106 protein-coding genes, 1 tRNA gene and 1 other RNA gene (1 of these 108 cut by a window edge) are annotated in these 113734 nt (G+C 68.2%); 56 read left to right on the top strand and 52 right to left on the bottom strand.

Annotation, left to right across the window (positions count from 1 at the left end):
- From ASC67_RS00005 to ASC67_RS00115, 24 genes are all read left to right on the top strand, one after another.
- On the top strand, positions 1–1008 hold a 1008-nt coding region (locus ASC67_RS00005; protein WP_235566173.1), incomplete at its 5' end, for a YCF48-related protein.
- Positions 1005–3401, top strand: coding sequence for an RND family transporter (locus ASC67_RS00010; RefSeq protein WP_056314289.1), 2397 nt, complete (start codon positions 1005–1007; stop codon positions 3399–3401). The genes ASC67_RS00005 and ASC67_RS00010, both read left to right, overlap by 4 nt.
- Before the next feature lie 100 nt (positions 3402–3501).
- Complete coding sequence (locus ASC67_RS00015; protein WP_235566174.1) at positions 3502–5598, top strand: DUF1302 family protein; 2097 nt, start codon at positions 3502–3504, stop codon at positions 5596–5598.
- Positions 5599–5745: 147 nt separating this feature from the next.
- Positions 5746–6888 (top strand): DUF1329 domain-containing protein (locus ASC67_RS00020; RefSeq protein WP_255353650.1); only part of this gene is annotated, 1143 nt, incomplete at its 3' end.
- 40 nt (positions 6889–6928) lie between these two features.
- The gene (locus ASC67_RS20905; RefSeq protein WP_255353660.1) at positions 6929–7156 is read left to right on the top strand and encodes a DUF1329 domain-containing protein; all 228 of its coding nucleotides are present in this window, start codon (positions 6929–6931) and stop codon (positions 7154–7156) included.
- 63 nt (positions 7157–7219) lie between these two features.
- Positions 7220–8131, top strand: a complete 912-nt coding sequence (locus tag ASC67_RS00025; protein WP_056314290.1) for an acetaldehyde dehydrogenase (acetylating) — start codon at positions 7220–7222, stop codon at positions 8129–8131.
- Between the two features lie 23 nt (positions 8132–8154).
- On the top strand, positions 8155–9201 hold the full coding sequence (gene dmpG / locus ASC67_RS00030; protein WP_056315049.1) for a 4-hydroxy-2-oxovalerate aldolase: 1047 nt from the start codon (positions 8155–8157) through the stop codon (positions 9199–9201).
- A gap of 35 nt (positions 9202–9236) precedes the next feature.
- Positions 9237–9428: a 2-hydroxymuconate tautomerase gene (locus ASC67_RS00035; protein ID WP_011829858.1), complete on the top strand. Its 192-nt coding sequence runs from the start codon at positions 9237–9239 to the stop codon at positions 9426–9428.
- A gap of 90 nt (positions 9429–9518) precedes the next feature.
- Complete coding sequence (locus ASC67_RS00040; RefSeq protein WP_056315051.1) at positions 9519–9983, top strand: low molecular weight protein-tyrosine-phosphatase; 465 nt, start codon at positions 9519–9521, stop codon at positions 9981–9983.
- Between the two features lie 141 nt (positions 9984–10124).
- Positions 10125–10658, top strand: coding sequence for a Fe-S cluster assembly transcriptional regulator IscR (iscR, locus tag ASC67_RS00045; RefSeq protein ID WP_011829856.1), 534 nt, complete (start codon positions 10125–10127; stop codon positions 10656–10658).
- A 54-nt stretch (positions 10659–10712) separates the two neighbouring features.
- On the top strand, positions 10713–11933 hold the full coding sequence (locus tag ASC67_RS00050) for an IscS subfamily cysteine desulfurase (RefSeq protein WP_056314291.1): 1221 nt from the start codon (positions 10713–10715) through the stop codon (positions 11931–11933).
- Positions 11934–11977: 44 nt separating this feature from the next.
- Positions 11978–12388, top strand: a complete 411-nt coding sequence (gene iscU, locus ASC67_RS00055) for a Fe-S cluster assembly scaffold IscU (RefSeq protein WP_056314292.1) — start codon at positions 11978–11980, stop codon at positions 12386–12388.
- Positions 12389–12393: 5 nt separating this feature from the next.
- A complete protein-coding gene (gene iscA, locus ASC67_RS00060) occupies positions 12394–12717 on the top strand; it encodes an iron-sulfur cluster assembly protein IscA (protein ID WP_011829853.1) in 324 nt (107 codons plus the stop codon).
- A 61-nt stretch (positions 12718–12778) separates the two neighbouring features.
- Complete coding sequence (gene hscB, locus ASC67_RS00065) at positions 12779–13297, top strand: Fe-S protein assembly co-chaperone HscB (RefSeq protein ID WP_056315053.1); 519 nt, start codon at positions 12779–12781, stop codon at positions 13295–13297.
- A gap of 4 nt (positions 13298–13301) precedes the next feature.
- Positions 13302–15158 (top strand): Fe-S protein assembly chaperone HscA, encoded by a 1857-nt coding sequence (gene hscA / locus ASC67_RS00070; RefSeq protein WP_056314293.1) that lies wholly within the window; start codon positions 13302–13304, stop codon positions 15156–15158.
- Between the two features lie 17 nt (positions 15159–15175).
- Positions 15176–15514, top strand: coding sequence for an ISC system 2Fe-2S type ferredoxin (fdx, locus tag ASC67_RS00075; protein WP_056314294.1), 339 nt, complete (start codon positions 15176–15178; stop codon positions 15512–15514).
- A gap of 84 nt (positions 15515–15598) precedes the next feature.
- Positions 15599–16303: a DNA polymerase III subunit epsilon gene (gene dnaQ / locus ASC67_RS00080; protein ID WP_056314295.1), complete on the top strand. Its 705-nt coding sequence runs from the start codon at positions 15599–15601 to the stop codon at positions 16301–16303.
- 37 nt (positions 16304–16340) lie between these two features.
- Positions 16341–16415: transfer RNA gene (locus ASC67_RS00085), tRNA-Val, on the top strand.
- A gap of 93 nt (positions 16416–16508) precedes the next feature.
- Positions 16509–16862: a CidA/LrgA family protein gene (locus ASC67_RS00090; RefSeq protein WP_056314296.1), complete on the top strand. Its 354-nt coding sequence runs from the start codon at positions 16509–16511 to the stop codon at positions 16860–16862.
- On the top strand, positions 16859–17590 hold the full coding sequence (locus ASC67_RS00095) for an LrgB family protein (RefSeq protein WP_056314297.1): 732 nt from the start codon (positions 16859–16861) through the stop codon (positions 17588–17590). Before ASC67_RS00090 ends, ASC67_RS00095 begins: the two co-directional genes overlap by 4 nt.
- A gap of 91 nt (positions 17591–17681) precedes the next feature.
- Positions 17682–18164, top strand: coding sequence for a hypothetical protein (locus ASC67_RS00100; RefSeq protein WP_200946731.1), 483 nt, complete (start codon positions 17682–17684; stop codon positions 18162–18164).
- 235 nt (positions 18165–18399) lie between these two features.
- Entirely contained in the window at positions 18400–21924 is a 3525-nt protein-coding gene (dnaE, locus tag ASC67_RS00105) for a DNA polymerase III subunit alpha (protein WP_056314298.1), read from the top strand.
- A gap of 131 nt (positions 21925–22055) precedes the next feature.
- Positions 22056–22475 (top strand): hypothetical protein, encoded by a 420-nt coding sequence (locus ASC67_RS00110; protein ID WP_056314299.1) that lies wholly within the window; start codon positions 22056–22058, stop codon positions 22473–22475.
- A 103-nt stretch (positions 22476–22578) separates the two neighbouring features.
- Positions 22579–23763, top strand: a complete 1185-nt coding sequence (locus ASC67_RS00115; RefSeq protein WP_056314300.1) for a patatin-like phospholipase family protein — start codon at positions 22579–22581, stop codon at positions 23761–23763.
- 27 nt (positions 23764–23790) lie between these two features.
- On the opposite strand, the gene ASC67_RS00120 is transcribed toward ASC67_RS00115, so the two are convergent.
- From ASC67_RS00120 to gyrA, 12 genes are all read right to left on the bottom strand, one after another.
- The gene (locus ASC67_RS00120; RefSeq protein ID WP_056314301.1) at positions 23791–24126 is read right to left on the bottom strand and encodes a helix-hairpin-helix domain-containing protein; all 336 of its coding nucleotides are present in this window, start codon (positions 24124–24126) and stop codon (positions 23791–23793) included.
- Between the two features lie 164 nt (positions 24127–24290).
- Entirely contained in the window at positions 24291–25229 is a 939-nt protein-coding gene (rfaE1, locus tag ASC67_RS00125) for a D-glycero-beta-D-manno-heptose-7-phosphate kinase (RefSeq protein ID WP_056314302.1), read from the bottom strand.
- Positions 25226–26395 carry a lipopolysaccharide assembly protein LapB gene (gene lapB / locus ASC67_RS00130; protein WP_056314303.1) on the bottom strand — a complete coding sequence of 390 codons (1170 nt, stop codon included), beginning with the start codon at positions 26393–26395 and terminating at the stop codon, positions 25226–25228. The genes rfaE1 and lapB overlap by 4 nt, the downstream gene beginning before the upstream one ends.
- Positions 26385–26705 carry a lipopolysaccharide assembly protein LapA domain-containing protein gene (locus ASC67_RS00135; protein ID WP_056314304.1) on the bottom strand — a complete coding sequence of 107 codons (321 nt, stop codon included), beginning with the start codon at positions 26703–26705 and terminating at the stop codon, positions 26385–26387. Before ASC67_RS00135 ends, lapB begins: the two co-directional genes overlap by 11 nt.
- A gap of 52 nt (positions 26706–26757) precedes the next feature.
- The gene (locus tag ASC67_RS00140) at positions 26758–27093 is read right to left on the bottom strand and encodes an integration host factor subunit beta (RefSeq protein ID WP_056314305.1); all 336 of its coding nucleotides are present in this window, start codon (positions 27091–27093) and stop codon (positions 26758–26760) included.
- Between the two features lie 120 nt (positions 27094–27213).
- Positions 27214–28929 (bottom strand): 30S ribosomal protein S1, encoded by a 1716-nt coding sequence (gene rpsA, locus ASC67_RS00145; protein ID WP_056314306.1) that lies wholly within the window; start codon positions 28927–28929, stop codon positions 27214–27216.
- Between the two features lie 121 nt (positions 28930–29050).
- Entirely contained in the window at positions 29051–31075 is a 2025-nt protein-coding gene (locus ASC67_RS00150) for a bifunctional 3-phosphoshikimate 1-carboxyvinyltransferase/cytidylate kinase (protein WP_056314307.1), read from the bottom strand.
- A 2-nt stretch (positions 31076–31077) separates the two neighbouring features.
- Positions 31078–31962, bottom strand: a complete 885-nt coding sequence (locus ASC67_RS00155) for a prephenate dehydrogenase/arogenate dehydrogenase family protein (protein WP_056314308.1) — start codon at positions 31960–31962, stop codon at positions 31078–31080.
- 14 nt (positions 31963–31976) lie between these two features.
- Positions 31977–33089: a prephenate dehydratase gene (gene pheA / locus ASC67_RS00160; RefSeq protein ID WP_056314309.1), complete on the bottom strand. Its 1113-nt coding sequence runs from the start codon at positions 33087–33089 to the stop codon at positions 31977–31979.
- Entirely contained in the window at positions 33082–34182 is a 1101-nt protein-coding gene (gene serC / locus ASC67_RS00165; protein WP_056314310.1) for a 3-phosphoserine/phosphohydroxythreonine transaminase, read from the bottom strand. Before serC ends, pheA begins: the two co-directional genes overlap by 8 nt.
- A gap of 6 nt (positions 34183–34188) precedes the next feature.
- The gene (locus ASC67_RS00170) at positions 34189–34866 is read right to left on the bottom strand and encodes a DUF2059 domain-containing protein (RefSeq protein ID WP_056314311.1); all 678 of its coding nucleotides are present in this window, start codon (positions 34864–34866) and stop codon (positions 34189–34191) included.
- Positions 34866–37487 (bottom strand): DNA gyrase subunit A, encoded by a 2622-nt coding sequence (gene gyrA / locus ASC67_RS00175; protein WP_056314312.1) that lies wholly within the window; start codon positions 37485–37487, stop codon positions 34866–34868. Before gyrA ends, ASC67_RS00170 begins: the two co-directional genes overlap by 1 nt.
- 292 nt (positions 37488–37779) lie before the next feature.
- Between gyrA and ompA the strand changes: the two genes are divergently transcribed.
- The 5 genes from ompA (at position 37780) to ssrA (ending at position 44225) form a co-directional block, all read left to right on the top strand.
- Positions 37780–38433: an outer membrane protein OmpA gene (gene ompA / locus ASC67_RS00180; protein ID WP_056314313.1), complete on the top strand. Its 654-nt coding sequence runs from the start codon at positions 37780–37782 to the stop codon at positions 38431–38433.
- 81 nt (positions 38434–38514) lie between these two features.
- Entirely contained in the window at positions 38515–39237 is a 723-nt protein-coding gene (gene ubiG / locus ASC67_RS00185) for a bifunctional 2-polyprenyl-6-hydroxyphenol methylase/3-demethylubiquinol 3-O-methyltransferase UbiG (protein ID WP_056314314.1), read from the top strand.
- Complete coding sequence (gene gph / locus ASC67_RS00190) at positions 39234–39905, top strand: phosphoglycolate phosphatase (protein ID WP_056314315.1); 672 nt, start codon at positions 39234–39236, stop codon at positions 39903–39905. Before ubiG ends, gph begins: the two co-directional genes overlap by 4 nt.
- A gap of 87 nt (positions 39906–39992) precedes the next feature.
- A complete protein-coding gene (locus ASC67_RS00195; RefSeq protein ID WP_156466602.1) occupies positions 39993–43787 on the top strand; it encodes a DUF748 domain-containing protein in 3795 nt (1264 codons plus the stop codon).
- Between the two features lie 66 nt (positions 43788–43853).
- Positions 43854–44225: a transfer-messenger RNA gene (ssrA, locus tag ASC67_RS20080) on the top strand.
- Between the two features lie 124 nt (positions 44226–44349).
- Here the strand turns inward: ssrA and ASC67_RS00200 are convergent.
- The 5 genes from ASC67_RS00200 to ASC67_RS20410 all read right to left on the bottom strand — a co-directional run bounded on the left by ASC67_RS00200 (position 44350) and on the right by ASC67_RS20410 (position 47017).
- Complete coding sequence (locus ASC67_RS00200; protein WP_235566175.1) at positions 44350–45162, bottom strand: site-specific integrase; 813 nt, start codon at positions 45160–45162, stop codon at positions 44350–44352.
- A 54-nt stretch (positions 45163–45216) separates the two neighbouring features.
- Positions 45217–45555: an Arm DNA-binding domain-containing protein gene (locus ASC67_RS20910; protein ID WP_235566176.1), complete on the bottom strand. Its 339-nt coding sequence runs from the start codon at positions 45553–45555 to the stop codon at positions 45217–45219.
- The gene (locus ASC67_RS20085; protein WP_235566177.1) at positions 45504–45731 is read right to left on the bottom strand and encodes an excisionase; all 228 of its coding nucleotides are present in this window, start codon (positions 45729–45731) and stop codon (positions 45504–45506) included. Before ASC67_RS20085 ends, ASC67_RS20910 begins: the two co-directional genes overlap by 52 nt.
- A gap of 6 nt (positions 45732–45737) precedes the next feature.
- Complete coding sequence (locus ASC67_RS20405; protein WP_156466603.1) at positions 45738–46334, bottom strand: hypothetical protein; 597 nt, start codon at positions 46332–46334, stop codon at positions 45738–45740.
- A gap of 305 nt (positions 46335–46639) precedes the next feature.
- On the bottom strand, positions 46640–47017 hold the full coding sequence (locus ASC67_RS20410) for a hypothetical protein (RefSeq protein WP_156466604.1): 378 nt from the start codon (positions 47015–47017) through the stop codon (positions 46640–46642).
- A gap of 202 nt (positions 47018–47219) precedes the next feature.
- Here ASC67_RS20410 and drt5 point away from each other — a divergent pair, with 202 nt between their 5' ends.
- On the top strand, positions 47220–48701 hold the full coding sequence (drt5, locus tag ASC67_RS20415; RefSeq protein WP_156466605.1) for an antiviral reverse transcriptase Drt5: 1482 nt from the start codon (positions 47220–47222) through the stop codon (positions 48699–48701).
- A 523-nt stretch (positions 48702–49224) separates the two neighbouring features.
- Here the strand turns inward: drt5 and ASC67_RS20420 are convergent.
- The gene (locus ASC67_RS20420) at positions 49225–49407 is read right to left on the bottom strand and encodes a hypothetical protein (protein ID WP_156466606.1); all 183 of its coding nucleotides are present in this window, start codon (positions 49405–49407) and stop codon (positions 49225–49227) included.
- A gap of 174 nt (positions 49408–49581) precedes the next feature.
- Between ASC67_RS20420 and ASC67_RS00210 the strand changes: the two genes are divergently transcribed.
- Positions 49582–50121: a class I SAM-dependent methyltransferase gene (locus ASC67_RS00210; RefSeq protein ID WP_056314318.1), complete on the top strand. Its 540-nt coding sequence runs from the start codon at positions 49582–49584 to the stop codon at positions 50119–50121.
- Positions 50122–50139: 18 nt separating this feature from the next.
- Here ASC67_RS00210 and ASC67_RS00215 read toward each other — a convergent pair whose 3' ends face one another.
- The 3 genes from ASC67_RS00215 to ASC67_RS00225 form a co-directional block, all read right to left on the bottom strand.
- The gene (locus ASC67_RS00215) at positions 50140–50811 is read right to left on the bottom strand and encodes a transglutaminase-like cysteine peptidase (RefSeq protein WP_162245595.1); all 672 of its coding nucleotides are present in this window, start codon (positions 50809–50811) and stop codon (positions 50140–50142) included.
- Between the two features lie 138 nt (positions 50812–50949).
- Entirely contained in the window at positions 50950–51456 is a 507-nt protein-coding gene (locus ASC67_RS00220; RefSeq protein ID WP_056314320.1) for a hemerythrin domain-containing protein, read from the bottom strand.
- Between the two features lie 186 nt (positions 51457–51642).
- Positions 51643–54054 carry a catalase gene (locus ASC67_RS00225; RefSeq protein ID WP_056314321.1) on the bottom strand — a complete coding sequence of 804 codons (2412 nt, stop codon included), beginning with the start codon at positions 54052–54054 and terminating at the stop codon, positions 51643–51645.
- A 209-nt stretch (positions 54055–54263) separates the two neighbouring features.
- On the opposite strand from ASC67_RS00225, the gene ASC67_RS00230 reads away from it, so the two are divergent.
- The 3 genes from ASC67_RS00230 (at position 54264) to ASC67_RS00235 (ending at position 55112) form a co-directional block, all read left to right on the top strand.
- Positions 54264–54554: a hypothetical protein gene (locus tag ASC67_RS00230; RefSeq protein ID WP_056314322.1), complete on the top strand. Its 291-nt coding sequence runs from the start codon at positions 54264–54266 to the stop codon at positions 54552–54554.
- Positions 54555–54710: 156 nt separating this feature from the next.
- Positions 54711–54839, top strand: coding sequence for a hypothetical protein (locus tag ASC67_RS21095; protein WP_255353653.1), 129 nt, complete (start codon positions 54711–54713; stop codon positions 54837–54839).
- Positions 54840–54845: 6 nt separating this feature from the next.
- Positions 54846–55112 carry a DUF1488 family protein gene (locus ASC67_RS00235; RefSeq protein WP_056314323.1) on the top strand — a complete coding sequence of 89 codons (267 nt, stop codon included), beginning with the start codon at positions 54846–54848 and terminating at the stop codon, positions 55110–55112.
- On the opposite strand, the gene ASC67_RS00240 is transcribed toward ASC67_RS00235, so the two are convergent.
- From ASC67_RS00240 to ASC67_RS00250, 4 genes are all read right to left on the bottom strand, one after another.
- A complete protein-coding gene (locus tag ASC67_RS00240; protein WP_056314324.1) occupies positions 55100–63565 on the bottom strand; it encodes a GH36-type glycosyl hydrolase domain-containing protein in 8466 nt (2821 codons plus the stop codon). The genes ASC67_RS00235 and ASC67_RS00240 overlap by 13 nt on opposite strands.
- Before the next feature lie 4 nt (positions 63566–63569).
- Positions 63570–63812 carry a hypothetical protein gene (locus ASC67_RS20425; RefSeq protein WP_156466607.1) on the bottom strand — a complete coding sequence of 81 codons (243 nt, stop codon included), beginning with the start codon at positions 63810–63812 and terminating at the stop codon, positions 63570–63572.
- Positions 63813–64147: 335 nt separating this feature from the next.
- Positions 64148–64867, bottom strand: a complete 720-nt coding sequence (locus ASC67_RS00245; protein ID WP_056315055.1) for a Crp/Fnr family transcriptional regulator — start codon at positions 64865–64867, stop codon at positions 64148–64150.
- 127 nt (positions 64868–64994) lie between these two features.
- Positions 64995–65441, bottom strand: coding sequence for a DUF995 domain-containing protein (locus ASC67_RS00250; protein ID WP_056314325.1), 447 nt, complete (start codon positions 65439–65441; stop codon positions 64995–64997).
- 167 nt (positions 65442–65608) lie between these two features.
- Here ASC67_RS00250 and ASC67_RS20745 point away from each other — a divergent pair, with 167 nt between their 5' ends.
- From ASC67_RS20745 to ASC67_RS00285, 7 genes are all read left to right on the top strand, one after another.
- Positions 65609–65848 (top strand): hypothetical protein, encoded by a 240-nt coding sequence (locus ASC67_RS20745; protein ID WP_056314326.1) that lies wholly within the window; start codon positions 65609–65611, stop codon positions 65846–65848.
- Between the two features lie 164 nt (positions 65849–66012).
- On the top strand, positions 66013–67224 hold the full coding sequence (locus tag ASC67_RS00260) for an ABC transporter substrate-binding protein (RefSeq protein ID WP_162245596.1): 1212 nt from the start codon (positions 66013–66015) through the stop codon (positions 67222–67224).
- Between the two features lie 389 nt (positions 67225–67613).
- Entirely contained in the window at positions 67614–69137 is a 1524-nt protein-coding gene (locus ASC67_RS00265) for an acyl--CoA ligase (protein WP_056314328.1), read from the top strand.
- A 180-nt stretch (positions 69138–69317) separates the two neighbouring features.
- Positions 69318–70328, top strand: coding sequence for a tripartite tricarboxylate transporter substrate binding protein (locus ASC67_RS00270; protein ID WP_056315058.1), 1011 nt, complete (start codon positions 69318–69320; stop codon positions 70326–70328).
- Between the two features lie 136 nt (positions 70329–70464).
- On the top strand, positions 70465–70965 hold the full coding sequence (locus ASC67_RS00275) for a tripartite tricarboxylate transporter TctB family protein (RefSeq protein ID WP_056314329.1): 501 nt from the start codon (positions 70465–70467) through the stop codon (positions 70963–70965).
- Positions 70966–70995: 30 nt separating this feature from the next.
- Positions 70996–72510 (top strand): tripartite tricarboxylate transporter permease, encoded by a 1515-nt coding sequence (locus tag ASC67_RS00280; RefSeq protein WP_056314330.1) that lies wholly within the window; start codon positions 70996–70998, stop codon positions 72508–72510.
- Entirely contained in the window at positions 72507–73517 is a 1011-nt protein-coding gene (locus tag ASC67_RS00285; RefSeq protein WP_056314331.1) for a 2-dehydropantoate 2-reductase, read from the top strand. Before ASC67_RS00280 ends, ASC67_RS00285 begins: the two co-directional genes overlap by 4 nt.
- A 6-nt stretch (positions 73518–73523) precedes the next feature.
- On the opposite strand, the gene ASC67_RS00290 is transcribed toward ASC67_RS00285, so the two are convergent.
- Together ASC67_RS00290 and ASC67_RS00295 are read right to left on the bottom strand one after the other, a co-directional pair.
- Entirely contained in the window at positions 73524–74288 is a 765-nt protein-coding gene (locus tag ASC67_RS00290; RefSeq protein ID WP_056314332.1) for a fumarylacetoacetate hydrolase family protein, read from the bottom strand.
- Positions 74260–75438 carry a substrate-binding domain-containing protein gene (locus ASC67_RS00295; RefSeq protein ID WP_200946733.1) on the bottom strand — a complete coding sequence of 393 codons (1179 nt, stop codon included), beginning with the start codon at positions 75436–75438 and terminating at the stop codon, positions 74260–74262. Before ASC67_RS00295 ends, ASC67_RS00290 begins: the two co-directional genes overlap by 29 nt.
- A gap of 94 nt (positions 75439–75532) precedes the next feature.
- Here ASC67_RS00295 and ASC67_RS00300 point away from each other — a divergent pair, with 94 nt between their 5' ends.
- From ASC67_RS00300 to ASC67_RS00315, 4 genes are read left to right on the top strand one after another with little or no spacing between them, the layout of a single operon-like run.
- Positions 75533–76291: an ABC transporter permease gene (locus tag ASC67_RS00300; RefSeq protein WP_056314333.1), complete on the top strand. Its 759-nt coding sequence runs from the start codon at positions 75533–75535 to the stop codon at positions 76289–76291.
- Positions 76284–77000: a phosphate ABC transporter ATP-binding protein gene (locus ASC67_RS00305; protein ID WP_056314334.1), complete on the top strand. Its 717-nt coding sequence runs from the start codon at positions 76284–76286 to the stop codon at positions 76998–77000. The genes ASC67_RS00300 and ASC67_RS00305 overlap by 8 nt, the downstream gene beginning before the upstream one ends.
- A 38-nt stretch (positions 77001–77038) precedes the next feature.
- Positions 77039–77833, top strand: coding sequence for an extracellular solute-binding protein (locus ASC67_RS00310; protein ID WP_235566204.1), 795 nt, complete (start codon positions 77039–77041; stop codon positions 77831–77833).
- Positions 77830–78573: a molybdate ABC transporter substrate-binding protein gene (locus ASC67_RS00315; RefSeq protein WP_235566178.1), complete on the top strand. Its 744-nt coding sequence runs from the start codon at positions 77830–77832 to the stop codon at positions 78571–78573. The genes ASC67_RS00310 and ASC67_RS00315 overlap by 4 nt, the downstream gene beginning before the upstream one ends.
- Here the strand turns inward: ASC67_RS00315 and ASC67_RS00320 are convergent, their stop codons facing one another.
- The gene (locus tag ASC67_RS00320) at positions 78574–79800 is read right to left on the bottom strand and encodes a GGDEF domain-containing protein (protein WP_056314336.1); all 1227 of its coding nucleotides are present in this window, start codon (positions 79798–79800) and stop codon (positions 78574–78576) included. It lies immediately after the preceding gene.
- A gap of 196 nt (positions 79801–79996) precedes the next feature.
- Here ASC67_RS00320 and ASC67_RS00325 point away from each other — a divergent pair, with 196 nt between their 5' ends.
- Positions 79997–80809 carry a TIGR00266 family protein gene (locus ASC67_RS00325; protein ID WP_056314337.1) on the top strand — a complete coding sequence of 271 codons (813 nt, stop codon included), beginning with the start codon at positions 79997–79999 and terminating at the stop codon, positions 80807–80809.
- Between the two features lie 17 nt (positions 80810–80826).
- Here ASC67_RS00325 and ASC67_RS00330 read toward each other — a convergent pair whose 3' ends face one another.
- From ASC67_RS00330 to ASC67_RS00340, 3 genes are all read right to left on the bottom strand, one after another.
- On the bottom strand, positions 80827–82644 hold the full coding sequence (locus tag ASC67_RS00330) for an aminopeptidase P family protein (RefSeq protein ID WP_056314338.1): 1818 nt from the start codon (positions 82642–82644) through the stop codon (positions 80827–80829).
- 61 nt (positions 82645–82705) lie between these two features.
- Positions 82706–84067, bottom strand: a complete 1362-nt coding sequence (locus ASC67_RS00335) for an NAD(P)/FAD-dependent oxidoreductase (protein ID WP_056314339.1) — start codon at positions 84065–84067, stop codon at positions 82706–82708.
- 106 nt (positions 84068–84173) lie between these two features.
- A complete protein-coding gene (locus ASC67_RS00340; RefSeq protein WP_056314340.1) occupies positions 84174–85553 on the bottom strand; it encodes a TAXI family TRAP transporter solute-binding subunit in 1380 nt (459 codons plus the stop codon).
- 226 nt (positions 85554–85779) lie between these two features.
- On the opposite strand from ASC67_RS00340, the gene ASC67_RS00345 reads away from it, so the two are divergent.
- Complete coding sequence (locus tag ASC67_RS00345) at positions 85780–87066, top strand: EAL domain-containing protein (RefSeq protein WP_056314341.1); 1287 nt, start codon at positions 85780–85782, stop codon at positions 87064–87066.
- Between the two features lie 40 nt (positions 87067–87106).
- On the opposite strand, the gene ASC67_RS00350 is transcribed toward ASC67_RS00345, so the two are convergent.
- The 13 genes from ASC67_RS00350 to ASC67_RS00410 form a co-directional block, all read right to left on the bottom strand.
- Positions 87107–88969, bottom strand: a complete 1863-nt coding sequence (locus ASC67_RS00350) for a diguanylate cyclase domain-containing protein (protein ID WP_056314342.1) — start codon at positions 88967–88969, stop codon at positions 87107–87109.
- Positions 88970–89075: 106 nt separating this feature from the next.
- The gene (locus ASC67_RS00355) at positions 89076–89429 is read right to left on the bottom strand and encodes an FKBP-type peptidyl-prolyl cis-trans isomerase (protein ID WP_056314343.1); all 354 of its coding nucleotides are present in this window, start codon (positions 89427–89429) and stop codon (positions 89076–89078) included.
- 73 nt (positions 89430–89502) lie between these two features.
- Complete coding sequence (locus tag ASC67_RS00360) at positions 89503–90186, bottom strand: DUF1345 domain-containing protein (RefSeq protein WP_162245597.1); 684 nt, start codon at positions 90184–90186, stop codon at positions 89503–89505.
- Between the two features lie 68 nt (positions 90187–90254).
- On the bottom strand, positions 90255–90782 hold the full coding sequence (locus tag ASC67_RS00365; protein WP_056314345.1) for a hypothetical protein: 528 nt from the start codon (positions 90780–90782) through the stop codon (positions 90255–90257).
- 65 nt (positions 90783–90847) lie between these two features.
- Entirely contained in the window at positions 90848–92509 is a 1662-nt protein-coding gene (locus tag ASC67_RS00370; protein WP_056314346.1) for an L-lactate permease, read from the bottom strand.
- 152 nt (positions 92510–92661) lie between these two features.
- Positions 92662–93054 carry a PPC domain-containing DNA-binding protein gene (locus ASC67_RS00375; protein ID WP_056314347.1) on the bottom strand — a complete coding sequence of 131 codons (393 nt, stop codon included), beginning with the start codon at positions 93052–93054 and terminating at the stop codon, positions 92662–92664.
- A gap of 7 nt (positions 93055–93061) precedes the next feature.
- The gene (locus ASC67_RS00380) at positions 93062–93628 is read right to left on the bottom strand and encodes a hypothetical protein (RefSeq protein ID WP_056314348.1); all 567 of its coding nucleotides are present in this window, start codon (positions 93626–93628) and stop codon (positions 93062–93064) included.
- Between the two features lie 367 nt (positions 93629–93995).
- Complete coding sequence (locus ASC67_RS00385) at positions 93996–94268, bottom strand: GNAT family N-acetyltransferase (RefSeq protein ID WP_056314349.1); 273 nt, start codon at positions 94266–94268, stop codon at positions 93996–93998.
- A 67-nt stretch (positions 94269–94335) separates the two neighbouring features.
- Positions 94336–94869 (bottom strand): chromate transporter, encoded by a 534-nt coding sequence (locus ASC67_RS00390; RefSeq protein WP_056314350.1) that lies wholly within the window; start codon positions 94867–94869, stop codon positions 94336–94338.
- Complete coding sequence (locus ASC67_RS00395; protein ID WP_056314351.1) at positions 94866–95456, bottom strand: chromate transporter; 591 nt, start codon at positions 95454–95456, stop codon at positions 94866–94868. Before ASC67_RS00395 ends, ASC67_RS00390 begins: the two co-directional genes overlap by 4 nt.
- Positions 95457–95498: 42 nt before the next feature.
- Entirely contained in the window at positions 95499–96815 is a 1317-nt protein-coding gene (locus ASC67_RS00400) for an Hsp70 family protein (RefSeq protein WP_056314352.1), read from the bottom strand.
- 102 nt (positions 96816–96917) lie between these two features.
- Complete coding sequence (locus ASC67_RS00405) at positions 96918–97127, bottom strand: cold-shock protein (protein ID WP_011829795.1); 210 nt, start codon at positions 97125–97127, stop codon at positions 96918–96920.
- A 255-nt stretch (positions 97128–97382) separates the two neighbouring features.
- Positions 97383–98132 carry a Crp/Fnr family transcriptional regulator gene (locus tag ASC67_RS00410; protein WP_056314353.1) on the bottom strand — a complete coding sequence of 250 codons (750 nt, stop codon included), beginning with the start codon at positions 98130–98132 and terminating at the stop codon, positions 97383–97385.
- A 115-nt stretch (positions 98133–98247) separates the two neighbouring features.
- On the opposite strand from ASC67_RS00410, the gene ASC67_RS00415 reads away from it, so the two are divergent.
- Positions 98248–98646 carry a BLUF domain-containing protein gene (locus ASC67_RS00415; protein WP_056314354.1) on the top strand — a complete coding sequence of 133 codons (399 nt, stop codon included), beginning with the start codon at positions 98248–98250 and terminating at the stop codon, positions 98644–98646.
- Positions 98647–98671: 25 nt separating this feature from the next.
- Here ASC67_RS00415 and mnmH read toward each other — a convergent pair whose 3' ends face one another.
- Positions 98672–99715, bottom strand: coding sequence for a tRNA 2-selenouridine(34) synthase MnmH (mnmH, locus tag ASC67_RS00420; RefSeq protein WP_056314355.1), 1044 nt, complete (start codon positions 99713–99715; stop codon positions 98672–98674).
- A gap of 39 nt (positions 99716–99754) precedes the next feature.
- On the opposite strand from mnmH, the gene selD reads away from it, so the two are divergent.
- The 3 genes from selD to ASC67_RS00435 all read left to right on the top strand — a co-directional run bounded on the left by selD (position 99755) and on the right by ASC67_RS00435 (position 101519).
- Positions 99755–100795, top strand: coding sequence for a selenide, water dikinase SelD (gene selD / locus ASC67_RS00425; protein ID WP_056314356.1), 1041 nt, complete (start codon positions 99755–99757; stop codon positions 100793–100795).
- 11 nt (positions 100796–100806) lie between these two features.
- The gene (locus ASC67_RS00430) at positions 100807–101043 is read left to right on the top strand and encodes an RNA-binding S4 domain-containing protein (RefSeq protein WP_056314357.1); all 237 of its coding nucleotides are present in this window, start codon (positions 100807–100809) and stop codon (positions 101041–101043) included.
- A 170-nt stretch (positions 101044–101213) separates the two neighbouring features.
- Positions 101214–101519 (top strand): high-potential iron-sulfur protein, encoded by a 306-nt coding sequence (locus ASC67_RS00435; RefSeq protein ID WP_056314358.1) that lies wholly within the window; start codon positions 101214–101216, stop codon positions 101517–101519.
- Between the two features lie 28 nt (positions 101520–101547).
- On the opposite strand, the gene ASC67_RS00440 is transcribed toward ASC67_RS00435, so the two are convergent.
- The 6 genes from ASC67_RS00440 to ASC67_RS00465 form a co-directional block, all read right to left on the bottom strand.
- The gene (locus ASC67_RS00440) at positions 101548–102210 is read right to left on the bottom strand and encodes an RluA family pseudouridine synthase (RefSeq protein WP_056314359.1); all 663 of its coding nucleotides are present in this window, start codon (positions 102208–102210) and stop codon (positions 101548–101550) included.
- 14 nt (positions 102211–102224) lie between these two features.
- Positions 102225–103043, bottom strand: a complete 819-nt coding sequence (locus ASC67_RS00445; protein WP_056314360.1) for a phosphate/phosphite/phosphonate ABC transporter substrate-binding protein — start codon at positions 103041–103043, stop codon at positions 102225–102227.
- A gap of 213 nt (positions 103044–103256) precedes the next feature.
- Positions 103257–105263, bottom strand: coding sequence for a prolyl oligopeptidase family serine peptidase (locus tag ASC67_RS00450; RefSeq protein ID WP_056314361.1), 2007 nt, complete (start codon positions 105261–105263; stop codon positions 103257–103259).
- A gap of 97 nt (positions 105264–105360) precedes the next feature.
- Positions 105361–106296, bottom strand: a complete 936-nt coding sequence (locus ASC67_RS00455) for a Tim44 domain-containing protein (protein ID WP_056314362.1) — start codon at positions 106294–106296, stop codon at positions 105361–105363.
- Between the two features lie 108 nt (positions 106297–106404).
- The gene (locus ASC67_RS00460; protein WP_056314363.1) at positions 106405–106881 is read right to left on the bottom strand and encodes a tyrosine-protein phosphatase; all 477 of its coding nucleotides are present in this window, start codon (positions 106879–106881) and stop codon (positions 106405–106407) included.
- Complete coding sequence (locus ASC67_RS00465; protein ID WP_056314364.1) at positions 106878–107921, bottom strand: LLM class flavin-dependent oxidoreductase; 1044 nt, start codon at positions 107919–107921, stop codon at positions 106878–106880. The genes ASC67_RS00460 and ASC67_RS00465 overlap by 4 nt, the downstream gene beginning before the upstream one ends.
- Positions 107922–108184: 263 nt before the next feature.
- On the opposite strand from ASC67_RS00465, the gene ASC67_RS00470 reads away from it, so the two are divergent.
- The 4 genes from ASC67_RS00470 to ASC67_RS00485 all read left to right on the top strand — a co-directional run bounded on the left by ASC67_RS00470 (position 108185) and on the right by ASC67_RS00485 (position 111395).
- Positions 108185–108853, top strand: coding sequence for a methyltransferase (locus tag ASC67_RS00470; RefSeq protein ID WP_056314365.1), 669 nt, complete (start codon positions 108185–108187; stop codon positions 108851–108853).
- A gap of 132 nt (positions 108854–108985) precedes the next feature.
- Positions 108986–109954, top strand: coding sequence for an MBL fold metallo-hydrolase (locus tag ASC67_RS00475; RefSeq protein ID WP_056314366.1), 969 nt, complete (start codon positions 108986–108988; stop codon positions 109952–109954).
- Between the two features lie 24 nt (positions 109955–109978).
- Complete coding sequence (locus ASC67_RS00480) at positions 109979–110830, top strand: quinoprotein dehydrogenase-associated SoxYZ-like carrier (RefSeq protein WP_056314367.1); 852 nt, start codon at positions 109979–109981, stop codon at positions 110828–110830.
- 10 nt (positions 110831–110840) lie between these two features.
- Positions 110841–111395, top strand: a complete 555-nt coding sequence (locus ASC67_RS00485; RefSeq protein ID WP_056314368.1) for a hypothetical protein — start codon at positions 110841–110843, stop codon at positions 111393–111395.
- A gap of 11 nt (positions 111396–111406) precedes the next feature.
- Here the strand turns inward: ASC67_RS00485 and ASC67_RS00490 are convergent, their stop codons facing one another.
- Positions 111407–112414 carry a metal-dependent hydrolase gene (locus ASC67_RS00490; RefSeq protein WP_056314369.1) on the bottom strand — a complete coding sequence of 336 codons (1008 nt, stop codon included), beginning with the start codon at positions 112412–112414 and terminating at the stop codon, positions 111407–111409.
- 201 nt (positions 112415–112615) lie between these two features.
- On the opposite strand from ASC67_RS00490, the gene ASC67_RS00495 reads away from it, so the two are divergent.
- Positions 112616–113734, top strand: partial view of an ABC transporter ATP-binding protein gene (locus ASC67_RS00495; protein ID WP_056314370.1) — the 5' portion only. Its footprint extends 741 nt past the window's final position; 1119 of the gene's 1860 nt are visible here — the first part of the coding sequence; it begins with the start codon at positions 112616–112618; its stop codon lies off the right edge, out of view.

Below are 113734 nucleotides of genomic sequence, written 5' to 3' on the forward strand. Positions count from 1 at the left end.
CGAGGCCTGAGCACATTGCTGCTGCTCTATGGTCTGCAAGGTCTGAGCGGGTGCATGCAGGCGCCTGATTTCAGTGCGGTGAAGGCCGAGCGCCAGAAGCCGGTACTGAGGACCGACACCTTCCAGTCGGCGTCGAGCAACGGCMRGGTCCTGGTGGCGGGGACCGCGAGCGGCGCGCTGGTCAGCTCGGCCGAYGCGGGGCGCAGCTGGAGCCGCCAGCGCCTGGCCTCGCCGGCCTCCGTCATTGCCCTGACCGCCTGCGCCGACGGCAGCTTCATCGGCCTGGACTTCTACCGCAAGGTCTGGATCGGCGACGCCACCGGCCAGCAATGGAGCGCCCGACCCCTGCCCGGCAAGACCAACCCCATGGCCATCGCCTGCGCCCCCGACGGGCGCCTGTGGGTCGCCGGCAGCCACACCACGCTCCTCTCCAGCGCCGACCGCGGCCAGACCTGGAGCGCCACCGACTTCGACGAAGACGCGCTCCTCACCACCCTGCAGTTCATCGACGACCAGCACGCCATCGTCACCGGAGAATTCGGCACCGTCCTCACCAGCGCCGACGCCGGCAAGACCTGGGTCAGGCAAGCCCCCATCCCCGGCGACTTCTACCCCTACGCCACCGTCTTCACCGACCGTCTCAACGGCTGGTCCAGCGGCCTGGGCGGCGTCATCCAGCACACCGCCGACGGCGGCAAGACCTGGCGCGCCCAGGACAACCACGCCGCAGCCCCCATGTACACCCTGCTGCGCCAGGGCGACGAGCTCTACGGCCTGGGCGGCGGCGGCCTCATGGTCGTCAAGCGAGGCGACACCTGGGAACGCTTCGACCACGGCCTCGTCCCGCCCGCCTACCTCGCCGCCGGCGCCGTGCTCGACGCCCGCTCCATGCTCGTGGCCGGCTCCGCCGGTGCCCTGCACGTCGTCACCGCGCCCGGCCAGATCGCGCTCGCCGCCCACGACCCCCAGGCCCTCGCCCAGTCCCATCCCCAAGGAGCCGCCCGATGAACGGCCTGCGCCAACGCATCGTCACCGTCCTGCAGCGCGGCGAAGAGTGGCTCTTCGCCAACCCCAAGTACGTGCTCGGCATCATCCTGGCGGTCACCCTGGGCTTCGCCACCCAGCTGCCCGCGCTCAAGATCTACACCGACTTCAGCGACCTGCTCCCGCAGAAGCACGCCTACATCCAGACCTACAACCGCATCAAGGAGAACTTCGGCGGCGCCAACATGATCGTCATGGCCATCGAAGTCGAGCAGGGCACCATCTTCAACGACCGCACCCTCGCGCTCATCGACCAGGCCACCCAGGGCATCGACAACCTCCCCAGCGTCAACCACAACCTCGTCGCCAGCCTCACCCACCGCACCGCGCGCAAGGTCTACCTCACCGCCGACGGCAACTTCGCCTCCGAGTCCTACTACGACCCGGCCCAGCCCGCGCGCAGCGCCGAGCAGCTCGAGCAACTGCGCAAGGACGTCGTCGCCAACCCGCGCATCTACGGCCTGCTCGTCTCGCCCGACCTCAAGGCCGCGCTGGTCAAGGCCCAGCTCAACGAAGGCGACATCGACTACGCCAAGACCTTCGCGGCGCTGCAGGACGTGCGCCACAAGCTCGAGCAGCCCGGCCACAAGGTCTACGTCACCGGCAACCCGGTGCTCACCGGCTACGTCTACACCTACCTCGACCAGATCATCGCGATCATGTTCTCCACGCTGGCCCTGCTGGCGCTGCTGCTGATCGTCTACTTCCGCCGCTTCTACGGCGTCGCGCTGCCGCTGCTGGGCATCGCGCTGTCCTCGATCTGGGGCCTGGGCTTCATGGCACTGCTCGGCTACAACCTCGAGCCGCTGTCCATGCCCATCCCCTTCCTGATCGCCGCGCGCGCCACCTCGCACGGCGTGCAGCTCGTGGCGCGCTACTACGAAGAGCTCGCCGTCACCCACAGCGGCAAGCAGGCCGCGCGCAACGCCCTCGACGCGCTGTTCCGGCCCGGCTCGCTGGCCATCGTCGTCGACGCCCTCGGCCTGGCCGTGCTCGTGCTCGGCGCAGCCCCCTTCAACTGGAAGCTCGGCGTCTCCGCCGGCTTCTGGGGCCTGGCGGTCATCTTCACCGTCCACTTCATGGTCCCGCTCGCGCTCACCGTGCTGCCCCAGCCGAAGAAGACCGAGAACAAGAACCAGGGCATGCGCAGCTTCCTGGCCGCCGTCATGGCCCGCACCGGCGGCACCCGCGGCGGCGCCATCGCCATCCTCGTCGTCTCGGCCGTGCTGATGGCCGGCGGCAGCCTGTACGCCGCACGCGTGCAGATCGGCGAGTCCGAGCCCGGCTCGCCCATCCTCAAGCGCGACCACGACTTCAACCTCTCCACCAAGGCCATCAACGCCCGCTTCCCCGGCTCCGAGGAACTCCACATCGTCGCGCGCACCGCCGAGAAGGGCGGCATCAAGCGCCCCGAAGTCCTGCAGGCCATGGAGGACTTCCAGCAGCACATGCAGGCCGACCCCGCGCTCGGCGGCGTCAAGGCCATCCCGGCCATGGTGCGTGCCGTCAACCGCCTCACCCACAGCGACGACCCGCGCTGGATGCAGCTGCCCGACAACGCCGCCGAAGTCGGCGGCCTCATGTTCGCCTACATGGCCTCCAGCCCCATCCCCGGTGCGCTCAAGGAGTTCGTCAACGCCGACGAGAACGAAGCCAACATGGTCTTCTTCTACAAGGACCAGCGCGCCGAGACCATCAACCGCGCCGTCGAACTCGCCAAGGAAGGCGCCGCCGAGATCGAGCGGCGCGTGCCCGGCCTCACCATCGAACTCGGCGGCGGCCTGATCGGCGTCACCGCGGCGGCCAACGAAGCCCTGCACGCCGACCACATGCTCATCATCCCCCTGGTGATGGGCGTCGCCTTCCTGCTGGTGATGGTCTATTACCAGTCCTTCCACGCCGGCTGGCTGATGGTCCTGCCCATGCTGTTCTCCACCGTCATGACCTACGCCTACATGGGCATCCAGGGCATCGGCATCAGCGTCAACACCGTCCCCGTCATCGCCGTCGGCGTGGGCGTGGGCATCGACTACGCGGTGTACTTCATGGACCGCATCCGCGAAGAGTACGAAGCCACCCACGACATCCGCCAGGCCGCCGTCAACGCCTTCAGCACCACCGGCTACGCGGTCAGCTTCACCGCGCTCACCCTGATCGCCGGCGTCGTGATGTGGATCTTCCTGTCCGACCTGCGCTTCCAGTCCGACGCCGCGGTGCTGCTCTCCTTCATGCTCGTCGTCAACGCCGTCGCCGCCATGCTCATCGTGCCGGCCTGGTGCGTGGTCTTCAAGCCGCGCTTCGTGACCGCCGAGCCTGAGGACCGCGGCAACGCACCGGCGGCCCTGCAACCCGCCTGACCAGTCCAGGAGTGACGACCCGCGGGCAGGAGACGGCCCGCCCGACGAGAAGCTGTGCATTCGATTCCATCCAAGGAACCCACGGAGCGAGGAGACAACGATGAAGAACAGACAGAGCCACCCGCGCCCACAAGGCGCCCACCCCCGCCACGGCCACGGCCATCCGCCCCGCCAGCCTCACCACCGCCTCGCCCGCGCGGCGCTGGCCGGCGGCCTGGCGGTGTGCGGCCTGGCCCAGGCGCAGGACGCCGCCGCGCCGGTCGACCCCTGGAAGGTCGACATCTACTACGAGAACGACACCCGCTTCAGAGGCAAGGACGAGACCGGCGAGCGCGTCGGGCTCTCCAAGTTCCGCAACACCCTGCAGGTCGAGGCCGACAAGAAGCTCGAGGGCGGCTGGAAGTTCCGCAGCATCCTGCGCGGCAGCTTCGACGGCGTGTACCGCATGAACGACGACCAGTACGGCCGCAAGGCCGGTGGCGGCGTGCTGCTCGAGTCGCAGGGCGGACCGCCCCCGGTGCCGCACGGCAGCGGCATCATCAACAAGGCCGCCGTCGACGGCCTCGGGCTGGTCAACAACGTCTTCGGCTTCAACTCCACCAACCCCGGCGCGCCCAACTACAACCCCAACGAGGGCCTGCGCCTGCTGGGCGACCGCTGGCACGACGTGCCCAACGGCGGGGTGGAGTTCGCCACCCCGGTGCGCCCCTGCGACACCGACCGGCGCGGCTGCGCCGACTTCGGCGGCTACGGCGACAAGAAGCGCAGCGAGCTCGAGCTGCCCGAGTTCAACGAGCGCTGGGACGTCATCCGCGAGGCCTTCGTCACCAACACCGTCGGCCTGGCCGACGGCAAGCAGCTCTTCCTCAAGCTGGGCAAGCAGCAGGTGGTGTGGGGCCGCACCGACCTGTTCCGCGTGCTCGACGTGATCAACCCGGTCGACTACTCGCGCAACAACATCTACGACGAGCTGCAGGACATCCGCATCCCGATGTGGATCGCCCAGGCCGAGTACCGCATGGGCCCGAGCGAGACCATGCAGGACCGCAACCTGCAGGTGGTGTGGAACTTCGACAAGTTCCGCCCCAACAACCTCGGCCAGTGCGGCACCGCCAACGTCATCCTCGACGCCGGCTGCTTCTTCCGCGGCATGAAGAACCTGTGGGACAACGGCGGCACGGTGGCCAACTTCGCCAACGTCGGCCCCGGCGTGCTGCTGGCCACCGACTTCGGCCCCGGCCAGATCGGCCTGCGCGACGTGAAGCTGCCCAACTGGAGCCTGAAGAACACCCAGCTCGGRCTGAAGTACGAGGGCGTGAGCCAGGACGGCCTGTCGTTCTCGCTCAACGCGCTGACCTACCGCTCGCAGCTGCCCTCGCTGCACGGCGGCAAGGGCGCGACSAACKCCTTCACCGGCGAGACGCGCACCGATGCGCAGGGYGGCTGGCCCTACCTGATCGCCTTCGACATGCACTTCCCGCGCGTCAACCTGATCGGCGGCTCGATGGACTTCGAGTGGCAGGCGGCCAAGGCGGCGGTGCGGGTCGAGGCGGCCTTCACCAACGGCGAGGAGTTCGCCAACACCCTCAAGCCCCAGCTGTACTCGAAGAACAAGGTGTTCCGCTCGGTGGTCGGCTTCGACCGGCCCACCTTCGTGCCCTTCATCAAYCCCAACCGCACCACGCTGTTCTCCGCGCAGCTGTTCTACCAGCACATCTTCGACCACGAGTACGAGCGCGGCCAGTTCGGCCCGGTGGGCATGCCCGACTGGGAGAACAACGTGATCGCCACGCTGCTGATGAAGGCCTTCCTACCGGCCCACCTTCGTGCCCTTCATCAATCCCAACCGCACCACGCTGTTCTCCGCGCAGCTGTTCTACCAGCACATCTTCGACCACGAGTACGAGCGCGGCCAGTTCGGCCCGGTGGGCATGCCCGACTGGGAGAACAACGTGATCGCCACGCTGCTGATGAAGGCCTTCCTGGTCAACGACCGCGTCAGCCCGCAGCTGATCACGGCCTACGACGTGCAGGCGAGGGCGCTGGTCACGTCGCCGCAGATCGACTGGATCGTCACAGACAAGTTCAAGATCAGCTTCGGGGGCAACTTCAAGCTGCGCAACGGCGACGAGCGCTGGAAGTTCGACGACTGCCGCTCGTGCAACCCGTGGGCGCCGTTCACCGCGCCTTTCGGTGACGCCGACCCCACCACCGCCTACTCGCGCGGCCTCGGCGGCCTCGAGCCCCTCGGGCGCTTCCGCGCCGGCCCCATCGGCGCCGCATGGAAGGAGAACGAGATCTTCCTCACCGCGCGGTATCAGTTCTGAAGCAGGAGACAAGCATCATGACAACGAAGATTCAACAAATCGGGCTGGTCCTGTTCACGGCGGGCTTCGCCCTGACCGCCGGCGCCGCCACCGAGGCCGACGTGGAGGCCTCGTTCAACCCGTACAAGAGCGGCTTCCCGAGCGTTGCCGGCCTGACTCCCGGCACCGTGGTGAACAAGGCCAACGTCGAGCAGTTCAAGGACGCCCTGGACCCGGGCATCTACCAGATCGTCAAGAACGGCTGGGACGAGATCAAGGTCGGACCGACCACGCAGTTCGCGATGGACAAGTTCTACGTCGAGGCCACGAAGAAGAACCTGAACACCGCCAAGCTCGGCGCCCAGAACGGTGAGATCACCGGCTTCGTTGCCGGCCGGCCCTTCCCCGAGGAGCCCAAGGCCGACGACCCGCGTGCCGGCGAGAAGCTGGCGTGGAACTTCAAGTACGGCCTCAACTGGGGCGACAACGCCGCGATCTACCCGTTCTACTGGAAGTACCGCAACATGACGAGCGGCCAGGTCGAGCGGACCATCATGTTCAATTTCCACTTCCTGAACTTCAAGCACCGCGTGCAGCACGCGCCGGTGCCCGAAGTGACGCCGAACCCGTCGGAGCTGTTCCGCGGCATCTACGTGAAGGTGCTCGAGCCGCAGGACCTGAAGAACACGCAACTGCTGATCCAGCGCTACGAGGACGACCTGAAGTTCGACGACGCCTACCTCTACCTCGGCTTCCAGCGCCGCGTGCGCCGGCTCGCCACCGGGCAGACCACCGATGCCTTTCTCGGCGCCGACCTGATGATCGAGGACTTCGAGGGCTACAACGGCCGCGTCTCGGACATGAAGTGGACGTTCAAGGGCACGAAGAACATCCTGATGCCCTACTACAACCACAACGAGCTGCAGCTGACCGACGAGTTCAAGGATCCGAGCGGCTACAAGTTCGTGGACTTCGGCGGGCAGGGCGGCTGCTTCCCGAAGATCACCTGGCAGCTGCGCAAGGTCTACGTGCTGGAGGCGGTGCCGGTGAACCCGGCGCACCCGATCAGCAAGCGCGTCTTCCACATCGACGCGCAGGTCTACAACATCAACCGCACGCTGATCTACGACCGCAAGGGCGAGCTGTGGAAGACCTTCACGATCGGCAAGTCGCACCCCGATNCACATCGACGCGCAGGTCTACAACATCAACCGCACGCTGATCTACGACCGCAAGGGCGAGCTGTGGAAGACCTTCACGATCGGCAAGTCGCACCCCGATCACCACCTGCCGGTCAACAAGGGCACCGGCATCGCGATCGACGACTCGTTCTCGATGGTCGACGTGCAGGCCAAGCACTGCACCACCGGCCAGTTCAAGGGCCAGGTCGATCCCAAGCTCAACCCCCCAAGCCTGTTCCAGGTGCAGAACATGCGCGGTGGGGACTGACGAGCTCGCGGCCGGCGACGCGGGTCGCCGGCCCCTGAATCTGTTCACTCCCGGAGTTTTTCCATGAAGAAGATCAAGTGCGCCCTGATCGGGCCGGGCAACATCGGCACCGACCTGCTGGCCAAGCTCAAGCGCAGCGCGGTGCTCGAGCCGGTGTGGATGGTCGGCATCGATCCCGAGTCCGACGGCTTGAAGCGCGCACGCGAGATGGGCATCAAGACCACCGCCGAAGGCGTGGACGGACTGCTGCCGCACGTGAAGGCCGACGGCGTGCAGATCGCCTTCGACGCCACCAGCGCCTATGTGCATGCCGAGAACTCGCGCAAGCTCAATGCGCTGGGCGTGATGATGATCGACCTGACGCCGGCGGCGATCGGCCCGTTCTGCGTGCCGCCGGTGAACCTGAAGCAGCATCTGGGGCGGCGTGAGATGAACGTCAACATGGTCACCTGCGGCGGCCAGGCCACCATCCCGATGGTGGCGGCGGTGTCGCAGGTGCAGGCGGTGGCCTACGGCGAGATCGTCGCCACCGTCTCCAGCCGCTCGGTCGGCCCCGGCACGCGCAAGAACATCGACGAGTTCACCCGCACCACGGCCGGTGCGGTGGAGAAGGTGGGCGGCGCGAAGAAGGGCAAGGCCATCATCATCATCAACCCGGCCGAGCCGCCGTTGATCATGCGCGACACCGTGCACTGCCTGACGGTGGACGAACCCGACCGCGACAGGATCACCGCATCGATCCACCAGATGATCCGCGAGGTGCAGAAGTACGTGCCGGGCTACAAGCTGGTCAACGGGCCGGTGTTCGACGGCAAGCGCGTGTCGGTCTTCATGGAGGTCGAGGGCCTGGGCGACTACCTGCCCAAGTACGCCGGCAACCTCGACATCATGACCGCCGCCGCCGCACGCACCGCCGAGATGTTCGCCGAGGAACTGATCGCCGGCACGCTGAAGCTCGAAGCCGTGCCGGCCTGACCCGGACGAAGGAGAACGCCATGATGAACCTGCAAGGCAAGAAGATCACCGTCCACGACATGACGCTGCGCGACGGCATGCACCCCAAGCGCCACCTGATGACGCTGGATCAGATGAAGAGCATCGCCAGCGGCCTGGACGCCGCCGGTGTGCCGCTGATCGAGGTGACGCACGGCGACGGCCTGGGCGGCTCGTCGGTCAACTATGGTTTCCCGGCCCACAGCGACGAGGAATACCTCGGTGCGGTGATCCCGCTGATGAAGCAGGCCAAGGTGTCGGCGTTGCTGCTACCGGGCATCGGCACCGTCGACCACCTGCTGATGGCCAAGGACCTCGGCGTGCACACCGTGCGCGTGGCCACCCACTGCACCGAGGCCGACGTGTCCGAGCAGCACATCTCGAAGGCTCGCTCGCTCGAGATGGACACCGTGGGCTTCCTGATGATGGCCCACATGGCCAGCCCCGAGAAGCTGGTGAGCCAGGCGCTGCTGATGGAAGGCTATGGGGCCAACTGCATCTACGTCACCGACTCGGCCGGCTACATGCTGCCCGACGACGTGACGGTGCGGCTGCGCGCGGTGCGCGACGCCCTGAAGCCCGAGACCGAACTGGGTTTCCATGGTCATCACAACCTCGCGATGGGGGTGGCCAACTCGATCGCCGCGGTCGACGCCGGTGCGAACCGCATCGACGCGGCGGCCGCCGGACTGGGCGCGGGCGCGGGCAACACGCCGATGGAGGTGTTCATCGCCGTGTGCGACCGCATGGGCATCGCGACCGGCGTGGACGTGTTCAAGATCCAGGACGTGGCCGAGGACCTGGTGGTGCCGATCATGGACCACATCATCCGTGTCGACCGCGATTCGCTGACGCTGGGCTATGCCGGCGTGTACTCGTCCTTCCTGCTGTTCGCCAAGCGTGCCGAGAAGAAGTACGGCGTGCCGGCGCGTGAGATCCTGGTCGAACTGGGCCGCCGCGGCATGGTGGGCGGCCAGGAGGACATGATCGAGGACACCGCGATGACGCTGGCGCGCGAGCGCGCCTCCGCCACGCACAAGGCCGCCGCCTGAGCGCGACGGCCGCCCACAGAACACAGGAGAAGCTCATGCCGTTTGCACAGATCTACCTCATCGAAGGTCGCACCGAGGAGCAGAAGCGTGCCGTGATCGAGAAGGTCACCCAGGCCATGATGGAGGCCGTGGGGGCGCCGAAGGAGAACGTGCGCGTGTGGATCCACGACGTGCCCAAGGAGAACTGGGGCATCGGCGGCGTCTCCGCGAAGGCGCTCGGCCGCTGAGGACCCGTTGACGGGCGGGCGTTCGTCGAGAATCGCGGCTCTCGATGGAGATGTCCCGTGCCCGACGACCCGCAACCCATCCACGTCCTCATGGTCTGCATGGGGAACATCTGCCGCAGCCCGACCGCCGAAGGCGTACTTCGCGCCAGGCTGGCCGCGGCAGGCCTGGCCGACCGCGTGCGTGTCGACTCGGCCGGCACCCATGCCTATCACGTGGGCGAACCCCCCGACGAGCGCAGCCAGGCGCACGCCGCGCGGAGGGGCTATGACCTGTCCACGCAGCGGGCGCGTGCCGTTCAGGACGACGATTTCGACCGCTTCGACCTGCTGCTGGCGATGGACTGGGACAATCTGGCGCTGCTGCAGGAGCGCTGCCCGCCGGCCGCCCAGCGCAAGCTGAAGCGCCTGATGGAGTTCGGCCGCGGGGCAGGCAGTGAAGTTGTACCCGACCCTTATTACGGTGGGGCTGCCGGATTCGATCACGTGCTCGATCTGGTGGAGACCGCCTGCGACGGGCTGATCGAGCACCTCGCTCGAACTCCGGGACGCGAGTAGGGGAACTTACGGGGGCGTGTCCGACCAAATAAGTCGGCTTCACCTATAATTGAGCTAATCAGTCGGGATTAAGCCCGACGGCTCGCAGTGAAGCGATCCCGGACATCCGGTCCGCCAGCCACGCGCCTCAAGGAGTTCAGTATGCGTCTCACCACCAAAGGCCGTTTTGCCGTCACCGCCATGATCGATCTGGCCCTGCGCGAGCACAGCGGCCCGGTTGCGCTGGCCGCGATCAGCTCGCGCCAGCAGATCTCGCTGTCCTATCTGGAGCAGCTGTTCGGCAAGCTGCGTCGCCATGAACTGGTCGAGTCGACCCGCGGCCCGGGTGGCGGCTACTCGCTGGGCCGCAAGGCCGAGGAGATCACGGTCGCCGACATCATCGTCGCGGTCGACGAACCGATCGACGCCACCGGCTGCGGCGGCAAGGAAAACTGCATGGGCGAGGACTCGGGCCGCTGCATGACGCACGACCTGTGGGCCAGCCTGAACACCAAGATGATCGAGTTCCTGGATTCGATCTCGCTGCGCAAACTGGTCGACGACCAGCTGGCCAAGGGCGTGTCGATCGAGGAGGCGCCGGTCAAGCGGGCCATCTCGTCTCAGCCGGTGGTCAAGCCCATCAAGATCACCGCGCCGAACTCGGTGTTCGCGCTCGGTAGCTCGTTCAGCAAGTAATCAACAGCCATCTGCTCCCGCCAGCCAAGCCCTGACGTCAGGGAGCCGCCCGCCATGGACATGACCCCGCACTTCCCGATCTACATGGATTACGGCGCCACGACGCCGGTGGACCCGCGCGTCGTCGACGCGATGATTCCCTGGCTGCGTGAGCACTTCGGCAACCCGGCCTCGCGCAGCCACGCCTGGGGCTGGGAGGCCGAGGAGGCGGTCGAGAAGGCGCGTGGTGAAGTGGCCGCGCTGATCGGCGCGGACCCGCGCGAGATCGTCTGGACCTCCGGGGCGACCGAGTCGAACAACCTCGCGCTGAAGGGCGCCGCGCAGTTCTACAAGACGCGTGGCAAGCACCTGATCACGGTCAGGACCGAGCACAAGGCGGTTCTGGACACCATGCGCGAGCTCGAGCGCCAGGGCTTCGAGGTCAGCTACCTCGAGGTGCAGGAAGACGGGCTGATCGACCTCGACGTGCTCAAGGTCACCCTTCGGCCCGACACGATCCTCGTCTCGGTGATGTTCGTCAACAACGAGATCGGCGTCATCCAGGACATCCCGGCGATCGGCGCACTGTGTCGCGAGCGTGGCATCGTCTTTCACGTCGATGCGGCCCAGGCGACCGGCAAGGTCGCGATCGACCTGTCCACGCTGCCGGTCGACCTGATGAGTCTGGCCTCGCACAAGACCTACGGCCCCAAGGGGATCGGTGCTCTGTACGTGCGGCGCAAGCCGCGCGTGCGGCTGGAAGCGCAGATGCACGGTGGTGGCCACGAGCGCGGCATGCGCTCAGGCACGCTGCCCACGCACCAGATCGTCGGCATGGGCGAGGCCTTCCGCATCGCCCGCGAGGAAATGGGCACCGAGAGCGAGCGCATCCGCATGCTGCAGAAGCGCCTGATCGACGGCCTGGCCGACATCGAGCAGACCTTCCTGAATGGCCACGCCGAGCGTCGCGTGCCGCACAACGTCAACATGAGCTTCAACTTCGTCGAGGGCGAGTCGCTGATCATGGGCATCAAGGGCCTCGCGGTGTCGTCGGGCTCGGCCTGCACCTCGGCGAGCCTGGAGCCCAGCTACGTGCTGCGTGCGCTGGGCCGCAGCGACGAACTGGCGCACTCCAGCCTGCGCATGACCATCGGCCGGTTCACGACCGAGGAAGAGATCGACTACGCCATCAGCACCATCCGCCACAACGTCGCCAAGCTGCGTGAACTGTCGCCGCTGTGGGAGATGTTCCAGGACGGCGTCGACATCAGCACCATCCAGTGGGCGGCTCACTGAGCCCAACCTGGCACCCCGTTCGACCGAGTTACAGGAGCAGCACCATGGCCTACAGCGAAAAAGTCGTTGAGCATTACGAGAATCCCCGCAATGTCGGTTCCTTCGAGAAGGGCGACGACACGGTCGGCACCGGCATGGTCGGTGCACCGGCTTGCGGCGACGTGATGAAACTGCAGATCAAGGTCAATCCGCAGACCGGCCTGATCGAAGACGCCAAGTTCAAGACCTACGGCTGCGGTTCGGCGATCGCGTCGAGTTCGCTGGTCACCGAGTGGGTCAAGGGCAAGTCGCTCGACGAGGCGCTGACGATCAAGAACACCCACATCGCCGAAGAGCTGGCGCTGCCGCCCGTGAAGATCCATTGCTCCATCCTGGCCGAGGACGCGATCAAGGCTGCCGTGAGCGACTACAAGGCCAAGCACGGCAGCACGCAGACCGCAGCCGCAACTCACTGATCACGATGGCCGTCACTCTGACTCCTGCCGCGGCACGCCACGTGACGCGCTACCTGGGCAAGCGCGGCAAGGGCGTCGGTGTGCGTCTGGGCGTCAAGACCACCGGATGCTCCGGCCTGGCCTACAAGCTCGAGTACGCCGACGAAGCGGCACCCGAGGACGTGATCTTCGAGGACCAGGGCGTGAAGGTGCTGGTCGACCCGAAGAGCCTGCCGTACATCGAAGGCACGCAGCTCGACTTCGTGCGCGAAGGGCTGAACGAGGGCTTCAAGTTCAACAACCCGAACGAACGCGACCGCTGTGGTTGCGGTGAATCGTTCCGGATCTGAAGCCGACGATGCATGAAAGGGCGCGGCACGGCCGCGCCCTTTTTTTGATCCCACGACGATGATGAAGCTCGACAGCGACGACTTCGAACTCTTCGGCCTGCCGAGGCGCTGTGCGCAGGACCGCGCGCAGATCGATGCACGCTGGAAGGCCCTGCAGACCGAGGTGCACCCCGACCGCTTCGCTACCGAGGGCGCCGTGGCGCAACGCGTGGCGATGCAATGGGCCGTGCGCGTGAACGAGGCCTATGCGAGGCTGAAGGATCCGCTGAAGCGTGCGGCCTACCTGTGCGAGCTGCAGGGTGCCAAGGTCGAAGCCGAGAGCAACACGGCGATGCCGGCGAGCTTCCTGATGCACCAGATAGCCTGGCGCGAGGCGCTCGACGACGCGCGCGAAGGCGCGGCCGTGCAAGCACTCAACGAGGAGGTGCTGGCTTTTCGCCGCGAGGCCCTGGCCGAATTGGAGTCCACGCTCGACGAGCGCCGCGACTGGGCTGCCGCGGCGCAGCAGGTCAGAGCCCTCATGTTCGTCGAGCGCTTTGCGCACGACCTCGATCGGCGCCTCGAAGCGCTGGGACAATAAACGCATGGCTCTGCTGCAAATCTCCGAACCCGGCCAGTCGCCGGACCCGCACCAGCGGCGCATCGCGGTCGGCATCGACCTCGGCACCACGCATTCGCTGGTGGCCGCGGTGCGCTCCGGTGTCGCCGAATGCCTGCCCGACGGCGAAGGCCGCGTGATCCTGCCTTCGGCGGTGCGCTACCTCGAAGGTGCTCGCCGCGCGATCGGCTTCGACGCGCTGGCCGCGCAGGCCGAGGACCCCGAGAACACCATCGTTTCCGTCAAGCGCTTCATGGGCCGTGCGCTGGCCGACATCGATGGCCGCGAGAAGCTGCCGTACCGATTCGTCGATCAGCCGGGCATGGTGAGCGTGGCCACGCGCGACGGCGTGAAGACGCCGGTCGAGGTGTCGGCCGAGTTGCTGGCAACACTGCGCTTCCGCGCCGAGGACAGCTTCGACGACGAACTGTTCGGCGCGGTGATCACGGTGCCGGCCTATTTCGACGACGCGCAACGTCAGGCCACCAAGGACGCCGCGCAACTGGCCGGTCTGAACGTGCTGCGCCTGATCAACGAGCCCACCGCGGCGGCGATTGCCTACGGCCTGGAGAACGGCAGCGAGGGCCTGTACGCCGTCTACGACCTGGGCGGCGGCACCTTCGACATCTCGCTGCTGCGCCTGAGCGAAGGCGTGTTCGAGGTCGTCGCGACCGGTGGCGATTCGGCGCTGGGAGGTGATGACTACGACCATGCGCTGGCCGACTGGGCGCTGGCCGGCGCCGGGCTCGAGGCCGAGACGGCGCAGGACAAGCGGGCGGTGCTGGTTGCGGCGCGCGCCGTCAAGGAGGCCTTGTCGTCTGCGACCGAGGCGCGCATGCAGGTCGCGCTTCGTGCCGGCACGCTGGACGTCGCAGTCACGCGCGTGCAGTTCGAAGCGCTCACCAGGCCGCTGACCGACCGCACGCTGGCCGCGGTGCGCAAGGTGCTGCGCGACGCGAAGGTGGGCAAGGACGAGGTCAAGGGCGTCGTGCTGGTCGGCGGCTCGACCCGCATGCCGCAGATCCGCGAGGCCGTCACCTTCTACCTCGGCCGCTCGCCGCTGACCGACCTGAACCCCGACGAGGTGGTGGCGCTGGGGGCGGCGATTCAGGCGCATCAGCTGGCGGGCAATGCCTCGGGCAACGACCTGCTGCTGCTCGACGTGACGCCGCTGTCGCTGGGCCTGGAGACGATGGGCGGGCTGGTCGAGCGCATCATCCCGCGCAACAGCAGCATTCCCACGGCGCGGGCGCAGGACTTCACCACCTTCAAGGACGGCCAGACCGCGATGGCCATCCACGTTCTGCAGGGCGAGCGCGAACAGGTCGAGCACTGTCGCTCGCTCGCGCGCTTCGAGTTGCGAGGCATCCCGCCGATGGTGGCCGGCGCGGCGCGTATCCGCGTGAGCTTCCAGGTCGACGCCGACGGGCTGCTGAGCGTCACCGCGCGCGAGCAGACCTCCGGCGTCGAGGCGGCGGTGACGGTCAAGCCGAGCTACGGCCTGGCCGACGAGCAGATCGCCCGCATGCTGCAGGAGGGCTTCACCACCGCGGAGGGCGACATGCGCGATCGCGCGCTGCGCGAGGCCCGTGTCGAGACCGAGCGCATGGTGCTGGCCACCCGGGCCGCGATGGCGGCCGACGGTGATCTGCTCGCCGAGAGCGAGCGCGCCGGCATCGAGGCGCTGATGAAGGCGGCCGAACAGCAGGCGCAGGGCGATGACGCTGTAGCCATCGACGCGGCCGTCAAGGCGCTGGCCGACGGCACCGAGGCCTTCGCGGCCGAGCGCATGAACCGCGGCATCCGGCAGGCCCTGGCCGGTCGGCGCGTCGAAGAAGTCTGACCCCGTTCGAGATTGCCATGCCCACCATCAAGATCCTGCCGCACCCCGAATACTGTCCCCAGGGCGCGAGCATCGAGGCAGCACCCGGCACTTCGATCTGCGAGGCGCTGCTCGAGCACGACATCGAGGTCGAGCACGCCTGCGAGATGAGCTGCGCCTGCACCACCTGCCACGTCGTCGTCCGCGAGGGTTTTGCCTCGCTGAACGAGATGGACGAGAACGAGGAGGACCTGCTGGACCGTGCCTGGGGCCTGGAGCCGAATTCGCGCCTCAGTTGCCAGGCCATCCTGGCGCAGCAGGACCTGGTGGTGGAGATTCCGCGCTACTCGATCAACCACGCCAAGGAAAATCACTGACCGGCGGCGCGCCGGTCAGTGATTTCGGCGTAGGCTCATATCGCGCAGCGATGTGATGCCGAAGCCAGAATCACTGCACTCACCATGACTCGCCAGATCTTCCTCGACACCGAAACCACCGGCCTGAGTCCGGAGAACGGCGATCGCATCATCGAGATCGGTTGCGTGGAGATGCAGAGCCGCCGCCTGACCGGCAGCAACAAGCATTTCTACCTGAACCCGGAGCGACGCAATCACGAGGATGCCGTGAAGATCCACGGCCTGACCGACGAGTTCCTGGCGGACAAGCCCAAGTTCGCGGCCGTCGCCGACGAATTGATGGAGTACCTGGCGGGCGCCGAGATCATCATCCACAACGCGGCCTTCGACGTCGGCTTCCTCGACGCCGAACTGAAGCGCCTGGCGCGGCCCCGATTCGGCGAGCAGGTGGCGGGCGTGACCGACAGCCTCACGATGGCGCGCGAGATGTTCCCCGGCAAATCGAACTCGCTCGACGCGCTGTGCAAGCGCCTCGAGGTCGACAACGCCAGCCGCACCCTGCACGGCGCGTTGCTCGACGCGGGGCTGCTGGCCGAGGTCTACATCCGCATGACGCGGGGGCAGAACTCGCTGGTCATCGATGCCGGGGCCTCGTCGGGCGGCGCTGTCACCGTCGCGGACATCGACCTGCGTCAGTTCACGCTGCCTGTCATCGAGCCCAGCGACGACGAACGCCGGGCGCACGAGGCCGTGCTCGTGGAACTCGACAAGGTCTCCGGCGGCAAGACGCTGTGGCGCGCCATGGCATAATCCTGGCTTCTCGCGATCCCCGCGAGCCCGATTCATCGGGCGGTTAGCTCAGCGGTAGAGCACTGCCTTCACACGGCAGGGGTCGCAGGTTCGAACCCTGCACCGCCCACCAGACAGAAGCCCGCAAGCGGTCCCGCTCGCGGGCTTTTCTCTTGGCGCCGTGCCGGCCCCCTGTCGGCCACATTTGTCACCGGAGGATTGCCCGATGCTGCACGCGATCGCTGCCCTGTTCATCCTGCAACTGATCGGTGAGGTGCTGGTGCAATGGCTGGGCCTGCCGGTGCCGGGGCCGCTGGTCGGCATGCTGCTGCTGCTGGCGGGGCTGGTTGCCTGGGGCCGGGTGCCGGAGGCCTTGCGCGACACCACCAGCGGACTGCTGCAGCACCTGATGCTGCTGTTTATTCCCGCCGTCACCGGCGTGATGATGCATTTCGGCCGGGTCTCGCAGGAGTGGTTGCCGTTCCTCGCGGCGGGCGTCGGCGGCGCGGCGATCACGCTGGTCGTCACGGCCTTCACCTTGCGCTGGATGCTGCGCATCACGAAGTCGTCCGGGCGATGAAGCACAGCCTGTTCGAGGTGTGGGTCTTCCTGGCCAGTTCGCCGCTGCTGTGGTTGACGGTGACGCTGCTGGCCTACTTCGGCGCGACCTGGCTGTACCGGCGCTGCGGCGCCACGCCCTTCCTGATCCCGGTGATGACGGCGACCATCGTGATCATCGCGGTGCTGCTGGTCACCGACACGCCCTATCCGACCTACTTCGAAGGGGCGAAGTTCGTGCACTTCCTGATCGGCCCGGCGACGGTCGCGCTGGCCGTGCCGCTGTACAGCCAGTGGGAGCGCCTGAAGCGGATGTGGCTGCCGATCTCGGTGGCCCTGGTCGTTGGTTCGGTGACGGCCATCCTCTCGGGCATGGGCATCGCGTGGGCGCTCGGTGGCTCCCATGAGACGGTGCTGTCGCTGGCGCCGAGGTCGGCCACGATGCCGATCGCGATGGCGGTGGCCGAGCGCATCGGCGGCCTGCCGTCGCTTGCTGCGGTGGGGGTGGCGATCACCGGCGTGGGCGGCGCGATCGTCGCGCGCGGCTTGCTGAACCTGTCGCGCATCGACGACCCGGCGGTGCGCGGGTTCGCCGTCGGCATCACTGCGCACGCTGTCGGCACGGCGCGCGCCCTGCAGGTCAACGAGACCGCTGGAGCCTTCTCGGCTCTCGCGATGGGCCTCAATGGCATCGCGACGGCGATGCTGATGCCGCTGATCCTGAAGCTGCTGCAGTGGTTGCAGTCGTAGCAGCAAGCGGACAGACCGGGGCGGGAACGCTTTGCCGTGAAACGATGAACGGTATAAACTGAACATACTGTTTATCCCGTTAAGGAGTTCCATGGTCACGAAATCCAAGCCCGCGGTCGCTGCCAAGCGCAAGGCGGTCGTCGCGAAGCCAGTCCGGCCCGTACCGACGCCGAGCAAGCGCGCCAAGGTGGTTGCCGCCCCGATCCGCGTCGAAACGCCGAAGAAGCGCGAGAAGCTGGTCCGCGACGGCTTCACGATCCCCAAGGGCGAGTACGCTGCACTGGCCGATCTGAAGCAGCGCGCTGCGAAGCTGGGACAAGCCGCGAAGAAAAGCGAACTGCTGCGTGCCGGCATCAAGCTGCTGACCGAGCTGGCCGATACGCGTTTCGTCTCGGCGCTGCTGGCGGTACCGACCATCAAGACCGGGCGCCCGCGCGTGAGCGAGCCGCTCGCCGCCACCGCCGCTGCCGCGCCGAAGCCCGTGTCGAAGACGACGCCAAAGCCCGGACCGACCAAGAAGGTCGCGACGAGGAAGCCCGCGCCACGGAAAGTCGCAGCGCGGAAGAAGGCCTGAGCCTTCCCCCTAGGTGAGCTTGCCGACGACCTGCCCGATTCGAGGCAGTCGGCCGCGGGCGCGCAGCGGCGGGGCCTCGCGGCGGATGGGCGAGGCTTTTCCACAGGCTTGTGCACCGCTGCGGTGGACAACTCGCGACGACGCTGCGCTGACCGGTGGCGCCGCAATGGAATTCAGCGGGAGTCGGGCGGGTTCTGCGCGCCGATCCGGCGTGTGCCTTCCCTAGAATCCTTGCATGACCGCGCCCCCGAGTTTCGTCCACCTTCGCACCCATACCGAGTACTCCGTCGTCGACGGGATGCTGCGGGTGGACGACATGGTGGCCGCGGCGGCGGCCGATGTTCAGCCGGCCTTGGCGATCACCGATCTGTCGAACCTGTTCGGTGCGATCAAGTTCTACGGTGCGGCGCGCGGCAAGGGCGTGCAGCCGTTGATCGGCGCGGACGTGTGGCTGGAGCCGGAAGGCGACGAGAAGCAGCCCAGCCGGCTGTTACTGCTGGTGCAGGACCGCACCGGCTACCTGAACCTCTGCGAGCTGATCTCGCACGCCTGGACCGAGAACCTGCAGCGTCACCAGGCCTGCGTGGCTTGGCAGCAATTGGCGACGCATGGCGAGGGCCTGATCGCGTTGTCCGGCGCCGACCTGGGCGCCGTGGGGCTGGCGCTGCTGGCCGGGGATGCTGCGCGTGCCGAGACGCAGGCGCTGCGGTTGGCCTCGCTGTTCCCCGGGCGGTTCTATCTCGAACTGCAGCGCGCCGGGCAGCCCGGCAACGAGGCTCAGGTGCGGGCGGCGGTGCCGATGGCCGCGAAGTTGGGGCTGCCAGTGGTGGCGACGCATCCGGTGCAGTTCCTGACCACCGATGATTTCGAGGCCCATGAGGCCCGCGTCTGCATCGCCGAAGGCGAGACGCTGATCAATCCACGCCGCGTCAAGCGCTTCACGCGCGAGCAGCACTTCAAGACGGCCGCGCAGATGGCCGAGCTGTTCGCCGATATCCCGTCGGCACTCGCCAACACGCTGGCGATCGCGCGCCGTTGCCATCTGACGCTGACGCTCGGCAAACCGCAGTTGCCCGACTTCCCGACCCCGGTCGTCGACGGCCAGCGCATGGCACCGGACGACTACTTCCGCCACGCCTCGCACGCCGGGCTGAACGAGCGGCTCGTGCACCTCTACCCGAACGCCGATGAGCGTGAGCGTCAGCGCGCGCGCTACGTCGAGCGGCTGGACTTCGAGATCGAGACGATCCTGAAGATGGGCTTCCCGGGTTACTTCCTGATCGTGGCCGACTTCATCAACTGGGCCAAGAACAATGGCTGTCCGGTCGGGCCGGGGCGGGGCTCGGGCGCCGGCTCATTGGTGGCCTATGCGCTGAAGATCACCGACCTCGACCCGCTCGCCTACAACCTGCTGTTCGAGCGTTTCCTGAACCCGGACCGCGTGTCGATGCCCGACTTCGATATCGACTTCTGCCAGGGCAACCGAGATCGCGTGATCGACTACGTGAAGCAGAAGTACGGCCGGGACGCGGTGAGCCAGATCGCCACCTTCGGCACGATGGCCGCCAAGGCCGCGTTGCGCGACGTGGGTCGCGTGCTGGGCATGGGCTATGGCCATGTCGACAGCATCGCCAAGCTGGTGCCGGCGCCGCCTGGCAAGACGGTGACGCTGAAGCGCCCCGGCGACAAGCCCGACCCGGGCCTGATCTACGCGCGCAAGGAGGCGCCGGAGATCGAGCAGCGCGAGCAGAAGGAAGAGGAGGTTGCCGAATTGCTGGCACTGGCTGAACGTGTGGAAGGGACAGTGCGCAACATCGGCATGCATGCGGGCGGCGTGCTGATCGCTCCGGGCAAGATCACCGACTTCTGCCCGCTCTACCAGCAGCCCGGCAGCGACTCGGCGGTGAGCCAATACGACAAGGACGACGTCGAGGCGATCGGCCTGGTGAAGTTCGACTTCCTCGGCCTGGCCACGCTGACGATCCTGGAATTGGCGAAGGACTTCATCCGTGCGCGCCACGCCGATCGCGCGGACTTTGCCTTCGAGAACATCGCGCTCGACGACCGCAAGACCTACCAGCTGCTGAGCGAGGGCAAGACGGTCGCGGTGTTCCAGCTGGAAAGCCGCGGCATGCAGGGCATGCTGCGCGAGGCCCGCCCCAGCGTGTTCGAGGACATCATCGCGCTGGTGGCGCTTTATCGGCCAGGCCCGATGGACCTGATTCCGAGCTTCTGTGCGCGCAAGCACGGCAAGGAGGAGGTCGACTACCCTCATCCGCTGATGCGCGAGGTGCTCGAGGAGACCTACGGGATCATGGTCTACCAGGAGCAGGTGATGCAGGTCGCCCAGCGCCTGGGTGGCTACTCGCTCGGCGGCGCCGACCTGCTGCGCCGCGCGATGGGCAAGAAGAAGGCCGAGGAGATGGCCAAGCACCGGGTCATCTTCGCGGAAGGCGCGGCCAAGAACAGCATCGGCGCGGGTCTCGCGAACGAGATCTTCGACCTGATGGAGAAGTTCGCCGGCTACGGCTTCAACAAGTCGCACGCCGCGGCCTATGCGCTGCTGGCCTATCACACGGCCTGGGCCAAGGTGCACTTCCTGGCCGAGTTCACCGCGGCCAACATGAGCGTCGCGCTCGACGACACCGACAAGCTCAAGATCTTCCACGACGACGCGGTGGCGCTGGGCGTGGTGTTCGAGGCCCCCGACGTCAACGCCGGCGGCTACCGTTTCGAGCCGGTGGCGCCGCAAGGCAAGGAGCGCGGCCGCGTGCGCTATGGGCTCGGTGCCATCAAGGGCACGGGGCAGGGCGCGATCGAGGCGATCGTCGACGCGCGCCGCGAGGGCGGGCCCTATGAGAGCCTGTTCAATTTCGCTGCGCGGGTGGACCGCAGCCGCGTCAACAAGCGGGTGGTCGAGGCACTGATCAAGGGCGGCGCCTTCGATGCCCTCGAGGCCGACCGCGCGGTGCTGATGGCCAGCGTGCCGCTCGCCTTCGAGTACGCCGACACCCAGGCGGCGAACGCCGACCAGGGTGGGCTGTTCGACTTTGGCGACTCGCATGCCGCCTCGACCAACGAGCCCGATCTGGTGGCCACGGATCCCTGGAGCATCAAGGAGCGGCTGACGCAGGAGAAGGCGGCGCTGGGCTTCTACCTCTCGGGCCACCTGTTCGACGAATGCGAGACCGAGGTGCGGCAGTTCGCCCGGCGCCGCATCGCCGACCTGCTGGACAGCCGGGAGCCGCAGCTGCTGGCTGGCATCGTTACCGATCTGCGAGTCGTCAATGGTCAGCGTGGGCGGGTCGCGATCTTCAAGCTCGACGACAAGAGCGAGGCGATCGAGGCCGTGGCCAACGAGGACCTGCTCAACGCGCACCGCGAGCAACTGGTGGAAGACGAGTTCATCGTCGTGCAAGGCAAGGTGCAGCCCGACCGCTTCTCGGGGGGTGTGCGGCTCAACGTGCAGCAGGTGTGGGATCTGGCAGCGGCGCGCTGTCGCTTCGGCCGCTACCTGCGCGTAGCCGTGAACGGTGTCACGCCACCGATCGGTGAACTGCTGCGCGAGTTCCCGCCGCGCACGTTGCGCACCGACCAGGGTGATCTTGTCCAGGGGCTGCCGGTGCGCCTGGTGCTGCATCGCGAGGCGGTGCAGGGAGAGATCGACCTCGGCGACGAAGGCCGCTTCTTTCCGACTGACACGGCGCTGGCGCGCTGGAAGGCCAGCACCCACGGCCAGGCCACGGTGGTGTACGACTGACCGGTGCATTTTCTTACACGGCTGCAACACCGTGCCAACGCATCGGACTGTGCGCCGAAGCACACTGTGCCGTGTCAGCGGATCGCCTTGCGCGGCGTTGAACAGGTAGTCAACAACACGAGGATCGTTGGATGAAACGCATGCTTCTCGCCGCCGCTCTGGCGGTCACGGCCATGGCACCGGCGCTCGCAGCCGATGTCGGTGTCTCGGTCAGCATCGGCCAGCCGGGTTTCTACGGCCGCATCGACATCGGCAACTACCCTCAGCCGCAGGTGATCTATCCCCAACCGGTGATCATCGCGCCGGCACCCTATGCGGTGGTGCAGCGGCCGATCTACCTGCGCGTGCCGCCGGGCCACGCCAAGAACTGGGGCAAGCACTGCAGCCGCTACGCGGCCTGCGGTCAACCGGTCTACTTCGTGCAGGACGGCTGGTACCAGAACGTCTATGCGCCGCACTATCGCGAGGACCACCGCCACGACCGGCGCGACGACCGCGACGACGATCACCGTGGCAAGGGCCGTGGCCACGGCAAGCACGGGCGCGACTGAGGGGCAGGCGAAAACGGCCTACCGTCCAGGAACGTGATAACGGCAGTTTCTCGCCGTCAATTCCGCCCTTAGCGACCCTCCAGCCCGCGGCTATGCTCGCCGCGTGAGCAAGACCACAGGCTTGGTGCTGACCGGGGGTGGGGCGCGCGCCGCCTACCAGGTCGGAGTGCTGTCGGCGCTGAGCCGGCTGAGGCGCGAGGCCGGCGTGCGCGCTCACGACAATCCCTTTCCCGTCATCGCTGGCACTTCGGCCGGCGCAATCAACGCAGCGGCACTGGCCTGCGGGGCCGACGATTTCGACCGTGCCGTGCGGCTGCTGCTGCGGGTGTGGCGCAACTTCGAGGCCGGGCAGGTCTATCGGGCCGATGCCTTCGGCGTGATCCGTACCGGCGCACGCTGGCTCACCTTGTTCACCGCCGGCTGGGCACTGGCGCGCTGGCGTCGGGCACGGCCGCGTTCATTGCTGGACAACGAGCCGCTCGAAGAGCTGCTCGCCCAGTTGCTGCCCCTGGAACGGATACCGCAGCTGATCGAGGCCGGCCACCTGCGCGCCCTCGCGATCAGTGCGTCCAGCTACACCGCGGGCGACCACGTGACCTTCTACGACGCGCCTCAGGATCTGCCGGCCTGGACGCGCTCCCAGCGCGTGGCGGCGCGCGCGGCGCTGGGCGTCACGCACCTGATGGCGTCGTCGGCCATACCGTTCATCTTTCCGGCGGTCTCGCTGGACCGGCAGGGCCGCGCAGAGTACTTCGGGGACGGCTCGATGCGCCAGGCCGCGCCGATCTCGCCGGCGGTGCACCTCGGAGCCGAGCGCATTCTTGTCGTCGGGGCCGGCCGGCTGCACGAGCCGGTGGGCGAGCGTCCACCGGCCAATGGCTACCCGAGTCTTGCGCAGATCGCCGGCCATGCACTGTCGAACATCTTCCTCGACGCGCTGGCGGTCGACATCGAACGGCTGCAGCGCATCAACCACACGCTTTCGCTGCTGGGGCCCGAGGCCTTGGCGCAGACGCCGCTCAGGCCGATCGAACTGCTGGTCATCGCACCGAGCCAACGGCTCGACGACATCGCGGCCCGGCACCTGCACGCGCTGCCGACGCCGGTGCGCGCGATGTTGCGCGCCGTGGGCGTCAGCGACGTGGCGCCCGACAGCGCGCGGGGTGCGGCGCTGGCGAGCTATCTGCTGTTCGAGGCGCCCTATACGCGCGAGCTGATCGCGCTGGGCGAGGCCGACACGCTGGCACGCCGCGAGGACGTGCTGCGCTTCTTTGGCTGGGGCACGTGAGTTCGTGACTCGACGGCGCCCCCGGGCTCACTTGCCGGCGGCTGACGCCTTGGCGGCCGATGCTTTGGGAGCCACCACCTTGGCGGGCTTCGGTTCCGTGCTGTAGCTGGTGCCGTTGACCGTGAGCCCGGCTTCGGAGAAGCGCCGGGCATTGCCCTCACCGACGCCCTTGACGCGACCGATCAGGTCGTCCCAATCCTTGTACGCGCTCTTCTTGCGCTCGTCGAGGAGCCGTGTCGACAGGCCCGGGCCGATGCCCTTGACGCTCTCGAGCGCTGCCTGATCGGCCTTGTTGATATCGACCGCGGCGACGGCCGCCATGAACCAGAACGCGAGTAGCGCGCTCAGCATCTTCTTCAGCATGTTGACTCTCCTCCAGAGTGTGTTGGCGATGGCGAGCCTCGTTGGAGACCCGTCAGCCCACTCTAGAAGCCGGAGCGCGGTCTGCCATCCTTCCCAGGAGGGCGGCCGGAGGGGTGAAACGTTGCCGGGAACAAGCGACGGAGCGCCGTGAACGCTGGGCGCGTCTACTCGAACAGCTCCTCGTAGCTCACGCTCGCTGTGCCGAACTTGCCGACCACGATGCTGCCGGCCCGGTTGGCCAACGGCATCGCCTCGCGCGGACTCAGGCCGCAGGCAATCATCGTGGCCATCGTCGCGATCACGGTGTCGCCGGCACCCGTCACGTCGAACACTTCGCGGGCCTGCGCCGGCACGCTGGTGTCGCCCTGCGCGTCGAACAAGGTCATGCCTTCCTCGCTGCGGGTCAGCAGCAGGGCCTGCAGGCCGAGCTCGACGCGCAATGCCTGGGCGCGTTCGCGCAACTGCGTCTCGCTGCTCCAGGCGCCGACGACCTGCGCGAGCTCGGCGCGATTCGGCGTGATCACGCTGGCGCCCGCGTAGCGGTGATAGTCGCTGCCCTTGGGATCGACGAGCACCGGCTTGCCTGCGCGGCGTGCCAGTTCGATCATGCGCGGGATGTGTTCGAGTCCGCCCTTGCCGTAGTCGGAAAAAAGCACCGCGTCGTGCTGGTCGAGAGCGGCTTCGTAGTCGTTCAGCATCTCGGCCAGCACCTCGTGGTCGGGCTGGTTCTCGAAGTCGATGCGGATCAGTTGCTGCGAGCGGCCGATCACGCGCAGCTTGACGATGGTGTAGAGCTGCGGATCGCTGCCCAGCAGCGTGTCGATGCCGTCGCGCTCGAGCAGGCGCTGGAGTGTGCGCGCCGGCTCGTCGTCGCCGACCACGGTCAGCAAGGTCACCCGCGCGCCGAGGGACTTGACGTTGAGCGCCACGTTGGCCGCCCCGCCGAGGCGTTCCTCCTCGCGATTGACGCGCACCACCGGCACCGGCGCCTCCGGCGAAATCCGCTCGACGGCACCGAACCAATAGCGATCGAGCATCACGTCGCCCACCACCAGCACGCGGGCGCGCGCCAGCGCGGTCTTGCCGGGGGCGGGCTTCTTCACTGGTCCTCCAGCCGTGTCGGCGGATAGCTGTCCCAGCTGTGGCAGCCGGGGCACTGCCAGAAGTAATGCTGGGCCTCGAAGCCGCAGGCGGCGCAGCGGTAGCGCCGGATCGGTCGAGCCGCGGTGGCCGTGATCTGCTGCAACTGATCGGCATCGGCCGCCGTCGGTGCCAGGCCCTGCGCGTGTTGCTCTTTCAGCAGCGCCGACGCAGCCGACAGGGTCGGGTGAGCTTGCAGGTGCCGGCGCAATCGCTCGTGGCGCGCTGCCGGGTCGGATTCGAGCTGTTGCAGCGCCATCACGACGTCGAGGCTCGGGACGCGTGCGTAGACGGCTTCCAGTCTTTCGCGGGCATCGGTTTCATCGCCGCAGGCCAGCGCACTGGCCGCGTACTCGGAGGCGATCAGTGCAAAGGCGCCGGGTTGCGTGGCGAGCAGCTCGTCCCAGGCCGCGAGCGCTTCACGGTGCTGGCCGCTGCGCGCGTGGCGTTGCCCGGCGATGACCCGTGGCCGCGCTGCCTGCGGCGCTGCCTCGCGCGCCTTGCGCAGGGCTTCGTCGGCTTCATCGGGGCGGCGGCGTGCATCGGCTTCCAGCGCGATCTCGCAGCCGTAGTGCGCCATGCGGGTGGCGAAGGACCCGGCGCCCGCCGCCTCGAGCTTGCGAGCCGTCTCTATGGCGGCATGCCAGTCGCGCGAGCGCTCGTGCAGTGTCAGCAGTTCGAGGCGAGCATCGGTGGCGAAGGCCGTGCCCTCGAGCGAGCGGAAGGCCGCCTCGGCACGGTCGAACAGGCCGGCCTTCACATAGTCCTGAGCCAGGGCGTGCTGGGCGCGCTCGCGCTCGGTGGCCGGCAGATCACCGCGGCCGAGCAGATGCTGATGGACCCGCACCGCACGCTCGTATTCGCCTCGGCGGCGGAACAGGTTGCCGAGCGCGAAATGCAGGTCCGAGGTGCCCGGGTCGTGCTGCACCGCCTCGATGAAGGCATCGATCGCCTTGTCCTGCTGTTCGTTGAGCAGCAGGTTCAAGCCCTTGTAGTAGGCCTTCGGTGACTCCTGCTGCTCGCGCTTCCACTGACGGACGTCGAAGCGTGAGGCCAGCCAGCCGAGCGCGAAGGCCACCATCAGGCCGAGCAGGGCCAGTGGCAGCGTGGTCAGCGGGTCAAAGTCCATCGCGGGGAGGGTGCTCGGGGAAGGAGGGCTCGGTGCTGCGCACGGCGTCGGCATCGAGCATCGTCGTCGCAGTGTCAGTGCGCGGCAACTGCTGCTGGGCGACGCGGCGGTGCTTCCACCAACTGGGCAGCATCGCGAAGATGCCCAGCGCGCAGCCGAGGCCGAAGGCGCCGAGCACGATGAACATCATCGGCGCGCGCCATTCATGACCGAAGAACCACTTGAGAGCGGCGTCGTGCTGATTGTTCAGCGCGAACGCGAACAGCGCGAAGAAGATGGCGGCTCGCAGGAGCCAGATGAGAGCACGCATCGTCGACGATTCTAGCGACGGCAATGGCGCCGAAGCGGGCGCGTCGGCGGGCTCAGGTCGCCGGCTCGTCTCGTGCGGTCTGTTGTACCTCGGCCTCGAGCGCGGCCGTGCGCGCATCCACCGCTTCCCGCAGCGCCTTGCCGGGCTTGAAGTGCGGGACCAGCTTCTCCGGGATCACCACCTGCTCGCCCGACCGGGGATTGCGCCCCATGCGTGGCGGACGGCGGTTGATCGAGAAGCTGCCGAAACCGCGGATCTCGATGCGGTGACCGCGAGCGAGCGCATCGCTCATCGCGTCGAGGATGGTCTTGACCGCGAACTCGGTGTCGCGGTGGGTCAGCTGGCTGAAACGCTCACCCAGCAGGGCCACGAGATCGGAGCGGGTCATGGATGGGTAGGGCGTTCGTTGGCCTGGATCCGGGCACTGCGGCCTGCGCGCATGTCCTCGGTTGCAAGGGCATGCGCGCAGGCTGGAAACCCCGCGAGGGGTCTCCAGCCTCGGCGGGACTCAGGAGTTGTTCTGGTCCAGCTTGGCCTTCAGCAGGGCGCCAAGGCTCGTGGTGCCGGCGTTCTCGCGTTCGGACGTCTGGGCGAGGCGTTGCATGGCTTCCTGGTTGTCGACGTTGTCCTTGGCCTTGATCGACAACTGGATCGAGCGCGTCTTGCGGTCGACGTTGATGATCAAGGTGGTGACTTCGTCGCCTTCCTTCAGCACGTTGCGGGCGTCTTCCACGCGGTCGCGAGAGATCTCGCTGGCGCGCAGGTAGCCGGTCACGTCGTCGGTCAGCTGGATCTCGGCGCCGCGCGCGTCGACCGTCTTGACCTTGCCCGTCACCGTCGCGCCACGGTCGTTGAGCGTGGTGAAGGTGGCGAACGGATCACCGTCGAGCTGCTTGATGCCGAGCGAGATGCGCTCGCGCTCGACGTCGATCGCCAGCACGAGGGCCTCGACTTCCTGGCCCTTCTTGTAGTTGCGCACGGCAGCCTCGCCCGGCTCGTGCCAGGACAGGTCGGACAGGTGCACCAGGCCGTCGATGCCGGCGGCCAGGCCGACGAACACGCCGAAGTCGGTGATCGACTTGACCGGGCCCTTGAGCTTGTCGCCGCGCTTGTGGTTCTGCGCGAATTCGTCCCAGGGGTTGGCCTTGCACTGCTTCATGCCCAGGCTGATGCGGCGTTTGTCCTCGTCGATCTCGAGCACCATGACCTCGACCTCTTCGCCCAGCGTGACGAGCTTGGACGGGGCGATGTTCTTGTTGGTCCAGTCCATCTCCGAGACGTGGACCAGGCCTTCGATGCCCGGCTCGATCTCGACGAAGGCGCCGTAGTCGGCGATGTTGGTGATCTTGCCGAACAGGCGGGTGCCGGTCGGGTAGCGGCGCGAGACGCCGACCCACGGATCGTCGCCCATCTGCTTCAGGCCCAGCGAGACGCGGTTCTTCTCGGCGTCGAACTTCAGCACCTTGGCGGTCAGCTCCTGGCCGACCGTGACCACCTCGCTCGGGTGGCGCACGCGGCGCCAGGCCATGTCGGTGATGTGCAGCAGGCCGTCGATGCCGCCGAGGTCGACGAACGCACCGTATTCGGTGATGTTCTTGACCACGCCGTTGACGAAGGCGCCTTCGCGCAGCGTGCCGAGCAGCTTGGCGCGCTCTTCACCCATCGAGGCCTCGACCACGGCACGGCGCGACAACACGACGTTGTTGCGCTTGCGGTCGAGCTTGATGACCTTGAACTCCATGGTCTTGCCTTCGAACGGCGTCATGTCCTTGACCGGACGCGTATCGAGCAGGGAACCGGGGAGGAAGGCGCGAATGCCGTTGACCAGCACGGTCAGGCCGCCCTTGACCTTGCCGTTGACGGTGCCGGTCACGAAGTCGCCGGACTCGAGCGAGGTCTCGAGCGACATCCACGACGCGAGGCGCTTGGCCTTGTCGCGCGACAGGATGGTGTCGCCGTAGCCGTTCTCGATCGCGTCGATCGCGACGGAGACGAAGTCACCGACCTGGACTTCGAGTTCGCCCTGGTCGTTCTTGAATTCTTCGATCGCCACATAGGCTTCGCTCTTGAGGCCGGCATTGACGACCACGAAGCTGTGCTCGATGCGGACCACCTCGGCAGTGATCACCTCGCCGGCGCGCATGTCGGAGCGCTTCAGCGACTCCTCGAACAGGGCGGCGAACGATTCCATGCCTTGCGACGAGGCAGTTGCGGTTTGACTCATTGGGGGTTTCCTGAGGCCGGCGTTGCGGCGATTTGCCACTCGCGTGGCGGGTTAGGTTGAAAGAACCGCCGCTTCGGCGCACCTTGCAGTGCTGAGGGGAAGCCGCGGGCCTGAGTACCCGTCAATCCTCGTGCGTGGCGCGAGAACCGAAAGGCTGCACGGCGTCCCACCAATCCAGTACCTGATCCACCGAGGTTTCGACGGACAGGACCGAGTTGTCGAGCAACCGGGCATCCTGGGCCGGCTTCAAGGGCGCCACGCTGCGATGCTGGTCGCGAGCGTCACGTGCCTCCAAGTCGGCCCGAAGACTTTCGATATTAGCTGAAATTCCCTTTGAAATCAACTGCTTATGCCGCCGGCTCGCGCGCTGTTCGCTGTTGGCGGTGAGGAAGACCTTGAGCGCTGCGTCGGGGAAGATCACCGTGCCCATGTCGCGTCCGTCGGCTACCAGGCCGGGCAGTCGGCGGAAGGCGAGTTGCAGCTCGACCAGCGCCTGGCGCACGGCGGGCAGCGCGGCGATCTGCGAGGCCAGACTGCCGACCGCCTCGTGCCGGAGTTCGTCGCTGACATCCTCGCCGGCCAGCAGCGCCTGCTGGTTCTCGAAGCGCAGCGGCAGTGTGCGCGCGATCGCCGCGACGGCGGCCTCGTCGCTGGCCGGCACGCCCTGGCGCAGCGCGGCCAGCGCCGTGGCCCGGTAGAGGGCGCCTGAATCGAGGTGGTGGTAGCCCAGCCGCTCGGCGAGCGCGCTGCCGAGCGTGCCCTTGCCGGACGCGGTGGGGCCGTCGACGGTCAGCACCGGGACGCGGCCGATCCGCGCGCGGGTCACGCCGAACAAGGCGTCGAAATAGGCCGGGTAGGTCTTGTTGACGCAGCGCGGGTCCAGGATGCGCACCGGCACATCGCCCCCCGCCAGCGGGTTGAAGGCGGCGAGCGAGGCGCACATCGCCATGCGGTGGTCGTCGTAGGTGTGGATCGCCGCCGCCTGCCAGCGGGCGGGCGGCGTGACCTCGATGAAGTCGGCGCCTTCGAGCACCGTAGCTCCGAACTTGCGCAGTTCGATGGCCATCGCGGCGATGCGGTCGGTTTCCTTGACGCGCCAGCTCGCAATGTTGGTCAGCCGCGTGGTGCCGGTGGCGTACAGCGCCATCGCCGCCAGCGTCATCGCGGCGTCGGGGATGTGGTTGCAGTCGAGCGTGATCGCCGTCAGCGGCCACGCACCGCGGCGCACGACCAGCGCGTTCGCTTCCTCGGCGATGTCGGCGCCCATCGCCCGGGCGGCTTCGACAAAGCGGATGTCGCCCTGGATCGACGCCGAGCCGACCCCCTCGATGCGCAAGGGCCCGTCGGCGGCGGCGATGGCCCCGGCCGCGATGAAGTACGAGGCCGACGAGGCATCGCCTTCGACCGCGATCTCGCCGGGCGACACGTAGGCGCTGCCCTGCGGGATGACGAAGCGTTGCCAGCCTTCACGCTGCACCGTGATGCCGAAGCGCGCCAGCAGCGCCAGTGTGATCTCTATGTAGGGCTTGGAAATCAGTTCGCCGTCGACCTCGATCGTGATCGATTGCCGCGTGGCGACCAGCGGCAGCGCCATCAGCAGCGCGGTCAGGAACTGGCTGGAGACGTCGCCGCGCACGCGGATCGGCGCGTCCAGCGTCAGCGTGCCACTTTCCAGGCGCAGTGGCGGATAACCTTCATTGGCCAGGCAGGTGATCGTGCAGCCCAAAGGCCGCAGCGCATCGACCAGGTCGCCGATGGGCCGCTCGTGCATGCGCGGCACGCCGCTGAGCTCGAAGCGTCCTCCCTGATCGGCCGCCAGCAGCGCCAGCGCGGCGGCCAGCGGGCGCATCGCGGTGCCGGCATTGCCGAGAAACAGTCGGGCCTCGCGCACGGCCAGTCGCCCGCCGAGGCCGGTGACCGCGAGCGCGTCGCCGTCGGCCTCGATGCCGCAACCCAGCGTGCGCAGCGCGTCCAGCATCACGCCAGTGTCGTCGGAGTCGAGCAGGTCGAGCACCCGGGTGCGGCCAGCGCACAGCCCGGCCAGCAGCAGCACCCGGTTCGAGATGCTCTTGGAGCCGGGCAGCCGCACGGTGCCGCCCGCGGCCTGCAGCGGGGGGATGTCGAGGAAGGCCCGCGGGGTCGCCACGCTCAGCGGTTGCCGCCCGGCTTCGGGCTGCTCATCTGCCAGCCGGCGCGCATTTCCGAGGCGTTGCGGATCAGGTCTTCGAGCGCCTCGCTGTTGCCGAGCTTCATCACGTGCTCTAACGCGTCGAGCGTGTGGCGAAAGCGCTGCGACTGCTTCAGGATCTCCTCGCGGTTGCTCATCAGCACGTCGCGCCACATCACCGGGTCGCTGGCCGCGATGCGGGTGAAGTCGCGGAAGCCCGGCCCCGCCAGCGAGAGGAAGTCGCGCCCGGCCGGCTGCTTGGCGACCGACGCGAAGTAGGCGAAGGCCAGCAGGTGGGGCAGGTGGCTGACGGCCGCAAACGCGGCATCGTGGTTCTCCGGGCTCATCTTGAGCACCTGGCAGCCGATCGCGGCCCACACGTCGGTGGCCTTCTGCACCAGCACCGCGTCGGTCTGCGCCAGCGGCGTCAGGATCACCTGTCGGTTGGCGTAGAGGTAGGCGTCTGCGTTCTCGATGCCCGAGACTTCCTTGCCGGTGATCGGGTGGGCCGGCACGAAGCAGCCGACCTTGTCTTTCAGCACCCGTCGGGCGGCGTCGACCACGTCGCGCTTGGTGCTGCCCACGTCCATCAGCATCACGCCGGGCTCGACCAGGTGGCGGATGGCCTTCAGCGTGGCCTCCGTAGCGGCCACCGGCACGGCCAGCAGCACCAGATCGGAGCCTGACACGGCCAGCAGCGCCGATTCGGCCGCGGTGTCGATCACGCCGAGGCGCTTGGCCTTCTCTGTGGTCGACGGCGACTTGCTGTAGCCGACAACGCGTTTCACGAGACCTGCGCGCTTGAGCGCCAGCGCGAACGAGCCACCCATCAGGCCGCAACCGATCACGCCGAGTTGATTGAACATGGGGTCGGCCGGGATCAGTGGACGTCGAGCGGGTAGGTGCCCAACAGCTTGAAGAAGGAGCAGGCCGCACGCAGTTCGGCCAGGGCCGCGGCGACGGCCGGCTCGTCGGGGTGGCCCTGCAGGTCGATGTAGAAGTAGTACTCCCACTGATCGGCGCTGCGGGCAGGGCGCGACTCGAAGCGCGTCATCGACACGCCGTTCTGCTTCAGCGGCACCAGCATGTCGTGCACCGCGCCGGGCCGGTTGTTCACCGACACCACGAGGCTGGTGCAGTCGTGGCCGGAGGCCTTGGGCTGCGGATGCCGATCGGGGTGCGTGACGATCACGAAGCGGGTGCGGTTGTGCGGGTCGTCCTGGATGGCCGGCGCGACGACGTGCAGGCCGAACTCGCTGCCGGCGCGCTCACTCGCCACCGCAGCGAGGCTGGGGTCCAGCGACGCCAGCCGGGCGCCTTCGGCATTGCTGGCAACCGGACGGCGTTCGACGTCAGGCAGGTGGTAGCTGAGCCAGCCGTGGCATTGCGCCAGCGCCTGCGGATGGGCGCACACCGCCTGGATGCCGGCCAGCGAGTTGGCCTGGCGCAGCAGGTTGTGGCGCACGAACAGGCTGGTCTCGCCGATCAGGAACAGCGGTGTCGTCAGCAGCAGGTCCAGCGAGCGCGCCACCACGCCCTCGGTCGAGTTCTCGACCGGCACGACGCCGAAGTCTGCCGCGGCGGCGGTGGTGGTGCGGAACACCTCGTCGATGCTGGCGCAGGGCACGCGCACGATCGAGCTGCCGAAGTAGCCCAGCGCTGCGAGCTCACTGAATGTGCCGGCCGGGCCGAGGTAGGCTACGCGCGTCGGTGTCTCGAGGGCTCGGCAGGCCGACATGATCTCGCGCCAGATCGGCGCCACGCTTTCGCCCTGCAGGGGGCCGGGATTCGAGGCCTTCAGGCCGTCGATCACCTGGGCCTCGCGCTCCGGGCGGAAAACCACCGAGCCTTCGCGTTTCTTGATACCGCCCACTTCCTGCGCCAGCGCAGCGCGGCGGTTCAGCAGTGCCAGCAGTTCGCGATCGACGGCATCGATCTGCTGGCGCAAGCCGAGCAGCGCGGGGTCGAGGGGGGAGGCGGCGGAATCAGCCATGGCGTTGCGCAAATTCTCGCATGTAGGTCACCAGCGCCTGCACGCCCGCCAACGGCATGGCGTTGTAGATCGAGGCCCGCAGGCCGCCCACGCTCTTGTGCCCCTTGAGCTGCAGCAGGCGACGCTCTTCGGCACCCACCAGGAACGGGGCGTACAGCCGGTCGTCGGGGAGGAAGAAGGGAGCGTTCATGCGCGAGCGGGCCTCGCGGGCCACGCGGTTGGCATAGAAGCCGGAGCCGTCGATCGCGTCGTACAGCAGCGCCGCCTTCTCGATGTTGCGCTGCTCGATCGCCGCCACGCCGCCCTGGGCCGCCATCCACTCGAACACGAGGCCGGCGATGTAGATCGAATAGGTCGGCGGCGTGTTGTACATCGAGCCGTTGGCGGCGACGACGGCGTAGTCGAAGGCACTGGGACAGATGGGCAGCGCATGGCCGAGCAGGTCCTCGCGCACGAACACCAGCGTCAGCCCGGACGGGCCGATGTTCTTCTGTGCGCCGGCGTAGGCCAGTCCGACGCGCGACCATTCGATGGGTCGCGAGCCGATGTGCGAGGAGCAGTCCACCACCAGCGGCGCCTCGCAGCCGAGCGCACGCAGGTCCGGCAGTTCGTGCATCTCCACGCCGTTGATGGTCTCGTTGCTGCACACGTGCACGTAGCTCGCGTTCGCGCTGAGCCGCCAGGTCGCCGGGGCGGGCAGGGTGGTGTGGTTGGCGGCGCCGGCCGCCTCGTTGCTCGCGACGACGCGCGCCTCGCCATAGCGCAGCGCCTCCTGCCGGGTCTTGATCGACCACAGGCCGGTCACCACGTGGTCGGTCACGCCGCCGCGGGACAGGTTCATCGGCACGATCGCGTTCTCTGCGATCGCACCACCCTGCATGAACAGGATATTGAACTCGGCCGGGACCGCGAGCAGTTCCCGCAGGCGCAGTTCCGTGCGCGCGAAGATTTCGCCGAATTCACGTCCGCGATGGCTCATCTCCATGACGCCCATGCCGCTGCCACGCCAGTCGAGCATCTCAGTCGCCGCCTGGGCGAGCACCGGCTCCGGCAGCGTCGCCGGCCCGGCAGAGAAGTTGTAGGCGCGCGTCACGGCCGCTCAGGGCTTGTCGGTGGTCGGCGCGCCCAGCTTCTTCGGTGCGGAGGGCTTGAGGCCGGTGCCGGCCGGCGCGCTGGCGCTGCCACCCACCGGCGCGGGCGAGACCCCGAGGATCTTGGCCATCGTGGCCTGCAGCGCCTTGGCCTTGGTCTCGACGGTCGGCTGGACGCCGGCGAGCAGCTTCTGGCCGAGGGCCTGCTCGATGGGCGGCTGCGTCTGCTGCAGCTTCTTGAAGACCGGCGATTCGTAGAAGCCGACGACCTGGCGCAACTCGTCCTCGGTGTACTTCTCTTCCACTGCCGCCAGCATCTGGGTCTGGGCCAGTTCCTGGGCGCGCTTGCGCACGACCGGGGTCAGGTCGTCGGCGTACTTGCGCGCCTCGTCCTGCAGTTGCTTCGCCACGGCCTCGCGCTTGTCGGCCGGCACCTTGCTGCGCAGCACCGGATCGGCGGCTCCCAGCAACTGCCGCGCGGGCGCTTCGACGATGCTGCGCGCCGCGGCATCCAGCGAGCCCTGCTGCAGCGCCACCCAGCGCTTCGCGAGATCGCGTTTCGCCGCGCTGCTGACGGGCGCCGCGGAGGCCGCAGCGGCTGGCGCGGAAGCGCCCTGGGCCAGCGCGCCACCGGCGCAAAGCGAAAGCGACAGCGCGAGGGCCGTCGCCAGGGGAAGCAGTTTCATCATGAGGCCGGTGTCTCTTCGGTATCGGCGGCATCGCTGCCGGCATCGTTCTCGACGATGCGCTGCAGGCCACCGAGCTGCGAGCCGTCGTCGAGGGCGATCAGCGTCACGCCCTGGGTCGCGCGGCCGAGTTCGCGGATCTCGCTCACGCGGGTGCGGACCAGCACGCCGCGGTCGGTGATCAGCATGATCTCGTCCTCCGGCCGCACCAGCGTGGCGGCCACGACGCGGCCGTTGCGCTCGGTCTGCTGGATCGCGATCATGCCCTTGGTACCGCGGCCGTGGCGGGTGTACTCGGTGATCGAGGTGCGCTTGCCGTAGCCGTTCTCGGTGGCCGTGAGCACGCTCTGCGACTCGTCCTCGGCCACCAGCATCGCAATGACGTTCTGGCCCGGCTCGAGCGCCATGCCGCGCACGCCGCGCGCGTTGCGGCCCATCGGCCGCACGTCGTCCTCGTCGAAGCGGACGGCCTTGCCGCCATCGGAGAACAGCATCACGTCGTGCTTGCCGTCGGTCAGTGCCGCACCGATGAGGTGGTCGCCTTCATCCAGGTCGACGGCGATGATGCCGGCCTTGCGCGGGTTGCTGAACTCGTCGAGCGCGGTCTTCTTCACCGTGCCGAGCGCGGTGGACATGAAGATGTAGTGGTCGGACGGGAAGGTGCGGAACTCGCCGGTCAGCGGCAGCACCACCGTGATCTTCTCGTTGGGCTGCAGCGGGAACATGTTGACGATGGGCTTGCCGCGCGCCGCGCGCCCGCCCTGTGGCACTTCCCAGACCTTCAGCCAGTAGACGCGGCCCCGGTTGCTGAAGCACAGCATCCAGTCGTGCGTGTTGGCGATGAAGAGCTGCTCGATCCAGTCGTCTTCCTTGGTCTGCGTGGCCTGCTTGCCGCGCCCGCCGCGGCGCTGCGCGCGGTACTCGGTCAGCGGTTGGCTCTTCACGTAGCCGGTGTGGCTCAGCGTGACCACCATGTCGGTCGGCGTGATCAGGTCCTCGGTGCCGAGCTCCTGCACGTTGTGCTCGATCACGCTGCGGCGCGCGCCGAGCTTGGTCTGGCCGAACTCCTGCTTCACCGCCACCAGCTCCTCGCCGATGATGGTGGTCACGCGCTCCGGCTTGGAGAGGATGTCGAGCAGGTCGGCGATGTGCGCCATGACCTCCTTGTACTCGCCGATGATCTTGTCCTGCTCCAGGCCGGTCAGGCGCTGCAGGCGCATCTGCAGGATTTCCTGGGCCTGGTCGTCGGACAGCCGGTACAGCCCGTCGGTCTGCATGCCGTAGAGCGCCGGCAGCCCCTCTGGACGGAAGGCGTCGCGGCCGCCGGGGGTGTCGGCCGCGGCACGCACCAGCATCTCGCGCACCAGCGACGAATCCCAGCTCTTGTCCATCAGCCCCTGCTTGGCCAGCGGCGGCGTCGGCGAGTTCTTGATGATCTCGATGAACTCGTCGATGTTCGCCAGCGCCACCGCCAGGCCTTCGAGCACGTGGCCGCGTTCGCGTGCCTTGCGCAGCTCGAACACGGTGCGCCGCGTGACGACCTCGCGGCGGTGCTCGAGGAAGACCTCTACCAGATCCCGCAGGTTGCACAGCTTGGGCTGGCCGTCGATCAGCGCCACCATGTTGATGCCGAAGCTGTCCTGCAGCTGGGTCTGCTTGTACAGGTTGTTCAGCACCACCTCGGGCACTTCGCCGCGCTTCAACTCGATGACGACGCGCATGCCCGACTTGTCGGACTCGTCCTGGATGTGGCTGATGCCCTCCAGCTTCTTCTCGTGGACGAGTTCGGCCATGCGCTCGAGCAGCGTCTTCTTGTTCACCTGGTAGGGGATCTCGTCGACGATGATCGATTGGCGCGCCCCCTTGTCGATGTCCTCGAAGTGGCACTTCGCGCGCATCACCACCTTGCCGCGGCCGGTGCGATAGCCCTCGCGCACGCCACCCAGGCCGTAGATGATCCCGGCGGTGGGGAAGTCCGGCGCCGGGATGATCTCCATCAGCTCGTCGATCGAGGCCTCGGGGTTCTTCAGCAGGTGCAGGCAGGCGTCGACCACCTCGTTGAGGTTGTGCGGCGGGATGTTCGTCGCCATGCCCACAGCGATGCCGGCCGAGCCGTTGACCAGCAGGTTGGGCAACCGGGACGGCATCACCAGCGGTTCCTTCTCGGAACCGTCGTAGTTAGGACCGAAATCGACCGTGCCCTTGTCCAGGTCAGCCAGCATCTCGTGGGCGATCTTGGACAGGCGGATCTCGGTGTAGCGCATCGCCGCGGCGTTGTCGCCATCGACCGATCCGAAGTTTCCCTGGCCGTCGACCAGCATGTGGCGCAGCGAGAAGTCCTGCGCCATCCGCACGATGGTGTCGTAGACCGCAGTGTCGCCGTGCGGGTGGTACTTACCGATCACGTCGCCGACGATGCGGGCCGATTTCTTGTAGGGCCGGTTCCAGTCGTTGTTCAGCTCGTGCATCGCGAAGAGCACGCGCCGGTGCACCGGCTTCAGGCCGTCGCGGGCGTCCGGCAGGGCTCGACCGACGATCACGCTCATCGCATAGTCGAGGTAGGAGCGCCGCATCTCCTCTTCGAGGCTGATCGGCAGGGTTTCCTTGGCGAACTGGGTCATGCGTGATCGGGAGGTGGTCCGCGGTGAGGGGCCGCGGGGCTTGCATCAGGCACGGGGCCGGCTGCAAGGGGTAGCGGGAAGTCAGCGATTCTAGTTGCCGCTTGCTGTCGCAGCAGCGCAACAGCGGCCACGGGTGCGGCACCGGAGCTGGTCGAAACCTTGTCGCTGCAAAGCCATATGGCACAATGTTTTGTCGGTCCTAAAGTGCTCTTTTCATAGGGCGCTCGATAGTTTCGCTCGATATATCCGCATGGACGTCTGCCGTTTAACGGCCTACCGAGAGAGGAAAATCATGAATAAATTGAACAAGGTGGCAATGCTCTTCGCGACTGCCGCGATCGCCACCTCCGCTTCCACCGCGTTTGCCCAGACGGTCGACAACTGGAAGAACGTGGACGGGAATGTCTGGAAGAACGGCACCAACGAACTGTGCTGGCGCGACAATTTCTGGACCCCGGCCACCGCCGACGAGCGCTGCGATGGCGCGCCGCCGAAGGCCCCGCCGCCGGCGGCTCCCGTCGCCGCCCCGGTCGCTCCGCCGGCCCCGGCGCCCGCTCCGGCCGTCGTGCCGGTTCCGGTGCCCGTCAGCGAGAAGGTGACCTATGCCGCCGACGCGTTCTTCGACTTCGACAAGGCGACGCTGAAGCCCGAAGCCAAGAGCAAGCTCGACGACCTGGCCAGCAAGATCGCCGGCCTGAACCTGGAAGTCGTGATCGCCGTCGGCCACACCGACTCGGTCGGCGCTGACGCCTACAACCAGAAGCTGTCGCTGCGTCGTTCGGAAGCCGTCAAGGCCTATCTCGAGTCCAAGGGCATCGAGAAGAACCGCATCTACACCGAAGGCAAGGGCGAGAAGCAACCGGTGGCAGACAACAAGACCGCCGATGGCCGCGCGAAGAACCGTCGCACGGAAATCGAAGTGGTCGGTACTCGCGCCAAGCAGTAAGCTGGCCTGGCCCGCTTCGAAACCCCGCCTCGGCGGGGTTTTTTGTTTCTTCGCGCCATATCCAGCACCTACCATCCGCTCATGACGACGAACGATGCCCCGGCGATCAACGCCGACCCCCAGGAACTCGCGAAGTTCGGTGACCTGGCTCATCGCTGGTGGGATCCGGAGAGCGAGTTCCGGCCGCTGCACCAGATCAACCCGCTGCGGCTCGAGTGGCTCGCCAGGTTGGCCGGCGGCCTCAAGGGCAAGCGGGTGCTCGACGTCGGTTGCGGCGGCGGGATCCTCTCCGATGCGATGGCGCGCCAAGGCGCCGAGGTGCTGGGGATCGACCTGTCGAGCAAGGCGCTGAAGGTGGCGCAGTTGCACGCCCTGGAGGCGGCCACACCGTCGGTGCAGTACCGCGAGATCGCCGCCGAGGCGCTGGCTGCCGAGCAGCCGGGTCGGTATGACGTGGTCACCTGTATGGAGATGCTCGAGCACGTACCCGATCCGTCTTCGATCGTGCAGGCCTGTGCCGCACTGGTGCGGCCGGGGGGGCATGTGTTTTTCTCGACCTTGAACCGCAATCCCAAGGCCTTCCTGTTCGCGATCGTCGGCGCGGAATACCTGCTCAAGTTGCTGCCGCGCGGCACGCACGAGTACGCGCGTTTCATCCGCCCGAGCGAACTGGCGCGCTGGTGTCGCGAAGCCGATCTCGACGTGAGCGCCACCCGCGGCATGGAATACAACCCGCTCACGCGCCGCTATTGGCTGAGCGCGGATACCAGCGTGAACTATCTGTTCGGCTGCCGCAAAGCATGAGCGCGCGCTTTGGCGTGCGCGCCGTGCTGTTCGACCTGGACGGCACGCTGGCCGACACCGCACCCGATCTCGGCGGCGCCCTGAACCGCCTGCGCGAGCGGCGCGGACTGCCGGCGTTACCGATATCGCAACTGCGCCCGGTCGCTTCGGCCGGCGCACGCGGCATGCTGGGCGCCGGGCTCGGCATGGCGCCCGGCGACGACGACTACGAGTCGGCCCGCGTCGAGTTCCTGTCGGAGTACGAGGCCGCGCTCGACCGCGACACCCGGTTGTTCGACGGGGTGGCCGAGTGCCTGGCCGCGCTTGCGCAGCAGGGTCTGCGTTGGGGTGTCGTCACCAACAAGGCGACGCGCTTCACGGTGCCGGTGGTGGCAGGGCTGGGCCTCGATCGCTCGGCCGCCGTGGTGATCTCGGGCGACACCACTCCGCATGCCAAGCCGCATCCTGCACCGCTGCTCGAGGCCTGTGCCCGGCTCGGCATCGCGCCGCACGAGGCGGTGTACGTCGGCGATGACCTGCGCGACATGGAGGCGGCCCGCGCCGCCGGCATGCCCGCGATCGCCGCGGCGTACGGCTACCTCGGTGCAACGCCGGACCTCGAGGCCTGGCGCGCCGATGCCGTGATCGCGACGCCGCTCGACCTGCTGCCGCTGCTCGTGCCGATCTGAGTGAAAGCCCGGTGAAAGCTCGGCGTTGACCCGCGACGCCCCGCGCGAGCACACTGCCACGGGCCTTTCCGCCCCGTCCTGCCAGCGATGACCTCCAGCGCCCGATTGCCTTTCCTCCTGCGTTCGTGTCAACGCGGCGCCGCGCCGCGCGTCCTGCTGTGGACCGTGGGCGCCGTGGCGGCCCTGGCGCTTGTGTGGACGCTGCTGATCGGCTGGTGGTTGCCGGGCTTCCTGAAGCCGCGCATCGAGGCGGCGGGCAGCGAGGCGCTCGGTGCACCGTTGGTCCTCGACCGCATCGAACTGGCGCCGTGGCGGCTGGAAGCGGTGATCTCCAGCCTCAGGCTCGGGCCAGCCGAGGCGCCCTGGCTGCGCATCGCCGAGCTGAGGGCCGATCTGTCCATCGAGTCGCTGTGGCGGCTCGCGCCGGTGCTCGAGCGCGTGCTGGTGCGCGAGCCTCAGGTCGAGCTGGAGCGGTTGGCACCCGGGCGCTACAACATCACGCCGATGCTCGAGGCGCTGGCGAAACGACCGCCGTCGCCGCCCGACGCCAAGCCGGCGCGCTTCGCGCTGAACAATATCCGCCTCGAAGGCGGACGCATCCACATCGCCGACCGCGTGTCGCGCAGCGAGCACCACGTGGAAGGCCTGCAGATCGGCATCCCGTTCGTCTCGAACCTGCCGTCGCATGTGGAGATCCACGTCGAGCCGCTGCTCGACGCGCAGGTCAACGGCAGCCGCCTGCAGGTGCAGGGCAAGACTCAACCGTTCGCCGAGGGGCGGCGCTCGCACGTCGACGTGAGCTGGCGGCAGCTCGACGTGCCGCGCTGGGTCGAGGCGTTTGCGCCGCTGCTGCCGCAGGCACTGCCGATCGACGTCTCGCGCGGGCAGCTCGACCTGCAGCTCGCGATCGGCTTCGAGCAGCCGCCCGCGCCGGCGGCGCCGCTGCTGCGGATCGAAGGGGGCGCCACGCTGTCCCAGCTCCAGGCGCTCGTGCCGGCGCAGGGCGCGCGGGTCGCGGTGGAACGGCTCGCGGTCGAGGGGCTGGACCTGCGGCCGCTCGAACGCAAGGCCGTCGTCGGCTCGATCCGCCTTCAGGCGCCGCAGCTCGAGGTCGACCTGCCGCGCCTCATGGCCACGGCGCCGGCTCCCGCCGGCAAGGACCGACTGGTGTTGTCCGATGCCGCCCCGGCACGCGCCGCGTCGTCCGCCAGCGCAGCGGCGAGTGCCGCCTCGGCGCCCGCCGCGGCCGGCGATGCCGACGGTTGGCAATGGCGCGTGGACAAGCTCGAGCTGGCCGAAGGCCGCGTGCTGCTGACCGAACCGGCCTGGCCCCAGGGCCAGGCGTTGACTCCCATCACGCTGGCGGTCAGCGGGCTCGACGCCCGCGCCGATGCGCCGCCCGCCACGCTGGCCCTGTCGCTGGCCGACGCGCAGGGCGCCAAGATCCAGGTCGACGGCACACTGTCGGTTGCGACACGCAGCGCCCGGCTGAAGGCCGACGTGGCCGGTTTCAAGCCGACCGCGTGGCTCACGCCCTGGCAGGCCCTGCTTCCGGTGCGCGTGCTGGGGGCCGACGTGGCGCTGCAGGCGCAGGCCGAGGCCGACCCGGCGGGCTGGTCCGTCAGCGAGGGTGCCCTGCAGCTCACGGGACTGGACTTGCAGCCGGTCGGCGCCGTGGCGCCTCCGCCGCAAGTTGCGCGCAAGGCGGCCGGCAAACTTGCCAAGCCGGCCACTGCGACGGACCGGCTGCGCCTGTCGCGGCTCGACGTGAGCGGGCTGCAGGTCGGTGCGCGTGCCGCCGAGCCGATCGTGGCCCGCATCGCTGCCGTGAAGCTGGACGGTCTGGACCTCGAGGCGGCGCGCAACGAGCGGGGCGTGATCGGCTGGCAGCCACCACCTGCCGAGAAGGCGGTGCCGGCATCAACGGCCGCGGCGCCCGGGCCATCGGCCCCGCCGCCGCGCTGGCAGGTCAGCGAGCTGAGCTGCAGCAACTGCGCCGTGACCGTCAGCGACCGCAGCGTCAAGCCGGTCGCGGCCTTCGGCATCGCGCGCACCGATCTCAAGCTGCGCCAGCTCGACAGCGACCTGAGCAAGCCGCTGAGCTTCGAGCTGGCCACCGCCCTGCAGCACGGCGGCCGGCTGCGCGCCAGCGGTACCGCGCAGCCGCAGCCACTGTCGCTGCGCAGCAAGATCGACCTCGAATCGCTCGACCTGCGGGCGCTGCAGCCCTACGTCGAGGCGCGCTTGAACGTCTCCCTCGTGTCGGCCAAGGTGAGCGCGCGGGGTGACTTGCAGGTCGACGGCACGGCGCAGGAAGCCGTCTCGCTGGCGCGCTGGCGCGGACGGCTGGCGCTGAAGGAATTGCGTGTGCTCGACCAGATCAACCAGGCCGAGTTCGTGCGCTTCAAGGGGCTGCAACTCGATGGCGCCGATGTGGGGTGGCGGCCTGCCGCGGTCGAAGCCGATCTGGGCAGCGTCTCGCTCGACGACTTCTATGGCCGGGTGATCGTCAATGCCGACGGTCGCATCAACCTGTCCAGGATCGTCAAGCGCCCGGGCGATGCCGCGCCGCGCTCGCTGACCAGCGAGAACGGGGCCGACGCGGCATTGGCGCCTGCGACGCCCGAGCCGGCATCTTCCGCCACGGCTTCGGCCTCCGCGGCATCCGCACCTGCTGGCACCGCTGCGGCCCCAGCCGCGCCCCCGCCCCAAGTGCGCTGGCGCGAGATCCGTCTGGCCGGCGGTACCGTCGACTTCACCGACAACTTCATCCGCCCCAACTACTCGGCCAAGCTCACCGACATCGCGGGCGAGGTGTCGGCGCTGGCCTGGAACAACCCGCAGCCGGCCAGCGTGAAGATCTCCGGCAAGGTCGACGGCGCGGCGCCATTGGAGATCAGCGGCACCATGCACCCGCTGGGCCCGCGCCTGGCGACCGACATCACGGCCAGCGCGCGCGGCATCGACATCACCCGTCTCACGGCCTACTCCGGCCGCTACGCCGGCTATGGCATCGAGAAGGGCACCCTGTCGGTCAAGGTCCGCTACAAGATCGAGAACGGCAAGCTGGAGGCCGAGAACAATGTCTATCTCGACCAGCTCACCTTCGGCGACAAGATCGACAGCCCCGACGCGCTGAAACTGCCCGTGCTGCTGGCCGTGTCGCTGCTGAAGGACCGCAATGGCGTGATCGACATCGACCTGCCGATCAGCGGCAGCCTCGACGATCCGCAGTTCTCGGTCGGCCGCATCATCGTGCGTGTGATCGTCAACCTGATCACCAAGGCCATCACCGCGCCGTTCTCGCTGCTCGCCAGCGCTTTCGGTGGCGGCGGGCAGGAACTGGGTTTCGTGGAGTTCGCGCCCGGCTCCACCGAACTCAGTGACGCCAGCCGTCAGCGCCTGGACACGCTGGCCAAGGCACTGACCGACCGGCCCGCCCTCAAACTCGAGGCCACCGGCCGCGCCGACGCGGCCGTCGACGAGCCGGCGCTTCGTGTCCAGTACCTCGATAGCCTGGTGCGCGCCGCCAAGGCCCAGTCCACCGGCGAGCTGGCCGAGAGCGTGAAGATCGAGCCCGCCGAGCGAGCCCGTTGGCTCGAGGCTGCCTACAAGGCCGCCGACCTGAAGACCAAACCCCGCAACGTCATCGGCCTGGCCAAGAGCTTGCCGCCGGCCGAGATGGAGGCCCTGCTGCTGGCCAGCGCGCCGTCCGGCGAGCCGGCCCTGAAGACCCTGGCCGACCAGCGCGGCGACCGCGTCAAGGCCTACCTGACGGCGAAGGTGCCGCCGGAGCGAGTGCTGCTGACGGCATCCAAGCTGGGCGCGGAGGGGATCGACGACAAGGGGTCCACCACCCGCGTGGCCTTCGCCCTGAAATGACGCCGGCAGGGTCTGCACGATGCCCTTGAATCAGCTGGCGGACCCACCACCTACAATGCACACACAGGGGCCGACCTGGTTTCGACGTGGGTGCGGAATTGGAGTGGTGCATGCCGAGCATCAGTGAGCTCGTAAATCCAGCTGAAACAAACCAACTGCGAACGACGAACGTTTCGCCCTCGCCGCTTAAACACCGGTGAGCGTCTCAACGGCAGGCCGATGGGCCGGGCCCAAGCCGCAAGGTGGAAGGCTGAGACGTCATGCACATCGGCTGGTTGCTCGTCGGGTCACTCGGCGTTCAACGAGACTCAGTGACTGGCGTTGTCCGTAGCGTGCTTCTGCGCGACGGCAACGTGAGACCCAAATCAGACAGCTAAGCATGTAGATCTACCCGAGGATGGCTTGCGGACGGGGGTTCGATTCCCCCCGGCTCCACCAAATTGAACGGCCCGTGCCAGTGAAAGACCACTGGGACGGGCTTCTTCTTTTGGGCTCAAAACAGCCTTGATTGGCGTCCGATTCGCACGTGAGTCGCACGCAGATTCGCACGTGAGCCTGGCGCTCAGACCTGCCCTTCGATGGCGATTCGCAGCCTTGCGGCCTGTGGTCGCTGGTAGTCCTGGCTGATGAACTTGCCGTAGACCCTGAACACGAGCTGCACGTCCACGTGCCCGAGTTGCTGGGCGACGTACCAAGGGTTTGCGCCGGCCGTGAGGAGGGCGCTGGCGAAGGTGTGGCGCACTTGGTAGGGGTTGCGGTACCGGACGCCTGACCGTGTGCACAGCGGCTCCCAGAGGGTCTTGCGGATCTGGGCGTCGGTTTCCCATGCGGCGCTGGTGCGCGGGTTGTTCCAGACGTGCTCGCCGGCCAGGAAGGTGGCTGACTTCTGGGCGATCAGCGCGGCAATGGCTTCGTCGTTGAGTTCCACGTCCCGGATACCTGCGGCCGTCTTCGGGCCCTTCTCGGTCTTGGCGACCAGGTTGCGGTCGATCCGGGCTTTGCGGCCGACCCAATCTATCTTTGCCCACCGCAAGGCCATGAGTTCGCCAGGTCGAAGGCCAGTGTTGAACCAGAACTGCAGCATGGGCCGCTCGTCGGCGCGGGCGTGTTCCAACAAGGTCGCTCGTTCCTTGGAGGCGAAGGGGTCGACCTCGTAGTCGCTGGCCTTCGTGGTCTGGCGCAGCAGCTTGCCGAGCGCGATGCGGTCGAAGGGGTTGTAGTCGATCAGCTCGTCGTTCAGCGCGTCCTCGAAGACGCTGCGCAGCGGTGTGAGCAGGTTGCGGGCTCGCTTGGGTGTGACGCCCAGGGCGCTGATCCAGTCGCGGAGCTTGCTGGGTGTGACCTGGCCGAGCGGCAGCTCGTCCCAGAACTTCATGCGCTGGCTGTTGATGGCCTTGCGGTAGCCGTCGAGCGTGCTGGGGCTGAGCGCTCAGTTCGCATGCTGGCGCTCGTAGAGGTCGAGTTGCTTGTCGAGCAGGGTGCGCATGGCAACGCGCCGGCCGCCCTCGAGCTGCTTGGCCCGCTCGCTGTGCGGGAAGTAGTCTGGATAGTGAAACGTGCCCTCTGCGATCTTGCGAAGGATTTCGGCACGTAGACCGCCCGCGTAGTGCAGGGCGGTTTGAGTGATCGAACCAGGCGGCAGCAGCTCGCGGCACTCGGTGCGGCGGAAGCTGAACGCGATCTGGATGCGCTCTTCGGTCTTGAACTTTCTGATGCTTACGCCGCGCGGATAGACGAGCTCGCGCGCGGGTCTTGGCCTTCCACCCATTTGTTCACCTCTTCAAGGTTGACCCAGAGATTGCCGTCGGGGCCGAGTCGGCAATGCTGGCCGTCGGTCCACTGGCGCTTGCGGCGGCGTGCGTGTACGGCATCGGCCGTGTCGCCGCTCAGCTCACAGTACTTGGCGAGCCGGATCCAGTGCAGGGGGGAGAGGTAGGCGCTCATGGTTGTTCACACCGCGAATCCGCCGAGGAGGCTGTAGGGGCCTGCGATGTCCCGAAGTGCCTGTGGGTGTGTGAATAGCCGAGTTGCGATAACGCGGGCTCCAACGAGGGACACCCGCCAGGGCGACGGCACGCAAACCCCCGTTCCCCGTTCAACCAGGCCAACACCTTTGACACGCACAAAGCTACTTTCAACTCCGGCAAGAGACTTGAGCCATGTGGGCAGGTTGAACCAGCGTCGAATCGGCTTGGCAAAGTCGTCGTGTCCTCCAGAGCCGTGGAGTCTGCATCCCTTGGGAAGAGACGCCTGACCGTCGAACTTGCTGACGTACTTGCAGAGGTATCCGACGGCGTTGCGCGCCCACTCGATACGGGTGTGTCCATGCGGCCACCAACCTTGCTTGTCTGGTTTGGGAAGGGTGAGACCACGCGGCAGCCAGAGGAGCACGTGGTAGTGGAGGGCTCCGCGCCGTTGCAGCTCGGCCACCCACACGTAGCGCATGCGGTGGCCCTTGCGCTTCATCCATTGGCGGATGTGCTTGAGCAGGGCGGAGATATGGCCTGGCCGGAAACCGTCAACGTCCCGGTAGGTGAGGGTGAGCATCGCGGGCTTGAACTGCCGCGTGCCGAGGCCGAAAGCGAAGAGGCGGGCCGCTGTGGTGACTGAACGTCGAAGACGTTTCAGACGAGCCTGGACCTGATCGATCTCGACTGAGTCGTCGGGGTGCGGCGTGTCACTTGTTTTAAGAGTGACAAGCCCAGGGCCTGCGGCCCGATCCGCTGCGCCTGCCGGCGCAGCAGCCTCGTGCCGAGGCCCACGGCCGAAAACCGAAGATGAGAGGTGATTCATGTTCCCTCAATCGTAGAGGGAACATAATTATCCTGTCAAGGCACTTCAGGTGCCTCTATCTAGATCTGACGCTTGTCGAGCTCCAGCGGGGACTTCTCGTCACCGGAGACGAGCTTCCAGAAGTTCGAGACGGCCTTGATGATCTTGTAGGCGTTGGTGCGTTCAGCATCCGGGCCGAACTCATCGAAGACCTCGGAGAGCTTGATGCCGAGGATCTCTTCGTACTTGCGGATCGTCTTCTTGCTGTGTACCAGGTAGAGCACCTTCCAGCCGAGGTGATGGGCGAGCAAGTACATGCCAAGCGCCGACTCGACCTCATCAATCCCGTACTGACCGGACGGCAACGACCGCACAACGTTATCAATGAATGCATAGCGCTCGTGCGCTTGGGCGGGTGTGGCGAGCGGGGTCTTCCACGCTTTGTGCTTGGTGGCCATCCGGCGAGGATAGCAGGGGAGGGAATTTCATCAACCCTTCGACAACCGAGCGTGGGTTGCCCACCGCGTCGGTCGTGCGTTCGTCGCGAGCGACGCCCGTCCGACGCCGTGGACAACCCGCAAGCACTCCAGTAATCGACAGAGAAATACCATTACATTCGGAGCAACTGTTTTATTTGAGTCGCTTACGCGGGATCACAGCATGAGCACAGAAAAATTCTTCATTGGTGATTTTCCATCGACCCTTTACCCGCTTCAGACCAATTTATTGATGGTGTCAAAGCACGGCAAAGAAATTGCTGAATATATAAATAATAAAATTCTCTCGGATAAGCCTGAACATGCAGGGAATTGCTTTCTGCCGCAGCAGCGTGTATACGCGCCAAAGCCTCGAAATCATCTCCGCCGTACAGTTTGTTTGGATCCTATTGCGTCATATTTCTTGTACGACATAATATACAGAAATAGAGCATCTTTCAGAAAGCCTGTCAGTGATGCACGGAAGTGTTATGGGTATCGATTTGATGCAGGTGAGCCGATTCTTGTTCGGCATGCATATAAGGATTTTTGCGACGACATTGAATCCTACTATATGTTGTATGCGAATTCCCTAAAATTCGATATCGCCTCGTACTTTAATTCAATCTATCACCATGATCTCGTTAATTGGTTTGCGTCCCTTAAAAATTCCTCCTCCACAGATATTGTTAATTTTGGTCGGTTTTTTAGAGAGATTAATGCTGGAAGATCAATCGATTTTTTGCCGCACGGCATTTACCCGGCAAAGATGATCGGCAGTGAGTTTCTGAAGTTCATTGATCTTTCAAAGCAGATTAAATCTAGCCAAGTGTGTCGGTTCATGGATGATTTCTTTTTGTTTGATAATAACGAATCAATAATCCGAACTGATTTTCTTCGGATCCAAGAGCTTCTTGGGGCGAAGGGGCTCAATATAAATCCTAGCAAAACAGATGTTGGGGCTGGAAGTGCTGGGGTTAATGGCGAAATAACTGAAATTCAAGCTGAAATAATAGCTTTGATTGGAGGGGATGAAATTCCGGCCTTGCCTTCAACTGTTGATGTAGATAACGCGCAGAATGGTTTGGGTTTAAGCGATGATCAGGCGGATAAGTTGTTGACTTTGCTGACAAATGATAAGGCTGAGGAAGCGGACGTCGAGAGAATTTTGTCGCTTCTGAAGGATCATGCTGATTCAATAGTTGGAGTATTTGGTCAGCTTGTTAGTAAGTTTCCTGGTGTTGTGAAACATCTTAGTTGGTTCAGTGGCGCAATTAAAAATAAAGAGGATTTGTCCACTGAGGTGTACAAGCTTGCCTCTGGTGCTGCAAACTTAATTGAATATCAGATATTCTGGTTGGCTGTTATATGCGAGGATCATTTAAAGGGTACAAAAGACTATTCAAATGCGGTATTGGCATTGTATGGTCGATCGTGCGATTACCCGATAGCAAGGGCAAAGATTTTGGAAATGCCTGATCAATGGTACGGCTTGAAGGAAATAAGGGATGAGTATTTGAAAACGGGTGCGTCGCATTGGTTGTCGTGGGCATCTGCAATGGGTACTCGAACGCTAAAATTGGCTGAACGTAAATACGTCCTGGATTATTTTTCCAAAGGATCTCCAGTGAATCATTTGGTTGCTAGTTGCGTAACCTCGTTGTAATAGTGAAATTTGACTGCGGAATTGACAAGTCGCGTCCTTCGTGTACTTTTCTGTGGTCGTGCGTTCGCACGTCAGTCGCACGTGCTTGGCTCAGTACACATTGACACGAGAGCGATCGGGGGTTCGATTCCCCCGGCTCCACCAAATTGAACGGCCCGTGCCAGTGAAAGACCACTGGGACGGGCTTCTTCTTTTGGGCTCGAAACGGCCTTGATTGGCGTCGGTTTCCCATGCGAAGCCGGTGCGCGGGTCGTTCCAGGCGTGCTCGCCGGAAAGGAAGGTGGCTGACTTCCGGCCAAGCAGCGCGGCAAGGGCTTCGTCGTTGAGTTCGGCGCTTCGAGAAATCGAGGGCGCAGGCCTTTCGCCTAATCCAAGATCAAGTACACGCCCACCAGGGCCACTGCAACCGAGGCCACCAGGTCGATCATCTTGCGTCGGGCAGAACGATCGCCCGGGCCATGCACCGTATGAGGAGGCGCTGCACGACGGTCGGTGGCAGGAGCGCGACCCCGCGGCTCGGTTTTCATCGCATCTGCCTTGGCTGCAAACTCACGGCGGCGTGGCTGCGACAGACGATCGCACCGATCAACGCGACCACCGTCCCGATATCGTTTCCGGCGCCGTAGCGCCACAACACCCCCACGACGAAGAGAAGTGCTCCGTAGCGAGTCAGCATTCGTGGCGAGCCGGTCGGTTGATGCAGCATGCGGCGACTTTCAGGTGTTCTTCACCCGACAGTGCATCCAGAAAATTAGCGCTGCATTAAGGAGGTTCGGGTTCGTCGCCTTGCCGCGTCATCAGGTTCGAAATGCCATGGACGGCTCGTTTCCGATGCATCCAGATGGGAGGATCGAGATTGCCCTGAGGCCGGACCGATCCAATGCCGCGAAGAACCGAAGACTGCCTGACATGGGTGCAGCGGTACGTGTACGTTCAGCGCCGGGACCGCGTACTGGAGATCGGCTGCGGGCCAGGCAAGCTGGCTTCGATGATCATGCCCAGGCTCAGAGAAGGCTCGTACACCGGCATCGATCCCTCTGCCCAAGCCATAGCGGCCGCCGTTCGCAGCAACCAGGCAGACATCGCGACGGGACGTATGGTGTTTCATGCCGTCGACCTCGCGAACGCGCCGCTGGCGGCTGCCAGCTTCGACAAGGTCATTGCCGTGAACGTCGACCCGCTTTGGATGGGAGCGGGCCCCGAGTTGGGCATCGTTCGGTCCCTGATGGCCCCGGCGGCCGTGCTGTACTTGGTGTTCCAGCTTGCCCCAACGGATGATTCGGCCGGTCTCGTCTCGCGGCTGATGCCTCGCCTTCATGCGAATCGTTTGAGCATCAGCGCCATCTGCTCGCGGCAGACGGTGCCGACGCCAACGCTGTGCGTCGAGATACGCGGCGCGGACGATGAGGTGACGCTATGACGGCCCACGGGACCGGCGTCAATGCAACTGCTGCCTGGTGCGCGCCAGCGTCGTGCGCCACGGTCGGATCCCGCTCCGGCCTGGCGAGATCGGCGCCGCATCGACCCGCTGCCAGACGGCCGATTGGTCGAAGCTGAAGACCGGTTGGAGGTCATCGCGGCGTGACAGCGCCAAGAGCAGCGGGGTGATGCAGTCCATCACCAGCGGATCGACGAGCGGCCACCCGGCAAGCACCACGAGATGCGGCACCGTCGCCGCAAGGAGGTCCAGCCGACGTTGGCGCGCATACAGCAGCCGAACGCCATGCCTGGGGCTGCCGCTCGCCAGGAGCAGGAAGAACTTGGTGATCGCGAAGTCTTCGCAGTCACCCGTGCCGCGGGCCAGGGTTTCGCAGGGAGTCGACCACACGTCGGCGCCGGGCGCCGACTCCGGATCTGCCGCGTACTCGATCCGTTGATTGATCTCGACATTGACGAAGGCGATGCGCCGGTCGAAATCCAGCGCGTGTGCCGCAACCGCCAAGGCGTCGAATTCGTGCCTCGCCTGTCTCAAGTCGCCGTCCAGGGGCTGGGCGATGCTGTGGAAGGTGGATGCGCACAGACATGTTGCCGTGCAATGTCTGACGAACTCGCGCCGATCGCAGCGGCAGGCGCCGGGCTCGCCGGCAGACGGAACAAGCGAGGCATCCACGCGGCCCTCCCAGTCTCCGACGCGTCGAGTTCCGGGCGGGACCGCCAAGACGCGCGCATCGGGAGCCGCCAGTGTCTGCTTCTCGGATCGGCGCGTCTCCTGTCATACCTTGCTAGGTTCAAACCCGCACTCGCCGCCTCAGCTGGCGGCCATGAGATCGTCCTTGCGCTGCTGGAGCTGCGCGCCGATCTCCTTGATGTCGATGCGGCGTCGCGTCTTCGGGAACAGCTCCTTCTCTTCCTCCGTCGCATGGTGGTCGATGTACTCGCCCAGCACCTTCACCTTGGCGTCGAAGAGCTGGGCGTCGGCAGACATCGCCTCGATCTGCGCGATCAGCTCCTTGCAACTGGCGTGCTCGACCGCGGCTTCATCGATCAGATCCTCGTCGTCCAGAGCCTCGCGGGCGGCCGGGTAGAAGATCTCTTCCTCGATCTGCGCGTGAACGGTGAGCATCTGGCAGATCTTCGCCGCGAGCTGTTCGCGTTGCGTCGCGGGAGCGCTGGCCTTGGCCAGCTTGTCGTATTCCTTGAACAGTTTCTTCACTTCCTTGTGGTCTTCGGTGAGCAAGGCGATCGCGTCGGGCGCGGCGTCGGACTTGCGTGCGGCGCGAGTGGCCGTCGAAGTGTGGGTGCTGGCTGAAGTCATGCTGGCGTCCTTGGGTAGTGCACTGTCGTGCGTGGGGGGAGTGGGTGAGACTAGGCGCCACCGGGCTCATTGCAACCGCGCCCAGCGCGAACGCAAGCTCTTCCTACCGATCGACGAGTGGGCGTCCTACGCCCCGTTCCACATCGACGAGCCGACGCCGCGACAGACATGTCAAAAGACATGCATTCAGACGAGCGGCGGGTCGACTTCGCGCTCGAAGGCGCGGTGCGATGCCAGTGCCGCCATGAAGGCCTTGGCATCCACCGCAATGCCCGGGTCGTCGCTGCCGTCGGGCAGCGTGGCCGGTAGCTCGATGGCATCGGCCAGGGCGCTCGGGTCGCCCATCAGGAAGATGGGCTTGCAATGTCGGAACTGGTCCTTCAGGAAATCCTTCGCATGCCCCAGCGTCGCCAGAACGTCGTCGTGGCCCGGCACCACCACGGCATCCCAGAGCACCGACGGCGCGGTCTCGAAGCTCACTTCCACATCCACGCTCGAGCCGGATGCCCCCTCGATCCTGCCGAGCTTGGGTCCCACGTATCGCGGCAGGGCGCCGGCTGCAACGAGCTGCGCATGCAGATCGACCAGCGCCTGCAGGTCGACATCGGCAGCGACCAGCAAGGCCACGCGCCGGGTCTTGACGCCGGCCTCACCCGGTCGCGCAAACATCGAGAGCGCTTTCGACTGCGTCACCTCGGGCGCGGGCGGCTTGTCCAGCGCGCGTGGTTGGGCCGGCGGCACCGCGATGCCCAGCCCGTCGGCCACGCGCGCCGCCAGTTCGGCATCGACGTTCGCCAGCATGGAGATCACGCGTCGCCGAATGCCGTTGACGCGAACCTTCGTCAGCTCGAACCGGTAGGCGCCCACGATGTGATTCTTTTCCACCGCCGACTGGCTGTTCCAGAACAGCGTGGCCTGCGTGTAGTGGTCGGCAAATTTCTCCGGCTTGCCTCTCACCTTGTCCTCGAAGACCGGTGCCGGAAACGGCACGAAGCCACGGAGTCCTGCCTGGAAGGGGCAACCCCCCGCCAGCGAGTTGGGCTCGTAGGCCACCTTGCCGCGCGGAATCGCCTGGCGGTGCATGCCGTCGCGCTGGTTGTTGTGCACCTGGGCGAGCGAGGCGTTGATGGGCAACTCATGGAAGTTAGGCCCGCCGAGCCGGCTCAGTTGCGTGTCGAGGTAGGAGTGATGGCGGCCTTGCAGCAGCGGATCGTTGCTCGTGTCGATGCCCGGAATCATGTTGCCGGTGCCGAAGGCGACCTGCTCGGTTTCGGCGAAAAAGTTGTCCGGATTGCGGTTCAGCACCATGCGGCCGACGGGTCGCACCGGCACCAGCTCTTCCGGCACCAGCTTGGTCGCGTCGAGCACATCGAAGGAGAAGCGCTCGGCCTCTTCTTCGGTGAACACCTGCAGTCCGAGCTCCCATTCCGGATAGGCGCCCCCTTCGATGGCCTCCCACAGGTCTCGGCGGTGGAAGTCCGAGTCGGCGCCGTTGATCTTGACCGCCTCGTCCCACAGCACCGCGTGCGTTCCCGCGATCGGCGTCCAGTGGAACTTCACGAACCGCGACTCGCCTTTATCGTTGACGAGCCGGAAGGTGTGCACGCCGAAGCCTTGCATCATCCGATAGCTGCGAGGGATGGCGCGGTCCGACATCAGCCACATCAGCATGTGCGTCGACTCGGGCATCAGCGAGACGAAGTCCCAGAACGTGTCGTGCGCACTTGCCGCCTGGGGCATGGCGTTGTTCGGCTCCGGCTTCACGGCGTGGACCAGGTCGGGGAACTTCATCGCGTCCTGGATGAAGAACACCGGCATGTTGTTGCCCACGATGTCCCAGTTGCCGTCTTCGGTGTAGAACTTGACGGCGAATCCGCGGACATCGCGGGCGAGATCGCATGAGCCGCGCTCTCCGGCAACGGTCGAGAACCGCACGAACACCGGCGTGCGCTTGCTGGCTTGGGCAAAAGGCGCGGCGCGCGTGATGGCCTCGAGAGACTGATAGGACTCGAAGTAGCCATGCGCGCCCGATCCGCGGGCATGCACGATGCGCTCGGGAATCCGCTCGTGATCGAAATGGGTAAGCTTCTCGCGAAGGATGAAGTCCTCCAGCAGGACCGGCCCCCGCAACCCTGCCTTGAGCGAGTTCTGGTTGTCCGCGATGGGGATCCCCATGTTCGTGGTCAAGGTCTGGCCACCGGAGTCGACGCGTACGCGGTCCAGCGAATCGTTCGCGGGGTTGGTGCCGTGCAGCGGCGTGCCGTCGCCGACCTTGCCCGAGCTCTGCCCCTCGGTCACGGTGCTGGCCGTGTCGATAGGGTCGTGCGGCTCCTGCGTCGCACCGGTGGGGGGTTCCCGCCCCGCACGAAGGCCATGCTCTGCGGCCTTGTCGGCATTGAATGGGACGGCGCTCGTACCGAGCTCGGCGCCCACCGACTGCGTGGCCAGAAGCTGCGAACTCGCGTCGGGCATGGCGGCGGCGGCGGCCTGATCCGGCGCCATCGTGGACGGCCCGGAGAAGGTCGAGTGAATCGATCCCCAGTTGGATGGAGCCGACGGGCTCCGCGGACGTGCAGCTTTCGCCTTCTTTGTGGCCATGGTGGTTCCTGATGCAGAGTGGCGTGGGGGTTCCCGGAGGAACAATCACTATCGGTTTGGGTCGTGTGCAACGCACGGCATCAACCACGCGTCTGCGTGTAGGACAGCGGTCCGTGAGGCCCCGGTCCTCGCTCGGTGCCGGCCGAGGGTAATCACCCCTCGCATGCGCTAGGCCGGCCTCAGACTTCCCGATCGAGTCAGGAACCTGAATGCCGCTGCAGATCAGAGAGTTCACGGAACGCGCGTTGGAGAAGTTGCTCGACGCCATGGCCGCCGAAGGGCGCGAGCCCGATGGCTGGGAGGCGCAGTCGCTGCTGGCAGCGATCGGTGCGCTGGTCTGCGGCCGGTACGTTCTGGCGACCACCTTCATGGACCAGGTCGTCGGGGTCCGGGACCTCCGCGAAACGGGGTGGCCTCGGTTGGAGACGACCCCCTCGGTCTTGCATCTCCGTGGCGCGCTCGGCCATGTCCGGCTCGTGAAATTCTCAGACCAGAGCTAGCGAGCCCTGCGCGAGGGTGGCCTGCCGCACAGACTCGGCGTCGATGCGCCGACACAGTGCCGAGATGCGGGCCGTGCACTCGGTGCGTCGTTCGTCCCGGCCTTGTCGGATCGAACCCCGCCATATCGCCAACCATCCAGTGAGACAGGGCCGACCATGACCAAGAGCCGACACGGCAACAAGGAAGCGAAGAAGCCGAAGAAGGCGCAGGTGCCGGTCGATCCGACACAGCTGGATGTGTTGCCGCTGGCGGTGGCGCCGGCGGCGCGGCCGAAGAAGAAGTAGTCCGCCGTGCAGCCCGACCCGATCTTTCATGAGGCCTCCGGCGCGGTTCGCTTCTGGGTGCAGGCGGAAGACGGCCAGTTCGTCGGCGCCAGCATTGCCAAGGAGACGCTGCATTTCCGCTTTCGCGCCGATGTGAGCGGTGTCGATGCGCTGGCCACCTACGCTGCGCACCGCGACGAGATCGACGCCGCGGTCAGACGGCGGATTGCAGCGGGCTCGATCGAGCCGGTCATGCTGCGCGAGGCCGACGTGGCCGCGCGTCAGCTCTCCTGAAGCGGCACGACGAAGCAGGTGCTCGGCGCGAGATCGCGCCAGTCCAGCCGCTGGCCCGGGCGCAGCAGCTCGGCCTTCCCGGACACGCCGGCCGCGGCAGTGAGTTCGAGCACCGTGAGCGCCTGGGACCTGATCAGGATGAAGCGCATCGTGCGCCCCTCGCGACGCAGCGTCAGCTCCGCCTTCGCCCAGTCGGAAGGCAGGCAGGGCGCAAAGCTCAAGGTGTGTGCTTCCTGCTGCAGGCCGAACATCGACTCGATGGCGGCGCGGTGCATCCACGCTGCAGCCCCCGTGTACCAGCTCCAGCCCCCGCGTCCCACGTAGGGCGGCTGGCTGTAGACGTCGGCCGCCATCACATAGGGTTCGATGCCGTAGGCCGCGCCCCGCGTCGGGTGGATCGCGCGGTGTGCCGGACTGAGATATCGGAAGTAGCGGTAGGCGAGGTCGCCGCGCTCCGGGCCGAGCCGGGCCTGCGCCATCAACGCCCAGATGCCGGCGTGCGAGTACTGCCCGCCGTTCTCGCGCACTCCCGGCGGATAGGCCTGGATGTAGCCGGCACTCGGCCGCGACTGCGCCAGCGGCGGGTCGAGCAGACGGATGAGCCCCGCGTCGGCATCGACCAGATGGGCCTCGGCGGCGGCCATGGCCTGGTGCTGCGTGTCGGGCGTCGCCGCGCCCGAGAGCACCGCCCAGGCCTGCGCGATCAGGTCGATGCGGGCTTCGGTGTTGTCGCTCGATCCGAGCGGCTGCCCGTCGTCGAAGAAGGCGCGCTTGAACCATCGCCCGTCCCACGCCGCCCCGTGGAGGGCCTGCGTCCAGTCCTGCGCCGCGCGCTCCCAGCGCAGCGCCCGCTCGTCGTCGCCGCGCTGCCGCGCCAGCGGCGCAAAGTCGGCGACGATCCGGCACAGGAACCAGCCCAGCCACACCGATTCGCCCCGGCCCTCGTGCCCGACCCGGTTCATGCCGTCGTTCCAGTCGCCGCTGCCCATCAGCGGCAGGCCGTGCACGCCCACGCGCAGGCTGCGGTCGATCGTCAGCGCGGCGTGCTCGTAGACCGACGCCTGGTGTTCGCTGACCTCGGGGGCGTAGTAGGCATCCTCGGCGCCGTCCGGAATGGCCATGCCCTGGAGAAATGGCACGCGCTCGTCGAGCAAGGCCGCGTCGCCGGTGGCGCGCAGGTAGTGGGAGCAGGCATGCGGCAACCACAGCAGGTCGTCCGAGAAATGCGTTCGCACGCCCGCCCCGCCGGGCGCGTGCCACCAGTGCTGAACGTCGCCTTCCACGAACTGCCGTGACGCGCACAGAAGGATCTGCGCCCGCAGCACGCCGGGTGCGGCCCAGCTCAGCGCCATCGCATCCTGCAACTGGTCGCGAAAGCCCGTGGCGCCGCCGGCCTGATAGAAACCTGCCTTCGCCCACAAGCGACAGGACACCGCCTGGTAGAGGAGCCAGCGGTTGACCAGGGCGTCGAACAAGGGATCAGGGGTCTCGACGTGGGTGGAACCCAGCAGGCCGTCCCAGCCGGCGCGCACCTCGTCCAGCCGCTGCGTGGCGGGGAGGGCGGCGGCCAGCGCGGCGAGCTGGCGCGCGGCGGCAGGCGTCTCGGCATAGCCCAGCAGGAACACCCGCTCCAGGGCATCGCCGGCCTCCAGCGTCAGCTGCGTCGACAGGGCGGCGCAGGGGTCGAGCCCGGTGCCGGCGCGCTGGCCGAAATGGTCGGGCAGCACCAGTTGCCCACGGGCGTCGAAGCACTCGCGCCGATCGCAGGTCCAGTCCTCGGGTTCGTCGGCGGCACCGGCCAGGCCCAGGAAGGCCGTGCCGCCACCGAAGCCGACCGACGATTCGGCCTGGGTGCACAGCAGCGCGGTGAGCTTGCTGCCGGCCGGCAGGCGCTGGCGGTACAGCGCCGTGTTCGTCGTGCCGCGGTCCGCGCGCTGGGCGCCCATCATCCACTCGGCGATGCCGATCACGCGCAGCCGCAGGGGCCTGGCGCTGCGGTTGACGAGCCTCAGGCTCACCTGCTTGACCGCCGTGTGCGCGTCGACGCACCAGGTGGCCGTCACATCCACGTCGCCGTGTCGGTGGCTGACGACGCTGTAGCCCTGGCCGTGCGAGACGCGGTAGGTCTGGCGCGGGTCGCCCCAGGCCGAGGGCGTGGCGCTCCAGGTTTCCAGCGTCTTCGCATCCTGCAGCAGGAACCACTCCGACGGTGGGTCCGTGACCGGATCGTTGGACCACGCGGTCAGCTGCATCGACCGGCTGTTGCCGGCCCAGGTGTAGCCGCCGCCCGCTTCCGACAGGTGGGCGCCGAAGGCCGGGTTGGCGAGTACGTTGATCCACGGGCGCAGCGGACGGAGCCGGGCGTTCACGTCGAACCGGAACTCGCCGGACGTCGCGTCGAACCGGCCGGTCGGTGCCGGCGCGACGGCATCCTCCGCCGCCGCCGTGATCACCGGGACCGTCGACAGGGCCTGCCGCTCGTCGCAAGCGGCTTCGTGCAGCGCGGCCCAGGCCTGCACATGGTGCGTCAGCGGGCGGCCGTCGGCATGGAAGCGCACCCGGGCCACGGTCTGCAGTGTGCTGAGCTCGTCACGCGAGAGTTCGTCGGACCGCAGCAGATGAAAGCCGGTGATCCGGCCGCCGGTCGGTGGCGTTTCCGCCTGGCTGTCCGCCGCATGGCGCTCGCGCAGCCCTGCGATCTCGCGGTGCAGCGACATCTGGTAGGAAGCGGGCTCGGCATTCACCACCACCAGGTCACAGGCCATGCCGCCCCACGACCACAGGCGCAGCGCTTGGGCCAGCGAGCGCAGCAGGCCCAGCCCCTGCGGCACGTCGACGGCGACCAGGACCAACGGCCGGTCACCCGAGATGCCGAAGCGCCACAGCAGCCGCCGGTCGCAGGCGGCCAGTGCGGCGTCATCGGGCAGCGTCACCGCGGCGTGCGGGCGCGTGAGGCTCAGTGCCAGGGCGGTGGTCACCATCTGCACGGCCGCGAAGTTCTCCGCACTGATGCCCAGCGTATGGAGGCGGATGCCGGTGAGCGTGGCCGACATGAGTGAAGCGCGCTGCACGTGGCTGTGCTGCTGGTACTTGTCGATCACTGCGTCGAGCGTGCGGCGGTGGTCGGCGATCGCCGTCGCGAAGGTCATCTTCGCCTTCGCGTGAGGGCCGATGCGCAGCCGCACCGCCAGGCCGCACATCGGATCGAGACCGGTGTCGAGCCGCACGGGCCCCTCGGTCGAAGCCGCCGGCGCCGGAGCGAGCCGGGCCAGCGGCCGGCTCACGTCGCGGTTGCGGCCCAGCCAGCGTTGCCGGTCGGTCTGGAAGCTCACCGACAGGTCCTGGGCGTCGATCTCCGTCAGGAAGTGCGCGGCCTGCGGCGCCGGATCGTGCGCGAGCCGCGGGGTGCGCGCGAACACCAGCGCCCGCTGCTCGGCGAGCCACTCGGCGCGCACGAAGAGGTTGCTGAACGCGGGGTGGGCTTCGTCGGCGCGGGCATCGCACAGCGTCACGTCGAAGGCCGACATCAGCTCGATGTCGATCGGCCGGTCGCTCAGGTTGCGCAGCTCGATGCGGCGGAACTCCACGTCGTCTTCCGGGCTGACCCAGACGGTCGCGTGGGCCTGGAGTGCGGGCCAGGCCGCATCGAAGCACACGCGGTCGGCGTGGAAGATGCTCTTGTAGTGGGCCGCCGGGTCGGGTGCGGGATGCTGGGTGATCGACACCGGCTGCGGCTGCCGATCCCAGCGCAGGTAGAAGAAGCTGCCGAAGGCGTCGCGCAGCGCATCGTCGCGCCAGCGCGTGATGCCGGTCTGCTGCCACCGGCTCCAGCCGGCGCCGTTGGCGCGCAGTGCAACGCTGTAGCGGCCGTTCGACAGCAGGTGCGTGGGCTCCAGGGCGGTCGAGCCCGGCAGCACCTCGCGCAGCAGGCCGGGCGCGCGCTTGCGCAGCGCCTGCGGCGGCGCGCCCGACGGCGGCGTGTAGAGCACCGAGACCTCGCGCGGGGCCCGCTCGTGCAGGATCGAGGCCACGGCCTCGATGTGCGCATTGGCCATGCCCCAGCGTTGAGCCGGACCGCCGAGCAGTACGTTGGCGAGCGCCACGATGCTCATGCCCTGGTGGTGAGCCATGAACGTGCTGACCGGGGTGAACACCTCGGCGGTCGCCAGGCGGGCCGGCGAGAAATCCAGCGCTTCGATGAAGCCGTAGCGGGCGCGCGCGCCCAGCGCCTCGAGCGCCGCGAAGTTGAGCGCCGCACGGTGCGGCTCCACCAGCGCGGCCAGCGCCGTCGCGTAGGGTGCGACCACCAACTCGTCGGGCGGCGTGCGGCGCAACGCCAGCCGCGGCACGCCCTGCGGCGCGTACTGGTACGCCAGCGTGTGGTCGCTGCCTGCGTGGGCCGACTCGGAGACGCCCCAGGGCACGTCCTGCTGCTCGGCGAAGGCCATCTGCTCGCGCAGCGCCGCATGGCAGGCGTCGCGCAGGACGCTGCCGGGCGGCTCGTCGAGCACCAGACTGGGCATCAGGTACTCGAACATCGAGCCGGACCAGGAGCGCAGCCCGGCGTGGGCCCCGACCGCATAGAAGGGCCGGCCCAACGAGGCCCAGTGCGCCACGGGCACGTCGCCCTTCGCGATGGCGAGCAGGCTGGTCAGGCGCGACTCCGAGGCCAGCAGATCGTAGAGGCCCGAGTCGAGCTGCTGCTCGGCGACCCGGTAGCCGATGTGGAACAGGTGCCGCTTGCGGTGGTACAGGAAGCCGAAGTCGGCCTGCCAGGCGAGCTCATCGCAGCGCTGCGACAAGGCTTGCAGACGAAGCCGGGCGTCGGCCGTGCCGGCCTCGGCGTCGAGTGCTGCGGAACGCAGCGTCGTGCGGTGATCGACCAGCAGCCATTTCAGCTCGTCGCGCTGCGCCGCCGACAACCCGGACCGCTGCGCCAGCAAGGGCGCGAGCCGTTGCCGGGAGGCCAGCAGCGCGCGGCGCGAAGCGCCCGGGTCGTGCGGGCTGCGCGACAGTTCCCGGCAGGCCTGCGCGACCGCGAGCAGATGGCCGCTGAGGTTGCCGCTGTCCACGGTGGACACGTACATGGGCAGCAGCAGCGCGCACGACTGGGTGTCGTACCAGTTGAGGAAGTGGCCGCGGTGACGCTCCAGCACCTGCAGCGTGGCGAGCGTCGCCTCCATTCGCGACAGCAGTTCCTGGGTGCCGATCCAGCCGAACTGGCGAGCGCAGGCCACGCTCAGCAGGTACAGGCCGATGTTGGAGGGCGAGGTGCGGTGCGCCACCATGTCGTGCGGCGCGGTCTGCAGGTTGTCGGGCGGCAGGTGATGGTCGGCCGGGCCCACGCAGCGCTCGAAGAGGCGCCAGGTGTCGCGGGCGATGCCTTCCAGGTAGGCGCGCTCCGGTGCCGGCAGTTCGGCGCTGCGATCGGCCGGGCGCGGACGGCTGACCCACCAGCTCCACGCCGGCGAGGCGGCCCACAGCAAGCACAGCGTCAACGACAGCAACGCAAAGGGCGTTTCCAACGTCCACAGCGCCGCGAGCAGCAACAGCGCGACGACCGGGGTGCGCCAGTGCTGGCGAGCGACGGCAGCGAATGCGGTCTTGGCCTGCGCCTGCGCCGAGGCCGCGGTGGTCCATTGCAGCAGGTGGCGCCGGCTGATGCCCATGCGCCAGAGCGCGCGCACGATCGCATCCACGGCCATCAGGGTCTGCTGCAGCAACTGGGTCAGGTGCCACAGGCCGCCCCACAGGGCCCGCGCCAGCTCGGTCGAGGCCTGACGGTAGAAATGGCGCACCGCCAGATCGTGTCGCCGTGACGAAAAGCCCGCCGCCACGCCCATCAGCGGCCCGGCTGAGAACGCCGCGAGCACCAGCGTCAACGCCGCCCACGGCGACACGGTGGCGCCCGTCAGCGCGAGCAGCAGCAGGGCCAGCGACGCCGGGGCCACGAGGGATCTGCGCAGGTTGTCGAACATCTTCCAGCGGTTCACCGCGCGCAGCGGATAGCGCCCCGGGCTCAGCACGAACGACAGCAGGAAGGGCAGCAGCTGCCAGTCGCCGCGCGTCCAGCGGTGCACGCGGGAGGCCGCGACATCGGCGTGGAAGGGCGCGTCCTCGATCACGGTGATGTCGGTCACCGCGGCGCAGCGCGCCATCGAGCCTTCGAGCAGGTCGTGGCTCAGCACCTGGTTCTCGGGCAGGCGGCCGGACAGCACCGCATGCATGGCGCCCACGTTCAGCAGCCCCTTGCCGGTGAACGTGCCTTCGCCGAACACGTCCTGGTAGAGCTCGGAGGTGGCGGCGCTGTACGGGTCGATGCCGCATTGGCCGGCGAACAGCCAATGGAACAGTGTGAAGTCGCGACGCGCCGGCAACGGCGTGACGACGCGCGGCTGCAGGATGCCGTAGCCGCTCACCACGCTGCGGCCATCGGCAGCGAGCCTCGGCAGGTTGTGAGGATGGGCTGCCACGCCCACCAGCTCGCGCAGCCGGCCGGGCGGCAGCTCCGTGTCGCTGTCGAGCGTCACGATGTATTGCGTGCCGCCCGCGATGCGCGATTCCTCGCCCAGTGCCAGGAAGCTCGCCGCGGGGTCACCGTGGAGGGCGGCGATCAGCAGTTCCAGCTTGCCGCGCTTGCGCTCCCAGCCCACCCAGCGCTGCTCCGACTCGCTGTAGCGGCGCTCGCGATGCAGCAGGAGAAAGCGCGGCGGTTCGTCGCCTTCTTCGGCGGTGCGCGGGTACAGCGCGTTGAGTTCGCGGATCTGGTCGCGGGCGCCAACCAGCAAGGCCTCGTCGGTCGCCTGACGTGCCGTGTCGGCATCCGCCCAGTCGGTCAGCAGCGCGTACTGTGCGTGACGCTCGGGGTTGGCCAGGTGGTGCAGTTGCAGGCGGTGCACCAGCGCGCGTGTGGCGGCTGCGTCGGTGAGCAAGGATGGAATCACCAGCATCACGCGGTGCTCGGGCGGTATGCCGTCGGCGAGGGCCAGCCGCGGCAGGTGCTCGGGGCGCTTCGACTCGCTGATCAGCCGGTTGATCACCGCGACGACCGCCTCGGACGCCGGCAGCGTCATCAGCGCCATGCCGATCCATGCCAGCCAGACGGGCGCCTCCAGGCGCGCGGCATCCGCCGCACCGAACTGCAGCATCCAGGCCACCAGCGCGACGCTGCCGAGCAGCACGGCGGCCACGTAGGCCGGCAGGGCCATGCGGCGGACCGTGTGACGCCAGGGGAAGGAGGCGGCCGCAGCGGCACGCCCCTGCAGGCCCAGTGCGGCGACCAACGCGGACCGTCCCGGACCGTTCAGCCAGTGACTGGCCACGACGGTGGCGCCCCCCGCGCCTTCGGGAGCCTGCATCGAGCGGAGCAGGGCAGTGGCCACGACGAGCTCGCTGCGTCCGCTACGGCGGGCCAGCGACTCGATGCCGTGCAAGGTCTGGTCGCGGGTGTCGGTGTGCTCGGCCTCGAACACCGGCGAGGCGAGCATCAGCCGCATCAGCGTGCTGCTGCGGGCAATGATGTCGGGCCAGTGCGCATCGCCGATGGCACGCAGCGACTTGAGCGCGTTGCTGACGCTCAGGTTGTCGGCGGCCTGGCTGGCCGCCTGCTGGATCTGCATCGCTGCGGCATCGGGGAGGGCGCGCTCCAGCCATTCGTGCACGCCGACCGAATGGAGGGCGTTCGCGGTGGTCCGGCGATCCTGGAGGCGCTGGGCGATCTGCGCCAGGAAGACCCGGCCGACCCCGCGCCGGTCCAGCAGATCGAGCACCTGTTGCAGCGCGTGCAGCGCAAGGGTCTCGATGCGATCGCAACACAGGTTGGCCACGGCTCGCGCGGCCTTGTTGGTGGCCACGCGCTCGGCCAGGCGGCGCAGGTTCTCGACGAGCACCACGCGCAAGGTGGTGGGCAGCGCCCACATCTCGTTCAGGTTCAGTTCGCGCGTTTCCTGGTAGGCGACAAGAAACTGCTCCAGCAGTTCCTCGTCGAAGGCCCCGTCCGTATGGGCCACGAAGGCCCAGGCCACGCCGTAGACGCGCGGCAGGCCGGCCAGCGGCTCGTCGAGCAGCACGGGCAGCGTGCGGAAGTAGCTGCGCGGCAGGCCCTCGCGAATCTCCTTGAGCTGCGCCTCGATCAGGTGAAAGTTGTCGAGCAGCCATTCGGCGGCCGGGCTGATGTCGTAGCCCGTGGCCGCCTGCTCGCCGATGTAGCGGTGGGCGTCGCGCAGCATCTGGATGTTGCTGTGCAGGCGCGGGACGAAGGTGGCCGCGCGCGAGCCCGACCTCGCCGCGCGGTGCGTCTCGCCCAGGCTGCGGCCGTGCTGCGCAAAGCGCTGCAGACCGAAGATCTCGGCACGGATCGGAGGCTCGACCGGGCCGCCGGCGGCGTCGAGGATGTCACACAGCGCCTGGGGCGCTTCCGGGATCAGTCTCTTGAGAGGCGAGGGGCGCGCCATGCGCCTACAGCAACAGCAGACCGGCGGCGATCAGCAGCGCGAACGCCGCGAGCGTCGTGACGAAGCGAGCCGAGAGGAAGCCATTGATCGTCTCCGCGACGCTTTGTACGAGAAACAAGCGGCCTCGCGAATCCTTGCAGACGTCGAGGTGCTCGGCCAGGACCGACAACTCCATGGGCGAAGTGTCTGCGGCCGTGCCGAACGAAGACGTGCTCCACGAGCGGCCTGCATTGACGGGAATATCCATGAGTTGCTCCGCATGCACGGTCCGAGGACCGCGCACCAAGGTGAAGAAGGGCGAACAAAGGTCGTGGTGCTCGCCGGCCTTCGAGGGCGCAACAACGCGATCGATCCCAGCGTAGGTGGCCGGCCCTGCGTCGTCTGTCGGACGACGCGCCGAGGCGCGTAGGACCACGGTGCACCGAGACGAGACGCGCCATGGCGGGCTGCGCCGTCAGTCGGTGTGCCCTCGTCGCTGCAGCGCTAGGGCAAGAGAGGCCAGCGAGGGAGAACAGCAATCCTAGCGTCCGGGCCCACCGGCGTCTGTGCGCCAGCACACCCTCGCGAACTCGGCACCGGCGTTCAGCGTGCCGGTGTGGCCGGTAGCAGGCGGTCGTACTCGTTCTTCACCACCGCGTAGCACTCGCAGGCACGGTGCTCGAGCCCGGCACGATCCAGCACGGTGATGTGGCCGCGTCGGTAACGGATCAGTCCGGCCTTCTGCAGGTGGCCCGCTGCCTCGGTGACCCCTTCGCGCCGCACCCCCAGCATGCTGGCGATCAGTTCCTGGGTGATCACGAGTTCGTTCGAGCGCAGGCGGTCCAGGCTGAGCAGCAGCCAGCGGCACAGCTGCTGGTCCAGCGAATGATGCCGGTTGCACACCGCCGTCTGCGCCATCTGCGTGATGAGCGCCTGGGTGTAGCGCAGCAGCAGGTGCAGGACCGGGCCAGCGCGGTTGAACTCCTGCATCATCAGATCGGCCTGCAGCCGGAAGCCCTGGCCGGCACTCTGGACGACCGCGCGGCTCGGTGTCGATTCGCCCCCCATGAACAGCGAGATGCCGACGATGCCTTCGCGCCCTACCACTGCGATCTCCGCCGATGCGCCGTTTTCCAGCACATACAGCAGCGAGACGATCGATGTGGTGGGGAAGTACACGTGCTCGAGGGTCCTGCCGGATTCGTACAGGACCTGCCCGAGCGGCATGTCGATCGCTTCCATCTGCGGGAACCACCGCGCCCGCTCGGCCTCGGGCAAGGCCGTCAGCAACTGGTTCTCGGTGGGGACCGCGATCGGTGGCATGCGCATCTCCCATGCAGCCCGTCCTGCGAGGCCACCAGGGCGGTGATCGTCATGAGCGTCAGCGTGTGCGATCCAGTATAGGCGGGGGTCTTCGCGTCGACGTCGCTCTGAGCGCAGGGAACCGCCGCTACCTCTTGATCGAGAGCTTGTGGACCCGCTCCGTGCCGGTCTTGTCGGACTTCGTCGCGTAGTAGTCCTCGCCCGACCGGACGATGTAGCGGCACCACTCCTCCGTCTCGACCACCTTCCACTCGACCAGCACGCAGTAGCGGCCGTCGTCGGAGATGCTCCACTTGCCCGAGGCCGTGGACGCCACCGCGCCGCGGTCCCGGTTGTCCGAGGAGATGATGAAACTTCCCCCGCTGTCGTTCTTCCAGATGTGCGTGTTGCCCTTCGCCGAGATGCGGCTCATGTTGGCGCCGGGGAGCAACTGGACGAGTTCGTCCCGGGTCAGCGTCGTCCGTCCCGTCGCATCCAGATCACGCAGGACCTTGGCCTCCGCGGCTTGCCCGAAGACCGGCGCGCCGCAGACGAGGGGCGACAGGAAGACGACATAGCGAGCGAACTGGTGCATGGGGACTCCCTGGGGGCCGGAGGTGCCGGTGGCCGAACGTGAGGCCACGGGCCCGACGCTAGCCGTGCGGGCCGGCAAACGCAAGCGGCCGGCTGCGGGCGCCTTCCGTGCCCGGCGCGGCCCGGTTGGGCAATACTGCGGCACGCTCAAACAACCGACGCGACGCCATGGCCGCAGCGACCCCCGTGAACCTGCACGACATCCTGCAGGCCTTCGAGGCCTGGGAGGCGGTCGCCGCCGAGTACAAGCACCTGCTCCAGACGACCGCCGCACTCGGCGCCGACATGAACTGGACCATCATGTCCGAGCTGATCGATCGCATGACCGATGCGCGCGAGCACTGGCTCGACATGAGCCAGCGCTATTGCGACGAGATGGCGCAGCGCAGGACGAGCGACGTGAAGTAATCCCCGAAGCACGGCGTGCTCGACCGGCAGAGGGCTGGCCGGGGCCGAGGCGCCGCCCCTACAGTCGTGTTCGCGAGCAAGTTCTGGCGTCGCCAGGATCGGACTCCGCACGCTGCCCCGCGCGCCTGTCGTGGTGGTCCCCGCGGTCTCAACCTCTGCAGCCCATGAAAAATTCTCTTGCCTCCGTGGTGTCGTTGTCGTTCTGCGCCGTGCTGGCGCTGGCTGCCGGCGGTGCCGGTGCTCAGACGAAGAACGATCCGATCCGCATCGGCCTGATCTTCCCGCTCACCGGAGGGTCGTCGGACATGGGCCACAGCGCCCGCGTCGGCGCACAGGTCGCGATCGAAGAGGTGAACGAGGTCGGCGGCTACCTGGGCCGCCCGTTCGAACTGGTGGTGCGCGATGACAAGGCCGACCCCGAGACCGGCGTGAAGGCGGCCGAGGACCTGGTGCTGAAGGAGAAGGTGCTCGCCACGATCGGCTTCTGCAACACCGGCGTGGCGGCCAAGGCGCTCGACGTGTTCCAGAAGAACAGGCACGTGTTGCTCGTGCCGTGCGCGACCGGGACGGTGCTGACCGCCAAGTACTCGGCGAGCGAGAGCTTCATCTTCCGCACCGCGCCGCGCGATGCGCTGCAGACGCAGTTCCTGGCGGCCGAGATCGCCAAGCGCGGCCTCAGCCGACCGGCGCTGCTGGTCGACAAGTCGGGCTACGGCGACGCCGGCCTGGTGGATCTGGAAGCGGCCTTCGCCAAGCTCGGCATCAAGCCGGCCATCGTGGTGCGCTTCGCCGTCGGCGCCAAGTCGCTGATCGACGAGGTGAAACAGGCCAAGGCGGCCGGGGCGGACTCGCTGATCGGCTGGACCGTTGGTCCTGAATCGGGCGTGCTGGCCGCCAGCCGCGTCGAGGCCGGCTGGAACGTGCCGGCCTTCGGGCCATGGGGCCTGTCGCATCGCTCGGCGCTCGAGGCGTCGAAGGGGGCCGTCGAGGGTGCGATGTTCGTGCAGACCGTGCTGCCCAACATCTACCTCGAGCGCAACAATGCCTTCCGGCTGCGCTACCTGAAGCTCTCCCGGGAGACGCCGATCGGCTCGATGATGTCGGCCGCGCAGGCCTACGACGCGATGCACCTGCTGCTGCGCGCCATGTTCGAAACTCGCCAGGATCTCTCGGGCCCGGGCCTGAAGAAGGCGCTGGAGAACCTGCCGCGCCGCTACAGCGGTGTCGTGACGACCTACGACAAGCCCTTCTCCGGCGCCGACCACGACGCCATCTCGGCCAACATGTTGTGGCTGGGCACCTGGCACGGCGGCGAGCGCACCTACTACTACGCCGAGGACGCGAAGCGGGCCTCGGTGATCCGCTACAAGGAATGAGGACTGGCACCAACAGATGCGCGGACTCCTTTCTGCGACTCGCTTAACCACCCCTTGCGGCACATTTGTGTTCTCGCTTGCCGAATGCGTTGCGGCTCGGCTCCTGCTCTGAATTGGTCGATTCGACGGCATGGGGTATAAATCTCGGTAGAACGTTCGAACCCTACAGTTCATGTTCTTCGCTGCAGATTGTCCGAGCACCCCTCGGCTCAAACCCTGCTGAACCCCGCGCGTCGTGATCTGCGACGCAGGCGACGTGACCCACCCGCGGTCTGCGCCCGACGCCCCTGCATGGGGCGCGCCCGGATGTGCCGGCGCCATGGCCTCCGTACATTTGTCTCCTGATCCGACGAACCGCGGTGTCAAGCCGCCTCAACCTTCCGAGACCGATGCAAACCTCGCTGAAAGACCTGCTTGCCCACGGCGCCGACGCTGCCCCCGCGATCTCCGCGCCGGGCCGCAGCGCACTGTCCTACCGTGAACTGCGCGCGCTGGTCGACGCCACGCTGGCGAGCCTGAATGCGCTGGGTGCCGGGCGCAACGACCGCGTCGCGATCGTGCTGAACAACGGCCCCGAGATGGCCACCTGCTACATGGCCTGCGCCTCGGGCACCACCAGCGCGCCGCTGAATCCGGCCTACCGGGCCGACGAATTCGAGTTCTACCTGTCGGACCTGAACGCGAAACTGCTGATCGTCGAGCAGGGCAGCGGCTCGCCGGCGATCGCTGTGGCGCAGAAGCTCGGCGTGCGGGTCGTCGACCTCGTCGTCGAGCCTGGCGCGCCGGCCGGCAGCTTCCGGCTGACCGCGCGAGACGGCGGCAGCGTGACCGCAGCCGCGCAGGGCGGCTACAGCGAGGCGGGCGACGTGGGCATGGTGCTGCACACCTCGGGCACCACCTCGCGGCCGAAGATCGTGCCGCTGTCGGTCGGCAACCTCTGCGCGTCGGCGGCCAACATCAGAAAGACGCTGCAGTTCACGGCCGGAGACATCGGCCTGAACATCATGCCGCTGTTCCACATCCACGGGCTGATCGCCGGCGTGCTGGCGCCGCTGTCGTCGGGCTCTCAGGTGTTCTGCACGCCAGGCTTCAACGCGCTGAAGTTCTTCGCCTGGATGGACGAGGCCAAGCCCACCTGGTACACCGCCGTGCCGACGATGCACCAGGCCATCGTGCAGCGCGCCAAGGGCAACGCCGACGTGATCGCGCGCAACCCGCTGCGCTTCCTGCGCTCGTCGTCGTCATCGATGCCGCCGCAGGTGATCAAGGAGCTCGAGGAGATCTTCAAGGCGCCGCTGATCGAGGCCTATGGCATGACCGAGGCCACGCACCAGATGGCCTCGAACCCGCTGCCGCCGCTGGCGCGCAAGCCCGGTGCGGTGGGCCTGCCGGCCGGCCCGGAGGTCCAGATCATGGGCGAGGACGGCAGTCTGCTCGCCGCCGGACAGATCGGCGAGATCGTGATCCGCGGGCCGAACGTCACCGCCGGCTACGAGAACAACCCCAAGGCCAATGCCGAGGGCTTCCTGAACGGCTGGTTCCGCACCGGCGACCAGGGCAGCAAGGACGCCGACGGCTATATCAGCCTGACCGGCCGCCTGAAGGAGATCATCAACCGCGGCGGCGAGAAGGTCAGCCCGCGCGAGGTCGACGAGATCCTGATGGACCACCCGGCAGTCGGCCAGTGCGTGTGCTTCGGCATGCCGCACCCGAAGCTGGGCGAGGAGGTCGCCGCGGTCGTGGTGCTGAAGGAAGGTGCCAGCGCCACCGAGCGTGAGATCCAGGACTTCTTCGCCAAGCGTGCGGCCGACTACAAGGTGCCGAAGAAGATCCTGTTCATGGACGAGATCCCGAAGGGGGCGACCGGCAAGCTGCAGCGCATCGGGCTGGCGCAGAAGCTGGGTCTGGGCTGAGCGGCCCGCGGGCTGGCGCGGCGCCGATTAAAAGATTACTGAACGGAACAAGAACAAAACCTGAATTCCTCTTGGGGGAGGAGGCACATATCGTGCCGCGAGGCGCCGCGATGGCGGCCACACGTGACGATGCTCGACCGATCGAACAATCCGGCGTCCGCCGACCATGAAGGAGACAAGATGCAGACAGTCAAGAAGCTCTTCCTGCGCACCGCGCTCGCGACGGCCGCGCTGACCGGTCTCGGCCATGCGCCGATGGCGGCCGCCTGGGAGCCCGCCAAGCCGATCGAGTTCGTCGTGCCGGCGGGCACCGGCGGCGGCGCAGACCAGATGGCGCGCTTCATCCAGGGGGTGGCCGCGAAGAACAACCTGACCAAGCAGCCGATCGTCGTCGTCAACCGCTCGGGCGGGGCCGGCGCGGAGGGCTTCCTCGCGGTCAAGGACGCCAAGGGCGATCCGCACAAGATCATCATCACGCTGTCGAACCTGTTCACCACGCCGCTGGCCACCGGCGTGCCGTTCAACTGGCGCGACCTGACACCGGTGCAGATGCTGGCGCTCGACCAGTTCGTGCTGTGGGTCAACGAGGAGTCGCCGTACAAGACGGCCAAGGCCTACTTCGACGCCGTGAAGGCAGCGCCGCCCAGCACTGTGAAGATGGCGGGCACCGGCTCCAAGCAGGAAGACCAGATCATCACCGTGCTGCTGGAAAAGGCTGCGGGCAAGAAGATCGTCTACATCCCCTTCAAGGGCGGCGGTGACGTGGCGGTGCAGCTGGTCGGCAAGCACGTCGACTCCACCGTCAACAACCCGATCGAGGCCGAGTCGCACTGGCGTGCCGGCAAGCTGCGCGCCCTGTGCGTGTTCGACAAGCAGCCGATGCCGTACAAGACCAAGCTCACGGCCACCCAGTCGTGGGCCGACGTGCCGACCTGCCCGGCGGCGGGCCTGCCGGTCGAGTACGTGATGCTGCGCGGCATCTTCATGGCGCCCGGCGTCACGCAGGAGCAGGTGGCCTACTACCTCGACCTGTTCAAGAAGCTGCGCGCGCTGCCCGAGTGGCAGGAGTTCATGGCCAAGGGCGCCTTCAACCAGACGGCACTCACCGGCCCCGAATTCTTCGACTGGCTCGGCAAGACCGAGCAGATGCACCGCGTCCTCATGAAGGAAGCGGGCTTCATCGCGCAATAAGACGATCACCCCCGTTGCGGCTGCGCCGCTCCCCCTCGAGGGGGCGCCGCTGACGGGCCGGCGGAGCCGGTCCGTGGCGGCTGCTGGCTGAATGCGGCGGGGGTGGCCGTTGGCGAACTTTTTCTGGAACGAGCTCATGGACTCTGAAACTTCGAGCGACGCGATCGGGTCGCGCTGGCCCGAGCTGATCGTGGCCGCCGTGCTGATGGCGCTGGCGGTGCTGGTGATCGTCGACAGCGTGCGGGCCGGCATCGGCTGGGCCGACGACGGGCCGCGGTCGGGCTACTTTCCGTTCTACATCGGCCTGCTGCTGCTGGCCTCGAGCGCGACGGTGCTGGTCAAGGCGCTGCTGCGCTGGCGCCGAGCCGACGAGGTGTTCGCCGAGCGCGCGCAGATCGGCATGGTGCTCGCGGTGCTGGTGCCGATGCTGATCTACGTCGGGGGCATCGCCGTGCTCGGCATCTACGCCGCGTCGCTGCTGCTGATCGGCTATTTCATGCGCCGCCACGGCAAGTTCGGCTGGGTCTCGACGTCGGCGGTGGCGGTGGGCGTGCCGCTGTTCTTCTTCCTGGTCTTCGAGCGCTGGTTCCTGGTGCCGCTGCCCAAGGGCCCGATCGAGCACTGGCTCGGCTTCTGAGCTGCGCCGCAACCCATCTCCTGGAAGATCATGGAAGAAATCGGCAACCTGATGCATGGTTTCAGCGTGGCGCTGACGCTGCCGAACCTGATGTACATGCTGATCGGCATCACGCTCGGCGTGCTGATCGGCGTGCTGCCCGGCCTGGGCGGCGCCAACGGCATCGCGATCCTGCTGCCGCTCACCTTCAGCATGAATCCCACCTCGGCGATCATCATGCTGAGCTGCATCTACTGGGGCGCGCTGTTCGGCGGAGCGATCACGTCGATCCTGTTCAACATCCCGGGCGAGCCCTGGTCGGTGGCGACCACCTTCGACGGCTATCCGATGGCGCAGCAGGGGCGCGCGGCGCAGGCGCTCACGGCGGCGTTCACCTCCAGCTTCGTCGGCGCGCTGTTCGCGGTGATCCTGATCACCTTCCTGGCACCGCTGCTGGCGAAGTTCGCGCTGAAGTTCGGCCCCGCGGAGTTCTTTGCGGTACAGCTGCTCACCTTCTGCAGCTTCGTCGGCATGAGCAAGGAGCCGCCGGCCAAGGTGATCGCCGCGATGATGCTGGGCTTTGCGCTGGCCGCCGTCGGCCTGGACGGCGTGACCGGCCAGTTGCGCATGACCTTCGGTGTCACCGAGCTGCTGAAGGGCTTCGACTTCCTGATCGCGGTGATCGGGCTGTTCGGCATCGGCGAGATCCTGCTGACGATGGAGGAGGGCCTGGCCTTCAAGGGCAAGAGCGCGAAGATCAATCCGAAGGTCGTGCTGCAGACCTGGGCCGAGCTGCCGCGCTACTGGATGACCTTCCTGCGCTCGACCGTGGTGGGTTGCTGGATGGGCATCACGCCGGGCGGCGCGACGCCTGCCTCGTTCATGAGCTACGGCATCGCGCGGCGGTCGTCGAAGGACCCGCAGAGCTTCGGCAAGGGCCAGATCGAGGGCGTGGTGGCGCCGGAGACCGCGGCCCACGCGGCGGGCACCTCGGCGCTGCTGCCGATGCTCACGCTCGGCATCCCGGGGTCGCCGACCGCGGCCGTGCTGCTGGGCGGCCTGCTCATCTGGGGCCTGCAGCCGGGACCGATGCTGTTCGTCGAGCAGAAGGATTTCGTCTGGGGCCTGATCGCCAGCATGTACCTCGGCAACATCGTCGGCCTGCTGGTGGTGCTGACGACGGTGCCGTTCTGGGCCTCGATCCTGCGCATCCCGTTCTCGGTGATCGCGCCGGTGATCATCGTCATCTGCGCGATCGGCGCCTACACCGTGCACAGCTCGATGTTCGATGTCTGGCTGATGCTGGTGTTCGGCGTGGTGGGCTACCTGTTCAAGAAGCTCAAGTACCCGCTGGCGCCGATGGTGCTGGCGCTGGTGCTGGGCGACATGGCCGAATCGAGCTTCCGTCAGGCGATGCTGCTGTCGCAGGGCAGCCTGGCGATCTTCTGGTCCAACCCGCTGGTCGGCAGCATCGCCGGTCTGGCGATCGTGATGCTGCTGTGGCCGCTGTGGGGGGTGGCGCAGGGCTACTTCAGGGCGCGTGAGAACAAGGGAATCGCAGCATGAAGATCGCCGTCGTCGGCGCCGGCGCGATCGGCGGCTACCTGGGGGCGAAGCTGGCGATCGCCGGCGAGGACGTCACCTTCATCGCCCGCAACAAGAACCTGGCGGCCATCAACGCCCACGGCTTCCGGCTCGTGCTGGAAGACGGCAGCGAGCAGCACGCCCCGACCGCCAGGGCGGTGCAGCAGATGGCCGAGGCCGGCCCGCAGGACGCGGTGCTGCTGACCGTGAAGGCCCACCAGGTGCGCGACCTGCTGCCGGACCTGCGGCAACTGTTCGGCCCCGAGACCATGGTCGTCACCATGATCAACGGCGTGCCGTGGTGGTACTTCCACAAGCTGGCCGGCCCCTACGAGGGCCGCACGCTGCAGAGCGTCGATCCCGACGGCCTGCTGGCGCAGCACATCGAACCCGAGCGCGTGATCGGCAGCGTGGTCTACCCGGCCGCCGAACTGGTGGCGCCCGGCGTCGTGAAGGTGATCGAGGGCAACCGCTTCACGCTCGGCGAACCCGATGGCTCGCGCAGCCCGCGCATCGAGGCGCTGTCGCAGGCGATGATCCGCGCCGGCTTCAAGAGCCCGGTGGCCAAGGACATCCGCGGCGAGATCTGGGTCAAGCTGTGGGGCAACCTCAGCTTCAACCCGATCAGTGCGCTGACGCACGCGACGCTGCAGGACATCTGCCGCTTCCCGCTGTCACGCGAGCTCGCGGCGCGCATGATGGGCGAGGCGCAGGCGGTCGGCCAGAAGCTCGGCGTCGAGTTCAAGATCTCGCTCGACAAGCGCATCGCCGGCGCCGAGGCGGTGGGCGCGCACAAGACCTCGATGCTGCAGGACGTGGAGAACGGCCGCGCACTCGAGCTCGAGGCGCTGGTCGGCAGCGTGGTGGAACTGGGGCGCATCACCGACACGCCCACACCGACCGTCGACGCCATCTACGCCGCGGCCAGCCTGCTCGGCAAGACCCTGGGCGACGCGCGTGGCAGGCTGCAGGTGCAGCCGCTGGCCTGATCGGCCTCAGCCGTACGGGTTGGCCAGCACGCCGATCCCGTCGATCTCGACCTCCACCACGCAGCCGGGCTTCATCGGCATCACACCGAGCGAGGTGCCGCAGAGGATCACGTCGCCCGGCTCCAGCGTCATGTCGTGCGACAGGCGCGACACCAGTTCCGCCGGCCCGAAGCACATGTCCGACAGCGGGTAGTTCTGCCGCTCGCGGCCGCCCACGCGGGTGCGCAGCGTGGCCTGCGCGTGGTCGAAGTCGGTCTCGATCACCGGGCCGAACACGCCGAAGCCGTCGAAGCTCTTGGCGCGGGCCCATTGCGGGAAGCTCGGGTCGCGCGCGATCAGCTCCATCGCCGTCACGTCGTTGGCGCAGGTGTAGCCGAAGATGTGCAAGGGCGCGTCGGCCGGCGACACGGCACGCGCCGTCCGGCCGATGACGATCGCCAGTTCGCCCTCGTAGGCGATGCGGCCCACGTCGCCGGCCGGCGGCGCGATGGGCTGACCGTGCGCGGCGAAGCTGCTAGGCGCCTTCAGGAAGTACAGCGGCTCGGCGGGGCGGGCCCAGCCGTTCTTCTCGGCCAGCGCGGCGAAGTTGTTCCACAGGCCGATCATCTTGCCGGGCACGCAGGGCGTGAGCCACGTCAGCCCGGCCAGCGGCAGGCGTTCGCCGGTGGGTCGGGGCGTCGTGAACAGGTCGCCGTCATGCACCTGCACGTGATCGCCGTCGAGGCGGCCGAAGCCGTGCTTGTCACCGAGGCGGAATCTCAGCCATTTCATCGTTGTCTCCTGAACGCTTGCTGCGGTAGCTCCACCACGGCAGCACCTTCGTCAATGCCAACACCGCACCGGGCTCGGTGGCGCGGTAGCCGGGCAGGCCGGCCAGCGTGCGGGCCCAGGTCGTGGAGCCCAACAACGCCACCAGGCGCTGCACCGCCGGCTGCTCGAGCGTGGACTTCAGCGTCACGAGGAAGTAGCGCTCGCGCGCCAACGGGACGAAGCCCAGCCCGGCAGCGCGCGCCGCCGCCTCCAGCCCGAAGGCCGCGTCCGCTGCGCCGCTGGCCACGGCCTGCGCGGCGGCGCCGTGCGAAGGTTCGATCAGCGCGAAGGCGTCCGGCATCTTCAGCCCGGCCTGCTCGATCAGTTCCTCCAGCAGCACCCGCGTGCCGGTGCCCTCGGGGCGCCCGACCCAGCGCACACCGGGGCGCGACAGGTCGTGCAGCGAACTCACCTTCAGCGGGTTGCCGGGTGCGGTCATCACACCCTGGATGCGCTGCGCGAAGCCGATCAGCTTGTGGTGGCCGGGCTTCAGCCGCGCGCGGTAGGTGCGTGCACTGACCGAGCCGCGCGCCACGCCGTCCAGCACGTGGAAGCCGGCGAGCAGGCAGCCGCCGGCATCGAGCGTGTGCAGCGCGTCCAGGCTGCCGGCGAATTCGATGTCGAGGTGCAGTTGCTCGGCCAGCGCCAGTTCGCGCAGCAGCGGCAGCGCCTGGTCGTGGCTGGCGCAGACGCTGAGCACGTCGACACGGTCGTCGAAGGCATCGGCGAAGGCGCGTTCCAGCTCCATGCGCAGCGACTCGATCTGCGGCGCGAGCCGCGCCTGCGCCCGGCGCTCGGCCCACAGCAGCTTGTCGCCGAAGGACGTGAGCACCGCGCGCTGGCCCTTGTTCCAGATGATCAGCGAACGTCCCAGTTCGGCTTCCCAGCGCCGCAACTCGCCCCACACGTGGCGGTAGGAAAAACCCAGTGCCGTGGCCGCGGCCGAGATCGATCCGCCGCGGTGCAGCGCGTCGAGCAGGGCGAACAGCGGGTGGTGAACCGGTCCGGCGGCGCCGTCGGTGCCGAGCGAATAGGTGAGCTGCACACGCTGCGGCGACCGGGTGGGCGCAGGCGGGTCGTCGTGCGAGTCGTCGTTGTTGTTGCTATGCATGCTCGTTCATATCGCTTTGGCGTCTGTGCATATCTAGCATCGCCACGATTGCAGTGTGCCCCAAGGGCGTGCGCCGTCCGGAACGGGCCAGGGAATGAATGCTTTTGCTGAGAGTGTGCGCACGGCAGTGGGCCTGATCTTGCAGGCCGATGCGCAATTGCTGCGCGTCGTGGGGCTGTCGCTGGGGATCAGCGGTACCGCCTGTGCCCTCGCCGCGGCTGTCGGCCTGGCAGGCGGCGCCGCTCTGGCGGTGCTGCGGTTTCCCGGCCGTCGCGGGGTGCTGGTGCTGCTCAACACCTTGCTGGCCTTGCCCTCGGTCGTGGTCGGTCTGGTGGTCTACCTGTTGCTGTCGCGCTCTGGGCCGCTCGGCGAATGGGGGCTGCTGTTCACGCCGGCGGCGATGGTGATCGCTCAGACGGTGCTGGTGGTGCCGGTGGTGGCGGCGCTGACGCGCGAGGCCATTGCCGACAGCTGGAAACAGCACGGCGAGCAACTGCAGTCTCTCGGTGCGGGCCGCTGGACCGGGGGCGCGCTGCTGCTGTGGGACGAGCGGCTGGCGCTGCTGACGGTGATGCTGGCGGCCTTCGGCCGCGCGATCTCGGAGGTGGGCGCGGTGATGATCGTCGGCGGCAACATCGATGGCCACACTCGGGTAATGACGACGGCCATCGCGCTCGAGACCAGCAAGGGCGACCTGCCGCTGGCGCTGGCCCTCGGCATGGTGCTGCTGGGTGTGGTGCTGCTGCTGAACGTGCTGATCGCGCTGGTGCGCGCGTGGAGCACGCGCTCTCACGGGGCAGCGCACGGCGGCGCGAACGATGGCAGCCGGGCCGCCGGAGCGATGCATGGCTGAGCAGGCCTTGATCGCGCTCGAGTCGGTGGGCCTGCGCTACGGTGCGCAGGAGGCGCTGCGTGCGGTGAACCTGCGCATCGCACCGGGCGAATGCGTGGCCTTCGTCGGCGCCAACGGCTCGGGCAAGAGCTCGCTGCTGCGCGTGCTGCATGGCCTGCTGGCGCCGAGCGTGGGCGTGCGCCGGCAGCTTGCGGCCCTCGAAGGCCGGCCGCTGCGCTTTGCGATGCTGTTCCAGCGGCCCTTCCTGTTTCGTCTCTCGGTGCAGGCCAACGTGCGGCTCGGGCTGTGGCTGGGCGGCGTGCGGGGCGAGGCGGCGAGGGCGCGCTGTGCGCAGGCGCTGCAGCGGGTCGGGCTGGTGCCGGAAGCGGCGCGTCCGGCGCGGGCGCTATCGGGTGGCCAGCAGCAGCGGCTCGCGCTGGCGCGGGCCTGGGCGCTGCAGCCCGACGTGCTGCTGCTTGACGAGCCGACTGCCAGCCTGGACCCGAGCGCGAAGCGCGAGGTCGAGAACCTGCTCGCCGAGTTCGCGGCGCAGGGCATGACGCTGTTGATGGCCTCGCACAACCTCGGGCAGGTCAAGCGGCTGGCGCAGCGCGTCGTGTATCTGGAGCACGGGCGCGTGCTGGCCGACGTGCCGGCAGCGCAGTTCTTCGAGGGGGCGGCGTTGCCGCCCGAGGCCAAGTTGTTTCTCAAAGGAGAGTTGCCATGGTGAAATCGTTCGACAGGCGGGCGCTGCTGCGTCATCTGGGCATGTTCGCGATTGCGGTCGGCGTGGCTGGCGCGGCAGTCGCCCAGGACAAGAACATCGTGATGGCGTCGACCACGTCGACCGAGCAGTCGGGCTTGTTCGCGCACCTGCTGCCGGCGTTCAAGAAGGCCAGCGGCATCGACGTGAAGGTGGTCGCGCTCGGCACCGGCCAAGCGCTTGACATGGGCCGCCGCGGCGATGCCGACGTGCTGTTCGTCCATGACCAGGCGGCCGAGGAGAAGTTCGTCGCCGAGGGCTACGGACTGAAGCGCCAGCCCGTCATGTACAACGACTTCGTCCTGATCGGCCCGAAGGCCGACCCGGTGGGCGTGAAGGGCTCCGACATCGTGGCCGCACTGGGCACATTGGCAAAGAGCCCGTCGAGCTTCGTGTCGCGAGGCGACAAGAGTGGCACGCATGCCGCCGAACTGCGCTACTGGAAGGCCGCCGGCGTCGAAGCGCCGAAAGCTGCCTACGCCGGCTACCAGGAGTGCGGTTGCGGCATGGGGCCGGCGCTGAACATTGCCGCGTCCAGCAACGCCTATGTGCTGGCCGACCGCGGCACCTGGCTGTCGTTCAAGAACCGAGCCGACCTGGCGGTGCTGGTCGAAGGCGACAAGCGTCTGTTCAACCAGTACGGTGTGATCGTTGTCGATCCGGCCAAGCATCCGCACACCAAGACGGCGCTGGCGCAGGCCTTCGCCGACTGGGTGGTGTCGGCCGATGGGCAGGCCACGATCGCCAGCTACCAGATCGGCGGGCAGCAATTGTTCTTCCCGAACGCCGGGACCAAGTGACCGGACTGGCGGTCTTCGCTGCCGGCAGCCTGCGAGCCCCGCTGACCGATATCGGGCGGCAATTCGAGCAGGACGAGTCCGGCGCGCGCCTGCGCTTCGTGTTCGGTGCCTCAGGTCTGCTGAAGGACCGGCTGGCGGCGGGCGAGGCGGCCGAGGTGTTTGCTTCGGCCAACATGGCGCACCCGCAGGACCTGGCCGCGGCCGGCCGGGCCGGCCCGGTGCAGCGCTTCACACGCAATCGCCTGTGCCTGCTGGCGCGGCCCGAGGCCGGCGTGACGGCCGACAACGCGCTGGACCGCTTGCTCGATCCCGCCGTGCGCGTGGGCACGTCCACGCCCCGGTCCGATCCCTCGGGGGACTACACCTGGGAGCTGTTTCGCCGCATCGACGGGCGCGGCGCCGCGTTCGCCGGGGCCTACGATCTGCTCGATCGCAAGGCCCTGAAGCTGACCGGCGGGCCGGACTCGCCACCGCCACCGGCCGGCCGCAGTGTCTATGCGGCGCTGCTCGAGTGCGGGCAGGCCGACGTGTTCATCACCTACTGCAGCAATGCGCTGCAGGCGCAGCAGGAAGTACCGGCCTTGCAACGCGTCGACCTGCCAGACGATGTCAATGTCTCGGCGGACTACGGCGTGGTGTTGTTGGACGGCGCCGGGCCGCGGGCTCGGCGTTTTGTCGATCGGCTGCTCGGCCCGGCCGGACAGTCGGCGTTCGCGCGGCAGGGCTTCTCGCCGCGCTAGCTAGAGCGGATCGAGCCCGAGCGAGCGGCTCTCGCCGAACACCGTGTCGGGGCCGTCCTGACGGGCCGGGACTGCACGGCGGCGGCCCTGGCGCTTGGCCTCGTAGAGCGCCAGGTCGGCACGGTGCTGGGCTGCGGCGAGCGATTCACCGGTCTGGATCTGCACCAGACCGAAGCTCAGGCTCAACGGCAGCGGGAAGTTCTTGCTCGCCTGGTCGATGTTGCGCGTGATGCGGTCGGCCACGTGCAGCGCGTCGTCGACGCTCGCGCCCGGCAGCAGCAGCATGAACTCGTCGCCACCGACCCGCCCCATCACGTCGCGCGTGCGCAGCGTGTCGCGGGTGCAGCGGGCCACCAGCCGCAGCGCCGCATCGCCGACGGCGTGGCCATGGTTGTCGTTGACGTGCTTGAAGTGATCGATGTCGAACAGCATCAGCACCGACGGCGGCGCGGCGCCGTTGCCGACGATTGCGGTGGCCAGTTCCTCGAAGTGGCGGCGGTTCGGCACCTGGGTGAGCATGTCGATGTCGGCCAGGACGCGCAACTGGCGCTGGGTCTCGCGCAGGTCGCGCACCGTGCGTTCATGGGTGAGCACCAGGCAGAGGTAGACCGTGAACAGCATGCTCAGCAGCAACGGCAGCACCACGCCGGCGACCACCAGCGACTGGGCTGGCAGGGCGCCGGCGCCCTGGGAGAACATCACGGCCAGACGCAGTATGGGGACCGCCGCCTGGACGACCATCACCACCAGCAGCAGCTTGAGGGCCGGGCTGCGGCGGAAGTCGTCGAGCTTGCCGATGAAGACGGCGGCGTAGAGCAGCAGGATCAGCGAGCCGGCGCCGTAGGCCAGCGATCGGATCGGCTGCGGCGCGGAAGCCAGCCAGCAGGCCAGCCAGCCGAGGTAGCAGGCGGCATACAACGCGACATCGATCCGCGTCGACGAGAACTGCCGGTCGCGCGAGAAGAAGCGTCGCAGCCCGGTGGTGATCAGCACCGGCCAGGCCAGCACCAGAAGGCAGGCCGGGACCACGGCCACGGGCCACAGGTTGCGCACGCCGTGCAACGACGCGCCCAGCGTGGCCAGCCACATCGCTCCCACCCACCACCAGTAGCCGCGATAGACACGCTGGCTCAGGCCGAACACCGACATGATGGCCGCGGTCGCTCCCATCACGACGATGGACAGCAGCATCAGCGTCGGCAGGTGGATCGTGAAATCGGAGGTCACGGCGGCGTAGGGCGAGGGGCGACTTTGGATTTTGGGAGGCGGCGCTTGGTGAGCGGCTCCCCCAAAAGGGGGTCATTGTCAGGCGCCAGGACGGCGTCGGCGCTGGGGCACCTGGGCTCACCGGAAAGAGTTCACGGCGCTTCGCTACCATCGTGCCCCGCAAGATCGTGCGCAAACGCACTGACGGAGAACGAGCATGGCGATGGACGTGATCGATTACGAGATCAAAGGCGCAGAAATGCAATTCGTCGAGGTCGAACTCGACCCTGGCGAGGCAGCCATCGGCGAAGCCGGCAGCATGATGTTCATGGACGCCGGCATCGGCATGGACACGGTGTTCGGCGACGCATCGGCGCAACAGGGAGGAATCTTCGGCAAGCTGCTGGGGGCGGGCAAGCGCCTCGTGACCGGCGAATCGCTGTTCACCACGGTCTACACCAACAACGTCGGCAGCAAGCAGCGCGTGGCGTTCGCGGCGCCGTATCCCGGCAAGATCCTGCCGATGGACCTGCGGACCTTGGGCGGTACGCTGATCTGCCAGAAGGACGCCTTCCTGTGCGCGGCGCGCGGCGTCAGCCTCGGCATTGCCTTCCAGCGCAAGCTGTCGGTCGGCTTCTTCGGCGGCGAGGGCTTCATCATGCAGAAGCTCGACGGCGACGGCCTGGCCTTCGTGCACGCTGGGGGCACCGTGCTCAAGCGCGAACTGCAGCCCGGGCAGACGCTGCTGGTCGACACGGGCTGCGTCGTGGCGTACACGCAGAGCGTCGACTTCGAGATCCAGTACGTCGGGAAGGTCAAGACCGCGCTGTTCGGCGGCGAAGGCCTCTTCTTCGCCAAGCTGACCGGTCCGGGCACGGTGTGGCTGCAGAGCCTGCCGTTCTCGCGCCTCGCCTCGCGCGTGTTCGCGGCGGCGCCGCAACGCGGGGGCTCGCGCGAGGAGGGCTCGGTGCTCGGTGGCTTCGGTGCCGGAGGCTTGCTGGGGGCGGTGCTCGGCGGCGACGAAGAGTAGCGACGGGGCCTGCCGGATCAGACCGGCCGCGTGCGGGCCAGCAGCCAGGCGTGCGCCTCACCGGTGACGAGCGGCGCAAGCCGCTCGCGCACCGTGTCGTGGTAGCGGTTCAGCCAGTCGATCTCGTCGGCGCGCAGCAGCGAACGGTCCAGGCAGCGCGTGTCGATCGGGCACAGCGTCAGGGTCTCGAACGCGAGGAAGTCGCCGAACTCGTCGCCCGGCGCCGGCACGTTCAGCACCAGGTTCTCGATGCGCACTCCCCAGCGGCCTGGCCGGTACAGCCCCGGCTCGATGCTGGTGACCATGCCCGGCTCCATCGCCATCTCCGGCGTCGGTACGGCCTTGCTGATCGACTGCGGACCTTCGTGCACGTTGAGGAAATAGCCGACGCCGTGGCCTGTGCCATGTCCGTAGTCGAGCGACGCGGCCCACAGCGGCGCCCTCGCGATCGCGTCGAGCATCGGGCTCGCCGTGCCGCGCGGAAAGCGCGTCTGGCTCAGCGCGATCGTGCCTTTCAGCACGAGCGTGTAATCGCGCTTCATCGCCTCGGTCGGCTCACCGATCGGCCAGACGCGCGTGATGTCGGTCGTGCCGCCCAGGTACTGCGCGCCGGAGTCGATCAGCAGCAGCCCGTCGGCCGCGACGCCGGCGGCGCTGGAGATCACGGCATGGGCTTCGAGCGTGGCCCGGTAGTGTGGCATCGCGCCGTTGGCATTGAAGCCGGCGATGACCGGAAAGCTCAGCGACACGTAGTCGGTTTGGCGCGCGCGTTCGGCGCTCAGCCGCTCGTCGATGGTCAGTTCGGTGATCGGCTCGCGACCGAGCGCGTTCTCGAACCACGCATAGAACGCGCACATCGCCGCGCCGTCGCGCGCCATCGCCTCACGGATGAAGGCGGCCTCCGGCGCGGACTTGCGGCTCTTCGCCAGCGTGGACGGGTTCACGGCCTCGATCAGCCGCACCGAGGCCGGCACGGCTTCGCGCAGCCCCAGCGTCGCGCGACGCGGATCGATCAGCAGGCGTGCATCGCCGGGAAGGGCAGACAGCGCGGCCCGCGCCTGCTCATAGGGACGCAATTGCACGCCGTCGCCGGCCAGTGCAGTGGCCAGCACGGCATCGACCTTGCCTTCGCCGATGAACAGCACGGCGGTCTCGGCCGACACCAGCGCGTGCGCCAGGAACACCGGGTTGTAGTCGACGTCGGCGCCGCGCAGGTTGAACAGCCAGGCCAGATCGTCCAGCGTGGAAACGAGGTGGTGGCTCGCGCCGCGGGCCGCCATCGCTGCGCGCAACTGCGACAACTTCTCGCCGCGCGACAGCGGCGCGTGCGGCGCACGATGCTCGTAGACCGGCACGGCGGGCAGTGCCGGGCGCTCCGGCCACGCGGCCGCAAGTGGATCGGCATCGGTGCGCAGCACGATGCCTGCGGCGTCCATCGCCTCGCGCAATTGCTTCGCGGCCGAGAGGCCCAGCACCGCGCCGTCGACGGCGAGCGTCTGACCCGGGCGCATCGCGGTGGCGATCCACTCGATGTGGGTCACCGCGGCGCCGGTCGCGATCTTCACCAGCTCGATGCCGGTTCCGGCGAGCTGGGCCTCGGCCTGCACCCAGTAGCGGCTGTCGGCGAACAGCGCGGCGCGATCGGCCAGCACCACCAGCGTGGCCATCGAGCCGGTGAAGCCCGAGAACCACGCGCGGCCCTGCCAGTGTCCGGGCAGGTACTCCGACAGGTGCGGGTCGCTGGACGGCAGTAGCACGGCATCGGACTGGCGTGCGGCCATCGCGGCGCGCAGGTGCTCGAGGCGCAGCCGGATCGGAGAAGTGCGTGTGTCCATGCGGGTCCTGATCGAGGTCGGCGACCGTGCCGCCCCGGTGGCCTCGATCTTAGAACCTCGCCTAGCCGGCCGCCGGCCGGTGGGCATCGGCCTCCGATTCCGCCACCACCCGGGCCTGGCGCTCGAAGCTGAAATAGGCCCAGGCCCAGTCGCTCAGGACCACCAGGCGGTTGCGGAAACCGATCAGGAAATAGATGTGCACGAACAGCCAGAACAGCCAGGCCGGCATGCCGCTGAAATGCACGCGCCCGACCACCGGCAGGTCGACCATCGCGATCGCGGCGCGGCGGCCGATGGTCGCCAGCGCGCCGTAATCGTTGTAGCGGAACGCTGCCGTCGGCTCGCCGCGCAGGCGCCGCAGCAGGTTGGTCGCGGCGGTGCGCCCCATCTGCTTGGCGGCCGGGCTGACGCCGGGCACGGGTGTCGGTGCGCCGCGCTTCGGGTGGCTCTGTGCCGCCGCCAGATCGCCGACGACGTGGATCTCGGGATGGCCGGCCAGGCTGAGATCGGGCTCGACCACCACGCGGCCGGCGCGGTCCAGCGTGCAGCCGGTGAGCTCGGCCAGGGCACGCCCCAGCTTCGAGGCGGCCACGCCCGCAGCCCAGACCACGGTCTGCGCCGCAATGCGCTGTGGGCCGTCCGCGCCGGCATAGCTCAGTCCCTCGGCGTCGATCGCGGTGACGCTGGCGCCGGTGCGGACCTCCACGCCGAGCGACTGCAGCTGCTCGAGCGCACGCTGCGACAGCTGCTCGCTGAAGGCACCCAGCACGCGCGGACCGCCCTCGACCAGCACCACGCGCGAGCGGCGCGAGTCGATGCGTCGGAACTCGTCGTGCAGCGTGTGGTGCGCGATCTCGGCCAACTGCCCGGCCAGCTCGACGCCGGTCGGTCCGGCGCCGACCACCGCGAAGGTGAGCCAGGCTTCGCGCTTCGCCGGGTCGGTCTCGCGCTCGGCGTGCTCGAAGGCCATCAGCACGCGGCGCCGGATGGTGAAGGCGTCGGCCAGGGTCTTCAGGCCCGGCGCATGGGCCGCCCAGTCGTCGTGGCCGAAGTAGCTGTGGGTCGCGCCGGCAGCGACGATGAGGTGGTCGTAGGCGATGCGTTCGCGGCCGTCGAGCGTGACGCTGCGCGCGGCCGTGTCGATGCCGGTTACCTCGCCGAGCAGGATGGTCAGGTTGCCGCGCTGCATCTCGCCGCGCAGGATGTGGCGGATCGGACCCGAGATCGCCGGCGCCGAGAGGTTGGCCGTCGCCACCTGGTAGAGCAGCGGCTGGAACAGGTGGTGGTTGGTCCGGTCGATCAGCGTGATCTCGACGTCGGCCTTGGACAGCGTGCGGACGGCTTCGATGCCGCCGAAACCGCAGCCGATGATGACCACGCGAGGGCGCGGCGCGCCTGCGGCGCGGGAAGAGGGAGCGTTCATGTCGAGGCGCCTCCGAGCGCCTGGCAGGGGATGTCGTCGTGGGAGGCGTCGGCGGATGGGGCGGACGTGTCGGGCCGGAGTCGGCCGCGCGGGAGGCAGCCGACCGTCATGGGGTGGCCGCCGGGGTCTGGGCGCCCAGCGCGCGCAGCTTCTTGCGCACCAGGTCGATGTGGCTGCGCAGCGCATACAGCTCGTCGGCATGCGACAGCGGTACCTGCAGTTGCTTGACGCGGGCGTCGAGCGCGTCGAGCTCGTCCATCAGCGGCTGCGCATCTGTCGGGCCGTTCGGGGCGTCGGCCAGGCTTTCCTCGATCTGGCGCAGCCGGCCGTACCAGCGGAAAACCCGCGAGCGGATGCGCAGTTCGTACAGCGGCGGGACCACCCGTGACAACGGGATCAGGACCACGACGATCGAGGCCAGCACCACCCACATCCGGTCGATCAGGTTCGCCACCCAGAACGGCAGGTAGCGCTGCAGCCAGGGCGGACCGGTCTCGAAGAAGCGGTCGGCCTCCTTCGACATCGGCAGCTCCACCGCACGTCGGTTCGGGAACTCGCCACGGCGCTGGAACCAGCCGGCTTCGCTGTGGATCGCGTTGGCGGCCTGCACGAACAGCTGCTGCAGCGCCGGGTGCGCTGTGGAGCGCGCGACCAGCGCGGCCGTGGGGGCCAGCAGCTCGATGTCCTCGGGCGGCACATCCTCGGCCAGCTTCACCACGCCGCGCGGCAGGCTCACCGGCGTCAGCATCGGCAGGCGGCGGGCGTAGGCCTCGGCCTGGTCGAAGCTCATCAAGCGGATGCCCGGCGTCAACAGCAGCAACTGCACCATCGGCGCCTCGGGGGCGGAGACCAGCGCCAGCGCGTCGGTGTCGCCGTCGAGCAGGCTCACGACGGCCGGTGTCTGCGCCAGCCGCTGGGCGACGATGTCCTCGGGCCCGAGACCGTTGGTGTCGAGCAGCCTCCGCATCAGGTTGGTGGTGCCGCTGCCCTGGGCACCGATGTTGACGCGCCAGCCCTTGAGCTTCGCCAACGAGTCGAGCCGCTCGCTGCCGATCAGCCGCCTGGCGCTGTCCTCGCGGTAGAACAGCCAGATCGGCTCGTAGAACAGGCTGCCCAGCGAGACCAGATCCGGCGGGGGTGCGTCTTCGCCGCCCTGCAGGCGGCCGGCACCGCCCTGCACGAAGCCGAAGTCGACGCCGGAGTCCGGGGCCTCGAGCAGCCTCAGGTTCTCCGCAGCGCCCTGGGTCGTGCGCAGCTCGACCTGGATGCGATGCCTGGCCAGTGCCGCCTGGTAGCGTTTGCCGAACTCGGCATAGGCCCCTTGTTCCGGCCCGGTGGCCAGCACCAGCTTCTTCGGCGGGCTCGGGTCGAGGGCCCAGTAGGCCAGCGCCAGGAGTGCCACGGTCAGCAGCACGAACGGGCCGGCGGTGGCCAGCAGGTCGCGGCTGCTCAACAGGGTGTGGCGAAGGGAAGGCAGGCGGGGCATCGGCGCAGTCGGGGCGGGGCGGGCTGGGAAGGCATTCTCGTCCAGCGTGTGCTCCGTCACATGCTGGACGCAACCGATCGGCGGGGGAAGGCGCGACGACGGTCGGTTCAAGCTCTCGTCAGCCGGCGAGGGCCGGGCCGCGAAATAGTGCTTCAGTCACACATCGCGTGACCGATACCGGAGGGTAGCGCCTTGCCGGGCGCGTTCTCTGCTTACCCTCTGACCGATGTCCGCTGTCCTGCCCCTGCCCCCGAGCTTCGAGACGGCGCTGGCCTGCCTGAGCGGCATCCGCGGGCCGGCCGACCAACCGGTGACCGGCCACCACGCCGGCCACCGGCTGGCCAGCCATTTCCAGCCCATCTTCAGCCTGTCGCATGGCCGCGTGGTCGGACACGAAGCACTGCTGCGCGCCAGCGATGCGACCGGTGTCGGACTGCCGCCGCCGCGCTTCTTCGAAGGGCACGAGTTCGAGGAACTGCTGTGGCGCGATCAGCTGGTGCGCTCGATGCACATGGCGAACTACGCCAAGGCGGCGCCGCAGGCCCAGTGGTTGTTCCTGAACCTGCATCCGCAGGTCTTCCTCCAGTCGCCGCAAACGACCTTCGACGCCTGCAGCGAGGCGATGCCTGCCGACCTGCGGCTGCAACCCAAGCAGATCGTTGTCGAGGTGCTCGAGGACGCGGTGCGCGACGATGCGAACTTCGACGCTGCGGTCGCGACCATCCGCTCCCAGGGCGGCCTGATCGCACTCGACGACTTCGGCGCCGGGCACTCCAACTTCGATCGCGTGTGGCGCCTGCGTCCCGAGATCGTCAAGCTCGACCGCAGTCTGGTCGAGCGCGCGGCGCTCGACCTGCGCGCGCGCCGTGTCGTGATCCAGATGACGTCGTTGCTGCACGAATGCGGCGCGCTGGTGCTGATGGAAGGCGTGGAAACCGAGGCCGAGGCCTTCGTGGCGCTGGAGGCCGACGCCGACCTGGTGCAGGGCTACTTCTTCGCGAGACCGCAGGCCGCGCTGGTCGAGCCCGGCCATGCCAGCGATGCGCTGAACGCGATCTGGAGCGGCTTCGGCGAGCGCTGGCGCGAAGAGGACGCCGGCTACCGCGAGCGCATCGCGCCGTACTTCAATGCCATCGGCTACGCATCGGCCCTGCTGGCCGGTGGACGCCCGCTTGAGGAAGCGACGCAGTCCTTCCTGGCCTTGCCGGGTGCCGAGCTCTGCTATCTGCTCGGCCAGGACGGCCGGCAGGTGGGCGTGAACCAGTGGGGCCGCAGCCCCGCCGCGGGCAACGGCACGGCGTTCGAGCCGTTTCGCGACACGCGCGGCGCGCGCTGGGCGCGCCGGCCCTATTTCCGTCGCGCGGTCGCGGCCGTCGGCAAGGTGCAGGTCACCCGGCCGTACCGCACGCTGCACGGCTCGCACCTGTGCGTGACCGTCTCCACAGCCTTCCGGGCGCCTGCCAGCCAGGGTGGGGAACTGCAGGTGATCTGCGGCGACCTGACCTGGTCTTAGATCTTGCGGCGGGCCCCGCGAAACGATTCCTCGGCGTTGCTCAACCCGCTGCGCTGGCAGCGGCCGCGATCCTCAGGCAGGCCTTGCCGGCGCGCTTGGCGTCGTACATGGCGCCATCGGCGCGCTTGCGCAGGCCGTCGAGCGATTCACCCGGCAGGTAGACCGCCATGCCCAGGCTCGGCGTCGAGACGGTGGCCTGGCCAGCCAGCAGGTGCGGCTCGGACAGTGTCGTGAGGATGCGCTCGCACAACTGCAGACGATCCTCGGCCGTTCCCGACTCTTCCAGGATCACGGTGAATTCGTCGCCCCCGAGCCGGCTGACCAGATCGGTCACGCGCACACAGTCCGTCAGGCGCAACGCGACCGAGATCAGCAACTGATCCCCTGCCTCGTGACCGAGCGTGTCGTTGACGCGCTTGAAGCCATCGAGATCGAGGTAGATGAGGGCCATCGGTCGACCACTGCGCTGGGCGCGGGCAGCGGCCAGTTCGAGCTGCTCCTCGAAATGACGGCGATTCGGCAACTGGGTCAGGGCATCGCGGCGCGCGATGTCCGCAAGCTGCCGTTCGGCCCGTTTGCGGTCGTCGATGTCGCGCGTGATCAGCGCCACACCCTCCTCGACCGGGACGACCTGGAAATGCATCCAGCGCCCGCGCATCGACGTCGCGACGGCCTGGGCCTCGACATCCATCGGCTTCTGTCGTTGCAGCACCGTGAGCAGCAGGTTCAGCAGGCCATCCTCGCGGATCGATGGCACCAGCTCGGTCGCGCGACGCCCGATCATCGCGGCAGGTGCCAGCCCCAGTACGGCGCCCGCGCGGCGGTTGGCGTCGGTGATCACGAAATCCTGTGCCTGTCCCGACGCATCGCGCTCGGCGCGCATCAGCCACAGCGCGTCCAGGCTGCCGTCGAGCGTGGCGACGTACAGCGCCTTGGCCCGGCGTGCCTCACGCCGGCTGCTGTCGAGCCCACGCGCCTGACGCCACAGCACCAGCGTCCCGACCACGATCAGCAGCGCGACGGCCGCGGACCAGTTGAGAAGTCGAAGCCGCGTCTGCTGGTAGCCGGCCATCACGGCATCGGCCGACGCGGCGACGACGGCGACCATCGGATATCGATCGATGGGCAGCGCCGTGAAGAAGCGGGCCGTGCCGTCGACCTGGCTGTAGAAGGGCTTGAGCGTTTCGCGGATCTCGCGCGAGCGCTGCAGCACCTTCTGGGTGTCGATCTTCTCGCCGAAGCTGACCTTGCCGTCCAGGCGCCGCGAGCGGTTGATGTTGTCGAGGCCGAGCACCGTGATCACGGTGCCGGGGTCTTCGCCATGGTCGAAGCCCTTGGTCAGCGAACCGGGATCGAGCATCGCGACGACGACGCCGTCGAACTTGCCGTCGTGGGTGAGGCGGCGCATCACCGGCAGCACCCAACCGCCATTCAGATGATCGGGTTGGGGCGCGCCGATGCTCAGACGGAGTTCAGGATCGTGGAGATGGCGCTTGAAGTCGTCGTCGTCGGCGAGGTTCAGCGCGACGTCGGGCGAGGTGCTTTCCTGCACGACGCCACGGCGGTCGGTGATGAGCAGGGCGCGGGTCGTGTCCAGCGTCACGAGTCCGGCGGCACGCAGCCCGGACAGGCTCATCGGGTTGCCGGTCTCGTGCAGCGACTTGACCAGCAGCGTGGTCTGGTCGACGCGGTCGAGCACTTCGCCGACGCGCACCGCCAGCTTCTGCGTGTTGCGCTCGGTGTCGCGCAGCGCGCGCTGCACCTCGTTGCGGTAGGCGGTGTCGAGGCTCAGCTGCGTGACGACGCCGAGCACGGCGAGCAACAGCACCGCCGCCGCGAGCAGCGCACTGTGGAGCGTGACCGGTGGCGTGAGCAGCGGGCGGACGGAGGGGGCTTCGTTCATCGGGGTCGCGACGGGGCACGCCCGCTGAGGACGGGGTGCAGTGTTGCGTTTTCGGCAGCAGACCGTCCGTCTTGAGCCGCCCGGGCACCCGGCCCGCAGCGGCGGCTCAGCCGATGACGGCCAGCAGCTCGACCTCGAACAGCAACGTCGAGTTCGGCGGGATCACCCCGCCGGCGCCGCGTGCGCCGTAGCCCAGTTCCGGCGGGATCACCAGGCGCCGCGTACCGCCGACCTGCATGCCGGCCACGCCCTCGTCCCAGCCGCGGATCACCATGCCGCCGCCGAGCGGGAACTCGAACGGATCGCCGCGGTCCTTGCTGGAATCGAACTTCCGCCCGGCGCTGCCGTCGTTGTAGAGCCAGCCGGTGTAGTGCACGCGGACGTTCTTGCCGACCGTGGCGGTGGGGCCGTTGCCGATCAGCGGGTCTTCGTACTTCAGGCCCGAGGGGGTGGTGTTCATGTCGCTTCCTTTGAAAAACAGGGCCGCAGCATAGCCGGTGCGGCCGGCGCGGCTGCGAAGTCCGGCAGGGCGACTACTGGAACAGTGCGGCCAACGTGTTGACGGCCAGCGCCAGGATCAACAGGTTGAAGCCGAAGGACAGCAGGCTGTGCCACAGCACCAGGCGCCGCATCGTCCGCGTGTGCACCGTCACGTCGGAGACTTGCGAGGTCATGCCGACCACGAACGAGAAGTACAGGTAGTCCAGGTAGTCGGGCTTGGGCGTGCTGGGAAAGTCGAGCGCGGTGCGGCCTTTCGACGCGGGGCGCGTCTCGAGGTCGCGGTGGGCATAGTGGAAGGCGAAGCGCACGTGGATCAGCAGCCACGACAGCACGATCGCCACCACCGCCAGCAGGCCATGCGGCCAGCGCTCGCCGGGCGGCAGATCCCGGCTGGTCAGCAGCAGCGCGCCGATCGCGGTGACGCTGGCCGCGCAGCCGAGCAGCACGACCATCAGCATGGCGGTGCTGCTCTGGTCGTTGCGTGCCACCTCGTCGGGCCGGGGGATGTCGCCGTGCAGGCCCAGCGTCAGCCCCGACAGCAGCAGCGAGAGGAGGGCGAAGCTGCACCAGCCGACCAGCAGGGACTCCACCCACGGCGAGCCGACGACCCGGCAGGCCGCCGCGACCCCGCCGCCGAGCGTGGCCGACACCAGCAGTCGACGGCTGGCAGACCAGGCGCGGAGCCCAGTGCGCCAGGCGGGTTCGTGAGTCTTCATGATCGGCATGCTAGGGCCTGCGGGGCTTGCCGGCGAGCCGGCCCGGGCCCCCCGACGCGCCCCTCAGCTCAGCGCCGGCGCAGCGATGCGGGCCGCAGGCGGCGCAGCGCGAGCTGCAGCATGCGGGCATCGGTGCTGGCGCGGTGGCGCTGCAAGCCGGACTCGGCAATCACCTGGCGCTTCAGGGCATCGAAGCGTCGGGCCTGGTCTTCGTCGAGCAGGCTCAGCAGGTGTTCCAGCCGGAAGCTCGGTGTCAGCTCGGCGGCGTCGTACAGGCGCGCCAGCCAGGGGTAGTCGTGCGCCCAGCCATCGCAGTAGGCAACGCTGCCGTGCAGCCGCTGGTTCAACGAACCGGCGACCTCGGCCGCGCTGCGGCCGTGCCGCAGCGCAAGTTCCCGCGGGATGTGATGCAGGGCCTGGGCCTGCGGGTCCCAGTGCCGCCAGTCCGGCTCGGGCCGGATCAGCGAGCACCAGGCGCGGCCGTCGGGCAACACGAAGCCGACCTCGATCGGATAGCTGCCGCGACCGAAGCCCGAGGCCTCGATGTCGAGGATCGTCGGCGCCGGGGGCTCGAAAGGACGGGGTGGGACCAGCACGCGATCGCCGTATGCAAGTCGCGAGCCGGGCCAGGGGCTGCCCTGGCCGCTTCAGCGGTGGCACGTCACTTCACGACCATCAGCGTGAACGGGTACACGTAGGCCTGCAGCGTCACCAGGATGCCCACCAGGCTGGCCAGTGCGATGGAGTGGAAGAACACGTAGCGCAGGATGTCGCCTTCGTGATCGAACCAGCGTGTCGCGGTCGAGGCGACGACGATGGACTGCGCGTCGATCATCTTGCCCATCACGCCGCCGGAGCTGTTGGCCGCACCCATCAGGTTCGGGCTCAGGCCCAACTGCTCGGCCGCGACCTTCTGCATGCCGCCGAACAGCACGTTCGAGGCGGTATCCGAACCGGTCAGCGCCACACCCAGCCAGCCCATCAGCGTGCCGAAGAACGGATAGAACACCCCGGTCGACGCGAAGGCCAGGCCCAACGTGGTGTCGAGCCCGGAGTAGCGGGTGAGGGTGCCGAGCGCCAGCATCAGCACGATGGTGAGCAGCGAGTACTTCACCAGCCAGATGGTCCGGCCGTAGGCCTGGATCAGCGCCGGGATGCCATAGCCCATCACGAAGCCGCCCACGACGGCGGCCAGCAGGATGCCCGAGCCGGTGGCCGACAGCAGGCCCAGCACGTACTCGGCCGATTCGGCCGTGGGTTTGGGCACCACCGGCGGCATCTTCTCGATCAGCTTGTGCAGGCCCTCGATCGGAAACTTGGGCGCAAAGATGCCGTTCAGCCAGGCCTTGGTGACCGGCAGACCCCAAGCAAAAACGAAGGCCGTCAGGATGACCCACGGCGTCCAGGCCTTCACGACGTCCGCACGCGCATGGCGGGTCGGCGCGGTGGCGGCGCGCGCTTCGCCGCCGTCCTTCTCGTGGCCCTTCAGCGACACCGAAGTCCAGATCTCCGATGGCTGCCAGACGCGCAGGAACAGCACCAGCGCCGTCATCGAGCAGATCGCCGCGATCACGTCGACCAGCTCCGGTCCCATGTAGTTCGACACCAGGAACTGCGGCACCGCGAAGCTCACGCCGGTGACCAGCACCGCCGGCCAGATCTGCTTCATGCCGCGCCAGCCGGCGAAGGCCCAGATCAGCCAGAACGGCACCAGCAGCGAGAAGAACGGCAGCTGCCGGCCGATCATCGCCGACACCGCCATCACGTCGTAGCCGTGCACCTTGGCCAACGTGATGACCGGGGTGCCGAGCGCGCCGTAGGCCACTGGCGCTGTGTTCGCGATCAGCGACAGGCCCGAGGCCGCGAGCGGCGAGAAGCCCAGGCCGATCAGGATCGCGGCGGTCACCGCCACCGGCGTGCCGAAGCCGGCCGCGCCCTCGAAGAAGGCGCCGAACGCGAAGGCGATCAGCAGCAACTGCAGGCGGCGGTCCTCGGTGATGCCGGCGATCGAGTCCTGCAGCACCTTGAAGCTGCCATTCTGCTCGGTCAGCTGGTGCAGGAAGATGATGTTCAGCACGATCCAGCCGATCGGCAGCAGGCCGGTCAGCCCACCGAGCAGCGCCGCCCGCCCGGCCATGCCGGCCGGCATGCCGAAAGCGAAGATCGCGATCGCCAGCGCGCTGGCCAGGCCGGCCGCGGCGGCGATGTGGGCCTTCAGGTGCAGAAAGCCGAGGCCGATCAGCATCACCGCCACCGGCACGGCCGCCAGCAGCGTCGAGGTGAGCATGCTGCCGAAGGGGTTGTAGACCTGCTGCCAAACCATCGTGAACTCCATTCGAGGAACCGCATAAGAAGAGAAAGGCCCGCGCTGTCGTCACGGGCTGCGGCGAGAAGATGGCAGGTCTGGATGGCTCGAAGCTGAAAGCAGGCTGAATGGCGAAATGTCGCCAAGGCGACTGCGGTGCCCGGACCCGCTCAGCGCGGCGTGATGCGCAGCTCCGGATAGCCGGTGCGGGCGTCCGCGACGCGCTCGAAGCGGAGGTCTTCGAGCACTTCGACCAGCAGCTCGACCGTCGTGCGCACCTCGCAGCCGGCGGTCACGTGGCCGCCGAGCACGCCGCCCTGAGCGTCGGCGATGCCCATGTGGAGGTGGGCGCCGTCCGGCGAAAGCGAGCCGCTCAGGCTCAGGATCTCGACCGGCTCGTGCAGCCACAGCGGCTCGGTCGCATCGGCGAGCCGCAGCGCGGTGACGCGCAGACTGCCGATGCCGGCGATCACGAAGGCGGCCGGCCAGCCGCGCTCGAGCGTCAGCGCCTCGAGACGGCACCGCAGGTCGTCGCCGGGCTCGAGCCGCAGCGCGGTGCGCATAGGGTGGTCAGCGCGCGGGCAGCGACCGCACCGCCAGCGCGCACAGGTTGCGCACGTGGCGCGGTCCGGGCCGCTGATCGGCCAGCGAGCGCAGCGCCAGTGGCCCGGCCGTGGCATCGAGCGGGCGACCGTCCTGCGAGCCGATCACGTAGACCTGCTCGCCGAGCGCGCTGTTGTAGAGCTCGCCCCAGGAGAACACCGCGCGGTAGCCATCGGTGGCCGTGGCTTCGATCACCCAGGTGCGCGTATCGCGGCGACCGGCCTCGTCGAAGCCGGCGAGCGTGAGCACGTCGCGCAACAGCCAGCCGCCGTAGTGCAGGCTCTGTTCGTCGCGCGCGCCGTCGCGCTCGACGCTGCGTCGCAGGCCGACGCTGCGAGGCGGCAGCACGTCGAGGTCGCTGCGCTTCAGTCCGCGCGGGCTGCCGTCGGCGACACGTGTCGACAGCAGCACGTCGGCATCACGCGGCGCTGCGTCCCCGGGGCACGATTGCGCGAAGGCACCGCCGCTGACGGCGAGCGCGGCGGCAAACAGGGCAGTACGCAGGCGCATCGTGCGGCTCCGGTCGGTGGGCATCGATTCGATGCTAACGCCCGTCGCGTCGAGTCGCGTGAGCCTCGCCGCCGCGCGAACGCAACGGCGGCTTCCTCAAAGGAGAAGCCCCTGCCGCAGGGCAGGGGCTTCGTTGTTGGTGCTCCTGTTGGTGGGTCCCCCGCAGGGGGCCCAGGGCCCGGAAGCTCGACCCGGTGTCCGGTGGCAGCGGTGGGGCGCCGGAACGCTGCCATCCATCACCATCGAACGGTTCTGATTGTCGGCAGCGAAGATGACACGCATATGCCGTGATTGGGGGATGCGACCCCCTCATTCCGGTCAGAAGTCGCGTCGCCACGTGGTGTGCCGGGCTCGAGTTTCGTGGTGCGCTGCAGCACCGGCGGGGCAGCACTCAGGCGTGCAAGTCCTGTGTCTCCGGATGGCGTTGCATGTAGCTCGCGACATACGAGCAGGACGGCTCGACTTTCAGACCCCGCGACCGCGCGTGCGCCAGGGCTTCGTGCACGAGGGCGGCGGCCACGCCGCGGCCGCGCAGCGCCGTCGGCACGAAGGTGTGGTGCAGGGTCATCACGCTGCCTTGCAGTACGTAGTCGGCGACCGAGAGCAGGCCGTCGACGCTGGCTTCGAAGCGCGCGGCGGCAGGGTTGTGGGTGACGGTGATCATGGGGTGACGACAGGACGGAGAGAGCGGTCAGTGTGCATGCGGGCCGTTGCCCGTGCTGCGGCGTGGTTCAAATCCAGCCCATCAGGCCCAGCAAGGCGCCGGCGGCGATCATCCACAGCAGGTGCAGCCGTGTGCGCCAGACCAGCAAGGCCGCGACGGCAGTGGCCAGCAGCGAGCGCCACTCGCTCGGCGGTGCGGCCAGCAGCCAGCCGGTGGCGGCGATCAGCGCCAGCGTGATCGGCGCCATGCCGACCTTGAAGGCGCGCACCGAGCGCCAGTCCTGACGCGCATGCCCCCAGCGGGTGACCAGCAGCGCCAGCGTGACCGACGGCAGCATGATGCCCAGCAGCGTGGCGGCGGCCCCCGTCAGGCCGGCCGCCTGGTAGCCGAGCAGTGCCACGAACAGCACGTTGGGGCCCGGCGCGGCCTGGGCGATCGCGATCGACGACGTGAACTGCGGATCGCTCAGCAACTGCTGCTCGACGACCATCCAGCGGTGCATGTCCGGCGCCACCGTGATGGCGCCACCGACCGACAGCAGCGACAGCAGCAGGAAGTGGCCGAACAGTGCCAGCAGCGTCGAAGCGTCGGGCAGCGTCATGCCGCTGTCTCCGCGGCGCGCAGTCGCCGCCATGCCAGTGTGCAGGCCAGCAGGCCCAGCACCGGCAGAACCCAGACCAGCGGCCAGCGCAGCAGCGCGACGGCCACGAAGCAGGCCGTTGCCAGTGCCGCCAGTGTCGGCAGGCCGAGCGGGCTGCTGCGCAGCGGCGCCGCCAGCTTCAGCGCCGTGCCGATGATCATGCCGGCCGCGACGGCGCCCATGCCGCGCAGGGCGCCGGCCACCAGCGGATGGCTCGCGAACTGCGCGTAGAGCATCGTCGCCGCCAGCACGATGAGCAGTGGCACCGCCATCATGCCGGCCAGCGCGGCGAAGGCCCCGCGCGTGCCGAAGTAGCGGTCGCCGACCATCAGCGACAGGTTGCAGACGTTCGGCCCGGGCAGCACCTGCGCGAGCGCGAGCGCTTCGAGGAACTCGCCCTTGCTCAGCCAGCGCTTGTCGTCGCACAGCACGCGTTGCGCGACCGCCAGCACGCCGCCGAAGCCCTGCAGCGCGAGGCCGGTGAAGGCGGTAAAGAGTTCGGTGCAGGAAGCGGGGCGGGCCAGTGGCCGCGGGTCGTCGGGATGCATGCGGGCGATGGTAGTGGCGTCGCCGGGCGCCGGTGCGAGGCGTCAGCGCGCGGCGGCGAACCAGCGTTGCGCGTGCAGGCCCAGGCCGGTGGCGACGCTGGCCAGCCGGTCGCCGCGCACCGCCCGCGCGCCGGGAAAGGCCGCGGCGAGGCGGTCCGTCAACAGGCGCAGGCCGGTGGATCCGCCGGTGAAATAGAGCGCATCCACCGACGCCGCAGACAGTCCGGCCTGCTTCACGGTGAGGCGCGCGGCCTCGACGATGCGCTCTACATCGCTGTCGATCGCGGCGGCCGCCTGTGGCGATCCGAGCGGCACGCTCAGCTCGCGTTCGACGAGGCCCAGATCGATCTGCGTGTCGCCGCCCTCGGCCACCGCGATCTTGGCGGCCTCGGCGCGCGCCAGCAGCTCGTGCCCGAGCCGCTCGCTCACCGTGCGCAGCAGGCGCCGGTGGTGGCGCGGGTCGGCGTAGAAGGCCGCCATGTTCTTGAGCTCGGCCACGCGCGCGGGCTGGTAGACGGTGTTGATCAGGTGCCAGGTGGCCAGATCGAAGTACACCGCGCTCGGCACCTCACGCGGCGGCTGATCGCCGCGTGCCGGGCCGAAGGCGCCGTAGCCGAGTTCGCGCAGGATGCCGGTGAGCTCGATGCGGCGGTCGAAGTCGGTGCCAGCGATGTGCACTCCGTGGCTGGCGAGGATGTCGTCCTTGCGCTCGGTTCGCCCACGGCGGTCGGGGCCGACGCGAACGACAGAGAAATCCGAGGTGCCGCCGCCGATGTCGGCGACCAGTACGCACTGCTCGCGCGTTGCCTGCTGCTCGTAGTCGAAGGCGGCAGCGATGGGCTCGTACTGGAACACCACCTCTCTCAGGCCCACCGCACGTGCGGCGGTTTCGAGCGAGGCCTGCGCCTGCGCGTCGCGCTGCGCGTCGCCGTCGACGAAGAACACCGGCCGTCCCAGCACGGCATGCGTGATCGGCGCGCCGAGGGCGGCTTCGGCGGCGTGCCGCAGGTGGCGCAGATAACCGGTGATGACATCGAGGAACTTCACCGCGTGACCGCCACCGACATCGGTGGTCTGCTCGACGAGGGTGGAGCCGAGGATGCTCTTCATCGAGCGCATCAGCCGGCCTTCATAGCCGTCCACGTAGGCTGCGATCGCTGCGCGACCGAAGGCGCGTGGCGGCTCGGCGCCGGGCGCGAGCGGCTCGTGCTCGGCGAAATAGAACACCGCGGTCGGCATGGTGTGCTCGCCGGCCTCCAGTTCGACCAGGCGGCTGCTGCCGTGGCCGGCAGGAATGGCGATGGCCGAGTTCGAGGTGCCGAAATCGATTGCGCAGTAGGGAAGGGGCGGTCCGGGCATGGTGGCGTCTGGCAAGGGCGCGCGGTTCTAGGTTGCCGACGCGGGCGGGCAACAAAAAACGCGGCCGAAGCCGCGTTCTTCTTGGAGCACCGAGCTCGCTGATTACAGCGGGCGGATGTTCGCAGCTTGCGGGCCCTTCTGGCCTTGCTTCACTTCGAACTCGACGCGCTGGTTTTCCTGCAGCGTCTTGAAGCCGTTGCCCTGGATGTCGCGGAAGTGCGCGAAGACGTCGGCGCCACCGCCGTCCTGGGCGATGAATCCAAAGCCCTTGGCTTCGTTGAACCACTTCACGGTGCCGGTTTGCACGCTCATATACGTTCCTGTCGATCAAAAAGTACGGCACGGCAACATGCCGTGCTCATGCAGAGACACTCAAGAAACGTTACCTGGGGGAGACAAACCAGACAGCCGACGAGAACCGTCGACCGGATTGAGCAAACACCTAAGAACCGCGATCTTGTGTATATCTACGAGCGAGAGTGTAGCCGATCGTGCCTCGCGCGGACGCGGTCACCCCGATCCGTTTCACCGATGCCACACCTGCGAACACCGCGCTGACGCTCGCGCTCAGATCAGCGGGATCGTTCGCATCGGCCGTTCAGCGTAGTCGGCCAGGCGTTGCAGGGCGTGGCGGTTCAGCAGCCGCAGGCGGCCTTCGGTGATCTCGTGCAGGCCGAGCCGGTGCAGGCGGCGCAGCGTCTTGTTGGTGTGAACCAGCGACAGGCCCAGCGCGTCGGCGATGTGCTGCTGCGTGACCGGGAAGACCACGGCGTCACCCTCGACGAGGCCCACCCGCTCGGCGCGCCGGTACAGGTGGATCAACAGCATCGCGATGCGCTCGGCCGCGCTGCGCTGGCCGACCGACAGCAGCGTCTCGTCGGTCAGGTTCTCCTCGCGCGCGGCCAGCCAGGTCAGGTCGTAGCCGAGGCTGGGGAACTCGCGGTACAGAGCCCACAGCTCGGCCTTCGGGAAGCGGCACAACTGAAGTTCGGTGAGGGCCTCGACTCCGTGTGGAGCGCCGTCGGCGAACTGCTCCTGCAGGCCGATGAAGTCGCCGGGCAGCAGGAAATTGAGGATCTGGCGGCGCCCGTCGCTGAGCGTCTTGAAGCGGAAGGCCCAGCCCGAGAACACCGTGTAGAGCCACTCGCTCGTCGCATGCTCGGCCAGCACTTCCTGGCCGGGGGCGAAGGCCGCGGAGCCATGGCGGAAGTTCTGGATATAGGTCAGCTCCTGCGCGTTGACCGGAGAGAACGCCGGCAGCGCGCGCAGCGGGCATTGCGAGCAGGCGGCCGGCGGCGGTCTGCCGGCGATCGGCATGATGGGCAAGGGCGGCAAGGGAACTCCGGCGGGTGTCAATTGACATTGTGAAGGCTGACGGCGTGTTCTATCGTGCTGCGCGCCTCACTTCCACGTGAACCGGGAAAGCCCATCCATGACGACACTGTCGCAGTTCTTGTATCTCAGCCAGGTTCGCGGTGACAAGCCCTTCGAAACGATCGCCGAGGTGGTGGCCGAGGCGCGGCGGCTGAATGCCGAACAGTCGATCACCGGTGTGCTGGTGTTCGACGGGGCCCAGGTCTGCCAGTACGTGGAGGGCGAGCCGGGTGCGATCGATGCACTGATCGAGCGCCTGGTGGTTGACCAGCGCCACGAGAAGCTGCAGGTGCTGCACCATGGCCCGCTGCCGGGCGAGCGGCGGTTCGCGGGCTGGCGCCTGGGGTACCTGATGCTCGACGATGGCGGGGATCTGACGCGCTTCGACGCGCTCGGTGGAGAGGACGCGATCGCGTCCTTTCTCGAACAATTGCCGTGGGTGGATCTGGAGCCCTGACAAGCCGTCATGCACGGCTTCCGAGTCAGCCCGCGGCGATGCGCCGCGCGAGCGCCGCGATGCCGGCCTCGGAGAGGTCGTCCGTCTCGACGCGCCGCCCACCGCTCAGCTTCTCGAAGTGGCGGCCTTGCGACCGGGCATACAGCGGGTCGTAGTGCTGCGTCATCAGCGCCGCGAACAACGGCGGCAGATTGCGCGCCATGGCCCAGCCCTGCCACTGTGCCAGCGTCTCGTTGGCGAGCATGCCCTTGAGCAGGCCGAGCTTGTCGGCAAGGCCCTGCGGTTCGTCGCCGAGCCAGGCGTAGTCGCGCAGCAGGTAGGCCAGGCGGGCGTCGGGCGTGGCATCGATCTGCACCACCGGGCTGATGCGAAGGCGTTCCAGAAGAGCGTCGGGCAGGCTGATGCGGCCGATCCTGCGGCTCTCAGCCTCGACCCAGACCGTGCGCGCCAGGTCGAAGCCATTCAGTGCCGTCGCGAGCTGCGTCTCGAAGGCCTTCTGTGACGGTTGCTCCGTGCCGGGCAGTGCGCCGAGCACCGAGCCACGGTGTGCGGCCAGCGCTTCGAGATCGAGCACCTGCTCACCCAGCGCGCCCAGGGCCTGCAGCACCCGCGTCTTGGCGCTGCCGGTCGGCCCGCACAGCACGCGCAGCGGCAGGTTCGGCGCCAGCGCCGCGATGCGCGCGATGACATGCGTGCGCCAGGACTTGTAGCCACCTTGCAGTTGCTGGGCGTCCCATCCCACGAGCCGCATCCAGGTGACGAAGCTGCCACTGCGCATGCCGCCACGCCAGCAGTACAGCAGCGGGCGCCAGCCCTTCGGCCGGTCGCGGAACGCCGTGTCCAGATGGCGGGCGATGTTGCGCGCGACCATCGCGCCGCCGAGCTTGCGCGCCTCGAAGGCCGACACCTGCACGTAGAGCGTGCCGACGATACGGCGCTCCTCGTCGTCGAGCACCGGGCAGTTGATCGCGCCCGGGACATGGTCGAGCGCGAACTCGGCCGGCGAGCGCACGTCGATCACGGCGTCGAAGCCTGCGAGGTCATCGACGGTCGTCGGGCGGTGGCTCATCGCCGGGCGACCTGGTTCGGTTTGATCGACACTTGCGTCATGGAATCCATCCGTCTCACTTCCTTCTCGCACGGCGGCGGTTGCGGCTGCAAGATCGCACCCGGCGTGCTGGCCGATATTCTTTCGCGCGCGCCGGTCGGGCTGATCCCGCCCGAGCTGCTGGTCGGCACCGAGACCGCCGACGACGCGGCGGTCTACCGCCTCAACGATCACCAGGCGCTGGTGGCCACCACGGACTTCTTCACGCCGATTGTCGACGAGCCCTACGACTTCGGTCGCATCGCGGCCACCAACGCGATCTCCGACGTCTATGCGATGGGCGGCACGCCGATCCTGGCACTGGCGCTGGTCGGCATGCCGCTGGACAAGCTGCCACCGGCGGTGATCGGCCGCATCCTGGAGGGCGGCGCGAGCGTGTGCCGCGAGGCCGGCATCCCGATCGCCGGCGGGCATTCGATCGATGTGCTCGAGCCGATCTACGGTCTCGTCGCGCTGGGGCTCGTGCACCCCGAGCGCGTGCGCCGCAACGCCGATGCCCGGCCGGACGACGTGCTGGTGCTCGGCAAGCCGCTCGGCGTGGGGGTGCTGTCGGCGGCGCTGAAGAAAGGGCGCCTCGACGCGGCCGGGTACGCCGAGATGCTGAGCCTTACCACGCAGCTCAACCGCGTGGGCAGCGAGCTCGGCGCGCTGGATGGCGTGCACGCGATGACCGATGTCACCGGCTTCGGGCTGGCGGGTCACTTGCTGGAGGTGTGCCGCGGTTCCGGGCTCGCGGCCGATGTCGAGCTGGCGAGCGTGCCGTGGATCGAGATCGCCCGCGGCTTCGCGCAGGAAGGCATCGTCACCGGCGCGTCGGCGCGCAACTGGGCCGGCTATGGCGACAGTGTCGATCTCGGCCCGCAGGTCGAGCCCTGGCAGCGCGCGCTGCTCAGCGACCCGCAGACGAGCGGCGGGCTGCTGGTGTCGTGCGCGCCGGGCGCCGTCGATGCGGTGCTGGCCTCGTTCTCCCGGGCGGGGTTCCCGGCGGCGTCGGCCATCGGGCGCCTGCAGCGCGGCGCGCCGCGCGTGCGCTTCGCTTGAGCCGCTGCAGCATGCAGACGCTCGACTTCACGCTGCGCGGCGAGTTCATCACGCTCGACGCCTTGCTGAAGGCCACCGGCTTGGCCGACAGCGGCGGCGCCGCCAAGGCGCTGATCCAGGCGGGCCAGGTCCAGGTCGACGGCCGCGAGGAACTGCGGCGCGGTGCCAAGCTGCGGGCCGGGCAGGTCGTCGCCGTGAGCGGTGCGCGCGTGCGGCTGCTGGCCGCAGAGGGCGTGGGAAGCGCTTGATCGCGTCGGGCGAGTGCTCTGGAACGCGATCGATTCTCACTTAGGCTGCTGGCGCAGGGCTTTGCGCCCAGGTCGTCGAGATGTCAGCCTTGGCTGCCTAGCATGCAGCGTCGATCGGATGCCTGCGCGTCCGGCGATCCGTGCAACCCGACTCTCAGCAGGAGACAACGATGACAGCCAGACGCCAGTTCATCCAGTGGATACCCGCAGCCGGCCTGGCCGCCTGGGCCGGACGCCACGCGCAAGCGCAGACGAAGGTCAGCGAGAAGGATCCGCAGGCCGTGGCACTGGGCTATGTGGAAGACGCGACGAAGGCCGACAAGACCAAGTTCAAGACCTATGCCGCCGGACAGAAATGCGGCACCTGCCAGTTGTTCCAGGGCAAGGCGGGCGACGCCGCCGGCAACTGTCCGCTGTTCGCCGGCAAGCAGGTGGCGGCAGCAGGGTGGTGCAGCGCCTACGCGAAGAAGGCCTGAGCGGTTCGCGCGCAGCGGCGGCGCCTCGTCAGAACGGCGGCGGCGACTCGAAGGCGAGCGCCGGCCGGCCGGCCAGCGGGTGCGCGAAGGCCAGTGCGCCGGCATGCAGCAGCAGGCGTGGTGATCGAGTCTGGATCGACGGCGGCGCGTACAGCGCGTCGCCGAGGATGGCGTGGCCGATGGCCATCAGGTGCACGCGCAACTGGTGCGTTCGGCCGGTTTCGGGCGTGAGTTCGAGACGGGTCGAATCGCCGATGGGGTCGTAAGACAGCACCTGCCAGCGCGTGCGCGCTGGTTTGCCGTGCGCGTGATCGACCTGTTGGCGCGGGCGGTTCGGCCAGTCGGCGCCCAGCGGCAGGTCGATGCAACCCGTGGCCGGGTCGACGCGGCCGGCCACCACGGCGATGTAGCGCTTGTGGACTTCGCGCAGCTCGAACGCCCGGCTCAGGTGGCGCTGCATCTCGATGCCCCGAGCGAACACCATCAGCCCGGAGGTGGCCTCGTCCAGCCGATGCACCACGCGGGTGTCGGGCCAGGCGCGCTGCACGCGGGCCGCCAGGCAATCCTGCTTCAGCGGGCCCCGGCCCGGGACGGCGAGCAGGCCGGCCGGCTTGTCGAAGACCAGCAGGGCCTCGTCGCGGTAGAGCGCCGGCGGCGCCGGCTCCGCGACCGGATCGGTGGCCGGAGACACCGGTTGTGCCGCGCTCAGAGCCCCAGCCAGGTGCCGATGGCGAGCATCGCGGCTTCGTCGTAGGTGGCGAAGCCCTGGTACTTCGTCGGCTCGAGCTTCTTGCGGCCGTCCTCGCTGCCATCGAGCGACAGCAGATAGTCGCGCACGATCCCGACCTGTTCGGCGCTGAGCGACGGGCTCGCGATCACGTGCTTGATCGGCACCGGCTTGGACTTGAACAGCACCTTGCCGCCCTTGGCCTGCCAGGCCTTGATGACCGATGACGCCGCGGTCGCACCGACGTGGGTGAGGTTGTTCTCGACGAAGAAGGGCACCGCATCCTGGTAGCGGGTGTAGGTGAAGACCACGCCCTTGGGATCGCCGATCGCGTCGCGCAGCGAGGCGCGCACCATCCACGAGGTGATCGAGTCTTCGTCGGGCGCGCCGAGCCGCAGGCCCTTGATGTCGGCCAGCGACTTCAGCGGTGAATCGGCCTTGACGAGGAAGTTGGCGCTGTACTGCTCGTAGCCCTTGGTCACGACCACCAGCTTGTAGCCCGACTGCTTGATGGCGACGATCGACAGGTGGGCCGGATGCACCATCGCCAGGTCGTAGGCCTTCTCGGCCAGGCGCCTGCGCAGCGTGGGGTAGTCGCCCACGGGCTCGATGGTCACCGGCTGTTTCAGCAGCTTGCTCAGGTCGGCGGCGATCGCTGCGTACTTGGCTGCGATCTGCTCGCTCGGCACCCGGTAGGTCACGCCTTCGTTGACCGCGAACACCAGGGCCGCCTGGGCCCAGGGCGCGGCGAGCAGTAGGCACGCGGCCAGGACGCGGCGTAAGCTTCTTGTTCCCATTCGTTCTCCTCCGGTAGGACGGCCGCAGCGGGGTCCACTGCGGGCACGGTTGCCACAGGGTCGGTGCAGTCGCGCGCCCGGATTAGAGCGCACGCCGGCCAGGTTCAGGTCTCGATGATCCGGCTGCGCCGCGTAATTCACCGAAGTCGTGTCAGTCTTGGCGCCCGGCCGATGCGGCTTCGCATCGGCCGGGCTTCGCGACAGCGTCTTAGCCTACTTCAGCAGCGTTGCCTGCATGAAGCGCAGCATCGCGTAGAACTGGTAGTCCGCGTTCTCCTTGCGGCGAAAACCGTGGCCTTCGTTCTCGGCCAGCAGGTACCAGACCGGCGTGCCCGTCTGCCGGACGCGTTCGACGATCTGTTCGGCCTCGGTCCACGGCACGCGCGGGTCGTTACGGCCCTGGATCACGAACAGCGGCTTGCGGATCCTCTGCGCATTGTTCAGCGGCGAGATGCGTTCGAGGAAGTCGCGCATCGCCGGATCGCGCTCGTCGCCGTACTCGACGCGACGCAGGTCGCGCCGGTAGCTCTCGGTGTTGTTCAGGAAGCTCACGAAGCTGGAAATGCCGACGATGTCGATCGCTCCGGCGATCCGGTCGGCGAAGTGCACGCTCGCGGCCAGGCTCATGTAGCCGCCGTAGCTGCCGCCGACCACCAGGACGCGGCCCGCATCGAGGCCCGGCTGCGTGGCGATCCAGTCGAGCAGCGTGCCGAGATCCTTGACCGCGTCCTCGCGCTTCATGCCGTTGTCCAGCGCGAGGAAGGTCTTGCCGTAGCCCGAGGAGCCGCGCACGTTGGGCTCGACGACCGCCACGCCGAGCTCGTTGACGAGGTAGCTCCAGCGGCCCAGGAAACCCATCGTCGCCTGCGCTTCGGGGCCTCCGTGTACCAGCACCACGACCGGCCGCTTGCCGGTGAAGCGTGCCGGCGGCGGGCTGAGCACGGCCGACATGCCCAGGCCATCGAAACTGGTCCAGCGCACGATGCGCTGGTCGGGGAAGCTGGTGGTGTCCAGGCCCGGCGGTACGTGGGGCCGCGTCCACGGCTGCACCGTGCCGCGGTCGATGTCGAGCGCCAGCAGGCGGCCCGGCCCCTGGGCGCTGTCGATCGCCACTGCGAGCCGGTGGGTGCGCGGCTGGAAGCGCACCGCGTTCACGCCGCCTGCCGGCAGCGCCGGGAGGGCGCGTTCGCTCAGCGTCCGGGTGTCGACGACGCGCAACTCCTCGCGCCCGTCGACGTTCATCTTCAGCGCCACCAGCGCGCCGTCGTCGCTGAGCTGGGCCGCGCCGACGTCCCAGGGGATCGCGGCCGTGAGCCGTGTCAGCGCGCGGCTCGCGAAGTCGTAGCGCATCAGCTCGCGGAACTCGCCGGCGCGGTCGCTCAGCACGTAGAGCGCGGCGCCGTCGGGCGAGTAGCCGACCGGGAAGTGGGTGGCCTGCAGCGGTTCGCCGGCGGCCGGCAGCAGCTGCGCGGGCGTGCCGTCAGCGAGGTCGATCAGCCAGACCTGCGAATCGGTCGCCGAGCGATAGCGCGTGATCGCCAACTGCTTGTCGTCGCGCGAGATCTCGCCGCCGAACCACCCGGTGCCGGGCAATTCGGCGATGCGGCGTCTCGACGCGGGTTGCAGGGGATCGACCAGCCACAGCGTGGTGGTGGGCGCCGCGCGGCTGCCGCCTTCGGCGGTGCGGTCCAGCGGCACCGCGCTGTACAGCAGCCGCGCGCTCTGGTGCAGCCAGCCGATCGCGTCGTGGCGCTGGTCGGGATCGGTCAGCAGCGTGGGCTGGCGCTTGCCGGCATCGAGCCGGTAGAGCTGTTCGGCCTCGGTGCCATCAGCGCTGCGCGAGAACACGACGTAGCGGCCCAGCCCGGGCTCGTAGCTCGCCTCGGTGACCGGATCGGCGAAGTCGGTCAGCGCAACGGGTGCCGCCATCGGGCCAGGCACGCGGAACAGCTGCGCGGTGTTGGCGCCGGCCGGGCGGTGCGAGACCAGCATCTCGTCGCGCGCCGGATGCCAGTCGGCGAAGCCGTGGCCCCGGAAGTCGGTGTAGCGCTCGACCTGCTGCACCAGCGACACCGGGATGGCCGGAATGCCCTGCACGACGAGGTTCTCGTTCGGCAGCAGCGTGCCGGCAGCCGGGGAGCGTGCCGATGGCGTGCCGCAGGCCTGCAGCATCAGCAGAGTTGCAAGCAGCGAGGCGGCGAGGACGGTCGTGCGGGACATGGCAAGAGGACATTTTCAGATGCCAGAACGGGACAAGGGGCCGAAGCCCCTTGTCGACACCCTGGAGCGTAGCCGCAGCCACGCGCCTCGACGCAGTTCAGTGACGCTGCTCGATGCCGGCGATCGCCCAGGGCCGGCTGTCGTCGTCCGGCTTGACGAGGTGCCAGACCTCGTCGAAATCGGCTGCGGCAGCGTCGCGCAGTTCGCGGACCAGGCCGTGGAAGCGCACGCTGACGACCTGTCGGCCGTCTTCGCGGGCGACGTCCAGCACCTCGGCGTCGATCTTCACCACGTCGGTCTGCTGGGCGGTCTCGCCGCGCTCCTGCAGGTCCAGGCGCAAGGAGGCGAACAACTCGGGCGTCGTGAAGGCACGCAGATCGTTCAGGTCGGCCGTGTCGTTGGCCGCCTGCAGGCGGATGAAGATCTGCTTGGCGAGCCGTTCGAAACCTGCGGCGTCGAAATCGGCCGGCAGCGCGTTGCCCGTGGACACCGGCGCGGCCGGCGACACCGTCGCAACGGGTGAAGAATCCATGCGGCGCTGCAGAGGCTCCGCGGGCGCCGGCCAGGCCGGCTGCGGAGCGCCACCGTGACCGCCCGCGCCCGCACCGGCCAGCGCCGGTCGCGCGCCGCCCGAGCCACCAGCCATGCGCCGCATCACGAAGCGGATCAGGAACACGGCCGCGACGGCGAGCAGCGCGAGCATCAGGAAGTTGCCGAAGGCCTCGCCCAGGCCCAGGTGGCTCATCAGCGCCGCGATGCCCAGGCCGGCGGCCAGGCCGGCGATCGGCCCCATCCACGATCGCTTCGGCGCTGCGGCCGCGGCCGTGCCGGCTGCAGCCGGTGCCGTCGGCGCGGCCTGGTTCGGCGTGGCGGCCGGCTTGGCCGGCGGCGCGTCCGGCGTGCTGCGAGGAGGCAGGCTGCGCTTCATGCCGGCCGAACCGCCACCGCCGAGGCGCTTGGCCTCCACGAGCGTCGGGGCCAGGCCCACTGCCAGCGACGCCGCCACCATCACACCGAGCCACCAACGCTTCATGTCCTGTTCCTTGTGAAAGTCCGTGGGCCGCCGAACGACCGGGTGCGGCCCACGGGAAGTATGACGTAAAGCTGACAAATTGGTTCCGACGGTGACCGATGGGATCGTTCAGAACGCCTCGATCCAGCCCGATTGCCGCGCCGATTCGGGGTTCGACCCGGCCTCGCGCACCTGCTGCAGCGCCGCATCGGTGCTCAGGCCCAGGCGCTTGAGCAGGCAGGCGGCTGCGGTGCCGGTGCGGCCGATGCCTGCCGCGCAGTGCAACAGCAGGACGTCGCCGCCACCCAGGGCGACGGCCATCTCTTCGACGCCGGCCTTGAAGCCCTGCAGTTCCTGTGCGACGCCGTAGTTGCGCATCGGCAGCGCCTGCCATTGGCAGGGCAGTGTGTGGTTTTCGATCGCCGTGGCGTAGTCGGGCGACAGCTCGGTGATCTCTTCGCGTGGTGTCAGGCAGACGATGCGCGTCAGCCCGGCAGCGCGCGCGTCGGCGACGAACCGGTCCCAGGGCTGCAGCCGGCCCGGCATCGGCGACAGCCACACTCGACCGGCGATGCCGGGCGGGAGCGCGAGCGGGCGAAAACTCATGCGGCATTCTCCAGAGCCGTCGCGGCGGAACCTGGTGCCAGGCCGAACTCGCGCGCCAGCAGCGCATAGGAGTGGCGGCGCACGGCCGGGTCGTGGGCCCAGGTGTTGACGACCAGTTCATCGAGCGCCAGTGCGGCGGCCAGTTCCCGCAGCTGCGCGGCAACCTGCGGCGCGCTACCGACGAAGGCCTTGCGCTGCTGGGCCTCGACGGCCGGCCCTTCCTCGGCGCTGAAGCCGCGCGCGGCAACGGCATCGGGCGACAGCAGCGGACCGAGCAGGCCCCGGGTGCGGTCGATTCGCCAGCGGTCGCGGCTCAGTGCGTGGTGGCGGGCCTCGGCCTCGCTGTCGGCGGCCAGCGCCCAGACGCAGATCGTGGCCTGCGGCGTCGGGTGCCGTTCGCTCGGCTGGTACAGCGAGCGATACAGAGACAGCGCCTGCTCGACGCCCTGGCCGTCCATGAAGAAATAGGCGAAGGCGTAGGGCAGCCCGAAGTGCGCCGCGAGCCGGGCGCCGTAGTCGGAGCTGCCGAGGATCCAGAGCGCGGGCACGCGATCGAAGCCGTTGGCGTCCGCCGGCGGCCGGGGGTGCGCCACGATGCCGCGGTGCTGGCGCCCCGCGGTCCAGGCCTGCAGGTCGCGGATCTGTTCCGGGAACTGGTCGGCCGCGCCGTGCGCGTGGGGGTTGAGCGCGAGCGCAGTGCGCATGTCGCCGCCTGGCGCGCGGCCCACGCCGAGGTCGATGCGCCCGGGCGCCAGCGCGTCGAGCACGCGGAACTGTTCGGCCACCTTCAGCGCCGCGTAGTGCGGCAGCATCACGCCCGCGCTGCCGATGCGGATGCGGCGGGTGCGCGCGGCCACGGCGGCCATCAGCACTTCGGGCGCGGTGCCCACGATGGTCGGCAGGCTGTGGTGCTCGCTCAGCCAGAACCGCTGGTAGCCCAGGGCCTCGCAGTGCACGGCGAGATCGACGGTGTCGCGGATCGCGGCGTCCTCGCCGGTGCCGGCGAGTGCGATGGACTGGTCGAGGACCGAGAGTTTCATGGGCTGGAGGCCGCCGGGGCCGCATCGGGAACGATCTTCATTGTCGGGAATCGCTCGGTCTCCGGCCGGAGCGGACCGGTTCGACACTGACGGCGCCGGGGTCGGGTGTGCCTGTCGACGGCGTGCTAGGCTGGCCGGATCGCGCTGCCTGTTCCGACGGACGGTGCCGACCTTGTCGTCCTTGCCCGTCCGTGTCGCCAACGGCCGTGCGCGTTCGATCCGAACGACAGCACCGCGCGATTTCCGCGTTACGAGGGGCCTCGATGCCCGGCTACCTGACCCAGGTGCAGACCGTCGCCGTCGGCGGGGTGCACATGCAGATCCGCTCACTGCTCGACCGCCAGCAGTTCCACGACCCCGAGGGGGCGGCAGAACGCGTGGGCATTTCCTCGGCGACCTGGCCGCTGTTCGGCCTGGTGTGGCCGTCGGCGCTGGTGCTGGCCGCGCAGATGGAGCACATCGCGCTCGGCACGCGCCGCGTGCTCGAACTGGGCTGCGGCCTCGCGCTGGCTAGCCTGGTGGTGCAACGCCGGCAGGGCCGGGTCACCGCCAGCGATCACCATCCGCTGACGGAGAGCTTTCTGCTCGAGAACCTGCGCTTGAACGGGCTGCCGGCGCTCCGCTATCAGCGCGGCGACTGGGCGGTGGCCGATCCGTCGCTCGGCCGCTTCGACCTCATCGTCGGCAGCGACGTGCTCTACGAGCGCGGCCAACCGCGGCTGTTGTCGGACTTCATCGAGCGGCATTCGCACGACGTGGCCGAGGTGGTGATCGTCGATCCGGATCGCGGCAACCGCAGCGCCTTCAATCGGCACATGGCACTGCTCGGCTTCGCACGCAGCGAGCGCCGCGTCACGCAACTGCCGGCGGGCGCCGCGTACAAGGGGCGGGTGCTGAGCTACCTGCGCAGCGAAAGGCCGGTCGCGGGCTGAGCCCAGTCAGCAGGCCCGACCCCTCGCGGCAGTCGGCGGGGTGGGCCCGCTACAGTGAGGCCGGGAGACAACACGAGAGCGCATCGGGCTGCAGGCCTGAATCGCTCCGGCCCCGAGCCCTGGAAGAAGAAGGTGCAGTTCGTCATCAGAAGGACCCTGCTGCTGCTCGTCGGCGCCCTCGGCCTGGCCGCGGCGAGCGGCTGCGCCACGCGTTCGACCCCCGACGCTGGCCCGCCGGCCTCGAGGGCTGTCGAAGTGGCGCCCGGCGTGTACATGGTGCAGGGTAGCTCTGGCGAGGTGGACCTGGCCAATCAGGGCCGGCTGGGCAACGCCGGCTTCATCGTCGGCGACGCCGGGGTCATCGCGATCGACAGCGGCACGTCCTACCGGCATGGCCAGGCGCTGCTGGCCGAAATTGCCCGGGTGACCGACAAGCCCGTGAAGCTGCTGCTGCTCACTCATGCGCGCCAGGAGTTCATCTTCGGCGCCGCCGCCTTTCGCGAGCGCGGTATTCCGGTGCAGATGCAGCGCAAGGCCTCGCGGCTCATGACGGCGCGCTGCGAGGGCTGCCTGAAGACGCTCAACCGCGTGCTCGGCGAGGAGGCGATGCGCGGCACCGTGATGTTCAAGCCGGATGCCGAGTTCGATGCGTCCTACGAGTCCGGGCTGATCGGGCGGCCGGTCCAGGTGCTGTACTACGGTCACTCGAGCGGGCCGGGCGACATCGCGGTGTTCGACGGGCGCTCGGGCGTGCTGTTCGCCGGCGGCCTGCTCGACCAGCGCCGCATCCCCGACGTGCAGGACGGCGAGATCGACGGTTGGCGCCAGGCCTTGCAGGCACTGCGTGGGCTGCCGATCCGCCAGGTGGTTCCAGGGCATGGCCCGGTCGCGTCGGCCGCGCTGATCGACGGCGTGGACCGCTACCTGATGCAACTCGAAACCCGGCTGATCGAGCTGACCCGGGCCGACGCGGCGCTGAGCGAGGTGCCGGACGCGGCGGGTTTGCCCGAGTTCAAGGACTGGGACCAGTATCAGACGATCCACCGGCGCAACGCGTCGATCGTCTTCGTGCGCATGGAGCGCGATCTGTTGGTCAGGTAAGAGGCAGGCATCCGGAGGATCACGATGCAGGAAAGCAAGCGGCCGAGGCCGACAGGCGGCAGTGGCGGGTGGCTGGTGGCGCTGCTGTTTGCCGCCGCGTGGGCATTGGCGTGGCCGGCGCACGCGGCGCCTGGCGGCCTGCCGACCAACGTGGCGCACACGGACTCGTCGCCCGAGTGGGAGAACTTGCGGCAGCGGCTGTTCGCGTCGCGTCGCATCGAGACCGATTCCGGCAAGGTGCAGTTGATCGTGCCGCTGCGGGCCGCCTACGGCGCTTCGGTGCCGGTGAAGATCGTCTCGAAGCTGCCGCAGACGGCCGAGCTCTATGTCCGCAAGATGTACGTGCTGGTGGACAAGAATCCGTCGCCCGTGGCGGCGGTGCTCGACCTCACACCTGAACTGGGCCAGGCCGACTTCGAGACCCGGCTGCGGGTCGACGAGTACAGCCACGTGCGCGTCGTCAGCGAGCTGTCCGACGGCTCGCTGCACATGGACTCCCGCTACGTGAAGACCTCCGGCGGCTGCTCTGCGCCGCCCAACCGCGATGCGCTGCACCTCATCGGCCGGACCGTGTTCAAGCTGCCCGAGCCCGTGAAGATGAACGCCGTCACGACGGCCGACGTGACGGTGCTGCACCCCAACGACACCGGCTTCGAGCTCAACAACCAGACGGTGATGTTCATTCCGCCGCACTTCGTGCGGTCGATCAAGGTGAGCTACGACCAGCGCAAGCTGTTCGATGCCGAGCTCGACTTCTCGGTCAGCGAGAACCCGACCTTCCGCTTCAACTTCGTGCCGCACGCCCAGGGCGAACTGTCGGCGGAGGTCGAGGATTCGAAGGACGGGCGGTTCTCGGGTCGTCTGGCCGTGCAGTGAGCCGATCCGCATGAAGCTCTGGCTGCATCGCTGGCGCTCCGGCGCGTGGGGGCTGGCATTGGGGCTGGGCTTGCTGGCCGCGTCGGCAACGGCCGTCGCGGCCGGCCTGCCGCCGGCCTATGGCGCGGTGGTGTTGCCACCCCGTGGTGGGCCGGAGCGCACCGAGTTCGACCTGACCGCGGTGCGCGATCGGGCGCGCCAGGAGAACAAGCGGCTCTATGTCTACCTCGGTGCCAGCGATTGCCGCTATTGCCGTCAGTACGAGGCCTTCCTGGAGAAGAACGCACGCGAACTGGTGCCGCGCTTCGCGGCGAAGTACATCGTGGTCGACCTGCGGAGTTCGCTGTCGGTGCCGGCCAGTCATCTGTACTTCCGCGTCGGCGGCAGCGTCTGGCCCTATGGTGAATTCCAGCGGTCCATCGGTGACGAGCGATCGCGCCTGCTGGTCTACCCGACGGTCTGGTTGTTCGACGCCGACCTGAGGCCGCTGATGCAGATGCCATCGGGCGCCGGCACCTTCCAGACTGTGCAGGAGCAGATCGAGGTGCTCGATCTGGTTCAGTAGGCCGCGCCGGATCAGCGTGGCGACGGCAGTGGCTCGCCGAGCAGGCGACGCCAGAGCCACGGTCCGGTGCGCTGCACGTCGGGCCGCACGCCGACCGGCAGCGGCGGCCGCGCTTCGACCCGTCCTTCGCGCTGCTCGGCGACGATGAAGCTGAAGAAGTAGCTCGGCTCCAGGCCCATGCGCAGGTCGGTGATGCGCACCTGGCCGTCGCGCTGCTCGACCTTGAAGAAGCCGTGGCTGAACGCGGCGATGCGCTGCGCGGGTCGGTTGTCGGCGATCCGGGGCAGCAACTCGGTGTCTTGGGGGAAATGCTCGAAGGCGATGCGGGGTGTGTCGTCGAGCAGCGAGTAGAAGCCCTCGGCGTGGCCGTCGGGCGTGAGCGCGAGCACGCGCCAGAGCACGGTGTTGAACGGCGTCGGCGTCACCAGCAGGTCGCGGGCCGCCAGCCCCTGCGCCTGCAGCGAGGCACGCGCGAGGCTCGTCACATGCTGCTGCGCGACGACGCTCCAGGCGAGATAGGCTGTGCTCAGCAGCAGGCCGGCGGCGTTCCAGCGCAGGCCGCGGTCGGCCCGGGCGCCGAGCGCCAGTGCCACGCCCGCCAGCAGCGGCAGCGTGTAGAGCGGGTCGATGATGAAGATGCTGCCGACCGCATAGGGAAAGTCGCTGAACGGTCGGGCGAGTTGCGTGCCGTAGACCGTCATCAGATCGAGCAGCGGGTGGGTGACGAGCGCGAGCCAGACGGCCAGCCACCAGCGGCCGAAATGCGCCCGCTCGCGGTGCAGCCACGCGATGATCCCCGCGAGCGGCGGTGCCGCCAGCGTCAGGTAGAACAGGGCATGGCTCTCGGCCCGGTGCAGCGTCATGTTGCTGATCGCGTCGCCATGGTCGATGAAGGCATCGAGGTCGGGCAGGGTGCCGCAAAGGCCGCCCCACAGCGCGGCCTTCCAGACGGCGGTGCGGCGGCCCATGACGGCGATGCCGACGGCGGCGCCGAGTGCAAGCTGGGTGAGTGAATCCATCGGAGGCCGTCGGTACGGGCAGTGCGCGGTCGCAGAGCGCGCATGCTAGCGGCCGCGCGAGCCGCTGGGTCCGAAGGGCCATCGCCATCGGCTAACCTCGCTGCTTCGCCGGTCCGCTCTGCTGCCGCCACCGCGGCATTCGCACGGGCCCGGGCCCGCGCCGCGACCCGGGCGCGGCCGCATCCACCACGGAGATCCTGCGTGTTCGGCGCGTTCGAGAAGCTGCTCTTTCCCTATCCCGATGCGGCACCCTCGCCGCCGCCCAAGGGGCTGCTGCCCTTTTTATGGCACAGCACGCATGGGCTGCGGCCCTGGCTGCTGGCGATGACGCTGCTGACTGCCGGCATCGGGGCCTTCGAGGCGCTGCTGTTCAGCATGCTCGGCCGCATCGTGGACTGGCTGGCCGCAGTGGCGCCCTCGCGCCTGTGGGCCGAGCAGGGCGGCACGCTGATGCTGCTGGCCGCGGTGCTGGCCGGCAGCACGGTGCTGATCGCGCTGCAGTCGCTGATCAAGCAGCAGGCGCTGGCCGGTAACTTCCCGATGCTGCTGCGGTGGAACTTCCACCGCCTGATGCTCGGCCAGAGCATGGGCTTCTACCAGGACGAGTTCGCCGGCCGCGTGGCGACCAAGGTGATGCAGACGGCCCTGGCGGTGCGCGACACCTGGATGATCCTGGCCGAGCTGCTGGTGTTCGTGGTGATCTACTTCGTCACGCTGCTGCTGGTGCTGGGCGGCTTCGATGCGTGGTTGCTGCTGCCCTTCCTGGGCTGGGTGATGCTGTACGCGCTGGCGTTGCGGCACTTCGTGCCACGGCTGGCCCGCGTTGCGCAGTCGCAGGCCGATGCGCGCTCGCTGATGACCGGGCGCATCACCGACGCGTACACGAACATTGCCACCGTCAAGCTGTTCTCGCACGCCGGGCGCGAGGCCGGCTATGCGCGTGGTGCGATGCAGGAGTTCCTGCAGACAGTGCAGGCGCAGATGCGGCTGGTCACCGGCTTCGAGATCGTGAACCACGTGCTGAGCATGCTGCTGATCCTGAGCACCGCCGGCGCGACGCTGTGGCTATGGACCCAAGGTCAGGTGGGGGTGGGGGCGCTCGCCGCGGCGACCGCGATGTCCTTGCGGCTGAACGGCATCTCCCATTGGGTGATGTGGGAGATGGCGGCGCTGTTCGAGCACATCGGCACGGTGCAGGACGGCATGAACACGCTGTCGCGACCCCATGCCGTGGTCGACCGTCCGGGCGCGCGGCCACTGCAGGTGAGCCGTGGCGAGATCCGGTTCGAGGACGTGAGCTTCGGCTATGGCGGCGAACGG

Origin of the sequence: Methylibium sp. Root1272 (genome assembly GCF_001425905.1) — a bacterium.
Taxonomy (GTDB): domain Bacteria; phylum Pseudomonadota; class Gammaproteobacteria; order Burkholderiales; family Burkholderiaceae_C; genus Methylibium.

Coding starts and splice junctions, on each gene's coding strand:
- ASC67_RS00010 (WP_056314289.1), top strand. CDS start 1,005: ATGAACGGCCTGCGCCAACGCATCGTCACCGTCCTGCAGCGCGGCGAA.
- ASC67_RS00025 (WP_056314290.1), top strand. CDS start 7,220: ATGAAGAAGATCAAGTGCGCCCTGATCGGGCCGGGCAACATCGGCACC.
- dmpG (WP_056315049.1), top strand. CDS start 8,155: ATGAACCTGCAAGGCAAGAAGATCACCGTCCACGACATGACGCTGCGC.
- ASC67_RS00035 (WP_011829858.1), top strand. CDS start 9,237: ATGCCGTTTGCACAGATCTACCTCATCGAAGGTCGCACCGAGGAGCAG.
- ASC67_RS00040 (WP_056315051.1), top strand. CDS start 9,519: ATGGTCTGCATGGGGAACATCTGCCGCAGCCCGACCGCCGAAGGCGTA.
- iscR (WP_011829856.1), top strand. CDS start 10,125: ATGCGTCTCACCACCAAAGGCCGTTTTGCCGTCACCGCCATGATCGAT.
- ASC67_RS00050 (WP_056314291.1), top strand. CDS start 10,713: ATGGACATGACCCCGCACTTCCCGATCTACATGGATTACGGCGCCACG.
- iscU (WP_056314292.1), top strand. CDS start 11,978: ATGGCCTACAGCGAAAAAGTCGTTGAGCATTACGAGAATCCCCGCAAT.
- iscA (WP_011829853.1), top strand. CDS start 12,394: ATGGCCGTCACTCTGACTCCTGCCGCGGCACGCCACGTGACGCGCTAC.
- hscB (WP_056315053.1), top strand. CDS start 12,779: ATGAAGCTCGACAGCGACGACTTCGAACTCTTCGGCCTGCCGAGGCGC.
- hscA (WP_056314293.1), top strand. CDS start 13,302: ATGGCTCTGCTGCAAATCTCCGAACCCGGCCAGTCGCCGGACCCGCAC.
- fdx (WP_056314294.1), top strand. CDS start 15,176: ATGCCCACCATCAAGATCCTGCCGCACCCCGAATACTGTCCCCAGGGC.
- dnaQ (WP_056314295.1), top strand. CDS start 15,599: ATGACTCGCCAGATCTTCCTCGACACCGAAACCACCGGCCTGAGTCCG.
- ASC67_RS00090 (WP_056314296.1), top strand. CDS start 16,509: ATGCTGCACGCGATCGCTGCCCTGTTCATCCTGCAACTGATCGGTGAG.
- ASC67_RS00095 (WP_056314297.1), top strand. CDS start 16,859: ATGAAGCACAGCCTGTTCGAGGTGTGGGTCTTCCTGGCCAGTTCGCCG.
- ASC67_RS00100 (WP_200946731.1), top strand. CDS start 17,682: ATGGTCACGAAATCCAAGCCCGCGGTCGCTGCCAAGCGCAAGGCGGTC.
- dnaE (WP_056314298.1), top strand. CDS start 18,400: ATGACCGCGCCCCCGAGTTTCGTCCACCTTCGCACCCATACCGAGTAC.
- ASC67_RS00110 (WP_056314299.1), top strand. CDS start 22,056: ATGAAACGCATGCTTCTCGCCGCCGCTCTGGCGGTCACGGCCATGGCA.
- ASC67_RS00120 (WP_056314301.1), bottom strand. CDS start 24,126: ATGCTGAAGAAGATGCTGAGCGCGCTACTCGCGTTCTGGTTCATGGCG.
- lapB (WP_056314303.1), bottom strand. CDS start 26,395: ATGGACTTTGACCCGCTGACCACGCTGCCACTGGCCCTGCTCGGCCTG.
- ASC67_RS00135 (WP_056314304.1), bottom strand. CDS start 26,705: ATGCGTGCTCTCATCTGGCTCCTGCGAGCCGCCATCTTCTTCGCGCTG.
- ASC67_RS00140 (WP_056314305.1), bottom strand. CDS start 27,093: ATGACCCGCTCCGATCTCGTGGCCCTGCTGGGTGAGCGTTTCAGCCAG.
- rpsA (WP_056314306.1), bottom strand. CDS start 28,929: ATGAGTCAAACCGCAACTGCCTCGTCGCAAGGCATGGAATCGTTCGCC.
- ASC67_RS00155 (WP_056314308.1), bottom strand. CDS start 31,962: ATGTTCAATCAACTCGGCGTGATCGGTTGCGGCCTGATGGGTGGCTCG.
- pheA (WP_056314309.1), bottom strand. CDS start 33,089: ATGGCTGATTCCGCCGCCTCCCCCCTCGACCCCGCGCTGCTCGGCTTG.
- ASC67_RS00170 (WP_056314311.1), bottom strand. CDS start 34,866: ATGAAACTGCTTCCCCTGGCGACGGCCCTCGCGCTGTCGCTTTCGCTT.
- gyrA (WP_056314312.1), bottom strand. CDS start 37,487: ATGACCCAGTTCGCCAAGGAAACCCTGCCGATCAGCCTCGAAGAGGAG.
- ompA (WP_056314313.1), top strand. CDS start 37,780: ATGAATAAATTGAACAAGGTGGCAATGCTCTTCGCGACTGCCGCGATC.
- ubiG (WP_056314314.1), top strand. CDS start 38,515: ATGACGACGAACGATGCCCCGGCGATCAACGCCGACCCCCAGGAACTC.
- gph (WP_056314315.1), top strand. CDS start 39,234: ATGAGCGCGCGCTTTGGCGTGCGCGCCGTGCTGTTCGACCTGGACGGC.
- ASC67_RS00195 (WP_156466602.1), top strand. CDS start 39,993: ATGACCTCCAGCGCCCGATTGCCTTTCCTCCTGCGTTCGTGTCAACGC.
- ASC67_RS00200 (WP_235566175.1), bottom strand. CDS start 45,162: ATGAAGTTCTGGGACGAGCTGCCGCTCGGCCAGGTCACACCCAGCAAG.
- ASC67_RS20910 (WP_235566176.1), bottom strand. CDS start 45,555: ATGGGTGGAAGGCCAAGACCCGCGCGCGAGCTCGTCTATCCGCGCGGC.
- ASC67_RS20085 (WP_235566177.1), bottom strand. CDS start 45,731: ATGAGCGCCTACCTCTCCCCCCTGCACTGGATCCGGCTCGCCAAGTAC.
- ASC67_RS20405 (WP_156466603.1), bottom strand. CDS start 46,334: ATGCTCACCCTCACCTACCGGGACGTTGACGGTTTCCGGCCAGGCCAT.
- ASC67_RS20410 (WP_156466604.1), bottom strand. CDS start 47,017: ATGGCCACCAAGCACAAAGCGTGGAAGACCCCGCTCGCCACACCCGCC.
- drt5 (WP_156466605.1), top strand. CDS start 47,220: ATGAGCACAGAAAAATTCTTCATTGGTGATTTTCCATCGACCCTTTAC.
- ASC67_RS20420 (WP_156466606.1), bottom strand. CDS start 49,407: ATGCTGCATCAACCGACCGGCTCGCCACGAATGCTGACTCGCTACGGA.
- ASC67_RS00210 (WP_056314318.1), top strand. CDS start 49,582: ATGCCGCGAAGAACCGAAGACTGCCTGACATGGGTGCAGCGGTACGTG.
- ASC67_RS00220 (WP_056314320.1), bottom strand. CDS start 51,456: ATGACTTCAGCCAGCACCCACACTTCGACGGCCACTCGCGCCGCACGC.
- ASC67_RS00225 (WP_056314321.1), bottom strand. CDS start 54,054: ATGGCCACAAAGAAGGCGAAAGCTGCACGTCCGCGGAGCCCGTCGGCT.
- ASC67_RS00230 (WP_056314322.1), top strand. CDS start 54,264: ATGCCGCTGCAGATCAGAGAGTTCACGGAACGCGCGTTGGAGAAGTTG.
- ASC67_RS21095 (WP_255353653.1), top strand. CDS start 54,711: ATGACCAAGAGCCGACACGGCAACAAGGAAGCGAAGAAGCCGAAGAAG.
- ASC67_RS00240 (WP_056314324.1), bottom strand. CDS start 63,565: ATGGCGCGCCCCTCGCCTCTCAAGAGACTGATCCCGGAAGCGCCCCAG.
- ASC67_RS20425 (WP_156466607.1), bottom strand. CDS start 63,812: ATGGATATTCCCGTCAATGCAGGCCGCTCGTGGAGCACGTCTTCGTTC.
- ASC67_RS00245 (WP_056315055.1), bottom strand. CDS start 64,867: ATGCCACCGATCGCGGTCCCCACCGAGAACCAGTTGCTGACGGCCTTG.
- ASC67_RS00250 (WP_056314325.1), bottom strand. CDS start 65,441: ATGCACCAGTTCGCTCGCTATGTCGTCTTCCTGTCGCCCCTCGTCTGC.
- ASC67_RS20745 (WP_056314326.1), top strand. CDS start 65,609: ATGGCCGCAGCGACCCCCGTGAACCTGCACGACATCCTGCAGGCCTTC.
- ASC67_RS00260 (WP_162245596.1), top strand. CDS start 66,013: ATGAAAAATTCTCTTGCCTCCGTGGTGTCGTTGTCGTTCTGCGCCGTG.
- ASC67_RS00265 (WP_056314328.1), top strand. CDS start 67,614: ATGCAAACCTCGCTGAAAGACCTGCTTGCCCACGGCGCCGACGCTGCC.
- ASC67_RS00270 (WP_056315058.1), top strand. CDS start 69,318: ATGCAGACAGTCAAGAAGCTCTTCCTGCGCACCGCGCTCGCGACGGCC.
- ASC67_RS00275 (WP_056314329.1), top strand. CDS start 70,465: ATGGACTCTGAAACTTCGAGCGACGCGATCGGGTCGCGCTGGCCCGAG.
- ASC67_RS00280 (WP_056314330.1), top strand. CDS start 70,996: ATGGAAGAAATCGGCAACCTGATGCATGGTTTCAGCGTGGCGCTGACG.
- ASC67_RS00285 (WP_056314331.1), top strand. CDS start 72,507: ATGAAGATCGCCGTCGTCGGCGCCGGCGCGATCGGCGGCTACCTGGGG.
- ASC67_RS00290 (WP_056314332.1), bottom strand. CDS start 74,288: ATGAAATGGCTGAGATTCCGCCTCGGTGACAAGCACGGCTTCGGCCGC.
- ASC67_RS00295 (WP_200946733.1), bottom strand. CDS start 75,438: ATGCATAGCAACAACAACGACGACTCGCACGACGACCCGCCTGCGCCC.
- ASC67_RS00300 (WP_056314333.1), top strand. CDS start 75,533: ATGAATGCTTTTGCTGAGAGTGTGCGCACGGCAGTGGGCCTGATCTTG.
- ASC67_RS00305 (WP_056314334.1), top strand. CDS start 76,284: ATGGCTGAGCAGGCCTTGATCGCGCTCGAGTCGGTGGGCCTGCGCTAC.
- ASC67_RS00310 (WP_235566204.1), top strand. CDS start 77,039: ATGTTCGCGATTGCGGTCGGCGTGGCTGGCGCGGCAGTCGCCCAGGAC.
- ASC67_RS00325 (WP_056314337.1), top strand. CDS start 79,997: ATGGCGATGGACGTGATCGATTACGAGATCAAAGGCGCAGAAATGCAA.
- ASC67_RS00330 (WP_056314338.1), bottom strand. CDS start 82,644: ATGGACACACGCACTTCTCCGATCCGGCTGCGCCTCGAGCACCTGCGC.
- ASC67_RS00335 (WP_056314339.1), bottom strand. CDS start 84,067: ATGAACGCTCCCTCTTCCCGCGCCGCAGGCGCGCCGCGCCCTCGCGTG.
- ASC67_RS00340 (WP_056314340.1), bottom strand. CDS start 85,553: ATGCCCCGCCTGCCTTCCCTTCGCCACACCCTGTTGAGCAGCCGCGAC.
- ASC67_RS00345 (WP_056314341.1), top strand. CDS start 85,780: ATGTCCGCTGTCCTGCCCCTGCCCCCGAGCTTCGAGACGGCGCTGGCC.
- ASC67_RS00350 (WP_056314342.1), bottom strand. CDS start 88,969: ATGAACGAAGCCCCCTCCGTCCGCCCGCTGCTCACGCCACCGGTCACG.
- ASC67_RS00355 (WP_056314343.1), bottom strand. CDS start 89,429: ATGAACACCACCCCCTCGGGCCTGAAGTACGAAGACCCGCTGATCGGC.
- ASC67_RS00360 (WP_162245597.1), bottom strand. CDS start 90,186: ATGAAGACTCACGAACCCGCCTGGCGCACTGGGCTCCGCGCCTGGTCT.
- ASC67_RS00370 (WP_056314346.1), bottom strand. CDS start 92,509: ATGGTTTGGCAGCAGGTCTACAACCCCTTCGGCAGCATGCTCACCTCG.
- ASC67_RS00375 (WP_056314347.1), bottom strand. CDS start 93,054: ATGCGCACCGCGCTGCGGCTCGAGCCCGGCGACGACCTGCGGTGCCGT.
- ASC67_RS00380 (WP_056314348.1), bottom strand. CDS start 93,628: ATGCCCACCGACCGGAGCCGCACGATGCGCCTGCGTACTGCCCTGTTT.
- ASC67_RS00385 (WP_056314349.1), bottom strand. CDS start 94,268: ATGATCACCGTCACCCACAACCCTGCCGCCGCGCGCTTCGAAGCCAGC.
- ASC67_RS00390 (WP_056314350.1), bottom strand. CDS start 94,869: ATGACGCTGCCCGACGCTTCGACGCTGCTGGCACTGTTCGGCCACTTC.
- ASC67_RS00395 (WP_056314351.1), bottom strand. CDS start 95,456: ATGCATCCCGACGACCCGCGGCCACTGGCCCGCCCCGCTTCCTGCACC.
- ASC67_RS00400 (WP_056314352.1), bottom strand. CDS start 96,815: ATGCCCGGACCGCCCCTTCCCTACTGCGCAATCGATTTCGGCACCTCG.
- ASC67_RS00405 (WP_011829795.1), bottom strand. CDS start 97,127: ATGAGCGTGCAAACCGGCACCGTGAAGTGGTTCAACGAAGCCAAGGGC.
- ASC67_RS00410 (WP_056314353.1), bottom strand. CDS start 98,132: ATGCCGATCGCCGGCAGACCGCCGCCGGCCGCCTGCTCGCAATGCCCG.
- ASC67_RS00415 (WP_056314354.1), top strand. CDS start 98,248: ATGACGACACTGTCGCAGTTCTTGTATCTCAGCCAGGTTCGCGGTGAC.
- mnmH (WP_056314355.1), bottom strand. CDS start 99,715: ATGAGCCACCGCCCGACGACCGTCGATGACCTCGCAGGCTTCGACGCC.
- selD (WP_056314356.1), top strand. CDS start 99,755: ATGGAATCCATCCGTCTCACTTCCTTCTCGCACGGCGGCGGTTGCGGC.
- ASC67_RS00430 (WP_056314357.1), top strand. CDS start 100,807: ATGCAGACGCTCGACTTCACGCTGCGCGGCGAGTTCATCACGCTCGAC.
- ASC67_RS00435 (WP_056314358.1), top strand. CDS start 101,214: ATGACAGCCAGACGCCAGTTCATCCAGTGGATACCCGCAGCCGGCCTG.
- ASC67_RS00445 (WP_056314360.1), bottom strand. CDS start 103,043: ATGGGAACAAGAAGCTTACGCCGCGTCCTGGCCGCGTGCCTACTGCTC.
- ASC67_RS00450 (WP_056314361.1), bottom strand. CDS start 105,263: ATGTCCCGCACGACCGTCCTCGCCGCCTCGCTGCTTGCAACTCTGCTG.
- ASC67_RS00455 (WP_056314362.1), bottom strand. CDS start 106,296: ATGAAGCGTTGGTGGCTCGGTGTGATGGTGGCGGCGTCGCTGGCAGTG.
- ASC67_RS00460 (WP_056314363.1), bottom strand. CDS start 106,881: ATGAGTTTTCGCCCGCTCGCGCTCCCGCCCGGCATCGCCGGTCGAGTG.
- ASC67_RS00465 (WP_056314364.1), bottom strand. CDS start 107,921: ATGAAACTCTCGGTCCTCGACCAGTCCATCGCACTCGCCGGCACCGGC.
- ASC67_RS00470 (WP_056314365.1), top strand. CDS start 108,185: ATGCCCGGCTACCTGACCCAGGTGCAGACCGTCGCCGTCGGCGGGGTG.
- ASC67_RS00480 (WP_056314367.1), top strand. CDS start 109,979: ATGCAGGAAAGCAAGCGGCCGAGGCCGACAGGCGGCAGTGGCGGGTGG.
- ASC67_RS00485 (WP_056314368.1), top strand. CDS start 110,841: ATGAAGCTCTGGCTGCATCGCTGGCGCTCCGGCGCGTGGGGGCTGGCA.
- ASC67_RS00490 (WP_056314369.1), bottom strand. CDS start 112,414: ATGGATTCACTCACCCAGCTTGCACTCGGCGCCGCCGTCGGCATCGCC.